Consider the following 115,343-nt stretch of genomic DNA (forward strand, 5'->3'; position numbering starts at 1 on the left):
GCCGCCCGGCGGCTGCGCGAGGGCCTCGGCATGACCCACGGCCACGTCTCCTACGGTCTGCGCGCCCAGTACGGCCTCCTCGTCGGACCCGACACGGTCGCCGACTGGGAACGCGGCCGGGCCGTCCCCGGTGAACAGGAGCTGACCGCCCTCGCGGGCGTCCTGTGGTGCTCCCCCGCCGAGCTGATCGCCGCCGCGTCGACCCTGCGCGAGCACCGCATGGCGCACGGGCTCGGCGTCGAGGAACTGGCCCGGCGGGTGGGCCTGGCGGCCCCGGCGTACCAGCGGATGGAGGACGAGGGGCGCTGGCGCGGCACCGAACGCCAGACCGCCGCGCTCGCCGAGGCCCTCGGTCTCGGCCCGCGCGCCCTGATCACCGCGACCGGTGGGGACGAGCGGCTCGCGGAGCTGCTGCGCGACGCGTCGACCACCCGCTGGCAGGCGTACGTGAAACCGGTGGTGAAGATGCTGCCGCTGCCGAAGCGGACCGTGGAGACGGCCCTCCAGCGGCTGCACACGGAGTACCACGCCCGGATGGCGGCGACCAGCAGCTGGGGCGCGTCGGGGACGACCGGCGAGGAGGGCCGGGAGTATCTGGAGGACGTCGTCGCGCGCTTCTGGGCGGCGACGGGGGCGTGACGGAACGCGTCCCGCCCCCCCCTGACCCCGGTCACAGGACCGCGAACGCCTCCTCCACGGCTTCGCAGGTGGCGTCCAGTTCGTCCTCGGTGACGGCCGCCGAGACGAACCAGCAGGCCATCCCGTAGGCGTTGGTGTGGACTCCGCGTTCGAGGAGTCCGTGGCGGAAGGCGTCGTAGCGCGCCTGGTCGGTGCCGAGCAGGTCGCGGTACTGGCGGGTGGGGGCGCCGTCGGGGGTGAAGACGGTCTGGAACATGGCTCCGACGCCCTGCACCGCGCAGGGGACGCGCCGGTCGTGGGCGGCGCGCCGGATCGCCTCCATGACACGGCGGCCGCTCTCCTCGATGCGCTTGCCGACCTCCGGCTGGTTCAGCTGCCGGAGGGTGACCAGGGCGGAGGTCGCGCACAGCGGCGAGGCGTTGTAGGTGCCCCCGTGCTTGACGTGCCCCCGGGCCATGGGTTCCATCACGTGCCGCTGTCCGGCGAAGGCGGCGATCGGCAGGCCTCCGCCCAGCGCCTTGGAGAAGACGGCCAGGTCCGGCACCACGCCGAACATCGTCTGGGCGCCTCCGGGCCCGGTGCGGAACCCGGTGCAGACCTCGTCGAAGACGAGCACGACGTCCCGTGCCGTGCATTCCTCCCGCAGCCGGTTCAGGAAGCCCGGCGCGGGCATGGTGCAGGCGTTGTTGGCGACGATCGGTTCGCAGATGACCGCCGCGATCTCCCCCCGGTGCGCGTCGAGACACGCACGGAGCGCCTCGGGGTCGTTCCACGGGCAGACGACGACGTCACCGACGACCCCGTCCGGTATGCCGGGGGAGTGCGGTACGGCGTGCGGTGACCCGTAGGGGCCCGCTTCCCCGGCGCCGGGCCGGTTGGAGATGGCGAGGGTGTCGGACCAGCCGTGGTAGTGGCCCTCGAACTTGAGGATCTTCGACCGCCCGGTGTATCCGCGGGCGGCGCGCACGGCGCCCTGCACTGCTTCGCTCCCCGAGTTGGCGAACCGGACGAGTTCCGCGCAGGGCACCATCTCGCAGATCAGCTCGGCGAGTTCGACTTCCGGGGTGTTGCAGGTGCCGAACATCGTCCCGGAGTGCAGGACGGCGGTGAGCGCCTCGGTGAGCAGCGGGGAGGCGTGTCCCAGGACGGCGCTGCCGTAGGAGATGAGGTAGTCGATGTACTCGTTGCCGTCGACGTCCCTGATCCGCGCGCCCGACCCGCTCTCCATGTAGAGCGGGTAGGGGTGCGGACCGGTCGAGGTCAGCCGGGAGGAGGAGCTGATTCCGCCGGCCAGGGACGTCTGGGCCCGCTCGAACAGGGCGCGGCTGCGGTCGGTCCCGCCCAGCGCCTGTATACGGCCAATCACATGGGGCTCCCGTTTGGGTGAAGGGGGTGGCTGGGCACGTTCGCAGAGCCCTGCGTGTGCAGGGGTTCCCGAAGGTGAGGACGGGTGGGGCGTGGTGGAGCGGACTGTTGTGGTGACGGGCGCGGGCAGTGGTATCGGGCGGGCGTGCGCACTGGGTCTCCTGGCGGACGGCTGGACGGTGGCCCTGGTCGGCCGGCGTGGGAAACCGCTGGAGGAGACGGTGGCGCTGGCCCCCGCCGACGTCCGTGGCCGGGCGGTCCCCCTCCCCACGGACATCACCGATCCCTCCGCCGTGGACGAGTTGTTCGGACAGGTCGTGGACCGGTTCGGACGGCTGGACGTGCTGTTCAACAACGCGGCCGACACCATGCCGTACGTCCCGACCGACGAGGTGGGCGCCGAGGACTGGCACCGGGTGATGGACTCCATCGCCACCGGGACGTTCCTGTGTTCCCGCGCCGCCTTCCGGGTCATGAAGCGGCAGACCCCGCGCGGAGGGCGGATCATCAACAACGGGGCGCCGTCCGCGCAGGTGCCCCGGCCGGATTCCATCGCGTTCACGGCGGCCAAGCACGCGGTGGCCGGGCTGACGCGTTCGCTGTCCCTGGACGGGCGCCCCTACGACATCTCCTGCGGGCAGATCGACATCGGCAACGTCACCCCGCCCGACCGTCCGCAGCCCGCGGTGCTGCAGGCCGACGGGTCACGGCGGGTCGAACCCACCATGGACGTCGGGCACGTCGTCGACATGGTGCGGACCATGGCCGGTCTGCCCCGTGGGGTGAACATCCAGTCGGTCCTGGTCATGCCCAGCGCCATGCCGTACGTGGGTCGCGGGTAGCCCGGCCACGTACGCCTCGAACCAGTTGCCGGGCGCCAGTCGCCCGGCCCGGGCCCAGGAGAGCATCCGGTGCAGTCCGTCCAGGTGGATCAGTCCTTCGCGGACCGTCAGGGACTCGTAGTCGGGACCGGGCGCGGGCCGGGTGCTCAGGAAGAGGGGGAGGGGGGTGCCGGTGTCCTGCCGGGTGAGTTTGTGCGCGCAGAGCGGGTTGGACCGCTCGTACGAGGGGCCCAGTGCCGTGAGCCGCGCCGCCGCGTCGGCCACGCTCAGTCCGGTTCTGGGGATGAGCTCCACCTCCCCGTCCTCGCCGAGGTGCCAGGGGAGGACGACGCGGTGGACCTCGGGCCCCTCCAGCAGGACCCGGTGCCAGCGGCCACCGGACTCCCGGTGCGCGTTGCCGATGTGCCCCTCGGCCTCGTCGTTGGAGTTGGCCTGGTCGGACGCGTCGAAGGGGTGCTCACGGGCGAAGTGCCGCATGACCGCGTCGAACCGGACCGCTCCCTGGACCCTCATCCGCCGTGCCTCCTGTCCCGTTCGTACTCGCTGAAGTGGCGTTCGGAGAAGAGCTCCGGCCGTCCCGCGTCCAGACCTCGTAATCGTGCCACTTCCAGCACCTGCCGCCAGTAGGGCTTGACCGGTGGCCACAGGGTTCCGGTGCGGCAGTAGGAGCCGTCGATCATGTAGCGCGGACCGGCGTCGCCCGCGTGCGGTGCGGGCGCGGCACGGCGGGTGTGGAAGAGCGCGGAGTGGAGCAGGACGGTGGAGCCGGGAGGCAGGTCGTCGACGACCACTTCGCCGGGCAGGACGTCCGTGCCGAGACCGCTTCGGGCGTCCTTCCCGGCGACCTCCCGGTGCGAGCCCGGCAGTACGGCCAGGCCGCCCCACTCGGGCCGGAGTCCGCGGATGTAGTGCAAGGCGTGGATCATGGGGAAGCGGCGATCGCGCTGGGGTTCCTGCTCGTAGTCGTGGTGCCAGCTCTTCCCGGCGCCTCCGGCGGGTCGCCGGTCGCTGTGCAGGTGGTGGAAGACGAAGGACTCCCCCAGCAGACCGGGGTGGCCGAGCAGGTCCAGCAGCGGCGGGTGCACCGCGAGTTCACCGTGCGCGGGCAGGTCCAGCTCGACCATCTGCGGCGGCCCGGCGTCGGGGCGCAGACTGGCGTCCACCGACTGCTGACGCCACCCCGTCTCCACCCACTTGTCCACTTCCGGGACGAGGCGGTCGACGAGGTCGGACGGCAGGAATCCGGGCAGCACGAGAAATCCGCGCTCGGCGAAGTCCTCCACCTGACTCTCGATGAAGTGGGCGTCTATCACGTACGGAACCCCCCTGGTTCATGCACCGGTCGCCATACGGTCGCTTTGCTCGGACCTTTCTATCCAGACTGGATGGCTGACATGCACATGACCTGATAAATGGCCAAAAGGATGCCTTCGGGCTGAGGGTGGCGGGTGCGGGTGGCGGTGCTGGTGCTGGTGCTGGTGGCGGTGCGGGTGCGGGTGGCCGAGGCGATCGGACCCCCGCCCTCCCTCGTCGGCCGCCGCCCGCTCCCGCCCCCGGTCGCGTCCGTACGGCGCTCGCGCGGAGGTGAGGACGAGGACGTGGTGGGGTGACGCGCTCCCGGCTGCCGACTGTCGGCTGCCGACTGTCCGGGTCCCGGCGGGCTCCCGGGCCCGGCGCGCGGGCCCGGGGCGGTGACGTCCTGGCCGACGGCCACACCGCCGACAGTTCCCGTCGGGCGCTCTCAGGGGACCTCGAAGGCGAAGAGCTGTCCGGCCGCGTCCGGCGCGCAAGGGGCCTGAGTGAGCCGCGCTCCCGCCGCCGTCCGGTCGCCGGTGACGGTGACGCAGCTGCCGGGGGTCGCCGAGCCGACGGGAACGATCCGATGGCCGCGCACGGGCGTCCCGAACGGTTCGAGCACGAAGCTCTCGACCCGGCTCGGGTCGCCGCACTCGGAGTCCTCGTACGCGGCCCCGGGTATCCGGCCGCCGGAGGGTACGCCGGAGCAGCCGGGCCCGAAGTCGGGGTGGTCCGACCTGATCCGCCACCGCCCGGCGCCCACCGTCACCAGTGTGTAGCGGGGCATGTCCGCCTCCGCACAAGGCAGTTGGTGGATCTGTCCGGTGCGGACGCCGGGCCGCTCCCCGAGGCAGAAGCCGGTTCCGGCCACCCGGATGCGCACCTCCCCCGCAGCGGGTGCGGCGACGGACGCGGCGGGGGTGCGGGAGGGCTGCTCCCGGGGGGCGGCGGGCGTGGGGGGCCCGTCGCGGAGGGCGGCGACGAGGCTGACGCCCGCGAGCACCAGCCCGGTCAGCGCGACCGCCGCGACGAGGGCGCGCCGTATGCGGAAGGGCTGGGGAGGCGGGGGCGGGGCGGTGTCCCGCGAGTGCGGGGCGAGCGGCCACACGGGGGAGGCCCCGCCCCTCTCGGAGGAACCGTCCGCCCCCGGACCGGAACCGCCGGGCCCCGGGCCGGAGCGGTCCGGGCCGGTACGGTCCGGACCCGAGCCACCGGCGCCGGGACCCGTACCGCTCGTGTCCGGGTCCGCCCCGGTCGCGCCTCGGCCCACCCCGGTGACGTCCCGGCCCGCGCCGCTGGTGGCCGGACCCGAACCGCTCACGTCCGGGCCCGCCCCGGCGCCAGGAGCCGCCCCGGTCGCGACCGGGCCACCCCCGTGGACGACCCGGCCCGTACCGCTCACGCCCTGACCCGCCCCGGTCTCCGCTTTCCCGTCCGGTTCGCGGTTCGCCGCCCCGCCCGTTTCCCCGGCCGCGTACGCCTCCCGGTCCGCGTCCGGGCGTCCGGCCGTGCCCGCGTCGGCGGCCCCGCCCGCGCCGGGGTCCGGGCCCGTGCCCCCGCCCCCGTACGGCTCCCGGCGTGCGAGGCGGTCGCGCACCCGGCGCCAGACCTCCGCCTCCTCCGGCGGGAGTCCGCAGGCGCGGACGAAGACGGTCAGGAGTTCCTCGCGGGGCAGGGTGGCGCGGGCCAGCATGTTCGCCACGGTCGAGCGGGGCAGGACGTCCCCGCGCTCCGCCGCGCGCGCCGCGAGGTCGCGGTACGTCAGGCCCGACCGCTCCTTGAGGTCCTGGAGGTGCGCCCGGAACTCGGCGGGAGACCCCGCCCCCCTCGGGTCGGGGACGTGCTCCCCCGGGCTCATCCGCGCCTCTTCCTTCCGCCGGACGGGTTTCGGGACATGTCCGGGACAGGCCCCAGCCTTGTGGATCCGGCGCTCCGGCTCAAGAGTGGAAACAGGCATTTCCAGAGGTGATGCCGGGCACACGACAGTGGCCCCGACCGTCCACGGGGGGACGGTCGGGGCCACTCGTTCGTGCGGGGGTCCCGGCGGGGATCCGGGACAGGTGGGGCCGGAGGTCCCGGCCCCGGGGGCCGAAGGTCCGGCCCGCTCCCCTACCGCGGGAAGCTGCTTCCCGTACCGCTAGAAGACGGACTCGGCCTCGCGCATCCGGTCCTCAGGAACCGTCTTGAGGCGGGTCACGGCCTCGGCCAGCGGCACCATCTCGATGCCGGTGCCGCGCAGCGCGGTCATCCTGCCGAAGTCGCCCCGGTGCGCCGCCTCCACCGCGTGCCAGCCGAAGCGGGTGGCGAGCACCCGGTCGTACGCGGTCGGCGTGCCGCCGCGCTGGACGTGGCCGAGGATGACCGGGCGGGCCTCCTTGCCGAGGCGCCGCTCCAGCTCGACGGCGAGCTGGTTGCCGATGCCCTGGAAGCGCTCGTGACCGAACTGGTCGATCTCGCCCTTCGCGTACGCCATCGAGCCCTCGGCCGGGTGCGCGCCCTCGGCGACGCAGATGACCGCGAACTTCTTGCCGCGCGCGAAGCGCTCCTCGACCATCTTGACCAGGTCGTCGACCTGGAAGGGGCGCTCGGGGAGGCAGATCCCGTGGGCGCCGCCGGCCATGCCGGACTCCAGGGCGATCCAGCCCGCGTGGCGGCCCATCACCTCGACGACCATCACCCGCTGGTGGGACTCGGCGGTGGTCTTGAGGCGGTCCATGGCCTCGGTGGCGACACCGACGGCGGTGTCGAAGCCGAAGGTGCGGTCCGTGGACGAGATGTCGTTGTCGATCGTCTTCGGGACGCCGACGACGGGCATCCCCGCGTCGGCGAGCATCCGGGCGGCGGTCAGGGTGCCTTCGCCGCCGATGGGGATGAGGACGTCGATGCCGTACTTGCGGGCCAGGTCGGGGGCGGATTCGGCGGCCTCGCGGAGCCGGTTCCTTTCCAGCCGGGCGGAGCCGAGGATGGTTCCGCCCCGGGCCAGGATGCCGCTCACGGCGTTGAGGTCGAGGGGCCTGTAGTGCCCGTCGAGCAGTCCCTTGAACCCGTCCTCGAAGCCGATGACTTCGTCGTCGTGGCCGGTCAGCGCCCGGTGCACGACCGACCGGATCACTGCGTTGAGGCCGGGGCAGTCGCCGCCTGCGGTGAGAACTCCGATACGCATCGTGCTGTGTCTCCTGCTCGGTCGCGTTCCGTTATGAGCCACCGCAATTCTCACACGACGGACAGGAGGGGCGCGCTCGCCACCGCTCCGCGCGTCCCCCGGGACGGTGGCGCGGGGGCCTTTCGTCCCGCGTTCCGGGGCACTTCGTCCGGCGGGCGACTTATCCCTTGGTGGGGGTACTGTCAAGGGGGTAATGCCGCCCTATCGGGGCTTCCTGAGCACAGTCGGTTGACGGCCCGGTGGGACGGCCCCACGGACGGCGGCCGGCGCACGGACCGCGAGCGCGCCGCGAGGCCCCCGCTCGCCCCGGGCTCCGCGAGCCCCGTTTTCCGCAGGACTGGACAGGAGACCACGGCGTGACGCGCAGCGTGTACGTGACCGGGATCGACCGCGGTGACGGCCGCCAGGTCGTCGAGCTGGGAGTCATGGAGCTCCTCACCCGCCAGGTGGACCGGGTCGGGGTGTTCCGGCCGCTGGTGCACGACGGCCCCGACCGGCTCTTCGACCTGCTGCGGGCCCGCTACCGGCTGTCGCAGGACGCGGCCACCGTCTACGGCATGGACTACCACGAGGCCTCCGCGCTCCAGGCGGAGCAGGGCACCGACGAACTGGTCTCCCGGCTCGTCGACCGCTTCCACGCGGTGGCCCGCGCGTACGAGGTCGTCCTCGTCCTCGGCACCGACTACGCCGCCACCCAGCTCCCCGACGAACTGGCGCTCAACGCCCGCCTCGCCAACGAGTTCGGCGCCTCCGTCATCCCCGTCGTCGGCGGCAAGGGCCAGTCGGCGGAGTCCGTACGGGCCGAGGCGCGCAACGCCTTCCGGGCGTACGACGGCCTGGGCTGCGACGTCCTCGCGCTGGTCGTCAACCGGGTGGCCCCCGACGACCGGGAGGCGATCGCCGAGCGGCTGACCGCCCGGCTGCCCGTGCCCTGTTACGTCCTGCCGGACGAACCCGCGCTCTCCGCGCCGACCGTCGCGCAGATCACCCACGCGCTCGGCGCCTCCGTGGTCCTCGGCGACGAGGCGGGGCTGGCCCGGGACGCCCTCGACTTCGTCTTCGGCGGCGCCATGCTGCCGAACTTCCTCAACGCGCTGACCCCGGGCTGTCTCGTCGTCACCCCCGGGGACCGGGCCGACCTGGTCGTCGGGGCGCTGGCCGCCCATTCGGCGGGGACCCCGCCGATCGCCGGGGTGCTGCTCACCCTGGACGAGCGGCCCAGCGAGGAGATCCTGACCCTGGCGGCCCGGCTCGCGCCCGGCACGCCGGTCATCTCCGTGGCGGGCAACAGCTTCACGACGGCCGGTGAACTCTTCGCCCTGGAGGGCAGGCTGAACGCGGCCACCCCGCGCAAGGCGGAGACCGCGCTCGGCCTCTTCGAACGGCATGTGGACACGGTCGACCTGCTGAAGCGGGTCTCGGTGGCCCGAAGCGGCCGGGTCACCCCGATGATGTTCGAGCACGAGCTGATCGAGCAGGCCCGCACCGACCGGCGCCGGGTGGTCCTCCCGGAGGGCACCGAGGAGCGGGTGCTGCGCGCGGCGGACGTGCTGCTGCGCCGTGACGTCTGCGACCTGACCCTCCTCGGCGAGGTGGAGACCATCCGCAAGAAGGCCGCCGACCTGGGAATCTCGCTGGGCGGCGCCCAGCTGATCGACCCGCAGACCTCGGTACTGCGCGACGGTTTCGCGGCGAAGTACGCGGCGCTGCGGGCCCACAAGGGCGTCACGGTGGAGCTGGCGTACGACGTGGTCGCGGACGTCAACTACTTCGGCACCCTGATGGTCGAGGAGGGGCTCGCGGACGGCATGGTCTCCGGTTCGGTGCACTCCACGGCGGCCACGATCCGGCCCGCCTTCGAGATCATCAAGACCAAGCCGGACGCCTCGATCGTCTCCTCGGTCTTCTTCATGTGCCTGGCCGACAAGGTCCTCGTGTACGGGGACTGCGCGGTCAACCCGGACCCGAACGCCGAGCAGCTCGCGGACATCGCCGTCCAGTCGGCGGCCACCGCCGCCCGCTTCGGCGTGGACCCGAGGATCGCGATGCTCTCGTACTCCACCGGCACCTCGGGCTCCGGCGCCGACGTCGACAAGGTGCGCGAGGCGACCAAGCTGGTCCGCTCGACGCGGCCGGAGCTGCGGATCGAGGGGCCCATCCAGTACGACGCCGCCGTGGAGCCCTCGGTGGCGGCGACGAAGCTGCCGGACTCGGAGGTGGCGGGGCAGGCGACCGTGCTGATCTTCCCCGACCTCAACACCGGCAACAACACGTACAAGGCCGTGCAGCGTTCGGCCGGTGCCGTGGCCGTCGGCCCGGTGCTCCAGGGCCTGCGCAAGCCCGTGAACGACCTCTCGCGCGGCGCGCTCGTCAGCGACATCGTCAACACGGTCGCCATCACGGCGATCCAGTCCCAGGTCCCCGCCCAGGGTGAGGAGTTCCCCGCATGACCGCCCCCGTCCCCGCCGCCCCCGTACCGGCCACCACCGCCCCCACCCGGGTGCTCGTGCTGAACTCCGGCTCCTCGTCGCTGAAGTACCAGCTGCTCGACATGCGCGACGGCGGCAGGCTGGCGCAGGGCCTCGTGGAGCGCATCGGCGAGGAGACCTCGCGGCTCGCCCACACCCCGCTCCAGGGCGGCGGCGGCGAGAAGCGCGAACGGCTCGGGCCGATCCCCGACCACGCCGCCGCCCTGGAGGCGGTCGCCGGGGAGCTGACGGCGGACGGCCTCGGCCTCGACTCCCCCGAGCTGGCCGCGATCGGGCACCGGGTGGTGCACGGCGGGCTGCGGTTCACGGAGCCGACGGTCATCGACGAAGCGGTGCTGGAGGAGATCGAGCGGCTGGTGCCGGTGGCGCCGCTGCACAACCCGGCGAACCTCACCGGCATCCGTACGGCGACGGCGCTCCGCCCGGACCTGCCGCAGGTCGCGGTCTTCGACACCGCCTTCCACACGACGATGCCGGAGGCGGCGGCGCGGTACGCGATCGACGTGGAGACCGCCGACGCGCACCGCATCCGCAGGTACGGCTTCCACGGCACCTCGCACGCCTACGTCTCCCGGGAGACGGCCCGGCTGCTCGGCAAGGAGCCGTCGGAGGTGAACGTGATCGTGCTGCACCTGGGCAACGGCGCCTCCGCCTCGGCGGTGCGCGGCGGCCGGTGCGTGGACACCTCGATGGGTCTCACGCCGCTGGAGGGCCTGGTCATGGGGACCCGCTCGGGCGACATCGACCCGGCGGTCACCTTCCACCTGAAGCGGGTGGCGGGCATGTCCGCCGACGAGATCGACGTCCTGCTCAACAAGAAGTCCGGGCTGGTCGGGCTCTGCGGCGACAACGACATGCGGGAGATCCGCCGCCGGATCGACGAGGGCGACGAGCGGGCGGCACTGGCCTTCGACATCTATGTGCACCGGCTGAAGAAGTACATCGGCGCGTACTACGCGGTCCTCGGCCGGGTGGACGCGGTGGCGTTCACCGCCGGGGTCGGCGAGAACGCGGCGCAGGTGCGCCAGGCCGCGATCGCGGGCCTGGAGGAGCTGGGTCTCGCGGTGGACGCGGACCTCAACTCCGTACGTTCCGACGAGGCCCGGCTGATCTCGCCGAACTACGCGCGGGTGGCGGTGGCGGTGGTGCCGACGGACGAGGAACTGGAAATCGCCCGTCAGACTTTCGCGCTCGTTCAGAACGAGACCGGCTCGAACGAGTGAACGCCTGAGCGGCTTCCCGCCCATTTGTACATTCCACCAGACGGAATATTCCGCAGTGAAACAAACCGATAGGATCCGCCTTATGCGCCGTTCCAAAATCGTCTGCACGCTGGGCCCCGCCGTCGACTCGTATGAGCAGCTGAAGGCTCTCATCGAGGCCGGCATGAACGTGGCCCGATTCAACTTCAGCCACGGCTCCCAGGCCGAGCACCAGGAGCGGTACGACCGCGTCCGGCAGGTCTCCGCGGACACCGGCCGCGCCGTCGGCGTCCTGGCCGACCTCCAGGGCCCCAAGATCCGCCTGGAGACCTTCGCCGAGGGCCCCGTGGAGCTGGTGCGCGGTGACGAGTTCACCATCACCACCGAGGACGTCCCCGGCGACAAGTCGATCTGCGGCACCACCTACAAGGGTCTGCCCGGCGACGTCTCCAAGGGCGACCAGGTCCTCATCAACGACGGCAACGTCGAGCTGCGCGTCGTCGAGGTCACGGGCCCCCGGGTCAAGACGATCGTCGTCGAGGGCGGTGTCATCTCCGACCACAAGGGCATCAACCTGCCCGGCGCGGCCGTGAACGTCCCGGCCCTCTCCGAGAAGGACGTCGAGGACCTCCGCTTCGCCCTCCGGATGGGCTGCGACATGGTCGCCCTGTCCTTCGTCCGCGACGCCGACGACGTCAAGGACGTGCACAAGGTGATGGACGAGGAGGGCCGCCGGGTCCCCGTCATCGCCAAGGTCGAGAAGCCGCAGGCCGTCGAGAACATGGAGGCCGTCGTCGCGGCCTTCGACGCGGTCATGGTGGCCCGTGGCGACCTCGCCGTGGAGTACCCCCTCGAGCGGGTCCCCATGGTGCAGAAGCGTCTGGTCGAGATGTGCCGCCGGAACGCCAAGCCGGTCATCGTCGCCACCCAGATGATGGAGTCGATGATCACCAACTCGCGGCCGACCCGCGCCGAGGCGAGCGACGTCGCCAACGCGATCCTGGACGGCGCCGACGCGGTCATGCTGTCGGCCGAGTCGAGCGTGGGCGCTTACCCGATCGAGACCGTCAAGACGATGTCGAAGATCGTCCAGGCGGCCGAGGAGGAGCTGCTCTCCAAGGGCCTCCAGCCGCTGGTCCCGGGCAAGAAGCCGCGCACGCAGGGCGGTTCGGTCGCCCGCGCGGCCTGCGAGATCGCGGACTTCCTGGACGGCAAGGCGCTGGTCGCCTTCACGCAGTCCGGCGACACCGTGCGCCGTCTGTCGCGCTACCGCGCCCAGCAGCCGATCCTCGCCTTCACCACCGACGAGAACACCCGCAACCAGCTCACCCTGAGCTGGGGCGTCGAGTCCTTCGTCGTCCCGCACGTGGACAACACGGACGCGATGGTGGACCTCGTGGACGCCGAGCTGCTGAAGCTCCAGCGCTACAACGAGGGCGACACCATGATCATCACGGCCGGTTCGCCCCCCGGCGTCCCCGGCACCACGAACATGGTCCGCGTCCACCACCTGGGCGGCGGCGAGCGCGACTGACCCGCCGCTCCCGGAGCCGTACGCCGGAGCCCCCGTCCTCATGGCAGGACGGGGGCTCCGGCGCGCGCGGCCCCTCCGGTGGTACGGGGGCCGGTTCGGCCAGGTGCCGCTCCTCCGGTGGTACGGGGGTCAGTTCGGCTCGATCGTGTTGCGCAGGCCCGGCACCCTGAGGGTGCCGCCGAACTGACCGGCCTGCTTCAGCTTCACGTCGGTGAAGGAGATCACCGGGATGTCCAGCGGCGGCGGGGCCTCGGGGCTGAAGGTGATCGGGAAGCCGAGGATCCGGCCCTTCAGCTCCTCCGTGTACATCGTCACCGTGCCCTCGGTGATGGTGGACTCCTTGCCCCGGTCCGAGCGGACGTGCGCGGTGAGCCCCGAGGGGTGGTCCGTCAGCTGGTGCAGGTCCTTGATCTTCACCGTGGTCGCGGTGAACTTCAGCACCTTCTTGATCTTGCCGCTGCCGGTCTTCACCTCGACGATGCCGTGGTACTTCAGGCCGATCAGGGTCAGCCGGGTGCTCTCCAGACGCCACGGCTGGTCCGGCAGGAGCGGGATGCCCGGCTCCAGCTCCGCCGCCGCCAGTGCCTCCTCGTCCCGCACGGGGCACGGGAAGCGCGGCTTGGCGCCCTCGGGTATGGACTCGTCCTTCCTGGGGTCGAGTCCCCTGACGTCCTCCGGCAGTTCCTCGGCCTTCACGCCCGCCGCGTCGGCCGCCTTCTCGATCGCCGCCCTCGTCTTCTCGGCGGCGGGGCCGGAGGCCTGCTCCGGTGCCTGGGTGATCGGTCCCGGCTGCGGCGCGGTGCTCGCGGTCGGCCCGTCGTCGGGCGTCGCGGGCTTCACGGGCTTCGCGGGCTTGGTGGGCGGCACCGCCGTCGCCGTCGGGGGCGTCGGCACCGTCGGGGGCGTCGCCGTCGGCTTCGGGGCGAGGCCGTCGAAGAGGCCGTGGAGCGCGTCGCCGACGCCCAGCGGATCGAGCGGGTTCCTCGACCTCGCCGGGGCGGGGGCCGACGAGGCCGCGGCGGTGGTCGCGGGGGCGGTACCCGGCCGCGCCCCGCTCAGCAGCGAGGCCCCCGAACCGGACTCGGTGTCCGATCCGGTATCCGACTCGGTATCCGACTCGGAATCGGCCTCCGTCCCGGACTCGGACTCGGGCTCAAGCTCCGTATCCGACTCGGGCTCAGACTCGGGCTCCGACTCGTCCTCCGTCGGCTCCGTGGTCGCGGGGGTGGTCGGGACGGTGGTGGGGGTGGCCGTCGCGGACGGCGTCCCGGTCGGCTTCGGCTTCGCCGGGCCGGTGGGCTCGGGCGTCTCCTCGGCCACCGGCTCGTCGGAGCGGGTGACGCAGGGGCCGGGCGCGAAGGGCAGGTCCTTGTCGTCGGCGAGCGCGAGCCGGGGCGTCAGGCCCATGCCCACGAACACCGCCGTCGGCATCGCGGCCAGCGCCATCGCCTTTCCGGCGGGGCCCTGGATCCTGGTCAGCAGCGACTTGCGCGGGGCCGCGTGCCGGGGCCCGGCCTTCGCGGGCGGCTGCTGGTTCTCGTCATCCGGCACTGTTCCTCCCGCCCTCGGCGTCGACGGTGGTCTCGGTGACCGGCTGCGGGCGCTGCTCGGGGACGTCGGCGGTCACCGGGGCGGCGGTCTCGAAGTACTCGGCGTCGTACGCGTCGTCCGCGTCGGTGTCCTCGGTGTCCTCCACCGGTGGGGCGGGCGCCCAGGCGATGGACATGCCCCCGCCGACGAGGGCGAAGAGGAACCCGACGACCAGGCCGCCGAAGTTGGAGACGGGGATGGAGACGAGACCCAGGACGATGGTGGCGACGCCCGCGAAGACGCGGACGATGGGCTGGAACCACATCGTCAGTCCGAGGGTGATGAGCAGGACGCCGATGATCAGCGCCGCGGACCCGGCGGTCGTCTGCATGGCGAGCGTGACGTTGCCGAGCCTCATGTCCCCGTACGGGAGATACGCGATCGGCACACCACCGGTCATCGTGAACAGCCCCGCCCAGAAGGGCCGGGTCTGCCGCCAGACCTTGAACCGGTTGTCCTGGGGGACTTCGCGGGAAGCGGGGGTTTCGGCGCTCATGGAAACAGCTCCCTGGAAGGGGTGTCGCTGAAAGAGGAGTGGGGAGAGGCGGGGACGGGACCCCGGGAGGGTGCGGACCGCCCGGAGGCGGCCCGCACCTTCAGGACCGGTCAGTCCTTGTAGCACTCCTTCGAGGTGCCCCGGTGCAGGGACAGGTGCAGATCGGGGAGCTTGAAGGTGCCGGCCGTGGTCGCCCACGCCTTCTGCTTCACGTTCGAGAGCGTCGCCTTCGAAGCGCGCTGGGAGAAGCCGTACGGGTTCGCCTTGGTGTTCGGCTGGATGCCCGGCTTTCCGTCGACCTCCTTGCCGTTGAACGTCTTGAGGTCACCGGCGGCGACACCGATGTCGATGTTCTCGAACTCGGCGTCGGCCCTGAGCTCGGAGACATCGAGGTAGATGCCCTTCGCGTAGACCTTGTCCTCGTCCTTGCCGGACTTGACCGCGTCGGTGCCCGCCTCCAGCCGGAGGGTGATGTCACCCAGGCCCAGGACCGGCGTGACGACCGACTGGCACATATTGGTGATCTTGGCCGTGGAGAAGCCGGAGACCGCCACCGGGGCGGCGAACGGCTTGCCCTCCAGGTCCTTGCCCGAGTCGACACTGCCGTACTGGACGAAGTCCTCGCCCTCAAGACTGTTGGCCGTGACCTTGAACTCCTGGCCGGAAATGCTGAACGACGCGGCGAGCGCCCCCTGGGCCAGGCCCACACCGATCGCGGCCGTCGCGGCCACGCTCGGGACCATCACAACGGCGAAACGCTTCCATCTGGTCCCGCCACGAACCTGGGACTTCATGAGAATTCCTCCTTCTCGGACGTACATCTCCAGAAGGGGCCGGGGGCCCGTCCTGTGATGGGAGAAGAGCTACGTCCTCGGGAAGGGGAGCACCGTGGTGCGGGCGGGCGCGTTGCGCGTCCGGACCAGCGGCGATCACCCCCGAGCGACAACCATGGACCGTGCGTCGGAGCACGGCCTGATCGGACAGGCCCCGTTCTCACGAGCGGGAACCCCCCTGTCCGCGACCGGTGCCGGAGCGCCGGTCCGCCCGGTGGGGACCCCGTCCGCGTCCCGGTTGGTTGCCGGGGTGGCGCGGTGGGGACCGAGCGTCGCCGATCGTGGTCCATTCCGGGGCCCCGCACAAGGGGGGTCGTTACTGGCTGGTAACGGGTGGATGACCGCGCCGTGGCGGGAGGGGACCGATCGGGCACTCAGGGTGCGCTCGCACGCCGGGGAATATCGGCGGATCGCCTGATGAATCCCGACAGAACGCCGGGTTTGATTTACTGCAAGTAACAGCGGCCGCGATTACCAAGTTTTGGTAAAGCGCGGCCGCCTTTTGTCACCCTCCTGCCAAATCGTCAGACGATCCGGCGGGCGTAAACGCTCAGAACAACACCCTCGCGAGGGCCTGACGGGCCGCCGTGACGCGCGGGTCGTCGGTGCCGATCACCTCGAACAGCTTGAGCAGCCGCAGCCGCGCCGCGTCCCGGTCCTCGCCCGCCGTGCGGCGCACGGTCTCCACCAGGCGTCCGAACGCGTCCTGGACGTGGCCGCCCACCAGATCGAGGTCCGCGGCGGCGATCTGCGCCTCGACGTCGGCGGGCCCGTCGGCCGCGGCCTTGCGGACGGCGGCGTGGTCGAGACCCTGCACGCGGGTGAGCAGTTCCGCCTGGGCGAGACCGAGCTTGGCCTCGGGGTGGCCGGGGTCGTCGGCGAGCACGTTCCGGTACGCCTGGACGGCTCCGGCCAGGTCGCCCGCGTCGAGCGCGGACATGGCCGCTTCGAGGAGGGCGTCGTAAGGACCGGCCGCCGGACGCGCCGGGGCGTCCTCGCCGTCCCCGGCGGCACCGTCGACGACGATGCCGGTGAGTCCGAAGCGCTCCTCGCCGATCTGGATCAGCTGGTCGAGGGTCTCGCGGATCTGGGCCTCGGGCACGGCACCCTGGAAGAGCGGCAGCGCCTGACCGGCGACCACCGCGAAAACGGCCGGAATTCCCTGGATGCCGAACTGCTGCATCAGCATCTGGTTGGCGTCGACGTCGATCTTCGCGAGCAGGAAGCGGCCGTCGTACTCGACGGCGAGCCGCTCCAGGAGGGGGCCGAGCTGCTTGCAGGGCTCGCACCACTCGGCCCAGAAGTCGAGGACGACCGGGACCTCGGCGGAACGCTGGAGCACCTCGCGCTCGAAGCCCGCCTCGTCGACGTCGATCACCAGGGCGGACGGGGGCACGGGGGCGGGACCACCCTGCCGGGCGGATTCGGCACGCGCCTGCTCCGCCTTCGCCTTGGCCTCTCCGGCCGCCTTCACCGCGGCGAGGTCGACGACGCCGCTCATGGACATGTTTCGGGGCTGCATGGGTACATCCTCCCCCTTCCGCGCGCGTTACCGGTAAGCCATGGCTGAACCGTGCCGCCCCCGCGCCCCCCGCCGGTGTGCGAGACGTGCGGACGACACGGTTCCCCGTCCTCGGTTCGCGCCGGGTCCCCACCCGGCGCCATGGTCGTCGCTGGGGCCGCTCAGGCCTTTCGCTACGGGTCGTAGCGTAACTGCGGGGGTGGAGCGCACGGGAGGGCGCATGGTTGATCGGAGCGGTGAACTGCCTCACACGCCGGGCCCCTGGCGTCGTACCTACCGACGGGTATGGTCGGTCTCCATGTCGTCCCCCTCGTCCCCGCCGCCCGGCTCGTCCGGGGGGCGCCGCACCGGGCGGCCGCGCTCCGCCGAGGCCGACGCGGCCATCCTGGAGGCGACCCGCGCGCTCCTCGTCGAGCTGGGCTGGTCCAAGCTCACGATGGGGGACGTCGCCGGGCGGGCGGGGGTCGCCAAGACGACCCTCTACCGCCGCTGGGCCAACAAGAACGAGCTGGTGGTGGACGCGGTCGCGGTCCTCTTCGACGAGCTCGAACTGCCCGACCTGGGGTCCCTCCGGGCCGACATCGAACATGTGGTGCTCCAGTTCGCGGCCCTCCTCGAACGCCCCGAGACCAGGACCGCGCTGATGGCGGTGGTCGCCGAGTCGACCCGGGACGAGCCGCTGCGGGAGCGCATCCGCGCCTCCATCGTGGACCGGCAGAAGCGGCTGGTGCTCGCGGGCCGGAGACGGGCGCAGCAGCGCGGCGAGCTCCTCGACGAGCATCCGGCGGCCACGGTCGCCGCCCTCGACGACCTGATCTTCGACGTGGTCGCGGGCGCGGTGGTGCACCGCGCGCTGGTGAGCGCGGAGCCGGTGGACGGGCCCTGGGCGGCGCGGCTCTCCGCGCTGCTCCTCGGCGGGCTGGGCGCGGCGGCCGCACAGAGTTAGCGTGCGGGGGTGAACATCGAACTGAACGATTCCGTACGGGCGTTGCTCGACGACGTCAATGTGGCCGTGCTCGCCACGATCCAGCCCGACGGCTCCCCGCAGACCTCGGTGGTGTGGGTGGGCCGTGACGGGGACGACGTGCTGATCTCCAGCACGGAGGGTTTCCGCAAGATCAGGAACATCCGGGCCGACGCCCGGGTCAGCCTGATCGTCCACGACCGGCGCGACGCGCTCGTCCACGCCGAGATACGGGGCACGGCGACGGTCACCGAGGACGCCGGGCGGGCGCTCGCCGTGCGCCTCGCGGAGAAGTACGAGGGCGAGGGCGCCGGGCGGGAGTACCTGGAGCTGCCGCCCGAGGAGGTCCGGGTGGCCGTGCGGATCACCCCGTCGAAGGTCGTGGGCTCGGCCGCGAAGTAAGTCACCTCGCCCGGCCGGAGGGGCGGTCCACGGGACCGGAGCCGTATCCGGCGGAGGGCGGCACGGGCGGTATCCGGCGCGCGGGGCGACGGGCCGGGGTGGCGCGCGGGAGGGGGCGGTACGGGTGTCCGTACCGCCCCCTCCCGTCCCGTGGGCGGGTCAGAAGCCCGGGGGCTCCGTGTAGACGCCCCACTCGGCGCGCAGGGCGTCGCAGATCTCGCCGAGGGTGGCCTCGGCGCGGACGGCGTCCAGCATCGGGGCGATCATGTTGGAGCCGTCGCGGGCGGCGGCCAGCATGGCGTCGAGGGCGGTGCGGACGGCGGTGTCGTCGCGGTGCGCCCGGCGCTCGCCGAGGGCGTGGACCTGGTCGCGCTCGACCTCGTGGCTGACCCGCAGGATCTCCAGGTCGCCGGTGACGGAGCCGTGGTGGACGTTGACGCCGACGACCCGCTTGTCGCCCTTCTCCAGGGACCGCTGGTACTGGAAGGCGGACTCGGCGATCTCGCCGGTGAACCAGCCGTCCTCGATGCCGCGCAGGATGCCGGAGGTCATCGGGCCGATCGGGTGCTGCCCGTCCGGGTGGGCGCGGCGCCCGCGCTCCTTGATCTGGTCGAAGATCCGCTCCGCGTCGGCCTCGATGCGGTCGGTGAGCTGCTCGACGTACCAGGAGCCGCCGAGCGGGTCGGCGACGTTGGCGACGCCGGTCTCCTCCATCAGGACCTGCTGGGTGCGCAGGGCGATCTCGGCGGCCTGCTCGCTGGGGAGCGCGAGGGTCTCGTCGAGGGCGTTGGTGTGGAGGGAGTTGGTGCCGCCGAGGACGGCCGAGAGGGCTTCGACGGCGGTGCGTACGACGTTGTTGTACGGCTGCTGGGCGGTGAGGGAGACGCCGGCGGTCTGGGTGTGGAAGCGGAGCCACTGGGCCTTGTCGGTCTTCGCCCCGTAGACCTCCTTCATCCAGCGGGCCCAGATGCGGCGGGCGGCGCGGAACTTGGCGATCTCCTCGAAGAAGTCGAGGTGGGCGTCGAAGAAGAAGGACAGGCCGGGCGCGAAGACGTCCACGTCCATGCCCCGGCTGAGGCCCAGCTCGACGTAGCCGAAGCCGTCGGCGAGGGTGTACGCGAGCTCCTGCGCGGCCGTCGCCCCGGCCTCGCGGATGTGGTAGCCGGAGACGGAGAGCGGCTTGTACGCGGGGATGCCGCGCGCGCAGTGCTCCATCAGGTCGCCGATGAGACGCAGATGGGGCTCGGGCTCGAAGAGCCACTCCTTCTGCGCGATGTACTCCTTGAAGATGTCGGTCTGCAGGGTGCCGTTGAGGACGGCGGGGTCGACGCCCTGGCGTTCGGCGGCGACCAGGTACATGCAGAAGACGGGGACGGCGGGGCCGGAGATCGTCATCGAGGTGGTGACGTCGCCGAGCGGGATGTCCCGGAAGAGGACCTCCATGTCGGCGGCGGAGTCGATGGCGACGCCGCAGTGGCCGACCTCGCCGAGGGCGCGGGGGTCGTCGGAGTCGCGGCCCATGAGGGTCGGCATGTCGAAGGCGACGGAGAGGCCGCCGCCGCCGGCGGCCAGGATCATCTTGTAGCGCTCGTTGGTCTGCTCGGCGTTGCCGAAGCCGGCGAACTGGCGGATGGTCCAGGTCCGGCCCCGGTAGCCGGTCGGGTGGAGCCCCCGGGTGTACGGGTACTCGCCGGGCCAGCCGATGCGCTCGAATCCCTCGTAGGTGTCGCCGGGCCGGGGCCCGTAGACCGGCTCGACGGCGTCGCCGGAGAGCGTGGTGAAGTCCGCGTCCCGCTTGCGGGCCCTGTCGTAACGGGCCTGCCAGCGACGGCGGCCCTCCTCGATGGCGTCAGCGTCCATGCTTCGAATTTACTAGGACGTCCTAGTAAATGTCGATGGGCAAACCCCCGCACCGGGGTGCGGGGGTGCCGGGATCAGACCTTGACCGGCTCCGGACGCGCGCCCTCGATCAGCGGGAGGGTCTCGGCGACGACCTTGCGCTCGACGAAGAAGGCGGCGAAGGGGATGGTGCCGGAGACCAGCACCCAGAGCAGCTTCCCGAACGGCCACCTGGCCTTGGAGCCCAGGTCGAAGGCGAAGACGAGGTAGATGATGTAGAGGACGCCGTGGGTCTGGGAGACCGCGAAGGTCACGTCCTCGCCCATGTCGAACCCGTACTTGAAGACCATGCAGGTGCACAGCACGAGCAGCATGACGGCGGTGATGTACGCCATCACGCGGTAACGGGTCAGCACGCTGGATTTCATGGCGTCGAGCGTATCGGCACGTTCCGGGCGATCTTCGCCCGGGGCACCTTTGGCGGCGCGCCGCGCTACCGCTCCTCGAAGTCCTCCGCCGAGATCCGCAGCGGGCGCAGCATCGCGAAGATCTCGCCGCACTCCTCCGCGTCGTAGGCGCCGAGCCCGAAGTCCATCTCCATCAGGTCGCGGGTGGCCGACTCGACCACCTCGCGGCCCTTCTCCGTGATGGTCGCCAGGGTGCCGCGGCCGTCGTTGGGGTTGGGCCGCTTGTCGACCAGACCGGACTTCACCAGGCGGTCCACGGTGTTCGTCACCGAGGTGGGGTGGACCATCAGCCGCTCGCCGATCTTGGACATCGGCAGCTCGCCCGCCTTCGAGAAGGTGAGCAGCACCAGCGCCTCGTACCGCGCGAAGGTCAGTCCGTACGGCTTCACCACCGCGTCGACCTCGGCGAGCAGGATCTGATGGGCCCGCATGATCGAGGTGATCGCGGCCATCGAGGGGACGGGGCCCCAGCGCTTCTGCCAGAGCTCGTCGGCGCGGGCGATGGGGTCGAAGGGGAGACTGAGCGGCTTCGGCACGCGTCGACCTTACCCACAGGTCACATGCCGGTCAGCCCCGTCTCGCGTTTCGGTCACCCGCAGTTCGCGGGCGGCGGCGAGGAGGCACAGGGTGCCGACGACCCCGGTGCCCGCGACGACGGTGTGCACGGGCACGAACTCGGCCGCCAGGCCCGCCCCCGCCATGCCGACGCCCTGGACGGTCATCATGCCCGCGGTCATCAGGGTCATGGCCCTCCCCCGCCGCTCCTCCGGCACCGCGGCGACGAACCGGGCGTCGAGCCCGAGGGTGTACGCGCCGGTGGCGCCCGCCAGGAACAGGGCGACGGCGGCGAGGGCGACGCCCGGCCGGAATCCGTACAGGAGGTACGGCAGGACGCCCGTCACGGCGAGCGGCAGCACGATCCGGGAGCGGACCGCCGCGCTCAGGAAGGACCCGGCGAACAGTTCGCCCGCGATGGTGCCGACCGGCAGCGCGCACATCAGGAGACCGAGGGCGGCGGTGGAGACGCCGATCTCGTCGGCGTACGGCGCGGCGAGCGCCTCCGGCACGACGGCGAAGAGCGGCGGCACCCAGAACATCAGCATCAGGGCGCGGATCCTGCGGTCGCGCAGCACCGCCCAGGTGCCCGCGAGACCGCTGTCCGCCGTCTTCCCGGCGGCGCGGGCGGGGCGGCGGACGGTGCCGAGGCGCAGCAGGAGCGCGGAGAGGAGGAAGGTGACGGCGGTGACGGCGAGGGCGCCGCGCGGCGGGACGACGGTGAGGAGGACACCGCCGACCGCGAAGCCGGTGAGGAGGGCGCTCTGGGAGACGATCCGCAGCAGCGAGCGGCCGAGGACGAAGAGGTCGCCCTCGCCGAGGATGTCGGCGAGGGTCGCCATCCGGGTGCCGTTGAAGACGGGCGAGACGACGGCGATGGCGCAGCGCAGGGCGAGCAGGACCGCGACGGGGGTCGCGGGGGCGATCATCGCGGCCACGCAGAGGGCGCAGAACAGGTCGCAGACGACGAGGAGGCGGCGGGGCGGGAGGCGGTCGGTGAGTCCGGCGAGGAGGGTGCCGCCGACGAGGTACGGCAGGAAGCCGAGGGCGAAGGTGAGGGAGGAGAGGAGCGGGGAGCGGGTGAGCTCGTAGACGAGCACGGTCAGCGCCAGCTCGCTGACGACGACCCCGAGCAGCGAGAACAGATGCGCCACGAAGACGAACCGGAACTCCCGCACCCGGAAGACGGCCCGGTAGCCGGGCGAGGCGGCGGGCGCGGCGCCGGTCGGGGGGCCGGGCGCCGGAGCGGCGACGGACTGGGGAGCGGGCTCCGCGAGGGGCCCGGTGGGGTGTTCCGGCGGGGCCGGGGGCGTGCGGGGGTGGGTGGGGGTCGGCATGGGGGCAGCCTGACGGCGGGGGTGCGAGCGGCCTAGACTTTCGGCTCCGGACGAATCTTCCGGGGGTGATCCGAGGAGGCCCGTGCCGTACCACCTGCGTTTCGGCGAGGCCGACCCGCTGCGCATCCGGTTCGCGGTCTCGCCGCTCTGGGAGACGCACTCCGCCGTGCGGGTCCTCGCCCGGCCCCGCCAGCAGGGCTACCACCTGCCGTGGATGCGGCGGATCGCGGGCGCCGCGCGGGGGCTCGACCTGGCGCCGCTGCATCTGCTGATGCCCCGGCACGGGCACAGCCCGGACTTCCTCTACCCGCCGCCGATCGGCCCCGCCGCCTCCTTCGAGGAGGAGATCGCCGCCCTGCGGGAGACCGGTCCCGCGCTGGCGCTCGCCGACTTCCGGCGGGCGCTTGACGAGACCCCGGGAGCGGCCCGCACCGAGGAGGGGCGGCGGCTGCTGGCCGACCCGGCGGGCGCGGTGGGGCGGCTCGCGGATCTGCTGACGGCGGCGTGGGAGGCGCTGGTGGAGCCGGAGTGGCCCCGGCTGCGGGCCCTCCTGGAGGCGGACGTGGCCTACCACTCGCGGCGGCTCGCGGAGGGCGGTCTGGAACGGGTCCTCGGCGAGCTGCACCCCTCGTTCGACTGGGCGGCGGAGACGGCGACGCTGCGGGTGGAGTACTGGGGGGAGCACGTACGGCCGCTGGACGGGCAGGGGCTGGTCCTGATGCCGTCCGTGTTCACCTGGCCGGACGTGGTGAGCGGCTTCGACCCGCCGTGGCAGCCGACGGTGGTGTATCCGGCGCGCGGGATCGGCGGGCTGTGGACGGAGCCCCGGGAGCGGACGCCGGAGGCGCTGGGGCGGCTGCTCGGGCCGGTGCGGGCGGACGTGCTGTGCGCCCTGACGGAGCCGATGGGGACGACGGCGCTCGCGCACCTCCTCGGCAGGGCGCCCTCCTCGGTCTCCGCGCACCTGGGGGTGCTGCGGGACGCGGGGCTCCTGACGTCCCGGCGGTACGGCCACCAGGTGCTGTACGAGCGGACCCCGCTGGGCATCGCGGTGTCGCAGCCCGGAACCGGCTGACCGTCATGTCACGATGGCCCGGCTCGTCCCGTCGTCGGTACGCGGCGGCGGACCCGCCGAACCCGTCCCTGGGGGCCGGATGTCCCGCCGTACCGTCACCGTCACCGCCGTCGCCCTGGCTGTCGTCTCCGCGCTGCTCCTGACCGGTTGTGGCGCGGACGCGCCACCGAAGGGGCCGGTCGGCCCGCCGTCCGCGCGCGGGGAGGCGGTGGCCCCGGCGGGCGGGTCGCCGTTCTGGGTGGACCCGGAGAGCGACGCGGTCCGGCAGATGCGCCGGTACGAGGCGCAGGGCAGGGCGGAGGACGCCCGGGTCCTGAAGCGGATCGCGGACCGGCCGGTCGCGGACTGGCCCTCGGGCGCCGATCCCGTGCCGGAGATCACCCGGGCGGTGCGGGGCGCGGCGGCCCAGAACCGTACGGCCGTGTTCGTGGCGTACAACATCCCGCACCGCGACTGCGGCATGTACTCGGCGGGCGGGGCGCACGACGCGGCGGCGTACCGGGGGTGGGTCGACTCCTTCGCCTCGGCGCTCGGCGGCTCCTCGGCGATCGTGGTCCTCGAACCGGACGCGGTGCCGCACGTGGTGGACGGCTGCACGCCGGGGCAGTACCACGACGAGCGGTACTCGCTGCTCGCGGAGGCGGTCGAGCGGCTGAAGCGGCAGCCGCGCACCCGGGTCTATCTGGACGCGGGCAATCCGGCGTGGATCGACGATCCGGGGAAGCTGGTGGAGCCCTTGCGCCGGGCGGGGGTGGCCCGTGCGGACGGCTTCTCCCTGAACGTCTCCAACTTCCAGACGAACGACGTGGTGCGGGCCTTCGGGGCGAGGCTCTCGGGACTGCTGGGCGGCACCCGCTTCACCGTGGACACCAGCCGGAACGGCGACGGCCCCCTCCCGGGCGACCGGGCGGACGCCTGGTGCAATCCGCCGGGCCGGTCCCTCGGTGTGCCGCCGACGGACCGGACCGGGGACGAGCTGGTCGACGCCTATCTGTGGATCAAGCGTCCGGGTGACTCGGACGGGCAGTGCCGGGGCGGCCCGTCGGCCGGGACCTGGTGGCCGGAGTACGCCCTGGGCCTGGCGCGCCGGGCGAAGTCCTAGAGCCTGTCCGGCGCGTGGCCGGGCGGGCCCCGGGCGTGTCCTCCCTGGGCGTCAGCTCACCTGGATCCACCTCGCCTCGGAGGGGATGCCGTCGGTGTCGGTGACGAAGAGCATGTACCAGCCGGGGGGCACGAGGGTGCGGTCGTCCGGTACGTCGACGGTGACGGTGGTCCCGTCGCGGCCCTTGACCAGGCCCAGCTCGATGGAGCGCTGTTCGACGTCGGTGGTGTGGGTGACGGCGCTGGGGCGCATGAGGCGGGCTTTGGTGATGCGTCCGCCGTCCCTGGTCTTGAAGGTGGCGCGCCCGTTCTGGTCGAGTTCCCTGGGGCCCTCGCCGAGGACGGGGCGGTTGGCGCCCGCCCGGTGCAGGAACGGCGGGGTGAAGACCTCGATGCGCTGCTCGAAGGTGCCGAGCCTGGTGTTGTCCTTGTCGTCGAAGAGGGGGTCGGAGCCGAAGGTGGCGACCCGGCCGTCGGGCAGCAGCAGCGCCTCGGAGTGGTAGTTGCGGCCCACGGTGGGTTCGGCGGCCTCGGTGAAGGCGTTGGTCCTCGGGTCGTAGAACTGGGCCTTGAGGATGTCGCTGCCGCTGCGGCCCCGGTACTCCTCCGAGCCGCCGCTGGTGAAGACGGTGTCGTCGGGCATGAGGACGCTGCTGAGGTAGCGGGTGCCCTGGGGCAGGGAGGGGCCGTCGGTGAAGACGGGGCTGTCCTTGGAGAGGTCGACGACGGAGGTGCGGGCGGTGGACCTGGGCGACTCGCCGACCCCGCCGCCGCCGAGGACCATCACCTTCTGGTGCTGGGCGGGCGGGAGCAGCAGGGAGGCGGAGGTCTCCAACTGGTCGGGGTCGCTGAGTCCGCCGAGCTTGGTGAAGGAGTTCTTCTCCAGGTCCCACAGGCCCGGTTCGCGGCCCTTCCCGGCGGGGCCGTATCCGGCGTTGGAGCCGGTGTAGAGGAGCTTGCCGCCCTTGGTGAGGAAGAGGGAGGGGTAGGTGGGGAAGTACCGGAAGGGTCCCTTGGACCACTTCTTGGTGGTGGGGTCGTAGATCTCGTTGTCGCCGGGGACGACGTCGCCGACGTCGTTGAGTCCGGAGACGGCGAGGACCTTGCCGTCCTTGAGGCCGACGAGGGTGGGGTACCAACGGGCGTCCTTCATGGGGGCGACGGGGATGTACTTCTCGGCCCTGGGGTCGAACTCGTAGGCCGCCTTGATGCCCTGGAAGTCCTGTTTCTCGGTGGTGAGCTTCTGGGCGAGGCCGTAGACGTCGTCGGCGTCCCGGCCCTTGAGGCCGACGACCTCGTACTGGGCGGCCTCGGTGGTGAGGGCTCCGGGTCCCTCCTTGCGGGCCTCGACGAAGACCCGGGCCTCGGCGGCGGTGATCTTGGTCTCCCAGGGCTTCATCCGGCCGCTCTTGAAGTACGAGATCTCGAACTCGCTCTTGGCCTTGGGGACGGTGACGTCGAACTTGGAGACGTACTCGACCCCGGACGGGGAGCGGAAGACGGTGCCCTTCTTGAGGGTGACGGCCTTGTCGGGGTTCTCGTTCTTGACCCGCATCCCGCCGCCGGCCTTCTTGACCCCGCCGTCGAGGACCTCGTAGCGGGCGGTGCCCCCGGCGACCAGCAGCCGTCCGTCGGGGAGCTGGGTGTGGCCGGAGCAGAAGAAGTCCACGGGGGTGGGGATCTTCTTGAAGGTGTTCTTCACCGGGTCCCAGAGGATCGTCTCGAAGGTCCCGGCGTCGAAGTTCTTCTGGTTGTTGCCGGAGCCCGCGATCAGCAGCACCTTGCCGGTGTGGAGCAGGGCCGCGTGGATGGCGTTGATGCGGAACCCGGCGGGCACCTCGACCTCGGCCCAGGAGCCGTACTGGCGCTGGTAGCCGGGCTGGGCGATCTTGTACGCGTGGTAGCGCTCGGAGGCGAAGGAGACGGCGGCGGGAGCGTTGAGCGCGGCCAGGACGACCACCGCGCAACTGCCGACCAGGGTCTTCTTGAACTTCTTCGACGGCCGGTAGGCCATGGCTCAGTTCCCTCCGGTCGTCGTGGGGGCGGGGGTGACGGGGGCGGGGGTGACGGCGGCCGCCGCACGGACCTCGACCCCCTCGCGGAGGTCGGCGGGGCGCCGGAGGCGGGCCCGGAGCCGGACGCGGGCGTCGGCGCGGACGCGCAGGGCCCGGCGGTCCCGCAGGAGGGTGAACGCCCACAGGGTGACGGGGGCCAGGGCGACGACGAGGGCGAGGCAGGCCCAGGTGCGCATGGCCGCGTGGGTGTGCCCGAAGCGGACGGAGGCGGCGAGCGAGGCGACGAGGACCACCGCCCAGAAGAGGTGGATGCGGAAGGTGCGCAGCCGGTCGGGGCTGGTCTGGCCGCCCTTGGGGGTGACGACGAAGCGGCCCCGGGTGCGGAGCAGGGCCGAGCCGAGGGACGTCAGGTAGACGGGGGCGGAGAGCGCGGACATCGCCATGCCCGCGAGGCCGCCGGAGCCCTCGGGCTCATGGGGCGAGACGTTGTGCCGCCGGTTCCACAGGTAGAGGCCGATCTGGAGGGCGACGGCATCGCTGTAGATCATCAGCCACACGGAGGTGGAGACCTGGGTGCCGGAGGCGCCGAACCAGAGGTAGAGGACGCAGCTGAGGACGCCCAGGAGCCAGTTGACGGCCGTCATCGGGTAGTAGACGAGCATCAGGGTGTAGTTGAGGAGGCGGCCCGGCGGGGTCCGGAAGGGTGCCTTCCAGTACTGCTTGACGATCGTCTCGTACGTGCCCCGGGACCAGCGGAGCTGCTGGGTGAAGAAGTCGGTCCAGGAGGCCGGGCCCTCGCCGACGGCGAGGACGTCGGGGGTGTAGACGGAGCGCCAGAAGCGGCCGGTGCGCGGGTTCTTCCTGCGGTGCAGTTCGAAGCCGGTGGCCATGTCCTCGGTGATCGAGTCGTACAGGCCGCCTATCTGCTTGAGGGCGGAGATCCGGACGACGTTGTTGGTGCCGACGAACATGGGCGCGCGGTAGCGGTTCCCGGCCCGCTGGATGAGGGCGTGGAAGAGGAACTGCTGGGACTCGGCCGCCTTGGTGACGGTGTCGGTGTAGTTGCCGTACACCTGCGGTCCGACGACGAACGCGATGTCGGGGTCCCGGAAGTAGCCGAGCATCCGCTCCAGGAAGGCGGGGTGCGGGACGTGGTCGGTGTCGACGGAGGCGAAGTAGTCGTAGTCGTCGCCGTGCCGGGCGAGCCAGGCGTTGTAGTTGCCGTGCTTGGTCCGCGCCTTGTGCGGGCCCTTCTTCCGGTTCCACTCGGGGACGCCCGCGCGGGAGAAGTGGTGGACGCCGAGTTCGGCGCAGAGGGCCTTGGCCTCGGCGGAGTCGCCCTCGTCGAGGAGCCAGACGCCGAGGTGCCCCTCGTGCCGCAGCCGGGTGGCGCCCTCCAGGGTGCCCCGGACCATGGTGAGGGGTTCCTTGCCGGGGACGTAGGTGGTGAGGAAGGCGACCCGGGTCCCCTTCTCGGGGTGCACCGGGACCGGGTCGCGGGCGACCAGGGTGGCGTGGGCGATCGACGTGACGTTCACCAGCATGAAGAAGCAGATGAGGCCGATCGACACGAGCATCACGGTGTCGAGGTGGACGAGCCAGGCGGCGCCGCCCTCGCGGACGGTCCAGTGGCTGGGCCAGACCAGATAGGCCAGGAGCAGCGCCGAGAGGACCGGCGCGAGGCCCATCAGGAGGACCGCTCGTATTCGGCGCGGCTCCTTCGCGAGCAGACTTCGGTACTGCACCCGATAGGCCGCCGCGTCCGGCTCCGTGAGGGGACCCGCGAGCCGGCTGTAGGTGTCGTAGTCGTAGCCTCCCGGCCGCACGGTGCCTCCAGCTGTCGTCGAACATGCCGATAACCCAACAAAAAGGGCAAACGTTCGGCGTGTCGACTGGAGTCGTCCGAGTGGGGGCGTCAGCGGGTCCGGGCGCTCTGCCTCCGCAGGGTGTACGCGACGGCCTTCCGGGCGACGGGATTCAGCTCCTCGACGGCCGCCATCAGGGCGCCGAGCTGTTCGAGGGCGGTGAAGGCCGCCTCCGCCCCGGCCGGGTCCACGCCCTCGTACAGTTCGAGTCCGACGAAGGAGGCGGCGACCGCCCGGGAGAGCCCGGCGGCGTCGGTGAACTCCGCGAACGGGGTCCCGGCGAGCACCCGGACCAGGACCCGCTCGATCTCGGCGATCCACAGGTCGAGACCGGCGGCGGTGGCGGGCACCAGCCGGGGATGGGTCTGCGCCCCGGCGAGCAGCTGCCCCAGGAAGGCGACGTGACCGGCCTCCCGCTCCTCCGCGTGCAGCTCGCGCCCGAAGGCGAGCAGCTCGGAGAGGCTGCCGACCGCGCGCAGCCGGTCGCGGTGGCGGGCGACCCGCGTCTCGGCGCCGTGCCGGCAGGCGGCGGCGAGCAGGTCGTCGACGGAGCCGAAGTGGTAGAAGACCAGGGCCTGGTTGACGCCTGCGGTGGCGGCGATGGTACGGGCGGAGGCCTTGGCGATGCCCTGCTCGACGAGGGTCCGCAGGGCGCCTTCGAGGAGCTTCTCCCGGGTCTCCAGGGTCCGCGCGTCCTGCCCCTTGACGGCCTTGCCCCGCACGGCCCGCCCGTCACGGGCGACACCGGCGGCACCGGGCGAGCCGGTGACACCAGTGTCGCCATGGGCACCAGCCGCACCAGCCGTGACCGTACCGGCCTGCGCTTCCGTCCCGTCCGACCCGCTGTTCACACCCGCCTCGGGGTCCACCCCCGGGTCCACCCTCGGGCCCGTCCCCCCGTCGGCCCCCATGGCCTCGTCCGCCCCGCCGCTCACGCCCGTACCTCCTCGCGCACCGGGCGCAGCTCCTCGCGCACCCCGTGGGAGCGTACGTCGGTGTACTCGGCGGTGAAGGACCCCTCGTACCCGAAGAGCGGCCCGACGTACCGGTTGACCACCCGCACCCGGATGCGGAAGCGGCCGGTGCGCTCGTCGAAGGACTCCCGCACCTCGGCCCGCCCGCCGACCAGTTCCGGCACCCGTACGTCCACCGGGCCCTCACGGAACCGGTGTTCCCCGGAGCGGATGAGGAGGGAGCCGTCCGGCTCGGCGGACAGGCGCAGTTCGCTGGCGAGGTGCTGATGGGTGCCGAGGTAGTCGAGGACGCAGTCGCGCTCGGGACTGTGGACCATCGTGGCGTCGAAGCGCCGGGGCCCGCCGGGCAGGGCGAAGGTCCGTACGAAGGTGACGGTCTCCCGCCCGAAGGAGTCGAGGTACGGCACGTTCTCGATGGTGAAGGGGACGTCCCGGCCGGTGCGGGGCAGCAGGATGTTCCGCCGCCCGCCGAGCGCGAGGAAGGGCTTCACGACGGCCCGCCCGTGCCAGACCCGGTCCATGGTGCCGCGCCCGACGCAGAGTTCACCGCTCGCGAGCCCCACGGAGAAGCGGCGCCGCAGCTCGGGGTGGAGCCGCTCGAAGGCGGCGTCGCCCATGGCGGTGCGGAAGATCGAGGTCACGACCGGTCCTCGGGGGCGGTGGGGCGGTGGTCCTCCGCGCCGGGCGGGGCCAGGGTGGCGAGGAGCCGGGGCTCCCGGGCGGTGGCGGGCGGGGTGCGCAGACACCGCCGGGCCGCCGGTGCGCGGGACGACGGGGGTACGAGGACGGCGGCGGCGAGCCCGAGGACGGTGAGCGGCACCGCGAGGAGCGGCGGGAGGCCCGGCGGCAGGGCGGTGGCGGTGAGCGGCGCGGCCACCAGCAGGACGCGGGCGGCGAGTTCGAGGAGCCAGCGGTCGCGGGAGCGGGCGGGGGTGATGCCCCGTTCGCACCAGAGCCGCAGCCGGTCGAACGACCAGGCGGTGGCCCAGCCCATGAGGGGCCGCAGGAGCAGCCGGTCGACGATCCGGCCGAAGCGGCCCCAGCGGGGGCGGTAGTCGTAGCCGGTGAGGAAGCGGACGCCGTCCTCGGTGGGGACGAACCGCCAGTAGCCGCTGCCCTCGGCGAGGAGCGAGAGCGGGTCGGGCGAGGAGAAGCGGAGGGCGGAGACCCGGTCGCCGCCGGCCCGGTGGCGCTCCCCCGCGGAGACACCGGTGCCGGCGACGACCAGGAAGGGCAGGACGCGGGTCGCGTACCGGAAGCGCTCGGGCCCGTCCCCGGTCCCGGACAGCGGCGAGATCTCGGTGAACCTCAGGTCCCACCGCTGCTGACGACCGGGCTTCCTGGTGTGGTCCCAGAGCGTCTCCAGATCCGTGCGGATCCGCGTCTCGACATAGAGACCCATGACGTTCCCCCTGCCCTCGCAGGCTTTTGAGCACTCGCTCAAAACCACCCACGGCCGAAGGTAGCCGATTTTGAGCAAGTGCTCAACCCTCGGCCACGAAGAAGCCCCCGGCCCCTGGAACAGCGAGTTCCAGGGGCCGGGGGCTTCACGTACACCCTCGGAAGAACGGGGGAAGACAGAGGACGGCCGCCGCCGGATGTGCACGTACAGGCCGTGTGAGCCGGTCAGCCCTCGGCGAGATGTCGCTCGACGGTCTCCACCTTGGCGGTGAGCCCGTCGGACACGCCGGGCCTGATGTCCGCCTTGAGGACGACGGAGACCCGCGGGGCGCGTGCCTCCACGGCGGCGACGGCGCGCTTCACCACGTCCATCACCTCGTCCCATTCGCCCTCGATCGAGGTGAACATCGCGTCGGTGCGGTTCGGGAGCCCCGATTCGCGGACGACCCGGACGGCGTCGGCGACGTACTCGCCGACCTCCTCCCCGACGCCCAGCGGGGTCACCGAGAAGGCGACGATCACGCCTTCACGTCCTGGGCCTCGGCCCGCGCGCGGGAGGCGACGACCGCGTCCTGCGCCTCGCGCTTCAGCTTGCGGTCGGCGTAGAAGCCGCCCAGCGGCAGCACCGAGAGGACGAAGTAGAGCGCGGCGGTCCCGAAGCTCCACTTGGTGCGGTTCCAGGCGTCCAGCCAGAAGAGCACGTACAGGACGAAGAGGATGCCGTGGATCGCTCCCATGACCGGCACCGCGTTGAAGTCCGTGGTCCGCTTCAGCACGGAGCAGACGAGCAGCAGCAGGAACGACACGGCCTCAGGGGCGGAGACGAGCCGGAGCCGGTGGAGGGAGGAAGCGGTCTTGATGTCCACGGAGGGGGTCACCTTCGTTCGATCTTGTGAACGGATGCACAAGGGCGGGCCCGTCCATTGTGCACGGCGACTTTGCTGTCCCTTTAGCCGGGTCCCCAGTACCTTCGGCCCGTGGCAACGTTCCGGCTCCAGGGCAGCAAAGTGCTCGCCGTCACCATGACAGGCGACTCCGTCAAGGCGAAGAACGGCTCGATGGTCGCCTACGACGGCCAGATGGCGTTCAAGAAGATGAGCGGCGGCGGTGAGGGCCTGCGGGGCATGGTGACCCGTCGGCTCACCGGCGAACAGATGGAGGTGATGGAGGTGCGCGGCCAGGGGACCTGCTGGTTCGCCGACCGGGCCTCCGAGATCAACCTCGTCTCCCTGCACGGCGACAGACTGTGGGTGGAGGCGAGCAATCTGCTCTGCGCCGACGCGGGGCTGCGCACCGGCACCACCTTCACCGGGCTGCGCGGCGGGGCCACGGGGAACGGTCTGTTCACCACGACCGTCGAAGGCACGGGCCAGGCCGCGATCGTGTCCGACGGCCCGGCGGTGGTGCTGCGGGTGACCCCGCGGTACCCGCTCCAGGTGGACCCGGGGGCGTACATCGCGCACCAGGGCGACCTCCAGCAGCACTTCCAGTCCGGGGTGACGTTCCGCACGTTCCTCGGCGAGGGCGGCGGCGAGGCGTTCCAGATCCGCTTCGAGGGGGACGGCCTGGTGTACGTCCAGCCGAGCGAGCGGAACACGGTCGGGGGTGACGTCTGATGCCGTTCCGTGAGCTCAACGCGAAGGTCGTGGAGGCGACCGTCCTCCCCGGGCACCGGATGTTCAGCCAGCGTGGCGCGATGCTCGCGTACCGCGGTGACGTCACTTTCACGCCGAACACGGCGGGCGGTCAGGGCGGGCTGATGTCGATGATCGGCCGCCGGGTGGCGGGCGAGGCGACACCGCTGATGACCGTCGAGGGCAGCGGCACGGTGATGTTCGGGCACGGCGGCCACCACGTCCAGGTGATCGCGCTGACCGGCGACACCCTGTACGTGGAGGCGGACCGGCTGCTCGCCTTCGACGGCACCCTGGAGCAGGGCACGATGTTCCTGGGCTCGCAGGGCGGGGTGATGGGCATGGTCCGCGGCCAGGTCAGCGGTCAGGGCCTCTTCACCACCACCCTGAAGGGCCACGGCTCGGTGGCGGTCATGGCGCACGGCGGGGTGGTCGAACTGCCGATCGCGCCGGGCCGTCCGGTGCACGTGGACCCGCAGGCGTACGTGGCCCACCACGGCGACGTGCGGAACAAGCTGTCCACCGCGCTCGGCTGGCGCGACATGGTGGGGCGCGGCTCGGGCGAGGCCTTCCAGCTGGAGCTGAGCGGCAGCGGCGCGGTCTACGTCCAGGCTTCGGAGGAGAAGCTGTGAGCACTCCGGTGATCCACGACCCGACGACCCTGCCGTCGGACGACAACGTGAACCCGTACACCTTCTGCGTGGAGCTCAAGGGATCGCCCTGGTTCCTGCAGAAGGGCAAGATGATCGCCTACTACGGGCGGATCGAGTTCAACGGCGTCGGGCACGGGCGGCTCGACCGGCTCGTGCGGACCGCGTTCCACTCGCCGCTGCACGCGAGCGACTGGGTGGTGGCCGAGGGCAGCGGGAAGATGCTGCTCGCCGACCGGGCGTTCGACGTGAACTCGTACGACCTGGACGAGGGCAACCTGACGATCCGTTCGGGCAACCTGCTGGCGTACCAGCCGACGCTGGCGCTGAAGCAGTCGATCGTGCCGGGGTTCGTGACGCTGATCGGCACGGGGAAGTTCGTGGCGGCGTCGAACGGTCCGGTGGTCTTCATGGAGCCGCCGATGCGGGTGGACCCGCAGGCGCTGGTGGGCTGGGCGGACTGCCCCTCGCCCTGCCACCACTACGACCACGGGTACATGACGGGTGTGATGGGCGGGGTGCGGGCGCTGACGGGCATCGGCGGGACCTCCGGCGAGGAGCACCAGTTCGAGTTCGTGGGGGCGGGCACGGTGCTGCTCCAGTCGACGGAGCTGCTGATGCCGGAGCGCTCGGCGGGGGCGCCGCCCTCCCAGCCGGGCGTCCCGGGCGGCCACGCGCCGCACGGTTCCGGCCAGGGCGCGGCGGGTTCGACACCACGTCTTCCCGGCCAGCTCGGAGACCTCCAGCGTCGCTTCGGCCTGTGAGCGGTAGTCTGCGGAGTGTGACGCCCTCGAACGCGCGCTCCCAGACTTCGTCAAGATTTCAACTTCTTAGGTAGAATCGAATCATGGAGACCGAGACCGCCACCCCGTGGCTCACCGACGCCGAGCAGTGTGCGTGGCGCACATTCCTGGACGTCCAGAGAATGCTGACGTACCAGCTGGAGCGGGACCTCCAGCCCTTCGGACTGACGATGAACGACTACGAGATCCTCGTGAACCTCTCGGAGTCCGCCGACCGGCGCCTGCGCATGAGCGACCTGGCGACCGCCACGCTCCAGTCCAAGAGCCGGCTCTCGCACCAGATCACCCGTATGGAGAACGCCGGGCTCGTCCGGCGCGAGAACTGCGAGTCCGACCGGCGCGGGCTCTACGCCGTCCTCACCGACGCGGGCATGGAGACCATGCAGAAGGTCGCCCCGCACCACGTCGAGTCGGTGCGCAGGCACTTCGTCGACCAGATCGGCCCGGAGGCCCTGAGCGACCTCCACACCTCGCTGAAGCCGGTCGCCGAACAGCTGCGCGGACGGCGCGGCAAGCCGTAACGCCCACCGGGGGCCGCCCGGGAGCGGGGCCGCCCCCGGGCGACCGGGGAGGTCCCCCGCACCGGGGCCGGTGGTCGGTCCACAGGCCGGAGCCGGTCCCAGCCGCCCGCCGGACCAGGCGACGACCGGCCTCGGACCGAACCGGGCCGGGCCGGACCGGACCGGACCGCCAGGACGGGACGGCGACCGTCACCGGACCGGGCCGATCCACCCCGTCCGGCCCGGTCTCAGCCCCGCGTCCGCCCGGTCTCAGCCGCCCGTCAGGCTCGTGATCAGTTCGTCCGAGGCCGCGTAGGGGTCCAGGGCGCCCGCCACGATCCGCTCCGCCAGCGCGTCCAGACGCCGGTCGCCGTGCAGATCACCGATCCGCTCGCGCAGCGCCGTGACCGCGATGGTCTCCACCTCGCGCGCCGCGCGGGTCCTGCGCCGCTCCGCGAGGACCCCGTGCTCCTCCATCCAGGCGCGGTGCTTCTCCAGCGCCTCGACGACCTCGCCGATGCCCTCGCCGCGCGCCGCGACCGTCTTCACGATCGGCGGACGCCAGTCGCCCGGCGCCCGCGCCTCGCCGAGGCCCAGCATGTGGTTCAGCTCGCGCGCGGTGGCGTCCGCGCCGTCCCGGTCGGCCTTGTTCACCACGTACACGTCGCCGATCTCCAGGATGCCCGCCTTCGCGGCCTGGATGCCGTCGCCCATGCCCGGGGCGAGCAGGACGACCGAGGTGTCCGCCTGGGAGGCGATCTCCACCTCCGACTGACCGACTCCGACCGTCTCCACCAGGATCACCTCGCAGCCCGCCGCGTCCAGGACGCGGATGGCCTGCGGGGCCGACCAGGCGAGCCCGCCGAGGTGGCCGCGGGTCGCCATGGACCGGATGTAGACGCCCGGGTCGGAGGCGTGCTCCGACATCCGCACCCGGTCGCCGAGCAGCGCTCCCCCGCTGAACGGCGAGGACGGGTCGACGGCGAGCACACCGACCCGCCTGCCCTCCCGCCGGTACGCGGAGACCAGCGCGGACGTCGACGTCGACTTGCCGACGCCGGGCGAGCCCGTCAGACCCACCACGTACGCGCCGCCGGTGAGCGGGGCCAGCGCCGCCATCACCTCGCGCAGTTGCGGGGACGCCCCCTCCACCAGCGAGATGAGCCGGGCCACGGCCCTCGGCCTGCCCTCCCGTGCCTGGGCGACCAGAGCGGGGACGTCCACCATGTGCAGAGCTCCTTGCCGACGTGCGGGAGTGACTTACTTGCCGGAGACGCCGGAGGCCCGGGAGTTCCCGGGGACGCGGACGATCAGCGCGTCGCCCTGTCCGCCGCCGCCGCAGAGGGCCGCCGCGCCGACACCGCCGCCGCGCCGCTTCAGTTCGAGGGCCAGGTGCAGCACCACCCGGGCACCCGACATGCCGATGGGGTGGCCCAGGGCAATGGCGCCGCCGTTGACGTTCACCTTCTCGGGGGTAACGCCGAGGTCCTTCATTGACTGCACGGCGACCGCGGCGAAGGCCTCGTTGATCTCGATCAGATCGAGGTCCCCGACGGTCAGCCCCTCCTTCTTCAGGGCGTGCAGGATCGCGTTCGACGGCTGCGACTGGAGGGAGTTGTCCGGGCCCGCCACATTGCCGTGGGCGCCGATCTCTGCGATCCACTCCAGGCCCAGCTCCTCCGCCTTGGCCCTGCTCATCACGACCACGGCGGCGGCGCCGTCGGAGATCTGCGAGGAGGTCCCCGCAGTGATCGTGCCGTCCTTCGCGAAGGCCGGGCGGAGCTTGCCCAGGGACTCGACGGTGGTCTCCGCGCGGATGCCCTCGTCCTTGGCGAAGACGACCGGCTCGCCCTTGCGCTGCGGGATCTCGACCGGGGTGATCTCCGCCTCGAAGACACCGTTCTTCTGGGCGGCCGCCGCGCGCTGGTGCGACAGCGCGGCGATCTCGTCCTGCTCGGGGCGGCCGATGCCGAGGCGGGCGTTGTGCTTCTCCGTGGACTCGCCCATGGCGATGCCCTCGTAGGAGTCGGTGAGGCCGTCGTACGCCATGGAGTCCAGCATCTGCACCGCCCCGTACTTGAAGCCCTCGCGGGACTTCGGCAGCAGGTGCGGGGCGTTCGTCATGGACTCCTGGCCGCCCGCCACCACGATGTCGAACTCACCGGCGCGGATCAGCTGGTCGGCGAGCGCGATGGCGTCGAGACCCGACAGGCACACCTTGTTGATGGTGAGCGCGGGGACGCTCATGGGGATGCCCGCCTTGACGGCGGCCTGACGGGCGGGGATCTGCCCGGCACCCGCCTGGAGCACCTGGCCCATGATCACGTACTGCACCTGGTCGCCGCCGATGCCGGCCCGGTCCAGGGCGGCCTTGATCGCGAAGGCGCCGAGCTCGGCCCCCGAGAAGGAAGCGAGCGAGCCGAGGAGGCGACCCATGGGCGTACGGGCGCCCGCGACGATCACTGAGGTGGTACCGGTCGTTCCAGACATGAGGCACGGCCCCTAGGGATGAGAAGTGAACGAGGGTTTACCGCCAATGTACTGAGGGCCGCCGCACCCGGTCACCGGCCGGACGGTGTGACGGCGCGCACGTTGCGTAACCACTCCTCCGGCGTTGCACTGGACCCATGCTGACGCGTATCGACCACATCGGGATCGCCTGTTTCGACCTGGACAGGACCGTCGAGTTCTACCGTGCCACCTACGGTTTCGAGGTCTACCACTCCGAGGTCAACGAGGAGCAGGGCGTCCGCGAGGCCATGCTCAGGATCAACGGGACCTCCGACGGCGGCGCCTCCTACCTCCAGCTCCTGGAACCGACCAGGGAGGACTCCGCCGTGGGCAAGTGGCTCGCCAAGAACGGCGAGGGCGTCCACCACATCGCCTTCGGCACCGAGGACGTCGACGCGGACGCCGAAGCCGTGCGCGGCAAGGGCGTCCGCGTCCTCTACGACGAGCCGCGCAGGGGCTCCATGGGCTCCCGGATCACCTTCCTCCACCCCAAGGACTGCCACGGCGTCCTCACCGAACTGGTCACCTCCGCCGGGCCCGCCGCCGACCCCTCGTCAGCGGAGCACTGACCTCCGGATTCCTGGCCCGGTAGAGTGGGCGGCTCCGGGCCGGGGCCGGTCGGGGCCGCTCGCGCGGCATCGAAGTCGGGATGTCGGGCTCGTCCGATCTGCCACGATTCCCCGGGGGCCCGTCCTCGGCCGTGAGGACCGGGCTCACAGGAGTGTTGCGACCAGGGTTGGGGTCTCCCCTGCTCGAAGAGCTCGGGGAAGGATGGGACCGCGCAGTGCGGGGCTACGAACGCCAGGAGAGCCACCGAGCTGAAGACGACCATCTCGCCAGGTTCGAAGCCGAGATGGACCGGCTGAAGACCGAGCGCGAGAAGGCCGTCCAGCACGCCGAGGACCTCGGATACCAGGTCGAGGTCTTGCGCGCCAAGCTCCACGAGGCGCGCCGCACCATCGCGTCCAGGCCCGCGTACGACAGCGCCGACATCGGCTACCAGACCGAGCAGATGCTGCGGAACGCCCAGGCCCAGGCCGAGCAGCTGCGCCAGGACGCCGAGCGCGAACTGCGCGACGCCCGCGCCCAGACCCAGCGCATCCTCCAGGAGCACGCCGAGCACCAGGCCAGGCTCCAGGCCGAACTGCACACCGAGGCCGTCCAGCGCCGCCAGCAGCTCGACCAGGAACTCAACGAGCGCCGCCAGACCGTCGAGGCGCACGTCAACGAGAACGTCGCCTGGGCCGAGCAGCTCCGCGCCCGCACCGAGGCCCAGGCCCGCCGCCTCATGGAGGAGTCCCGCGCCGAGGCCGAGCAGTCGCTCGGCGCCGCCCGCGCCGAGACCACCCGCCTCACCGAGGAGACCAACCGGCGGGCCGCCGCCGAGGCCGAAGCGGCCCGCGCCGAGGCCGAAGCGATTCTGCTGCGCGCCCGCAAGGACGCCGAACGGCTCGTCGGCGCCGCCACCAGCCAGGCCCAGGAGGCCACCGGCCACGCCGAGCAGCTCCGCTCCGCCGCCACCGCCGAGACCGACCAGGCCCGCCGCCAGGCCACCGAACTCTCCCGCGCCGCCGAGCAGCGCATCCAGGAGGCCGAGGAGAAGCTGCGGCTCGCCACCGCGGAGGCCGAGAGGTCCCTCACCGAGGCCAAGGAGGCCGCCGCCCGGCAGCTCGCCACCGCCGAGTCGGTCAACGAGCAGCGCACCCGGACCGCGAAGGCCGAGATCGCCCGGCTCGTCGGCGAGGCCACCAAGGACGCCGAGGCGCTCAAGGCCGAGGCCGACGAGAAGCTCCGCGAGGCCACCGCCGAGGCGGAGAAGCTCGTCGCCGAGACAGCCGAGAAGGCCCGCACCGCCGCCGCCGAGGACTCCGCCGCCGCCCTCGCCAAGGCCGCCCGCAGCGCCGAGGAGATCCTCACCAAGGCCTCCGACGAGGCCCGCGAGACCACCCGCAAGGCCTCCGAGGAGGCCGAGCGCATCCGCCGCGAGGCCGAGGCCGAGAGCGACCGGCTCCGCGACCGCGCCGAGGAACAGGCCGACGATCTCCTCGGCTCGGCGAAGGACGACACCAAGGAGTACCGGGCCAAGACGGTCGAGCTCCAGGAGGAGGCCCGGCGGCTGCGCGGCGAGGCCGAGCAGCTGCGCGCCGAGGCCGTCGCCGAGGGCGAGCGCATCCGGGGCGAGGCCCGCCGCGAGGCCGTCCAGCAGATCGAGGAGGCCGCCCGGAGCGCCGAGGAACTGCTCGCCACGGCCCGTACGGACTCCGACGAGCTGCGGACCAACGCCGGTGCCGAGAGCGAACGGGTCAGGTCCGAGGCCGCCGAGCGGGCCCGCGCCCTGCGCGCCCAGGCCGAGGAGACCCTGGAGCGCACCCGCGCCGAGGCCGACCGGCTGCGCGCCGACGCCGAGGAACAGGCCGATTCCGTACGGACCACGGCGGAGGAGACCGCCGCCGGACTGCGCGCCGACGCCGAGCGGGCCGCCGAGGCCCGCCGCGCGGAGGCCGCCGACGAACTGGCCCGGCTGCACGCCGACGCCGAGGCCAAGCTCGCCTCGGCCGCCGAGGAACTCACCGACGCCCGCACCGAGGGCGAACTGATCCGCCGCGAGGCCGCCGAGGAGACCGAGCGGCTGCGCACCGAATCCGCCGAGCGGGTCCGCACCCTCCAGGAGCAGGCGGGTCAGGAGGCCGAGCGGCTGCGCACCGAGGCCACCCAGGACGCCGCCACCACCCGTACGGAGGCCGAGACCGCCGCCGTACGGCTGCGCGCCGAGGCCACCGTGGAGTCGGAGCGGCTGCGGTCGGAGGCCCAGGAGAGCGCCGACCGGGTCAGGGCCGAGGCCGCCGCCGCCGCCGAGCGGGTCGCCGCCGAGGCGGCGGAGGCGCTGGCCGCCGCGCAGGAGGAGGCCGTCCGGCGCCGCCGGGAGGCCGAGGAGACGCTGGAGTCGGCCCGTGCCGAGGCCGGCCGGGAGCGCGAGAACGCCCGCGAGCGGTCCGAGGAACTGCTGGCCGCGGCCCGCAAGCGGGTCGAGGACGCCCAGGCCGAGGCCCAGCGCCTGGTCGAGGAGGCGGACGCGCGGGCGACCGAGATGGTCGCCGCCGCCGAGCAGACCGCCCAGGAGGTACGGGACTCGGTGGCCGGTCTGCGCGAGCAGGCCGAGGAGGAGATCGCCGGACTGCGCAGCGCCGCCGAGCACGCGGCGGAGCGGACGCGGACCGAGGCGCAGGAGGAGGCGGACCGGGTCCGCGCCGACGCCTACGAGGAGCGGGAGCGGGCCGCCGAGGACGCGACCCGCACCCGGGAGCGCGCCCAGGAGGAGAGCGAGGCCGCGAAGGCGCTGGCCGAGCGGACCGTCGCGGACGCGATCACCGAGGCGGAGAAGCTGCGTTCGGACACCGCCGAGTACGCGCAGCGGGTGCGGACCGAGGTCACGGACTCGCTGGCCTCGGCCGAGCAGGACGCGGCGCGGACGCGGGCGGACGCCCGGGAGGACGCCAACCGGATCCGTTCGGAGGCCGCCGAGCGCGCCGATTCGGCCGTCGGCGAGGCCCGTGCGGAGGCGGAGCGGATCGCCGCCGAGGCCGAGCAGGTGCTCGACGAGGCGCGCGCCGCCGCCGACAAGCGACGCTCCGACGCCGCCGAACAGGCCGACGCCCTCATCACCGAAGCCACCACCGAAGCCGAACGGCTCACCACCGAAGCCACCACCGAGGCCGAACGGCTCACCACCGAAGCCCTCGAACTCATGGAGACCACCGAACAGGACGCCCACCGGCTCCGCACCGAAGCCGAACAGGTCAAGGCCGACGGCGAGGCGCACGCCGAGGCGCTGCGGGCGGCGGCGGTGGCGGACGGCGAGCGGGTCCTCGACGAGGCGCGCGCCGCCGCCGACAAGCGACGCTCCGACGCCGCCGAACAGGCCGACGCCCTCGTCGCCGAGGCGAACTCCGAGGCCGAACGGCTCACCACCGAAGCGCTCGAACTCATGGAGACCACCGAACAGGACGCCCACCGGCTCCGCACCGAAGCCGAACAGGTCAAGATCGACGGCGAGGCGCACGCGCAGGCCCTGCGGAACGCGGCCCTCGCGGACGGCGAGCAGGTGCTCGACGAGGCGCGCGCCGCCGCCGACAAGCGACGCTCCGACGCCGCCGAACAGGCCGACGCCCTCGTCACCGAGGCGAACTCCGAGGCGGAGCGGATCACCCGCGAGGCGGGCGAGCTCTCCGACGCCGTCACGGCGGACGCCCGTGCCGAGGCCGAGACCACCGTGGGCGCCGCCCGGCAGGAGGCCGAGCGGCTGCGCACCGAGGCGGAGCGGGTGCGGGAGGACGCCGGGGCGGCGGCCGAGCAGATGCGCTCGGAGGCCCGCGAGGAGGCGGACCGGACGCTCGACGACGCGCGGGAGGCGGGTGCCCGGAAGCGTTCGGACGCGGCCGGACAGGCGGACCAGCTCGTCGCCAAGGCCCAGGAGGAGGCGCTGCGCGCCACCACCGAGGCCGAGACGCAGGCGGACACGATGGTCGGCGCGGCCCGCAAGGAGGCCGAGCGGATCGTGGCCGAGGCGACCGTCGACGGCAACTCGCTGGTGGAGAAGGCCCGTACGGACGCCGACGAGCTGCTCGTCGGGGCGCGCGGCGACGCGACCGCCATAAGGGACCGGGCCGAGGAGCTGCGGAGCCGGATCGAGGGCGAGATCGAGGAGCTGCACGAGCGGGCCCGCCGGGAGAGCTCCGAGCAGATGCGGACGGCGGGCGAGCGGGTCGACAAGCTGGTCAAGGCCGCGACCGAGCAGCGCGCCGAGGCGGAGGAGAAGGCCAAGGAGCTTGCCTCCGAGGCGAGTTCGGAGGCGAGCACGGTCCGGATCGCGGCCGTGCGGAAGGCCGACGGGCTCCTCAAGGAGGCCGCGCAGAAGAAGGCCTCGCTCATCGCGGAGGGCGAGGGCCTCAAGGCGGAGGCCGAGCGGATCCTGGCCGAGGCGCGGGCCGAGGCGGAGGCGACGGTCGCCGAGGGCCGACGCGAACTGGAGGCCCTGGTGCGGCGGCGCAAGGACATCAATACCGAGATCTCCCGTGTCCAGGACGTGTTGGAGGCGTTGGAGTCTTTCGAGACGCCGGCGGGCGGGGCGAAGTCGGCGGGCGGGATGGGGGCCAAGGCGGGTGCTTCCGCGGGTTCCACCCGTTCGAGTGGCAAGTCCCAGGACGGGTAGCCACTCAAAAGGCTGGACATTCTCCAGATCAAACGGGCATACGCTCGATGACACGCCGCTTCGGCCCCTAGGATTCCCTCTAACACCTCACCGGTCTCATTCGACAGGAAACCCATGAGCGACACATCCTCCCCCTTCGGCTTCGAGCTCGTGCGGCGCGGTTACGACCGCGGTCAGGTGGACGACCGCATTACCAAGCTCGTGTCCGACCGTGACGGCGCCTTGTCCCGCATCACCTCCCTGGAGAAGCGGATCGAGGAGCTCCACCTCGAGACGCAGAACGCGCAGGCCCAGGTCTCCGACGCCGAGCCGTCGTACGCGGGGCTCGGCGCCCGGGTCGAGAAGATCCTCCGGCTCGCCGAGGAGGAGGCGAAGGACCTGCGTGAGGAGGCCCGTCGCGCCGCCGAACAGCACCGCGAGCTGGCCGAGTCGGCGGCCCAGCAGGTGCGCAACGACGCGGAGTCGTTCGCGGCGGACCGCAAGGCGAAGTCCGAGGACGAGGGCGTCCGGATCGTCGAGAAGGCGCAGGGTGAGGCCAACACCATGCGCGCCGAGGCGCAGAAGGACGCGCAGTCGAAGCGCGAGGAGGCGGACGCCCTCTTCGAGGAGACCCGCGCCAAGGCCGCCCAGGCCGCCGCGGACTTCGAGACCAACCTGGCGAAGCGCCGGGAGCAGTCGGAGCGCGACCTGGCCTCGCGTCAGGCGAAGGCCGAGAAGCGGCTGGCGGAGATCGAGCACCGTGCCGAGCAGCTCCGCCTGGAGGCCGAGAAGCTGCGGACCGACGCGGAGCGCCGGGCCCGTCAGACGGTGGAGACGGCGCAGCGTCAGGCCGAGGACATCGTGGCCGACGCGAACGCCAAGGCCGACCGCATCCGCAGCGAATCGGAGCGTGAGCTCGCGGCCCTGACGAACCGCCGGGACTCGATCAACGCGCAGCTGACCAACGTCCGCGAGATGCTGGCGACGCTGACCGGTGCCGCGGTCGCGGCGGCCGGTTCGCCGATCGACGACGAGCGCGCGGCCGGTGTCCCGGCCCAGCAGTCCCGCTGACACCGTCGCCGGCACCGTCGCGGAGACGGTTCGAGAGCGTCACGAAAACCCCTCGTCATTCCGGTGGCGGGGGGTTTCGCGCACCCTTAGGTTGGTACGCATGATCGAGCTTGAGGGTTTGACCAAGCGCTACGGGGCGAAGATCGCGGTCGACCATCTCTCCTTCCGGGTGCGTCCCGGTGTGGTGACCGGCTTCCTCGGGCCGAACGGGGCGGGCAAGTCGACGACGATGCGGATGATGCTGGATCTGGACAACCCGACGAGCGGGTCGGTCCGGATCGACGGGAAGCACTACCGGGAGCTCGCGGAGCCCCTGAAGTACATCGGGGCGCTGCTGGACGCGAAGGCGATGAACGGCGGGCGTTCGGCGTACAACAACCTGCTGTGTCTGGCGCAGTCGAACCGCATCCCGGAGCGCCGGGTGGGCGAGGTGCTCGATCTGGTGGGGCTGGCGGCGGTCGCGGGGAAGAAGTCGAAGGGGTTCTCCCTCGGCATGGGGCAGCGGCTGGGCATCGCGTCGGCGCTGCTCGGTGATCCCGAGATCCTGATGTTCGACGAGCCCGTCAATGGTCTGGACCCCGAGGGAATTCACTGGATCCGCAATCTGATGAAGGCGCTCGCGGCGGAGGGCCGGACGATCTTCGTTTCCAGTCATCTGATGAGCGAAATGGCGTTGACGGCAGATCATCTGATCGTCATCGGGCAGGGAAAACTGCTGGCCGACACGTCGATGGCGGATTTCATCCAGGAGAATTCCCGGAGTTATACGCGGCTGCGGTCGCCGCAGCGGGAGCGGCTGAGGGACGTGCTGCACACGGCGGGCTTCCTCGCGGTCGAGGCGGGCAACGGGACCCTGGAGGTGGACGGGGCGACGACCGAGGAGCTGGGCGAGCTGGCGGCGGCGCACGGTCTGGTGCTGCACGAGCTGAGTTCCCAGCGCGCCTCGCTCGAAGAAGCGTTCATGCAGATGACGGCCGGAGCGGTGGAGTACCACGCGCACGGCACCGACGTACACGGCGGCGCTCCGGCGCCGGGCCCCCGGTGGGGCACGACCTCCGAGGGGGCCTGAACGATGGCAGCGGCATCCGCGGTCCTGCGGTCGGAGTGGACCAAGATCCGGACGGTGTCCTCGACCGTGTGGACGCTGGCGAGCGCCCTCGTCGTCACGGTGGCGATGGGCGCGGGGCTGAGCGCCCTGGTGAACTCGACCTTCGACCAGCTCGGCGAGGCGGAGCGGCTCACCTTCGACCCGACGGTGGTCAGTTTCTCGGGGATGGTCCTGGGGCAGCTGGCGATGGTGGTCTTCGGCGTCCTGGTGGTGGGCAGCGAGTATTCCTCGGGCATGATCCGCACCTCGCTCGCGGCCGTGCCGCAGCGGACGACGTTCCTCCTTTCGAAGGTGGCGGTGGCGGGCGTCCTCGCGCTCCTGGTGGGCCTCGCGACGAGTTTCCTCGCGTTCTTCCTCGGGCAGGCGCTGCTCGGCGTGCACCGGGCGTCGATCGGTGACGACAACGTGCTGCGGGCGGTGTTCGGCGCGGGGCTCTACATGGCCCTGATCGCGCTGTTCTCGATGGGGGTGACCGCGATGCTGCGGTCCTCGATGCTCTCCCTCGGCATCCTGGTCCCGTTCCTCCTGCTGATCTCGAACATCCTGACGGCGGTGCCGAAGGCCAAAGAGGTGGCCCGCTTCTTCCCGGACCAGGCCGGAAAGAAGATCATGCAGGTGGTACCGGACGCGATGAACGCGCAGGGGACCCCCTACGGGCCGTGGGGCGGGCTCGGGATCATGGTGCTCTGGGTGCTGGCCGCGCTCCTCGGCGGCTGTCTGGTGCTGCGCAACCGGGACGCCTGACCGTCCGGCGCCCCTGACCCCCAGGGGGCCGACCCCTGGGGGAAAACCCCGAACGTTCCCGGGGAGACCGCCCGGAGGCCGTCTCCACTTGGCCGGAACCGTCAACGGCTGGATAAGCTCCTAGCTCATACGGGGGGCTCCGGCCTACGGCCGCCACGCCCCGACATGGATGTGACCGACCTGTCGATGGGGCTGGAGAATGATCGAGGCAGTCGGCCTGACGAAGCGCTATGGCGCCAAGACGGCCGTGTACAACCTTTCCTTCCAGGTGAGGCCCGGTGTCGTGACCGGCTTCCTGGGGCCGAACGGTTCCGGGAAGTCGACGACGATGCGCATGATCCTGGGGCTCGACCGGCCGACCTCGGGGCAGGTCACCATCGGTGGCCACCCCTTCCGGCAGCTGCCGAACGCTCCCCGGCAGGTCGGCGCGCTCCTTGACGCCAAGGCCGTGCACGGCGGGCGGAGCGCGCGGAGCCACCTGCTGTCGCTGGCGCAGCTCGCGGGCATCCCCGCGCGGCGCGTCGACGAGGTCCTCGGGGTCGTCGGCCTCCAGGACGTGGCCAAGCGGCGCTCCAACGGCTTCTCCCTGGGCATGGGCCAGCGGCTCGGCATCGCGGCGGCGCTCCTGGGCGACCCGCAGGTGCTGCTCTTCGACGAGCCGGTCAACGGCCTGGACCCGGAGGGCATCCTCTGGGTCCGCAACCTGATGAAGAAGCTGGCCGCCGAGGGCCGGACGGTCTTCGTCTCCAGCCACCTGATGAGCGAGATGGCGCTCACCGCCGACCATCTGATCGTGATCGGCCGGGGGCAGCTGCTCGCGGACATGAGCGTCACGGACTTCATCTCGGCGAACTCGGCCGACTTCGCCCGGGTCCGCACCCCGGAGACGGACGCGGCCGCGCGGGAGAAGCTGACGGGGGCGCTGACGGGGGCCGGCGGGCAGGTGCTGTCCGAGCCGGACGGCGCGCTGCGGGTGACCGGGCTGCCGCTGCCGCGGATCAGCGACCTGGCGCACGGCGCGGACGTGCGGCTGTGGGAGCTCTCCCCGCACCAGGCGTCCCTCGAGGAGGCCTACATGCGGATGACGCAGGGCGCCGTGGACTACCGCTCCACCGACGACCGGCTCGCGCACCTCCAGGCGCCGCTCCAGCCGGGTCAGCCGGGGTACGGGACGCCGCCCCAGCAGGTGGCCGGCGAAGTGCCGCAGCAGGGCTGGTACGCCCCGCCGCCGCCCGGACAGAACCCGTACGCCGGGAGCCCCGGTCAGCCGGCCGCCCCGGGCCCGTACGCCTCCCCGCAGCCGAGCAGCCCGCAGCCGGGCGACACCCCCAAGGACGCCCGATGACCGCCCCCGCCCCGCAGCCGTACGCCTACGTCTCCCCGATCCCGGTGCGCCGGGCGCACCTCGGTGACGCCCTCGCCTCCGAGTGGACGAAGATCCGCTCGGTGCGGTCGACGCTGTGGACCCTCGGGGTCATGATCCTGCTGATGGTCGGCATCGGTCTGGGGGTGGCGGCGATCGCCTCGTCCTCGGAGGCTCCGATGGGCGAGGAGTCGGCGCTGGCCTTCGGGTTCTTCGGGATGCTGCCCGCGTCGATCTGTGTGATCACGCTGGGCGTGCTGACGGTGGCGTCCGAGTACGGCACCGGCATGATCCGTACGACCCTGACGGCCTGCCCGAGCCGGGGGCGGGTGCTCACGGCGAAGGCGACCGTGTTCTTCCTGCTGGTCTTCACGGTGACCACCGTGACCGCCTCCCTGGTGGCGGCGGCGCAGGTGGCCATGGTGGACACGGCGGCGGCCCCGGCGGCGGGCGAGTGGCTGCGGGCGACGGTGGGCGCGGGCGCCTATCTGGCCGTCCTCGGTCTGCTGTCGCTGGCGTTCGGCACGCTGATCCGGCACTCGGCCGGCGCGATCACGGTGATGATCGGTCTGCTGCTGCTTCCGCTGGTGGCGGCGCTGTTCATGTTCTCCGAGGCGCTGCGCTCCGTGCAGGAGTGGCTGTTCACCTACGCGATCCCCTCGCAGATGATCGCGCTGTACTCCACGAAGCCGCCGTTCGGCGACAGCGGTCCGGCGGGCTGGGAGTCGCTGGGCATCCTGGCCGGGCTGACGGCCGTGGTCCTGGGGGGCGCGTACGCGCTGCTGAACAGCCGGGACGTGTGACGGGCCCGGGCCTCGGTGCCCGGGAGCGTTCCCGGGTCGCAGTGCCCGGGCCTCAGTGCCTGGGAGCGTTGCGGGACCGCTGCACCTTGGTGGTGCGGCGGTCCTTCGCGTTCCAGCAGGCCTTGTGCCAGTGCCGCCGGTCGTCCACTCCCCCGTACTCCGGCCAGGCGACCACGTGCGGGGCACCGGCCGGGATCTCCTGGTCGCAGCCGGGGCAGCGGTAGCGCTTGCCGGGTGAGCTGGCCCCGGCGACGAGGCGGACGTACCACTCCTCGCCCTGCCAGCTCTCGGTGCGCTGCGCGCCGCCGTACCGGTCGCCGTGGTCGCCCGGCTGCTGCTCGGGCTTCTCGCCGCCTCGGGAGCGGTTGTGGCGCGGGGACACGGGCACACCTCACGGGGTATGGGAACACGGACCGTTCCCTCCAGCCTACGGGCCGCGACCCGGTGCCCCGGGCCCCCACCGAACCGGCTTAGCCGAAAATCGCAAGAACTTCATGAACGGCCGTTGCCTTTGGCACGTGTCAGACGTTGATGCCCGTACGAGGGGGGAAACGGGCAGGCCGCAAGGAGGCAGCAAGCGATGCGCGTGGGTACGTTCGTTCTGGCCGCCCAGTTCCCGGGCCAGGGACAGGGGGAGGCGCTGCACCGGGCGGTGCGGACCGCCGAGGTCGCCGAGGAGGCGGGCCTGGACTCGGTCTGGCTGGCCGAGCACCACTTCGTGCCGTACGGGGTCTGTCCCTCGGCGGTGACGCTGGCCGCGCTGCTCCTCGGCCGCACCCGGCGGCTGCGGGTGGGCACGGCGGTGAGCGTCCTGCCCGCCGTGCACCCGGTCGCCCTGGGCGAGCAGGCCGCGCTGCTGCACCTCACCTCGGGCGGCAGGTTCACCCTGGGGGTCGGCCGGGGCGGGCCCTGGGTGGACCTGGAGGTGTTCGGCACCGGCCTCGGCGCCTACGAGCGGGACTTCCCCGAGTCGCTCGACCTGCTGCTGCGCTGGCTGACCGAACCGCGGGTCGGCGCCTCGGGCGAGCGGTTCTCCTTCCGGGAGGTCCCGGTCGTGCCCCGCCCCGACGAGCTGATCGGCGGCCCGGCCGCGCCGGAGGTCGTGGTGGCCTGCACCTCACCGAAGGGCGTGCGGCTCGCCGCCGAGCGGGGGCTGCCGATGCTCCTCGGAATGCACTGCGGCGACGAGGAGAAGGCCGAGATGGTCGCCGCCTGGGCGCGCTGCGCGCGGGAGGCCGGGCGGGACCCGGACGAGACCGCGCGGATCGGTGCCGAGCACGTGTCGGCGGGGGTGGCGCAGCTCGCGGACCGGACGGCGGACGCGGCGGAGGCGCTGGTGAAGGCGATGCCGGGCTGGCTGCGGCAGGGCCTCGACGCGCATGTGACGGTGGACGGCAGGAGCCGCACGATGCGGGACCCGGTGGCGTACACGGAGCTGCTGGCCGGGCTCCACCCGGTGGGCACGCCCCGGCTCGCGGCGGACCGGCTCGCGGCGACGGCCGAGCGCACCGGCATCACCCGCTTCGCGCTGCTCGCCGAGGGTTCGGGTGATCTCGCGGCCACCGAGGAGAACGTGCGGCGGCTGGGCGCGGAGGTCCTGCCGCTGCTGGTCTGAGCGGGGGCGCGGCGGCTCCGGAGGGCCGGTCCGGCCGGGGTGCGAAGGTCCTGCGCCGCCCGTCCGGCCGGGCGCGGAGTTCCTGCGTCGCCGGTCCGGCCGGGCGCGGCGGACGGAGCCCGCCCCGGGGGTGGGGACCGTACCGCCGCTCCGGCGGCTCCTCGCGGCGACGCGGGGGGAGTCGCGTGGACCGCTTCTCCCGTGGCGCGGAGCGGCGGCACCGTGTCTCAGCAGTCGCGCATCTCCGGCGATTGGTTGAGGAGCTGTCCCCGGATCGAGGTGAAGCGGGTGAGGCGCTCGTCCACCGACGGGTCGAGCGGGAACACCGCCACCCGGTGGCAGTTCTGGAAGGCGAGACGCACCCCGAAGTGCCGCTGCAGCGCACCGCGAATGGCGTCGCTCGCCAGCGCGCGCAGCAGCTGACCACGTGCCTGCTCATCCGGCGGCGGCGTCTGGTTGTCGGCGAACTCTCCGCCGTCGACCTTCAGCTGGGCCACCAGAGAGCTGATCATCTCCCATGCGTAGGGCAGGGAGGTCCGGACGCAGTCGACGAAGTCGGCTTCGTCGACCTCGCCTCGCTCGGCCTGTTCCAACAGGGCCGGTGAGACGTCGAGCGACATGGGTTCTCCTCTCGCGACCCCGCGGACGGGGTCTTGCGGGCAGGGCGAAGGCCGGGGCCGGCCGCCACGCAGCGTGCACGGACGACGACCTCCAGCTTCCACGGTAAGCGCGCAGTCCTGGCCGCACCAGGAGATGGCGAACACAACCGGCTGATAACCGACGGGTGTTCGGCTCAGGAACACTCCCGGACGGTTCCCGCGCGGTGCCCGGATCGCGCGGAAGCGCGCCCGTCTTGTAGCGTTGCGGACCATGCGTCTCGTCATCGCCCGTTGCTCCGTGGACTACGCGGGCCGGCTCACGGCCCACCTGCCCTCCGCGCCCCGTCTGATCCTCGTCAAGGCAGACGGCAGCGTCTCCATCCACGCGGACGACCGGGCGTACAAACCGCTCAACTGGATGTCCCCGCCGTGCACCCTCAAGGAGGGCGCCGACGGCGAGAACGTGTGGACCGTGATCAACAAAGCGGGCGAGAAACTGATCATCACGATGGAGGAGATCCTCCACGACTCCTCGCACGAGCTGGGTGTCGACCCGGGCCTCATCAAGGACGGCGTCGAGGCGCACCTCCAGGAGCTGCTGGCCGACCGCATCGAGATCCTCGGTGAGGGGCACACCCTGATCCGCCGGGAGTACCCGACCGCGATCGGCCCGGTGGACATCCTGTGCCGGGACGCCGACGGGGCCACGGTCGCGGTGGAGATCAAGCGGCGCGGCGAGATCGACGGCGTCGAGCAGCTGACCCGCTACCTGGAGCTGCTGAACCGCGATCCGCACCTGGCACCGGTGAGGGGCGTGTTCGCGGCCCAGGAGATCAAGCCGCAGGCCCGGGTGCTCGCCACGGACCGGGGCATCGGCTGTGTGGTCCTGGACTACGACGCGATGCGCGGCATCGAGGACGACAAGCTGCGGCTGTTCTAGGGCGTGTTTCGAAAGTGGCGCCGTCTGCCCGGAGGGCGGGCGGGACTTCCGTGACACTCCCCGGGAACGGCGGCGGTACGGGGAAGGCCCCGGGTGCGGTGGACGCGCCCGGGGCCTTCCTCGTGTCCGTGCGCGGGTCAGGCGGGCGGCTCCGGAGCCGTGGGTCCTTCCGGGGCGGGCCCGCCGAGGGAGGAGGAGGCGGAGTTGCTGGGGCTGCCCTCGCTCGCGCTCGGCGCGGTGGTCGGCGGGGTCGTGGGCGGAGTCGTCGGGGGCGTCGGGGGCGTCGTCGGAGGTGTTGTCTCCGGCGGGGTGGTCGCCCCGGTGGGCGAGGTGGTGGGCGGGGTCGTCGGGCGCGGCGGCGTGGTCGACGGGGCCGTCGTCGTGGGAGCCGTGGTCTCCGGGCCCCCGGAGGAGGACGAGGAGGCGCCGGAGGGGTCGGGGGTGCCGGGGCTGTCCGAGCCCGCCGGGTCCGAGGGCGAGGCGCTCGCGGAGTCCGAGGGATCGGGGGAGCCGGGGCGGGTGGCCCGGCCGGTCTCGCCCGGCTCCGCCGTCTCGCCCTCGGCCGGCACCTCTCCCCCCTCGTCGTCGGGGACGCCCTCGGTCGCCGTGGCCTCGGTGGTGACCTGCTTGTCGGCGGGGTCCACGCCGTTGCCGGAAGTGGCGCCGAGGGTGACGACCGTGCCGAGGACGGCGACGAGCAGCGCGCCCGCTCCGACGGCGGCGAGGTTGCGGCGCGCGCCGCCGACGAGGGTGCGCGCGAAGCCGCCCTTGCGGCCGGGGCCGCCCGTGCCGGGGCGGGTGACGAGCGTGTGGCCCCCGTCGGCGGATTCGGGGAAGGCCGGGACCGGCGAAGGGGCCGTGACGGCGAACGGGGCGGGGGGCACGAACGGGGCGGCCGGGGGCACGAACGGGGCCGGGGCCGGATTCGGGGCCGGGAAGTGCTTCACGGCGGGCAGCGGGGCCGTGCGGACGGGGCCGACCGGCAGCGGGGCGGTGACGGGCTCCGGGCCCGGCAGGGCGGCGCGGCCGCGCGGCGGGGCGACGGGTTCCGCGGTACGGACCGGGGCGGGCAGCTCCCCGGAGAGATCGGCGACGAGGGCGAGCGCCCGGCGCCCGGCGACGGTGCCGCGCTTGTCGGCGAGCACTCCGCGCAGCCCGATGGAGGCCTCCAGTGCGGCGCGGGCGCGCTCCAGGTGACCGGCGCAGAGCGCGAGGACGCCCAGTTCGTGGTGGAAGTACGCCTCCTCGGCGACGTCCCCGGCGAGCCGGGCGGCCTCCTGTCCCGCGCGCAGGGCCCGCTCCCAGGCGCCCCAGTGGAGTGCGGCGGCGAAGGCGGGCGCGGCGGCGCGGGCGAGGAGGACGGCGGTGGCGCGGTGTTCTGCGGCGGGGTCCGCGAGGTCTGCGGGGGGCTCCGCACCGTCGGCGCCGGTGTCGGCGACGGCGTCGGGGCCGGTTCCGGCCTCCGGTCCCGCACCCCCACCCGTACTCGCGCCCTTGCTCGTGCGCGTACCGGTGTCCGTACGCGTACCCGTACGCGTACCCGTACGCGGGTCCGTGCTCGTGCCGGCGCTCGCTCCCGATCCCGCTCCCGCGACGAGTGCCGACAGGGCCGCGAGGACGGCGTCGGACTCGGCGGCGGCCCGCTCGGGGGTGACGGAGGGGTGGGCGGCCCACCAGGCGTAGTGCTGGGCCACCGTGTGGGCGCGGCCGAGGGCCTCGGTCTCGTACCCCTGGGCGAGGAGCTGGGTCAGGACCCCGGCGGCGAGCCGGTGGCGGGGGCCGACCGGGGAGAGCAGGCCGCAGGCGAGGAGTTCGCCGAGGGCGGCGTCGGCGTGGGTGTCGCCGACGAGGGCGGGGAAGTGGGCGTGGTGCGGGACCTCGCCGCCGAGGGCGACGACGAAGCGCAGGGCGGCCTGGGCGGAGCGGCTGAGGCGGGAGGCGAGCAGCGCGGCGGGGGCGGCGCCCTCGCCGAGGCTCGGAAGGGGTATGTCGCGGAGTTCGATGTCGGGGTCGTCGAGACCGTCGAAGGCCGCGGCGGCGACGACCGCGGCGGCGTCGGGGTCGGTGGGCCCGAAGGCCTCCTCCAGGGCTCCGAAGGCGTCGAACTCGGCGGGGGTGACGCGCAGCCGGTCGCGTTGCCGGAGCAGCGCCCCGGCCTGGACGAAGCGGATCGGCAGGCCCTCGGACTCGAACCAGAGGTCACCGGCCCAGTTGGCCTCCTCGTCGGTGAGGGTGCGGCCGACGGCGCTCTCCAGGAGGGAGAGGGCGGCGCCCCGGCCGAGACCGGTGAGCCGGACCTCCTCGACGTGGGCGGCGGTGGAGGGCGCGGGGACCCCGGGTCCTGCGGCGAGGAGGAAGGCGCACTCGGGGGCGGCGTCGAGGAGCTCGTCGAGGGCGGCGCCGCCGAACTCCAGGTCGTCGACGACCACGACGGCGCCGATCTCGCCGATCCGGTCGAGGAGGAGGTCCCGGCCGGGCCGGTGGTCCTCGGTGTCCAGGACGGTGGTGAACAGTTCGTGGAGGAGTTCGCCGGGGGTGCGGTGGTGGCCGGAGAGCCGGACGACGCCGTCGGGGGCGAGGTCGGCGCAGTCGGCGGCGACGGCGTCAAGGAGGGCGGTGCGGCCGGAGCCCGGGGGGCCGGTCAGCCGGGCGGTGCGGCCCCTGCGGAGGGTGCGGGTCAGCCGTTCGCGCTGCTCCTGGCGTTCGAGCAGGGGCAGTTCGGGGGCACTGGGGCCGGGCGGGGCGGCGGCGCGGGCGGCCTCGGCGCGCTCCTCCGGGGTGCGGCGGCGGGGGGCGGCGGGTTCCCGGCCGGGCGGGCATGCCTCGATCTCGCTGCCGTCGACGGGGTTGACGGTGACGAGCAGGTCGCCGGAGACGAGCCGGACGACACGGGCTCGCGCGGGGGCGGGGGTGCCGCGTCCCGCGCGGGCGTCGTCGCCCTCGCTGTCGTGTCCGTACTCCTCCGGCCCCCGGTTGATCGGGTCCATGGTCCAAGCCCCCAAGCGGTGTCCGGTGCCCGCGGGGTGGTTCCGTCAATGTGCGGGCGACCGAACCCTAGACCGTGGCCGGACGGCCGGGAACAGGTGGGGTGCCCCCGAGACCAAGACGTCACGGTCTCGTGAGGATTGAGCGTGACGCCTGTTCCACACAGTCGCTTCACACCCGTGGGGCACTCCGGTCCGGTCCGTCCCGGGTGTCTCAGACGCGGGGCAGGGACTCCAGGGCGAGGCCGCCCTCGATGGCGAGGATGCGGTGCAGCCGGGTGGCGACGAGCAGCCGCTGCATCTGGGGCGGCACCCCGCGCAGGACGAGACGGCGTCCGCAGCGGCCCGCCCGCCGGTGGACGCCCATGATGACGCCGAGTCCGGTGGCGTCCCAGGAGTCGAGTCCGGTCAGGTCGAGCACCAGGTCGCCGACTCCGTCGTCGACGGCCGAGTGCAGGACCGTACGGGCGTCCGCCGCGCTGCGGACGTCGAGGCGGCCCCCGACGACCAGCTCGGCGTGGTCGCCCCTGATGTGCATATGCGCTCCCCGAGTGCTCCGTCTTCGCAACAACTGACTGCCGTACCGGCGGAAGTGTTGCGCCCTGTCAGCGAACCGTTACCGATATTCACCCCACGGGGTGAGGCGGGGTGGCGGGTACCGCTCAGTACTTGTAGAAGCCCTGCCCGCTCTTGCGGCCGATGTCACCCGCGTCCACCATCCGGCGCATCAGCTCCGGCGGTGCGAACTTCTCGTCCTGGGACTCCGTGTAGATGTTGTTCGCCGCGTTCACCAGGATGTCGATGCCGGTGAGGTCCGCGGTGGCGAGGGGGCCCATGGCGTGGCCGAAGCCGAGCTTGCAGGCGATGTCGATGTCCTCGGCGGTGGCGACGCCCGACTCCCGCAGCTTGGCCGCCTCGACGACGAGGGCGGCGATGAGCCGGGTGGTGACGAAGCCCGCGACGTCACGGTTGACGACGATGCAGGTCTTGCCGACGGACTCGGCGAACCCGCGGGCGGCGGCGAGGGTCCCGTCGCTGGTCTTGTAGCCGCGGACCAGCTCGCAGAGCCCCATCATCGGGACCGGGGAGAAGAAGTGGGTGCCGACGACGGCCTCGGGCCGCTCGGTCACCGCGGCGATCTTGGTGATCGGGATCGCGGAGGTGTTGGAGGCGAGGACGGCGCCATCCTTGGCGATCTTGTCGAGCGAGCGGAAGATCTCGTGCTTGACGTCGAGGTTCTCGAAGACGGCCTCGACGACGACGTCCGCGTCGGCGACGGCTTCGAGCTCGGTGGTGGCGGTGATGCGGCCGAGGGCGGCCTCCGCGTCGGCCGCGGTGAGCCGGTCCTTGGCGACGAAGCGGTCGTACGAGGCCTTGATCCCGTCCGTGCCCCGGGTGAGCGCGGCGTCGGTGACATCACGCAGGACGACGTCCCAGCCCGCCTGTGCCGAGACCTGAGCGATACCGGATCCCATGAGTCCGGCCCCGATGACGGCGAGCTTCCTGGCCACGATGTTCCACCCCTCAACGCCTGTTCACTTCTGGCTCTCCGGCGGAGATTAGCGGTCGCGGGGCGCCATGTGACCGTGAAGTAACGCGCGTCACGCCTTCTTTGACGGACGTCACACTCACAGCACCCCGTTCGGGCCTCCAGGCGGTCGTCACATACCCATGGGGGGTATATGGTCGAGTGCGTCCGTCCGACGCTCGCCCGATGCCCGTCCGCCCGGGAGGAGTTGCCGCCGTGCGTCCGCACGCCCTCGTGACCGCACCCGCCCCGCTGCTCCTGCTGACCGGCATGATCAGCCTCCAGTTCGGCTCCGCCTTCGCCAAGCGCCTCTTCGAACAGACCGGCCCGGCGGGCGCGACCCTGCTGCGCCTGCTCCTCGCCGCCGCCCTGCTCCTCCTGCTGTCCCGCCCCTCCCCCCGGCTGCTGCGCGCCCACTGGCGACTGCTCCTCCCCTACGGGGCCGTCCTCTGCGTGATGCAGTTCGCCTTCTACGAGGCCACCGCCCGGCTCCCGCTCGGCGTGGTGGTGACCCTGGAGTTCAGCGGACCGCTGCTGCTGGCCGCCCTCACCTCCCGGCGCGCGCTCGACCGGCTCTGGGTCGCGCTCGCCGCCCTCGGCCTGCTCGTCCTCGGCGGCACGAAGGGCATGGACGACCCGGTCGGCCTCGCCGCCAGCCTGCTCACCGGCGCGGCCCTCACCGGCTACATCCTGCTCGGCGCCCGGGTCGGCCGGGCCGTGCCGGGCGGTTCGGGACTGGCCCTCGGCCTCACCCTCGCCGCCCTGCTCGCCCTGCCCGTCGCCCCCGCCCTCGGAGCGCCCTCCGCCGGGACGCTGCTGACCCCCGGAGTACTGGGCGCGGCACTCGCGGTGGCGGTCCTGACGGCGGTGGTGCCGTTCTCCCTGGAGTTCGCCGCGCTGCGCCGGATGCCGCCCCGGGTCTTCGCCGTCCTCTCCACGGTGGAGCCGGTCATCGCCGCCCTGGTGGGCCTGGCGCTGCTCGGCGAACGGCTCGCCTGGCCCCAGTGGGCCGCCGTGCTCTGCGTGGTGGGCGCGGCCCTCGGCACGGGCCTGGGCGCCACCGCCCGCGCCGGGCCGGACCCGACCGCACCACCCGATCGATCCCCGCAACGGAAGAACGGAGTGCACACATGACCAGCACGTCCACCACGGGAAGGCGTACGGGCCCCGGACCCCGCGTCGCGCCCCTCCTGGAGACCGTCTCCACCACCTCCCGCTCGGCTGTCCTCGTCGCGGGCGGCTACTTCGACACGGCCGCGGGCATCGGCCCGTTCTCCCTCAACTCCTTCGCCCTCGCCCAGGAGACCGGCGCGGCGGCGCGCCGCCTGCACCGGGGCAACAAGGTCCTCTACGACGTCATCGTCAACGACCTCGGCATGTCCTGTTCCACCGACGTCTGTACGATCCCGGCCGCGGGCCCCGCCGAGACCGACCTCTCGCCGCTCACCGCCTCGGCCGCCGCGGCCGGGATCGCCTTCTCCGTCACCCGCGAGCGCAACCTGCGCAACCGGGCCGCCCGTTCGATGAAGCGCCGGCTGCGCGAACCCGGGGAGAACCCGCTGTTCAGCCCTGAGGGCGACGAGATCGTCTTCCGCTCCCGCCAGTACGAGAGGGTGCTCGCCGGAGTCGTCAAGGACGACCACGTCGTCCCGCGCTGCCCGCTGATCGTCGCCGAGTACTTCGCCCGCTACTTCACCCGGCTGCGGGCCTTCCCCGACTGCGCCCACCGGCACGTCGTGGACATCAACTCGCTCGCCGACCGCGACAAGGTCACCAAGGGCGCAGAGATCTACCTGCGCACCCTCGGCACGCCCGAGGAGGAGATCGTGCTGGTCTTCACCGACCCCTCCTGCGCCGATCCGCTGGCGCTGACCTACACCCCGTACGACTTCTGACCGTCCGTCACCACGGAAGAGGGAGAACCGGCATGTCCACGATCTATCTCGACCACCAGGCGACCACGCCGACGGACCCGGCGGTCGTCGAGGCGATGACCTTCGCCGCCACCCAGTGCTACGCCAACCCGTCCAGCCCGCACGCCGCGGGCATCCGCGCCTTCCGCGAGGTCGAACGGGCGCGCGGGGCGGTCGCCCGGTTCATCGGGGCGGGGCGCGGCGAGATCTGCTTCACCTCCGGGGCGACGGAGGGCAACAACCTGGCGATCAAGGGGGTCGTCGGGGCGGGCGCGGCCCGGCACGTGGTGACCACCGCCGTGGAGCACAAGTCGGTGCTCGACTCCTGCCGGGCGCTGCGGGACGCGGGGCACGAGGTGACGGTGCTGCCCGTCGACGGCGAGGGGCGGGTGGACCCGGACCGGGTGGCGGCGGCACTGCGGCCGGAGACCGCGCTGGTCTCGGTGATGCTCGCCAACAACGAGATCGGCACGGTGCAGCCGGTCGCCCGGATCGCGGAGCTGACCCGGGCGGCGGGCGTCCCGCTGCACTGCGACGCGACCCAGGGGGTGGGCTCGCTGCCGGTGGACGTCAGGACGCTCGGGGCGGATCTGCTGACCTTCTCCGGGCACAAGATCTACGGCCCGAAGGGCGTCGGCGTCCTCTACGTCTCGCACCGGCTGTCCGACCGGGCGCCGCTGGTGCCGCAGCTGCACGGCGGCGGGCAGGAGCGGGGGCTGCGCGCGGGCACCCTCAACACCGCCGCCGTCATCGGTCTGGGCACCGCCGTCGGGGTGCTCGCGGCCTGCCGGGAGGCGGAGGCGGTACGGCTGGCGGGGCTGCGGGAGCTGTTCCTCGCCGAGCTGTCGGGGCTGGTCCCGTACGTGCTGAACAGTGGTGTGGGGCCGGGGTTCCTGCCGCACGCGGTGAACCTCTCGTTCCCGGGCGTGGACGCGCAGCAGCTGCTCCTGGAGGTCGCGGACGTGGCCGTCTCGACGGGTTCGGCCTGCAACAGCGCGGCCCAGGAGCCCTCGCACGTGCTGCTGGCGATCGGGCTGCCGCCGGAGCGCGTCCGGAGCAGCGTCCGCGTCTCGTTCGGGCGGTTCACCACGGAGGCGGACGCGGTCCGCGCGGCCCGCGCGCTCGCGACGGCGGCGACACCGGGCGGATCCCCGACGACGGCGTGACCGGACGGGGGCGGCGGGGTCCGAGGGGCCCGGCACCCCCGGGTCCCGGGCCCTGGGCCGGAGATGAAGCAGGGTCTGCGGGTGGGCCGGGATTGGGAGAGCGCGCCGGGACCGGGGTGGACGAGGCCCGAGGTGGGCCGGGACCGGGGGGCGGGCTCCGGAGGTGCCGGACTCCGGAGGTGCCGGGCCCGGGAAGCACCGGACCCGGGGATGCCGGACCCGGGAAGTACGCCGGGTGACACCCTTCCGGTCGGCCCGGCCCCGCGCGTGCGCCGGGCCTCCGCATCCGCCGGGCCCCCGCGAGCGCACCGGGCCGCGCTGCCCCGGCCTCCAGGTCCGGGGCAGCGCACGGCCCGCGCGCACCCGCATGGCACCGCGCTCCCTTCTCCCTCGGTGACCTCTCGGCCCCCTCAAGGAGCGCGAGTGCCTCACCCGCGAGGCAACGGCGACGGCGACGGCCGAGCCTCGGGACCCCGCCCCGCCGTGACGGTCGGCACACGCGCCTTCCGGCGGGCCCCCGGCTGACTACGCTGGATCCATGGTCAACCTGACGCGCATCTACACCCGTACCGGAGACAAGGGCACCACGGCGCTCGGCGACATGAGCCGGACCGCCAAGACGGATCTGCGGATCTCCGCCTACGCCGACGCCAACGAGGCCAACGCCGCCATCGGTACCGCCATCGCCCTGGGGCAGCTCGACGAGGAGGTCGTGAAGGTCCTCGTCCGCGTCCAGAACGACCTCTTCGACGTCGGCGCGGACCTCTGCACCCCCGTGGCGGAGGCCCCCGCCTACCCGCCGCTCCGCGTGGAGCAGACGTACGTCGACCGTCTGGAGGCGGACTGCGACCGCTTCCTGGAGGACCTGGACAAGCTGCGCTCCTTCATCCTGCCCGGCGGCACGCCCGGTGCGGCGCTGCTGCACCAGGCGTGCACGGTGGTGCGGCGGGCGGAGCGCTCCACCTGGGCCGCCCTGGAGGTGCACGGCGAGACGATGAACGCGCTGACCGCCACCTACCTCAACCGGCTCTCAGACCTGCTCTTCATCCTTGCGCGGACCGCGAACAGGGAGGTCGGGGACGTGCTGTGGGTCCCGGGTGGGGAGCGCTGACCCGACGCCCGGGTCCTTCTTCGGCCAGATCGCGTAGCTGAGCGCGATCAGGCCGTGGATGCCCGCCGCCCGCCAGACCGCGTAGATCGTCTGCCGCAGCCCGTCCGTGTCCCCGGCGTCGCCGACGTACCACATGGCCAGCAGCAGCAGTGCCGAGGCCACGGCGGCGGCGACCGCCGTACCGAGCCAGACCGCGCCCTCGTGGCGGGCGCGGGCCATCCCGTGGCGGGGCGGCTTCCGGGGCGGCGGGGCGCCGCCGAAGCGGTGGGCCGCGTGTCCGTCCAGCCACTTCACCGTGCGATGGCCGTGGCCGACGGTGAAACCGATGTAGACGGCGGCGAGGCCGTGCCGCCAGCTGGGGTCCGCGCCGTTCTTGAGGTCCATCGCGGTCACCACGAGGAGCAGCACCTCCAGGAGCGGCTCGCACAGCAGCAGCGCGGCGCCCGTCCTGGGCATCCTCAGGAGGTAGCGGGCGCCCAGCCCCGCGGCCAGCAGCACCCAGAAGCCGACCTCACAGACGATGATCAGCGTGACGATCACGACGATCCCCCTTTCCGTTCCCCTCCAGCCTCCCGTGGCTCCGGGCCGGGCTCGTCGTCGCCGGTGAGGACGTACGCCTACATCCTTCGACGGAGGGGGGATCGGCCCGGACGAGGAGGCCGGGGCCGGTGGCGCCGTGTTGGATGAGTACGTGACCCTCCCCCGCCCGCACCGTGTGGACCTGATCATCGCCTTCGCGGGACTCGCCTGCGGGCTGCTCCTGTGGTCCTTCGGGCTCCACACGACCAGTGGCCGGATCTTCGATCAGCGGGGGGCCGCGCTCGTCCCGCTGGCCGTGATGGCCGCCATGGAGGCGGTGCGCCGGGTCCTGCCGCAGACGGCCCTGACCGTGGGGACGCTGGCGATCGTGGCGGACCAGTTCACCAACGGCAACCTGGTCACCGTCCTCATGTTCACGGACCTCGTCTACGCGGCCGTGGTGTACGGCTCCCCCGCCTCCGCCCGGCGCGTCCCCTACAGCACCGGTCTGGTGACCGTCGCCGTCACGATCGGCTTCCTCGTCTGGTGGCAGAACGCCGTCGCGCTGCTCGTCGGCGTGATCACCGGCATGATCTCCTTCCTGCCCGCCGTGACCGGTTCCATCGTGCGCAACCACCGCGAGGCCGCCGAGGCGGCCCGGCTGCGGGCCGAACAGACCGCGCTGCTCGCCGAGATGGACCGGGCGCAGGCGGTGGTGGCCGAGCGGGCGCGGATGGCCCGCGAACTGCACGACATGGTCGCCAACCACCTCTCCGCCATCGCCATCCACTCGACGGCGGCGCTCTCGCTCGACGAACCGGCCACCACCCGGCAGGCGTTGACCGTGATCCGGGAGAACAGCGTGGCGGGGCTCGCGGAGATGCGACGGCTGATCGGGCTGCTCCGGGACAGCGGCGGGGATACCGAGCCCACCGTGGCACCGACCCTCGCCGCGCTGGACGCGCTGGTCGGGCAGGCGCGGGCCAACGCCCGGCCGAGCGGCCTCGTCCTGGTCCTCGACGACACCCGGGAGACCGGTGCCGGACTTCCGGCGCCGGTGGAGCTGGCCGCGTACCGGATCGTGCAGGAGTCCCTGACGAACGCGCTCAAGCACGCCGCCCCCGGTGAGGTCAGGGTGACGCTCGCCCGGGAGGAGCGGCTCCTCGCGGTGGAGGTGACGAGCCCGTACGGGGAGCGTCCCGGCCCCACGGCGCCCGGCTCGGGGGCCGGTCTGGTGGGGATGCGGGAGCGGACCGCCCTGCTCGACGGGGTGTTCGAGGCCGGCCCGGTGACGGACGGCGAGGGCCGGAGAAGATGGCGGGTCCGGGCGGAACTGCCCGTGGGCGCGAGCGACGAGGAGCGGCAGTGACGGTACGGGTCGTGGTGGCGGAGGACCAGTCGGCGGTACGGGCGGGCCTCGTGCTCATCCTGGGCAGCGCGCCGGACATCGAGGTCGTCGGGGAGGCGGCGGACGGGGAGCGCGCGGTGGAGCTGGCCCGTGAACTCCGCCCGGACCTGGTCCTGATGGATGTGCAGATGCCCCGGATGGACGGGGTGACGGCGACCGGGATCGTGGTGGCGGAGGGCCTCGCGGACGTCCTCGTACTGACCACCTTCGATCTCGACGCGTATGTCTTCGGGGCCCTGCGGGCGGGCGCGGCGGGCTTCCTGCTGAAGAACGCGGAGGCCCGGGAGCTGATCGAGGCGGTCCGGACGGTCGGGCGCGGCGAGGGGCTGATCGCTCCGACGGTGACCCGGCGGCTGATCGCGGAGTTCGCGGCGACGGGCCGTCCGGCGGCGCGGGGGACGGACCCCGCCGTGCTCGACGCCCTGACGCCCCGGGAGCGCGAGGTGCTGTCGGTGCTGGGCCAGGGCCTTTCGAACGCGGAGATCGCGGTACGTCTGGACATGGCGGAGGCGACGGTGAAGACCCACGTCAGCAAGGTGCTGGGCAAGCTGGCGCTCCGTAGCAGAGTGCAAGCCGCCGTACTGGCGCAGGAGTTGGGCGTTTAGAAGAACTTTGCCGACGATGGTCTGGACCTCTTGACGATTGGTCCAGACCTTCCTACGCTCGGCGGGCGCGCGCATCTTCACGGACCACCCCCACCTTTGTCCGCTACTTGAGGAGCACCGTTGAGCACTCAAGCACTGACGCGCAGTACAGGGTTCAGACGTCGCACCGCCGCCGGTCTGACCGCCCTGATCCTGCCCCTGGCCGCGATGGTCGGCCTCGCCACCCCCGCCGAGGCCGCGGCCTCCGCCACCGCCACGTTCACGAAGACCCAGGACTGGGGCTCCGGGTTCACCGGCAGCTGGACGGTCAAGAACACCGGCACGACCAGCCTCAGCTCCTGGAACGTCGAGTGGGACTACCCCGCCGGCACCGCGGTGACCTCCGCCTGGGACGCCACCGTCACGGGCGCGGCGAACCACTGGACGGCGAAGAACCTCGCCTGGAACGGGTCCCTCGCCCCCGGCGCCAGCGTGACCTTCGGCTACAACGGCACCGGCTCCGGCGCGCCCACCGGCTGTAAGATCAACGGCGCCTCCTGCGACGGCACCCCGCCCGGCGACGCCCCGCCCTCCGCCCCCGGCACCCCCGTCGCCTCCGACATCACCAACACCGGGGTGAAGATCACCTGGTCGGCGGCCACCGACGACAAGGGCGTCAAGAACTACGACGTCCTGCGCGACGGCACGAAGGTGACCACCACGACCGCCCTCACCTACACGGACAGCGGTCTCACGGCGGGCACCGACTACTCGTACACGGTCGTGGCCCGCGACACCATCGACCAGACCGGCCCCGCCGGCGGTCCGGTGCCCGTCCGCACCACCGGCGGCCCCCCGCCGCCGCCCAACGCCATCAAGATGGGCTACTTCACCAACTGGGGCGTCTACGGGCGCAATTACCACGTGAAGAACATCGTGACCTCGGGCTCCGCGCCCAAGATCACCCACATCAACTACGCGTTCGGCAACGTCCAGGGCGGCAAGTGCACCATCGGTGACGCCTACGCCGACTACGACAAGGCGTACACCGCCGACCAGTCCGTCGACGGCGTCGCCGACACCTGGGACCAGCCGCTGCGCGGCAACTTCAACCAGCTGCGCAAGCTGAAGAAGGCCTACCCGAACATCAAGGTCCTCTGGTCCTTCGGCGGCTGGACCTGGTCCGGCGGCTTCGGCCAGGCCATGCAGAACCCGACCGCGTTCGCGCAGTCCTGCTACGACCTGGTGGAGGACCCGCGCTGGGCCGACGTCTTCGACGGCATCGACCTGGACTGGGAGTACCCGAACGCCTGCGGTCTCACCTGTGACACCAGCGGCGCCGCGTCCTTCAAGAACATGATGCAGGCCATGCGTGCCAAGTTCGGCGCCAACTACCTCGTCACCGCGGCCGTCACGGCCGACGCGTCCACCGGCGGCAAGATCGACGCCGCGGACTACGGCGGCGCGGCGCAGTACATGAACTGGTTCAACGTGATGACGTACGACTTCTTCGGCGCCTGGGCGGCCAAGGGCCCGACCGCCCCGCACTCCCCGCTCACCTCGTACACCGGCATCCCGCAGGCGGGCTTCAACTCCGCCGAGGCGATAGCCAAGTTCAAGGCGAAGGGCGTCCCGGCCAACAAGCTGCTGCTCGGCATCGGCTTCTACGGCCGAGGCTGGACCGGCGTCACCCAGTCCGCCCCCGGCGGCACGGCGACCGGCCCGGCGCAGGGCACCTACGAGCCGGGCATCGAGGACTACAAGGTCCTCAAGAACTCCTGCCCCGCCAACGGCACCGTCGCGGGCACGGCCTACGCCCACTGCGGCACCAACTGGTGGAGCTACGACACCCCGGCCACCGTCACGTCCAAGATGGGCTGGGCGAAGAACCAGGGCCTGGGCGGCGCGTTCTTCTGGGAGTTCAGCGGTGACACCAGCAACGGCGAGCTCGTCGGTGCGATCAACTCCGGTCTGAACTAACCGCACGAGGATCTGACCCACCCGCTCGGACGACGAAGCGGGGGACGGCGCACCGCGCCGGCCCCCGCTTCCTCACTTCCCGGGACGAACGGACAGCCTCGGACGGCGTCCACCCTCCCCGGCTCCGTCCGGGGGCAACCCCACCCGACGGGCCGGGAACTACGCGACGTTCACCCGCTGCCCGGGGGGCGCCGCCTCCAGCCAGGCCATGAAACCGGTACGGGCGTCCTCGCTCATCGCGAGCTCCAGACGGACACCCTCGTACATACAGGGCTGGACCACCATGTCGGACAGGAGCGCCAGCTCCTCCTCGCCCTCCGGCATCCGCCGCTCCAGCGCGACGATCGAGGACCGCTCCAGGACCCGGCGCGGGCGCGGCGCGTACGAGAAGACCCGGTACCAGGCGATCTCGTCGCCGCTGTACCGGGCCACTCCGTACACCCAGCCCTTGCCGCTCGGGTCGGGCTCGTCCGGGACGTTCCAGTGCAGCGAACAGTCGAACGTGCCGCCGGCGCGCTGGATCAGTCTCCGGCGCAGACCGAAGACGAAGAGCCCGATCACCACCAGTGCGACGACCAGGCCGCACACGAGCAGAGCGAGGAACATCTTCACCGACCTCCTCGCTGCGTCCCGTGGCCGGCACCGCCGGCACCACCCGATACACCCTGCATCTGCATCGCCTCAGCCGCGGCACGGTCCGGAAAATTCCGGACCGTGCCGCGGCTGAGGGCACTACTACTCGGCGCGGACCGTCAGCGGACGGACACCGCGCGCAGCCGGACCTCGGCGCGCCGCTCGGCGGCGCCGTCGGAGTCCGTCTTCGCCCGCTCCAGCGCGCGCTCGGCACGCTGGGCGTCGATCTCGTCCGCCAGCTCGCAGATCTCCGCGAGCAGAGACAGCTTGTCGTCGGCGAACGAGAGGAATCCTCCGTGGACGGCGGCGACGACGGTCCCGCCCTCACTGGTACGGATGGTCACCGGGCCCGACTCCAGCACACCGAGCAGCGGCTGGTGGCCGGGCATGACGCCGATGTCGCCGGAGGTGGTACGTGCGATGACCAAGGTGGCCTCGCCGGACCAGACACTCCGGTCCGCGGCGACCAGCTCGACGTGCAGCTCAGCAGCCAAGGGTGGCTCCTCGGGTCACCACCCGGCGCTCGTGCCGGGTGTTGGGGTCAATTCTAGGGGGCGTGGTGAGGGGGGCGGGACCTGTCCCGCCCCCCTCGGAGAGCACGGGGCTCAGGAGACGCCCAGCTCCTTGGCGTTGTTCTTGAGGTCCTCAAGGCCACCGCACATGAAGAACGCCTGCTCCGGGAAGTGGTCGAACTCACCGTCACAGATCGCGTTGAACGCGGCGATCGACTCGTCGAGCGGAACGTCCGAACCGTCCACACCGGTGAACTGCTTCGCCGCGTGGGTGTTCTGGGACAGGAAGCGCTCGACACGGCGGGCGCGGTGGACAACGAGCTTGTCCTCCTCGCTCAGCTCGTCGATACCGAGGATCGCGATGATGTCCTGGAGGTCCTTGTACTTCTGCAGGATCCCCTTGACGCGCGTGGCGGCGTCGTAGTGCTCCTGCGCGATGTAGCGCGGGTCCAGGATCCGGGACGTGGAGTCCAGCGGGTCCACGGCCGGGTAGATGCCCTTCTCGGAGATCGGACGGGAGAGAACCGTCGTCGCGTCGAGGTGGGCGAAGGTGGTCGCCGGCGCCGGGTCCGTGAGGTCGTCGGCGGGGACGTAGATCGCCTGCATCGAGGTGATCGAGTGACCACGGGTCGAGGTGATGCGCTCCTGGAGGAGACCCATCTCGTCGGCCAGGTTCGGCTGGTAACCCACCGCGGAGGGCATCCGGCCGAGCAGGGTCGACACCTCGGAACCGGCCTGCGTGAAGCGGAAGATGTTGTCGATGAAGAACAGCACGTCCTGCTTCTGCACATCGCGGAAGTACTCCGCCATGGTCAGACCGGCGAGGGCCACGCGCAGACGGGTGCCCGGGGGCTCGTCCATCTGGCCGAAGACCAGCGCGGTCTTGTCCAGAACGCCGGACTCCTCCATCTCGGCGATGAGGTCGTTGCCCTCACGGGTGCGCTCACCCACGCCGGCGAAGACGGAAACGCCCTCGTGCAGCTTCGCCACACGCATGATCATTTCCTGGATCAGCACGGTCTTGCCGACACCGGCACCACCGAACAGACCGATCTTTCCACCCTTGACGTACGGGGTGAGAAGGTCGACGACCTTCAGGCCGGTCTCGAACATCTCGGTCTTCGACTCGAGCTGGTCGAACGCCGGGGCCTTGCGGTGGATCGGCCAGCGCTCGCCGACCTCGGCCTCGGCCTCGGGGTCGTTCAGGATCTGGCCCAGCGTGTTGAACACGCGGCCCTTGGTGACGTCACCGACGGGCACCGTGATGCCGGTGCCGGTGTTCACCACGGGGGCCTGGCGGACCAGACCGTCGGTGGGCTGCATCGAGATGGTGCGGACGATGCCGTCACCGAGGTGCTGCGCGACCTCGAGGGTCAGCGTCTTCTTCGCGCCCTCCTCGGCCGGGTCGGCGACCTCGACGTGCAGGGCGTTGTAGATCTCCGGCATCGCGTCGACGGGGAACTCCACGTCGACGACCGGGCCGATGACCCGGGCGACGCGGCCCGTGGCGGCGGCCGTCTCAACAGTGGTCGTCATTACTTGTCACTCCCCGCGGTCGCGTCGGCGAGGGCTGCGGTGCCACCGACGATCTCGCTGATTTCCTGGGTGATTTCGGCCTGGCGGGCCGCGTTGGCAAGTCGGGAGAGATTGTTGATCAAGTCTCCCGCGTTGTCGGTCGCCGACTTCATCGCGCGGCGCGTGGCGGCGTGCTTGGAGGCAGCCGACTGGAGCAGCGCGTTGTAGATACGGCTCTCGACGTAGCGCGGCAGCAGGGCGTCCAGGACGTCCTCCGCCGACGGCTCGAAGTCGAACAGCGGGCGGAGGGTGTCCGGCTCGCCGGCCTCCTTCGCCACCTCGTCGAGGCTGAGGGGCAGCAGCCGGGCCTCGACCGCCGTCTGGGTCATCATCGAGACGAACTCGGTGTAGACGATGTGGAGTTCATCCACGCCGCCCTCGGCCGTGTCCTTCTCGATCGCCTCGATCAGCGGTGCCGCGATCTTCTTGGCGTCCGCGTACGTGGGCTCGTCCGTGAAGCCGGTCCACGTGTCGCTCAGCTTCCGCTCACGGAAGTTGAAGTGCGCGACACCACGGCGGCCGACGACATAGATGTCGACCGCGCGGCCCTCGCCCTCCAACTGCTTGATGAGCTGCTCCGCCGCCTTGATGGCGTTGGAGTTGAAGGCACCGGCCAGACCGCGGTCGCTCGAGAGGAGCAGGACCGCGGCACGGCTCGGGTTGGCCGCCTCGGTGGTCAGCGGGTGCTTGTCGTTCGCACCCGTGGCCACCGCCGTGACCGCGCGGGTCAGCTCGGTCGCGTACGGGGTCGACGCCTGCACCTTGCGCTGCGCCTTGACGACACGCGAGGCGGCGATCATCTCCATCGCCTTGGTGATCTTCTTCGTCGCGGTGACGGATTTGATGCGACGCTTGTAGACCCGGAGCTGCGCTCCCATGAGTCAGGTCCCTTCCGTCGTCACTTCGAGACGTTGACGGCGGCGGGAGCGTCCACGCCGAGCAGCTTGCCGTCAGAGGTCTCGAACTGCGTCTTGAACTCCGCGATGGCGTCGGCGACGGACGTCAGAGTGTCGTCCGACATCTTCTTGCCCTCACGGATGGAGGTCATCAGGCCGGAGTGCTTCTGACGCAGGTGCGTCAGCAGCTCCGCCTCGAAGCGACGGATGTCGGCGACCGGGACGTCGTCCATCTTGCCGGTGGTGCCGGCCCAGACCGAGACGACCTGGTTCTCCGTGGGCATCGGCTGGTACTGAGCCTGCTTGAGCAGCTCGACCATCCGCTGACCGCGCTCCAGCTGCGCCTTCGAGGCCGCGTCCAGGTCGGAACCGAAGGCCGCGAAGGCCTCCAGCTCACGGAACTGGGCGAGGTCGACACGGAGGCGACCGGCGATCTGCTTCATGGCCGGGTGCTGGGCGGAGCCACCGACTCGGGAGACCGAGATACCGACGTTCAGGGCCGGACGCTGTCCGGCGTTGAACAGGTCGGACTCCAGGAAGCACTGGCCGTCGGTGATGGAGATGACGTTGGTCGGGATGAACGCCGAGACGTCGTTGGCCTTCGTCTCGACGATCGGCAGACCCGTCATCGAACCGGCGCCCAGCTCGTCCGAGAGCTTCGCGCAGCGCTCGAGCAGACGCGAGTGCAGGTAGAAGACGTCACCCGGGTAGGCCTCACGGCCCGGCGGGCGGCGCAGCAGCAGCGACACGGCGCGGTAGGCGTCGGCCTGCTTCGACAGGTCGTCGAAGACGATCAGGACGTGCTTGCCCTGGTACATCCAGTGCTGGCCGATGGCGGAACCGGTGTACGGCGCCAGGTACTTGAAGCCGGCCGGGTCGGACGCCGGGGCGGCGACGATCGTCGTGTACTCGAGCGCACCCGCCTCTTCCAGCGCGCCACGCACCGAGGCGATGGTGGAGCCCTTCTGGCCGACGGCGACGTAGATGCAGCGGACCTGCTTGTTCACGTCGCCCGAGCGCCAGTTGTCGCGCTGGTTGATGATCGTGTCGATGCACAGAGCGGTCTTGCCGGTCTGGCGGTCGCCGATGACCAGCTGACGCTGGCCACGGCCGACCGGGGTCATGGCGTCGACGGCCTTGTAACCGGTCTCCATCGGCTCGTGCACCGACTTACGGGCCATCACGCCCGGGGCCTGCAGCTCGAGGGCGCGGCGGCCCTCGGTCGCGATCTCGCCGAGACCGTCGATCGGGTTGCCGAGCGGGTCGACGACGCGACCCAGGTATCCCTCACCGACACCGACGGAGAGGACCTCGCCGGTGCGCTGCACCGACTGTCCCTCCTCGATGCCGCTGAACTCGCCGAGGACGATCGCACCGATCTCGCGCTCTTCGAGGTTCAGCGCGAGGCCGAGGGTGCCGTCCTCGAACTTCAGCAGCTCGCTCGCCATGGCCGAGGGAAGACCCTCGACCTTGGCGATGCCGTCGCCGGCCAGGCTGACCGTGCCGACCTCCTCGCGCGAGGCCGCGTCCGGCTGGTACGACTGGACGAAGTTCTCCAGTGCGTCCCGGATCTCCTCCGGCCGGATCGTGAGCTCCGCCATCTGGGTTCCCTGCTCTCCTTGTTGGGCCCGAAGTTTCTTAAGGGGTCTGGGGGCCGACCCCCAGGAATCTTCTGCAGTTTCTGCACGGCCCAACCGGGCCGCTGGTGATGCTGTTGTTCTGCTGGCTGTCGTCAGCCGGCCAGACGACGGGTCGCCTCGTCGAGGCGCTCCGAGATCGAGCCGTTGATGACCTCGTCACCGATGCGCACCGTGATCCCGCCGAGGACCGTGGGGTCCACGTCCAGGTTCAGGTGCATGTCGCGGCCGTACAGCTTGGCCAGTACGGCACCGAGGCGCTGCTTCTGCTGGTCCGACAGCGGCACCGCCGAGGTGACGACGGCGACCATCCGGTTCCGGCGCGCCGCGGCGAGCTTGGAGAGGGACTCGAGTCCCGCTTCCAGGCTACGTCCCCGGGGCTGGGTCACCAGACGGACGACCAGGCGCTCGGTGGTGGCGTGGGCCTTTCCGCCGAGCAGGCTGCGGAGCAGCTCGCCCTTGGCGGTGGCCGTGGCGGCCTTGTCCGTCAGCGCCGAGCGCAGCTCGGTGCTGGAGGACACGATCCGGCCGAACCGGAACAGCTCGTCCTCGACGTCGTCGAGGGCGCCCGCCCGCTGGGCCGCGGTGAGGTCGGCGATGTTCGCCAGTTCCTCGGTCGCGTCGACCAGGTCGCGCGAGCGCGACCAGCGGGAACGCACGGCGCCCGACACCAGGTCGGCGGTCTCGCCGCCCACCTGACCGCCCAGGAGTCGCTGCGCGAGCTCGGCCTTGGCCTCACCCGGCTGTGCGGGGTCGGTCAGGACCCGGCGCAGCGACACCTCGCGGTCGAGCAGCGCGGTGACGGCGGCCAGCTCGTCCGCGAGCTTCTTGGCGTCGACCGAGGTGTTGTCGGTCAGCGCGTCGAGGGACTCGCGTGCGGCGGACAGTGCCTCGCGGCTCGCTCCGTTCATCGGACGGCCTCGGCCTTCTCCTCGAGCTCGTCGAGGAAGCGGTCGATCGTCCGGCTCTGGCGGGCGGAGTCCTCCAGGGACTCGCCGACCAGCTTGCCGGCCAGATCGGTGGCGAGCTTGCCCACGTCCTGGCGCAGCGACGCGGACGCGGACTTGCGGTCGGCCTCGATCTGGGCGTGGCCGGCGGCGATGATCTCTTCGCGCTGGCGCTGGCCTTCCGCCTTCATCTCCTGGATGATCGCGGTGCCCTGCTCCGTCGCCTCCTGGCGAAGACGCGCGGCCTCGTGGCGGGCTTCGGCGAGCTGGGCCTTGTACTGCTCCAGCACGCTCTGAGCCTCGATCTGGGCCGACTCGGCCTTCTCGATGCCACCCTCGATCGCCTCGCGGCGCTGCTCCAGAACCTTGTTGATGTTCGGGAGGAGCTTCTTGGCGAGGAAGCCGAAGACGATCACGAAGGCGATCAGGCCGATGACGAGCTCATCGACGTACGGGATGAGCGGAGGCTGCTCCTCCGCCGCTGCCGCAAGAAGCAGAGCGTTCACATCAGTGCCTTCCGTAAATGTGGGGCTGCCGGTCCGGCTTACTTGTAGACGAAGCCCATGACGATGCCGATGAGGGCGAGCGCCTCACAGAAGGCGAAACCCATGATCTGGTTGGTGCGGATCAGGCCGGCAGCCTCGGGCTGGCGGGCGAGGGCCTGGGTGCCGTTACCGAAGATGATGCCGACGCCGACGCCGGGGCCGATGGCCGCGAGGCCGTAGCCGATGGAGGCGACGTTTCCGTTGACGGCGGCGAGAGTCTCGAGAGCGGACATGCCGGTTCTTCCTTCTCTTTCAAGGACCCGGTGGGGGTTGGCCACCGGACGACTGTTGGTAAAGGGGGGTGCTGCTGCCGGTCGGGGCCGGACTCAGTGGTGCTCGGCGAGCGCGCCCTGCACGTAGCTGCAGGCCAGGAGCACGAAGACGTACGCCTGGACGGCCTGGATGAAGAGCTCGAACGCCGTCATCACCAGGACCATCACGAACGAGGCGCCGGCGTAGAAGAAGCCGAGGCCGTTCAGGAGGTAGTAGGTGGCGAGCGCGAACATCACGATGAGCAGGTGACCGGCGAACATGTTCGCGAACAGTCGGACCGCGTGCGTGAAGGGCCGGATCACCAGGTTCGAGAAGAACTCGAGGACCATGACCAGGGGCAGGATCGGGCCGAGCGACTTGTCGTAGCCGACGATGTTCTTCCAGCCGCCGACGAAGCCGTGCTTCTTGAAGGTCAGCGACACCCAGAGGACGTAGACGATCAGCGCGAGGGCCGCCGGGAAGGCGATCAGCGAGGTGACCGGGAACTGGGCGAGCGGGATGATCGACCAGAGGTTGAGGATCCACACGAAGAAGAACAGCGACACCATCAGCGGGACGTACTTCTCGCCGTCCTTCTTGCCGATGATCTCGTAGACGATGCCGCGGCGCACGAAGTCGTACCCGGCCTCGCCGACCATCTGCATCTTGCCGGGGATCAGCTTGGGCTTGTTGAAGGCGGCCCAGAAGAACCCGACGACCACGATCGAACCCAGGATCGCGAGCAGCATCGGCTTGGAGAAGTCGAAGCCACCCACGGAGAACATGGGCTCGTACATGAACGTGTGCAGGCCCGGCGCCGGGAAGCCACATCCGGTGAAGATGTGGCAATCCGGGTCGAAGGCAAGCGTCTGGTCAGCACTCACCGCGGGCTCCTTCAGCGTGGCGCATAGGTACGGCAACCTCGTTGTGTCGGCGCGGCGCGCAGCCGCGGGTCGGCACTGGACTGGTCATACGGATTAGGGGGCGGCGGTTCGGCATCGAGCCTCGCGCTGGGACAGGCGTCTCGGATGCCCGCGCCCGCAGTGCCGCAGTTGGCACCGGACGATAGCAGGAAGCCGAACGCGGCTTTATCCCGGCCCTACCCTTCACGACTTCGGCCCCGTCTTGTCGGGCTCGATGTACATGATCTTGGCCTTCATGTACGCACGCGCCTGCGCGGCGACCCACACCACGGTTGTCGCCAGGAGCGTGAAGGCGAAGGCCTTGAAGTCGAACAGTGTCGTGTCCTTGAACAAGGCCAGGAAGATGAAGAGCAGCAGCAGCTGTGCCACGTAGAGCATGAGCCCCATGGCCTGGAACAGCTGCGGCAGAGACCGCGCCGTCCGCTGGAGCACCACGAGCCCGATCCCCATGAAGAGGACCACGACCAGGGTGCCGGCGACAGCGCCGAGCGCCCCCTTGCCGCCGCCGACGACACCCGCGATCACCGTGGCGAGAGCGCCGACGGCGAGTGTGGGTACGGCGGTGTGCAGCAGGGTGCGTACGTCGTTGGACGGCATGGCGGTGTCTCCGCAAGTGATGGAGGGGGCGATGGTGTCGTCATGGACGAGCGTAATCCCGGTCCGAGGTGGGTCTCGGGGCCAACAGACCGTCGCACTACGGTCTTTCGGCACTGTCGCCGGGTCTCGTGAACCGTATCACAAACTATTTGAATAGGTCTTTACCCATAAGGTGTGCCAACAGTCACACATGAGAGTGAGCGCGCGCGTGTGTGCGCGACAGCGTGACGCTTCGTCTGCTAATGGCCGGGTACGCGGCCTTCGTCAACTCGGCGTTCCGGCCTTCCGCCTATCGGTGAAGCGCGCGCGGTTGCCGATGGCCGTCGAGCCGTGGAGCCCCGCAGGTACCGGAACGCGCTCCTCCTCGACCACCACGGGCTCCGGAAGGGCCTCCCGGGCGGCCGGGACCCGCTTGCGGCGGCGGTAGCGCGGCGGCACCACGGACTCCGCCCAGCGGGGCGCCCTCGGCGTGAAGCGCGGCAGCAGCAGCAGGACGAGGCCGATCGCGCTGAGCACGACCACGCACAGGACGATCCACATCGACGCCGAGTGCACCGAGTAGGCGAGCGTCCCGAAGGCGATGAGCGCCGACCAGAAGTACATGATCAGGACCGCGCGGCTGTGCGAGTGCCCGACCTCCAGGAGCCGGTGGTGCAGATGGCCCCGGTCGGCCGCGAACGGCGACTGGCCCTTCCAGGTGCGCCGCACGATCGCCAGGACCAGGTCCGCCATCGGGATCGCGATGATCGTCAGCGGCAGCACCAGCGGGATGAAGACGGGCAGCGCCGCGTGGGTCGCCTCCCGGGTCGAGCCCTCGAACATCTTCAGCGCGTCCGGGTCCACCTGGCCGGTGATCGAGATCGCGGAGGCCGCCAGGATCAGACCGATCAGCATCGAGCCCGAGTCACCCATGAAGATCCGCGCCGGATGCATGTTGTGCGGCAGGAAGCCCAGGCACATGCCCATGAGGATCACGGTGAACAGCGTCGCGGGGGCCGCGGCCTCGATCGTGTAGCCGTACCAGAGGCGGTACGCGTACAGGAAGAACGCGGCGGCGGCGATGCACACCATGCCCGCGGCGAGACCGTCGAGACCGTCGACGAAGTTGACCGCGTTGATCGTCAGGACGACCAGGGCCACGGTCAGGAGCGTGCCCTGTCCCGGTGTCAGCGAGACCACGCCGACACCCGGGATCGGCAGCCACAGGATCGTCAGACCCTGCGCGACCATCACACCCGCCGAGATCATCTGGGCGCCCAGCTTGATCAGCGCGTCCAGCTCGAACTTGTCGTCGAGGACGCCGATCAGCCAGATCAGGGCGGCACCGGAGAGCAGCGCGCGCGGCTCGTTCGACAGCTCGAAGACGCTGCTCAGGTTCTTCAGGTGGTCGGCGACGAGCAGACCGGCGCACAGTCCGAAGAACATGGCGATGCCACCGAGCCTCGGAGTCGGTTCTCGGTGTACGTCGCGGGCACGGATCTCCGGCATCGCCCCGGTCGCGATGGCGAACTTGCGCACCGGACCGGTGAGCAGATAGGTCACCGCGGCCGTCACACAGAGCGTCAGCAGGTAATCACGCACGGGCTGCCCCACAGGAATCGCTGGCCATCTCAGCCCCACACCCTAGCCGTGCATTCCATGTGCTTGGAGACACGCGGGGTCCCCGAACGGTTGCACGCGGACTTTCCACACCCGTCCCTCAGCGTCCATACGGGGGAAAACGCCCGGTCAGCACCCGTACCTCCGCCCGTACCCGGGCCGTCTCCGCCGGGTCGTCGCGCAGCGCCGCGGTGAACAGCGCGGCGATCCGGGCCATCTCCGGGGCGCCCATCCCCTGTGTCGTCACCGCCGCCGTGCCCAGCCGGAGGCCGCGCGCCTCGCCGTGCGGCAGGGCGCAGGTGTCGAGGACGATCCCGGCGGCGGCGAGCCGGGCGCGGGCCGTCCGCCCGTCGGCGCCGAGGGGGCCGGGATCCGCGGTGACGAGATGGGTGTCGGTGCCGCCGGTCGTCAGTGCGAAGCCCTCGGCGGCGAGGGCGGCGGCGAGCACCCGGGCGTTCTCGACCACCCGGTGGGCGTACGCGGTGAACGCCGGGGCGGCCGCCTCGCCGAAGGCCACCGCCTTCGCCGCGATCGTGTGCATCTGGGCGCCGCCCTGGGTGAACGGGAACACCGCGCGGTCGATCCGCCCCGCGAGTTCCTCGCCGCACAGGATCATGCCGCCGCGCGGGCCGCGCAGCACCTTGTGGGTGGTCGCGCAGACGACGTCGGCGTACGGCACCGGGTTCGGCGCCGCTCCCCCGGCGACCAGGCCGATCGGATGGGCCGCGTCCACGATCAGGTAGGCGCCGACCTCGTCGGCGATCTCGCGGAAGACGGCGTGGTCGAGGTGGCGGGGGTACGAGATCGAGCCGCACACGATCGCCTTGGGGCGGTGGTGGCGGGCGAGCGCGGCGACCTGTTCCAGGTCGACGCGTCCGGTCTCGGGGTCGGTCCCGTAGGGGACGAAGTCGAACCAGCGGCCGGAGAAGTTCGCCGGGGAGCCGTGGGTGAGGTGCCCGCCGTGTTCGAGGCCCATGGCCAGGACGGTGTCACCGGGCCTGAGAAGGGCCGCGTACGCGGCCAGGACGGCCGCTGAGCCCGAGTGGGACTGGACGTTCGCGTGGGCGGCTCCGAAGAGCGCGGTGGCCCGTTCCACGGCGATCCACTCGGCGGCGTCGGCGTACTCGCAGCCGCCGTGGTGACGGGCGCCCGGATAGCCCTCGGCGTACTTGTTGGCGAGGGCGGAGCCGAGGGCGGCGAGGACCGCGGGCGAGGTGAAGTTCTCCGCCGCGATCAGCTGGAGGTCCTCGGCCTGCCGCCGCACCTCGCCGAAGAGCACGTCGGCGATCTGCGGATCCTGTCTGCGCAGGACGTCGAGTTCCTCGTCGGGGGGCGCGGTGACCGGCATGTCCCCAATGTAGGCACGCCGGGGCACCCCCGCCCGGCGAGCGCGTCCGGCCGGCCGGAGGGCGCCCGTCAGGGCCCGTCAGGGCCGTACCCGTACGTCCGTCAGGGCCGTACCCGGGCGGGCGTCAGTCCCGTGCCCGGACGCCCGTCAGGGCCGTGACCACCGGGTCCAGGGCCTGGTTGATCTCGTCGCCGATCGAGCGGAAGAAGGTGATGGGGGCGCCGTACGGGTCGGTGACCTCGTCCGCGTCCACCGAGGGGGCCAGGAGCCAGCCGCGCAGCGCCGCCGCCGCGCGGACCAGGGAACGCGCGCGTTCGACCATGCCCTCGTCGCGGGCGTCCGGGAGCGTGGCCGGGTCGATCGCGCGGACCAGGCGGGTGAACTCCTTCAGCGTGAAGGTGCGCAGGCCCGCCGAGTGGCCCATGGAGATGACCTGCGCCCGGTGGTCCCGGGTCGCCGTCAGGACGAGGTCGGCGCGGATGACGTGCTCGTCGAGGAGCTCGCGCCCCACGAAACCGCTGTAGTCCGCGCCGAAGTCTGCGAGGACCAGTTCCGCGTTGGCCTCCATCGGGGCGCCCTCGTGGCCCCAGGTGCCCGCGCTCTCCACGATCAGCCCGCCGCCCAGCGGATCGCCGAGGCGGTCGCTCAGGGCGTGCCGGGTCAGCCGCTCGGTGATCGGCGAGCGGCAGACGTTGCCGGTGCTGACGTGGAGGATGCGGAAGGTGTCGCTGTCTTCGTGCCCCGCTATGCCACGCCCCTCAGGGGCGGTCAACTGGCCACCTCGAGGTCGGGTACGACCTTCCGGAGCTCCTCCGGCGACAGCGCTCCCTCGCGCAGCAGCACCGGGACCCGGCCGGTGACGTCGACGATGGACGAGGGGACGATCCCGGGCGTCGGCCCGCCGTCGAGGTAGACGGACACGGAGTCGCCGAGCATCCCCTGCGCCGCGTCGCAGTCCTCGGGCGAGGGGTATCCGGTGAGGTTCGCCGAGGAGACGGCCATCGGGCCGAACTCGGTGAGCAGCTCGATGGCCACGGGGTGCAGGGGCATCCGGATGGCGACGGTGCCCCGGGTGTCGCCGAGGTCCCACTGGAGGGACGGCTGGTGCTTGGCGACCAGGGTGAGGGCGCCGGGCCAGAAGGCGTCGACCAGCTCCCAGGCCTGCTCCGAGAAGTCCGTGACGAGGCCGTGGAGCGTGTTCGGGGAGCCGATGAGGACGGGCGTGGGCATGTTGCGGCCACGGCCCTTGGCGGCGAGCAGGTCGGCCACCGCCTCGCTGCTGAAGGCGTCCGCGCCGATCCCGTACACGGTGTCGGTGGGCAGCACGACCAGCTCGCCCCGGCGGACGGCGGACGCGGCTTCGCGCAGGCCGGTCACACGGTCGGTGGCCTCGTTGCAGTCGTATCGCCGTGCCATCAGTCCCCGGTCTCCTCGTTCGCGTGGTTCGTCGTCGCGGTCATGGCATTGCCTTGCGGGCGGTCGCGAAGCGCGGCCGGTTGTTGAGGTCCGGGTGGTCGGCCGCGTCGGCCCAGCCCGCTTCCTCGTTGAAGATCCACGGCACCTGGCCGCCCTGCGTGTCGGCGTGCTCGATGACGACGAGACCACCGGGGCGGAGCAGCCGGTGGGCGGTGCGCTCGATGCCCCGGATGGTGTCGAGACCGTCCTCGCCGGAGAAGAGGGCCATCTCCGGGTCGTGGTCGCGGGCCTCCGGAGCCACGTACTCCCACTCGGTGAGGGGGATGTACGGCGGGTTGGAGATGACCAGGTCGACCTGGCCGTCCAGCTCCGGGAGGGCGGTCAGCGCGTTGCCCTGGTGGACGGTGACGCGGGAGCCCTCGGCGTTCTTCCGGGTCCACACGAGCGCGTCGTCGGAGAGTTCGACGGCGTGCACGCGGGACCGGGGCACCTCCTGCGCCATGGCGAGGGCGATGGCCCCGGAGCCGGTGCACAGGTCGACGATGAGGGGTTCGACGACGTCCATGGCGCGCACGGCGTCTATGGCCCAGCCGACGACCGACTCGGTCTCCGGCCGGGGCACGAAGACGCCGGGCCCGACCTGGAGCTCCAGGTAGCGGAAGAACGCCCGTCCGGTGATGTGCTGGAGCGGTTCGCGGGCCTCCCGGCGGGCGACCGTCTCCCAGTAGCGGGCGTCGAAGTCGGCGTCCTTGACGTTGTGCAGCTCCCCCCGCTTGACGCCGTGCACGAACGCGGCGAGCTCCTCGGCGTCGAAACGCGGTGAGGGAACGCCGGCGTCGGCCAGCCGCTGGGTGGCCTGGGCCACCTCGGCAAGCAGCAGGTTCACGCTGGTCCTCCGTGGTGCGGGGTGGGGCTTACGGGACGGGCGCCGGGTTCACGCCGCGGCGAGCTTGGCGGCCGAGTCGGCGTCGACGCAGGCCTGGATCATGGGGTCCAGTTCGCCGTCGAGCACCTGGTCCAGGTTGTAGGCCTTGAAGCCGACGCGGTGGTCGGAGATCCGGTTCTCGGGGAAGTTGTACGTACGGATCTTCTCGGACCGGTCGACGGTGCGGACCTGGCTGCGGCGGGCGTCGGCGGCCTTGGACTCGGCCTCCTCCTGCGCGGCGGCGAGCAGCCGGGACCGCAGGATGCGCATGGCCTGCTCCTTGTTCTGGAGCTGGCTCTTCTCGTTCTGGCAGGAGGCGACGATGCCGGTCGGCAGGTGGGTGATGCGGACGGCGGAGTCGGTGGTGTTGACCGACTGGCCGCCGGGACCGGACGAGCGGTAGACGTCGATGCGCAGGTCGTTGGCGTGGACCTCGACCTCGACCTCCTCGGCCTCGGGGGTGACGAGCACGCCCGCGGCGGAGGTGTGGATGCGACCGGCGGACTCGGTCGCGGGCACGCGCTGCACGCGGTGCACCCCGCCCTCGTACTTGAGGCGCGCCCAGACGCCCTGCCCGGGCTCGGTGGCGCCGTTGCCGCCCTTGGTCTTCACGGCGACCTGGACGTCCTTGTAGCCGCCCAGCTCGGACTCGGTGGCGTCGATGATCTCGGTCTTCCAGCCGACGCGCTCGGCGTACCGGAGGTACATGCGGAGCAGGTCGCCGGCGAAGAGCGCGGACTCGTCGCCGCCCGCTCCGGCCTTGATCTCCAGGATGACGTCCTTGTCGTCGCTGGGGTCGCGCGGGACGAGGAGCAGGCGCAGCTTCTCGGTGAGCTGCTCGCGGTCCTTCTCCAGCTGCTTGACCTCGGCGGCGAAGTCGGGGTCGTCGTGTGCCAGCTCGCGGGCGGTCTCGATGTCGTCGCCGGTCTGCTTCCAGGACCGGTACGCGGCGACGATCGGGGTCAGCTCGGCGTAGCGCTTGTTGAGCTTGCGCGCGTTCGCCTGGTCGGCGTGGACGGAGGGGTCCGCGAGCTTCGTCTCAAGGCCGGCGTGCTCGCCGACCAGTTCCTCGACCGCCTCGAACATCGGGGGCTCCTGGTTTTTTCGTCAGTTGCTACGGGGACGCCAAAGCGCCGGTCCCGGCCACCCGCGCGGGGCGACCGAGGACCGGCGCAGGGGCTCGCTACTTGCTGGCGGAGCCGGCGGCCTTGCCGAAGCGGGCCTCGAAGCGGGCGACGCGGCCGCCGGTGTCGAGGATCTTCTGCTTGCCCGTGTAGAACGGGTGGCACTCGGAGCAGACCTCGGCACGGATGGTGCCCTCGGTCAGGGTGCTCCGGGTGGTGAACGACGCGCCACAGGTGCAGCTGACCTGGGTCTCGACGTACTCGGGGTGGATCTCGCGCTTCAAGGTGTCTCCTATGTTCCGGGAGGGCTCCGGGTCGCCGCCGCGGATTGCGGCACACGTGAACCGGGGCCGACGTACCAGTCTGCCAGGACCGGCCGCATCTCCCCAAACCGGGGTCGGGCCGGAGGTATTCCCCCAAGGGTCCCCGGGGGTCTCCCGGGGCCGGTCCGGGGCCCCTCGGGGGACGTCCGGGGTCCCGTCGGGGGCCCGGGTCACTTCACGATGCCGTCGGCCTGTCCGGTGGCGGAGTCCTTCGTGGCCGAGGCGGGGATCGGGAGGTCCTTCCTCAGGGCCGTCCAGACCTGCCGTGACTGGGCTTCGAGGGGGACGACGCGGTTGGGGTCCCGGGGGTCGTACTCGACGGGCAGGGTGACCATGTGGACGTTTCCCGCGCTGATGCCGGAGAGGCCCTTGGCGAAGGCCACGAGTTCCTGGACGGAGTCGAGTTCGGAGTCGGGGGTGATGGCCTTGGTGGCGGTGTCGGCGAGGTCGAGGAGCTTCTTCGGGCTGGTGAACACGCCGACGCTCCTGACCTGTTCGATGAAGGCCTTCATGAAGGCCTGCTGGAGCTGGATGCGGCCGAGGTCGCTGCCGTCGCCGACGCTCTTGCGGGTGCGGACCAGGCCGAGGGACTGCTCGCCGTCGAGGGTGTGCGTGCCGGGGGCGAGGTCGAGGTGGCTCTTGGTGTCCTTGATGGGCCGGGTGGTGGTGATCTCCACACCGCCGAGTTCGTCGATGAGCTTGCGGAAGCCGGTGAAGTCGACCTCGACGTAGTGGTCCATGCGGATGCCGGACAGGGCCTCGACGGTCTTGACGGCGCAGGCGGGGCCGCCGACCTCGTAGGCGGTGTTGAACATGGCCCGGTGCTCGGCGGGGACGGCGGCACCCCGGTCGTCGGTGCAGGCGGGCCGGTCGACGAGGGTGTCGCGGGGGATCGAGACCACGCTGGCCTTCTTGTGGCCCTCGTAGACGTGGACGACCATCGCGGTGTCGGAGCGGGCGCCGCCCTCGTCCTTGCCGTAGGCGCCGTTGTCGCCGGAGCGGGAGTCGGAGCCGAGGACGAGGATGTCGAGGGAGCCGTCGTCGACGTTGCGGGGGCGGTCGGTGCCCAGTCTGGCGTTGATGTCGACGGCCTTGATGTTGCCGTCGAGCTTGAGGTAGACGTATCCGGCTCCGGCGCCGCCGAGGACGAGCGCGGTGGCGAGCGCGGACAGCAGGATCGTGGTCCCGCGGCGCCGTCGGGTGCGCGGTCTGCGGCGTCGTCCGCCGCCCGCACCGCCTATTCGGCCGCTCTTGCTCTGCTCGCTCATCGTCTTCCCTCGGGCCTTCGGTTCACCATGTGTGACGGTGATGCGGCCGAAAGGGTTGCACGGGAACCTGTCAGGTTTGGGCGGTCTTCGCCCGGAAACAGCACCGCTCCCACCGTGCGGACACGGTGGGAGCGGTGGTTCACGCAGGTCACGACCGGGTTACGGGCCCGGGGCCCGGTTTCCGGAGTGTGACGAGGCTCTCGCCTCAGTCGTTGTTGCCGCCCGGCGTGGTCTTCTGGATCTGGAGCAGGAACTCGCCGTTCGACTTGGTCTGCTTGAGCTTGTCGATCAGCAGCTCGATCGCCTGCTGCTGGTCGAGCGCGTGCAGCACGCGGCGCAGCTTCCAGGTGACGGCCAGCTCGTCGCTGCCGAGGAGGATCTCCTCCTTGCGCGTGCCCGAGGCGTCGACGTCGACGGCCGGGAAGATGCGCTTGTCGGCGAGCTTCCGGTCGAGCTTGAGCTCCATGTTGCCGGTGCCCTTGAACTCCTCGAAGATCACCTCGTCCATGCGCGAGCCGGTGTCGACCAGCGCGGTGGCCAGGATGGTCAGCGAGCCGCCGTCCTCGATGTTGCGCGCCGCGCCGAAGAACCGCTTCGGCGGGTAGAGCGCGGTCGAGTCGACACCACCGGACAGGATGCGGCCGGAGGCGGGCGCCGCGAGGTTGTACGCGCGGCCCAGACGGGTGATGGAGTCGAGCAGGACGACCACGTCGTGACCCAGCTCCACGAGGCGCTTGGCGCGCTCGATGGCCAGCTCGGCGACGGTGGTGTGGTCCTCGGCCGGACGGTCGAAGGTCGAGGAGATGACCTCGCCCTTGACCGACCGCTGCATGTCGGTGACCTCTTCCGGACGCTCGTCGACCAGGACGACCATCAGGTGGCACTCGGGGTTGTTCTGGGTGATCGCGTTGGCGATGGCCTGCATGATCATGGTCTTGCCGGTCTTCGGCGGGGCCACGATCAGACCGCGCTGGCCCTTGCCGATCGGCGACACGAGGTCGATGATCCGCGTGGTCAGCACACCCGGGTCGGTCTCCAGACGGAGCCGGTCCTGCGGGTAGAGCGGGGTCAGCTTGTTGAACTCGGGACGGCCCCGGCCGGAGTCGGCCGCCATGCCGTTCGCCGAGTCCAGGCGGACGAGCGCGTTGAACTTCTCGCGGCGCTCGCCGTCCTTCGGCTGGCGCACGGCACCGGTGACGTGGTCGCCCTTGCGCAGGCCGTTCTTGCGGACCTGGGCGAGGGAGACGTACACGTCGTTCGGGCCGGGCAGGTAGCCCGAGGTCCGGATGAACGCGTAGTTGTCGAGGATGTCCAGGATGCCCGCGACGGGGATCAGGACGTCGTCGTCGGCGACCTGCGGCTCGCCGGCCTGGAAGTCGTCACGCCCACGACGCCCGCGGCGGTCGCGGTAACGGCCCCGGCGGCCACGACGGCCGCCCTCGTCGTCGTAGTCGTCCTGCAGGGCCTGCTGGCCGCCCTGCTGGCCCTGGCCGCCGCCCTGGCCCTGGCTCTGGACCTGCTGGCCCTGGCCGCTGCTCTGGCCCTGCCCCTGGCCGCCGCCCTGGCCCTGGCGCTGGCGCTGGCCGCCCTGGCCGGCGCCCTGCTGCTCGTCGCCCTTGGCCCGGTCGCGCTGACGGTCACGGCGGTCACGGCGCTCGCCGCGCTCACCCCGCTCGCCACGGTCCCGGCGGCCACGGCCCTCGGCGCCGTCCACGGCGGCCTCGGCCTTGGTGTCGGCGCCCGCCTCGGCCTTGGCCTCGGTGCGGGTCTCTGTCTTCACGGCCTGCGCCGCCTCGGCCTTCTCGCCCTCCGGCGAACCGGCGGGGGCGGTGGCGCGGCGGCGACGGCGCTCGCCCGTGGGCTGCTCGTCGGCCGCGGAGTCCCGGGAGGTGCCGGCGGGCTGCCCCGGGATGTCGATCTGCTGCTGGGCGACGGCCTTCTCGGCCTTCTCCGGCTGCGGAGCGGCGGTCTCGGCCGCCGTGTCGGCCGTACGGGTCTTGGTGGCGGCGCGGCGCTTCGGCTTGGTCTCGGCCGTGTCGGCCGCCTTGGCGGGCGCGGCGGAGCCACTGCCCGCCTGGGCCTCCTTGATGACCTCGATCAGCTGGCTCTTGCGCATCCGCGCGGTGCCCCTGATCCCGAGGCCGGACGCGACCTGCTGCAGCTCGGCCAGGACCATCCCGTCGAGGCCGGTGCCGGAGCGGCGGCGCCGTGCGGTGCTGGTGGCAGCACCTGCGGCGGGCGCGGTGGTGTCGACAGTGCTGTCGGCAGTCACGCCCATCAGATCGGTGGTGTCGCTCACGAAGGGTCCTTCCCTGGAGCGGACGTCGGCCTTCTGGCTCGGCGACCGGTTGTGCTGTCCGGAGCGGTCCCGCATTTCGGTGGACCGTGTCCGGGGCGATGGTCCCGCCGGGTACGGCGGAAGAGAGAAAACGTGCTGTGGGTCCGGCCCGAGCGCCCCCTGCTCGGCCCTCACGCGAAGAAGAGCGAGGGGTGTCGTGCCGGTTCCGGAGCGTGCTCGAAACTGCTCAGGCAGGCTGCTCAGGCAGTTGGGGAGGCTCCCGGAAGAATGGTGGTCCCTGATAGGGACACTCCGCACCGCTCCACAAAGAGGTCGGGTGCAGACATGAGGTTAACACTACCGGCTCCAACAAACATTCCCCCTCTCCGTCACCGGCAATCTCCGGGCCGGACGCCGCCCGGCGTCCGGCCGTCGCGCGTTCTCAGGGCGCCAGCGGCAGGACGCTCGCTCCGGAGGCGTCGAGGTCGAGCCGGTTCGCGGCCCAGCCGTCGCCCGCCAGTCGGGCGACCTTGTCGGCCGTCCCGTGCTCGGCCAGCGCGAGGACCGTGGGGCCCGCGCCGGAGATGACCGCGGGGACGCCGTCCGCGCGCAGCCGGTTCACCAGGGCGATGCTCTCCGGCATCGCCGGGGCCCGGTACTCCTGGTGCAGCCGGTCCTCGGTGGCCGTGAGCAGCAGCTCGGGGCGGCGGGTCAGGGCCTCGACGAGGAGGGCGGCGCGTCCGGCGTTGGCGGCGGCGTCGACGTGCGGGACGGTGCGCGGCAGGAGTCCCCGGGCGGTCTCGGTCAGCACCGGCTTCCCGGGGACGAAGACCACCGGAACGATGGAATCCGAGGGATCCATCCTGATCGCCCGCGCGGCGCCGGACTCGGTCCAGGCGAGGGTGAAGCCGCCGAGCAGACAGGCGGCGACGTTGTCGGGGTGGCCCTCGATCTCGGTGGCCAGTTCCAGCAGGGCCGTCTCGTCGAGACGGGTGTCCCCGCCTATGGTCACAGCGCGGGCGGCGATGATGCCCGCGCAGATGGCGGCGGAGGAGGAGCCGAGGCCCCGGCCGTGCGGGATGCGGTTGGCGCAGACGACCTCCAGGCCGCGCGGCTGTCCGCCGAGCAGGTCGAAGGCCGTGCGCAGGGAACGTACGAGCAGGTGGCTCTCGTCGCGCGGGAGCGTCCCGGCGCCCTCGCCGGCGATGTCGACGTGCAACCCGGAGTCGGCGACACGGACGACGACGTCGTCGTAGAGGCCCAGCGACAGGCCGAAGGCGTCGAAGCCCGGACCGAGATTGGCACTGGTGGCGGGGACGCGCACCCGTACGGCGGCGGCGCGGAACGCGGGACCGGCCATCGGTCGATGACTCTCCTTGACTGCGGCAACGGGGGTTCTGGAACAGCGGGTACGTCGGCGGGAAGTACTCGGGAAACCCGGGGGCCGTTTCGGCCACGGAGGCGACAACGGCAACGACACCGCGCATATGCGGCGGGGCGGGTCCGGTACAGCCTACCGAAGGAAGGTTCTGCCGCGACATAGGGCGCACAGGAGGCGCACGATGCGTGTCGCGTGCCAACCTGTGCGCCTATGTACGTTCCTGATCGGGTTTCGATCAGCGGTTTTCCCCTGGGAGGGGGTGGATCAGGCCAGACCGAGGCGCTCGGCCGCAGCGGCCGCGTCCACCGGCACGGTCACCGGCTGCGGGGCGCCCGCGACGGCCCAGTCCGGGTCCTTCAGGCCATTGCCGGTGACGGTGCAGACGATCCGCTGACCGGGGTCGACCTTGCCCTGCTCGGCGGCCTTCAGCAGACCGGCGACCGACGCGGCCGAGGCGGGCTCGACGAACACGCCCTCCTGCGCGGCCAACAGGCGGTAGGCGCGCAGGATCTCACGGTCCGTCACCTCGTCGATGAAGCCGCCCGACTCGTCGCGTGCGGCGATCGCGTAGTCCCACGAGGCCGGGTTGCCGATGCGGATCGCGGTGGCGATCGTAGACGGGTCCTTGACGACCTCGCCGCGCACCAGCGGGGCGGAGCCGGAGGCCTGGAAGCCCCACATGCGGGGACGGCGCGTCGCGAGACCGTCCTCGGCGTACTCGCGGTACCCCTTCCAGTACGCCGTGATGTTTCCGGCGTTGCCCACCGGCAGGACGTGGATGTCGGGCGCGTCGCCGAGCATGTCCACGATCTCGAAGGCGGCGGTCTTCTGGCCCTCGATGCGGACCGGGTTGACCGAATTGACCAGCGCCACCGGGTAGTTCTCGGAGAGGGTCCTGGCCAGCGTCAGGCAGTCGTCGAAGTTGCCGTCCACCTGGAGGATCTTCGCGCCGTGCACGAGGGCCTGGCCCATCTTGCCGAGCGCGATCTTGCCCTGCGGCACCAGGACGGCCGAGACCATCCCGGCGCGCACCGCGTAGGCCGCGGCGGACGCGGAGGTGTTGCCGGTGGAGGCGCAGATGACGGCCCGCGCGCCCTCCTCCTTGGCCCGGGTGATGGCCATGGTCATGCCCCGGTCCTTGAAGGAGCCGGTGGGGTTGGCGCCCTCGACCTTGAGGTGCACCTCGCAGCCCGTGCGCTCGGAGAGGACCTGAGCGGGTACGAGCGGCGTACCGCCCTCACGGAGCGTGACGACCGGCGTCGTGTCCGTGACCGGAAGACGGTCCCGGTACTCCTCGATGATGCCGCGCCACTGGTGGGTGCCCTTGTGGGTCATGGGTCCTTACTCCCCTTCAACACGCATGATGCTGGCGACACCGCGCACGGTGTCGAGCTTGCGCAGCGCCTCGACCGTCCCCGAGAGGGCGGCGTCGGGCGCGCGGTGGGTGACGACGACGAGCGATGCCCCGCCGCCTCCGTCCTGGCGTCCCTGCTGGCGCACCGTATCGATGGATACGCCGTGCTCGGCGAAGACCGTCGCGACCTGGGCGAGGACGCCCGGCTTGTCGGCCACGTCGAGGCTGATGTGGTACCGCGTCACGACCTCGCCCATGGAGCTCACGGGCAGCTGGGTGTACGCGGACTCGCCGGGGCCGTTGGCCTCGTTGAGCTTGTTGCGGCACACGGCGACGAGGTCGCCGAGGACGGCCGAGGCCGTCGGGGCGCCACCGGCGCCGGGGCCGTAGAACATGAGCTGCCCGGCGGCCTCCGCCTCGACGAAGACCGCGTTGTACGCCTCGCGGACGGAGGCGAGCGGGTGGCTGAGCGGGATCATCGCGGGGTGCACGCGCGCGGTGACGGAGCCGCCGTCGGCGGCCCGCTCGCAGATGGCGAGCAGCTTGATGGTGCAGCCCATCCGCCGGGCGGAGGCGAAGTCGGCGGCGGTGACCTCGGTCATGCCCTCGCGGTAGACGTCGTCGAGGCGCACGCGTGTGTGGAAGGCGATCCCGGCGAGGATGGCGGCCTTGGCCGCGGCGTCGAAGCCCTCGACGTCGGCGGTCGGGTCGGCCTCGGCGTACCCGAGGGCGGTGGCCTCGTCGAGCGCCTCGGAGTAGCCCGCGCCCGAGGTGTCCATCTTGTCGAGGATGAAGTTCGTCGTGCCGTTGACGATGCCCATCACCCGGTTGATCTTGTCCCCGGCGAGGGACTCGCGCAGCGGGCGGATCAGGGGGATGGCGCCCGCGACGGCGGCCTCGTAGTAGAGGTCCTGGCCGTTCTTCTCGGCGGCGGCGTACAGCGTCGCGCCGTCCTGGGCGAGCAGCGCCTTGTTCGCGGACACGACGGAGGAGCCGTGCTCGAAGGCGGTGGTGATGAGGGTGCGGGCCGGTTCGATCCCGCCGATGACCTCGATGACGACGTCGATGTCGCCGCGTTTCACCAGGGCGGTCGCGTCGGTGGTGATCAGCTCGGCGGGGACCCCGCCGCGGACCTTGTCGGGGCGGCGGACCGCCACGCCGGCGAGCTCGACCGGCGCGCCGATGCGCGCGGCGAGGTCGTCGGCGTGCGTCGTCATGATGCGCGCCACCTCTGAGCCGACCACTCCACAGCCCAGCAGCGCCACCTTCAGCGGACGCGTACGCATCATCCGACCTCTTTCCCGTCCTGCTTCGTATCCCTGCGGCCGTGTCGCCACGGCTCTCTACGGTGGAACCAGTCTCACTCACCGGACGGGGGTTTCCGCCCCTCGTCCGGATCCTGAGACATCTATTTCATCACTCGACTATTTCATCATCCGACGTCGAGACGCAGGAGATCTTCCTCCGTCTCGCGCCGCACGACGACCCGTGCCTCGCCGTCCCGGACGGCGACCACGGGGGGCCGGAGCGCGTGGTTGTAGTTGCTGGCCATGGAGCGGCAGTACGCGCCGGTGGCGGGCACCGCGAGCAGGTCGCCGGGGGCCAGGTCGGCGGGGAGGAACGCGTCCCGTACGACGATGTCACCGCTCTCGCAGTGCTTGCCGACGACCCGCGAGAGCATCGGCGCGGCGTCGCTGGTCCGCGAGACCAGGGCGACGCTGTACTCGGCGTCGTAGAGGGCGGTGCGGATGTTGTCCGACATGCCGCCGTCGACGCTCACGTACGTGCGCAGCCCTTCGAGCGGCTTGATCGTGCCGACCCGGTAGAGCGTGAAGGCCGTCGGGCCGACGATCGCGCGGCCGGGCTCGACGGAGATCCGGGGGGTGCGCAGCCCGGCGGCCTCGCACTCGCGCGTCACGATCTCGCCGAGCGCCTTGGCGATCTCGTGCGGCTCGCGCGGGTCGTCCTCGGAGGTGTACGCGATGCCGAGGCCGCCGCCCAGGTCGATCTCGGGCAGTTCCACCCCGTGCTCGTCGCGGATCTCGGCGAGCAGGCCGACGACGCGGCGCGCGGAGACCTCGAAGCCCGCCATGTCGAAGATCTGCGAGCCGATGTGGGAGTGGATGCCGGTCAGTTCGAGCCCGTCGAGCTTCAGTGCCCGGCGGACCGCCTCGGCGGCCTGTCCCCCGGCGAGCGCGATGCCGAACTTCTGGTCCTCGTGCGCGGTCGCGATGAACTCGTGCGTGTGCGCCTCGACGCCGACGGTCACCCGGATCTGCACCGGCTGGCGCCTGCCGAGGGACTGCGCGATGTGGGCGACGCGCGCGATCTCCTGGAAGGAGTCGAGGACGATGCGTCCCACCCCGGCGCCGACGGCCGTGCGGATCTCGTCCTCGCTCTTGTTGTTGCCGTGGAAGGCGATGCGTTCGGCGGGCATTCCGGCGGAGAGCGCGGTGGCCAGTTCACCGCCGGAGCAGACGTCGAGGTTGAGGCCCTCCTCGTGCAGCCAGCGGACGACGGCCCGGGAGAGGAACGCCTTCCCGGCGTAGAACACGTCGGCGTCCGGGCCGAAGGCCTCGGACCAGGCGCGGCAGCGGGCCCGGAAGTCGGTCTCGTCGAGGAAGTAGGCGGGGGTCCCGAACTCCTCGGCGAGGTCGGTCACCCGCAGGCCGCCGACGGTGGCGATCCCCCGCTCGTCCCGGTCGACCGTCCGGGACCACACCTTGGGGTCGAGGGCGTTGAGGTCGGCGGGCGGCGCCGTGTAGTGGCCCTCGGGGAGGACATCGGCGTGACGGGGGCCCGCGGGGTGGGCGGAACGGCTCATGGCTGGCTCTTTCAGATCCGATCGGGTGCGCTGATGCCGAGCGCGGAGAGGCCACCGGCGAGCACCGTCCCGGCGGCTTCGGCGAGCGCGAGCCGGGAACGGTGGGCGGCCGAGGGTTTCTCGTCGCCGAGCGGCAGGACGGTGTGCTGGAAGGCGAGCAGCGCGTCGGCGGTGCCCTCCAGGTGCCGGGCGACCCGATCGGGGGCGCGGTGGCGGGCGGCGGCGAGGAGGACGGCGGGGTGGTCGCCGAGGTGGTCCAGGAGCGCGGGCGCCTCGATGCCGGGGGAGGCGTCGCCGCCGCCGTGGCCGGGGGAGGCGTCGCCTTCGTACGAGGGGTGGAGGCCGCCTTCGTACGAGGGGTGGACGCCGAGCTGTGCGCCGTTGACGAGCAGCCGCCGGGCCCGGGAGTACGCGTACCGGACCTTGAAGAGCCCGTTGCGTTCGTGCTGGACGAGGAGCGGCGGCCCGTCGAGCGGCCGGTCCTGGGGCGCGGCGCGGAGCAGCGCCCAGCGGGCGGCGTCGGTGCCGAGGGCGTCCGGGTCGTACGCGCCGGGCACCACGTGGATCCGCTCGGTGCCGCCGAGCCCGGCGTCGGCGCCCTGGGCGCGGAGCAGCCGTACGACGGTCCCGGTGACGAGGGCGGCGCGCGGCTCGGTGGGCTCGGCGAACCGGACGGCGGTCCCGGCGAGGGCGGTGCCGTGCCCGTACGCGGCTCCGGCGGCGCGGACCGCGCGGACGAGGTCACCGGCGGCGTCGGTGCGGAGGCTGAAGTTCAGGAAGCCGGGCCCGGTGATCTCCACGGCCCGGACGCCGGGGGCGTCCTGGAGCCGGTCGCGCAGGATCCCGGCGACGTCGAGGGCGGTGCGTCCGGCGGGCCGGGCGAGGGTGAGGGCGATGTTGCTGGCGTACTCCCCCGCTCCACCGGGCCGGGCGCGCTCGACCTTCACTCCGGGGGGTACGTCGACCCGCAGCGCACCGTCGTCGACCGCACGGCGCACGGCGTGCAGCACGGTGAGGGAGAGGTCCGCGGGGGTCACGGGTCAAGCCTAGGGGAGGAGGGGGGTCGGAACGCGAACCGGTTTCGCCATACGGGACACCGGGCGGTCCGTGCTCCCGGGCCCGTCCTACTGGAGGAGGTCCTGGGGCCGGGGGTACTGGCAGCGGTCTCCGGCCGCGGCGGGCTCCTCTCCCCCGTCGGTCCCGGTGGTCCCGGGCCGGTCGCGCCGCTCGCGGTGCATCAGCTGGCGGACGACCCGGACGAGCTCCACGGGCTCGAACGGCTTGGCGAGGAAGGCGTCGACACCGGGGACCTCGTGCTCCCCGCAGGCGCTGATGAGGGCGACCGGCAGATGCCGGGTGCGGGGGTCGGCGCGGAGGCGCTCGGCGGTCCTGATGCCGTCCAGGCGGGGCATGACGACGTCGAGGGTGACGACATCGGGACGGACCCGGTGCACGACGTCCAGACACTCGGCACCGTCGGCCGCGGTCACGACCTCGAACCCCTCAAGTTCGAGATTGACCCTGATCAACTGCCGGATCACCTTGTTGTCGTCGACAACGAGCACCCGACCGGACACGCCTGACACACGACGAGAGTAGGCCGCCCCGACGGACCGCGTCCGGGTTTTGCCCACTTCTGCCCCGTGCGGGCGACCGACCCCCTGATGACGCCCCGGAAATACCTGTTCACAGCCACTCCCCGTGAGCTGGTAGGGTTCAACCCGTCGCCGCAGAACAGGGCAGACGCCCCCGTAGCTCAGGGGATAGAGCAACGGCCTCCGGAGCCGTGTGCGCAGGTTCGAATCCTGCCGGGGGCACTTCGCGAGAAGTGCCAGAGAAGCCTCTGACCTGCAGAAATGCAAGTCAGAGGCTTTCTTTTTTCATACCAAAAGACACACGTCCTGTATGCCCGTTGCGCTTTCTATTAGCTCGCCCCTCACACGTCCCTGACCTGTGGTTTTACCTCGCCACGTCGACGGGATCGGGCGTCCCCGACCGCGTAAAACCGCTCGCGCGGGACATGCGTGGGACGCAAAGGGTCTACGCGGACCGCCTGATCCTCCATGGGAGTCATGATGGCCCCTCAGTTGTACTCGTCCAGAAGCGCGTCGATGCGTTTGTTCGCGAGGGCCTGGCGCCCATAAAGGCACTTCGCATACCGGGTCATGAGGACCTCTACGCTGTTCCCAGCCCGTTCGGCGACTTCGGTGGGATCGACGCCGGCGTTCAGCCAGGTGGACAGCGCCGAGTGCCGCAGGTCGTAGGGGCGGGCGGCGAGGGGGATCCCACCAGGCCCGGCGAAAGAGCGAGTTCGCGGGCCTCGTGCCAGGCACGGTCGTAGGTGGTGGATCCCACGATGCCGCCCTTCTCGTTGAAGAACAGCCGCCCGTCGTCCGCGGTGCCGAAGGTGTCGACGCTCTCCCGCCACAGGCTGACGAGTTCGTGCGGGAGTGGCACCGTACGCGTGGCTCCCGGCGGTCGACTCTTCAGGCCGCGCAGGTCGTGATTCTGTCCGCTGTCGGTCCACTTCTTGCCTACGGAGGGGCGGGCGGCATGAAGGACCACGCTGCCCCACCCCTCTGTCGGCAGTTCGCAGTCCGGCAACGTAACCGCAACGGCTTCGGCCGGCCGCAGCCCCCCGTAGTACATCCCGGCGAAGAGGCCGACCAGCCTCCGCCCCCGCGCCCGCCCGTAACCACCGACGTAGGAGACCGCACAGAGCAGGTTCCGGGCCTGCACGGGATTGACGACCACCCGGGGATCGACCTGCTGAACGGTTTCGGTGATGCGCCAGCTGATGTTGGCCAGTGGATCGGCGCGGAGCTGACCTAGCTCGATCGCGTACCGCACCGCGTTCACGAACGTCATCCGCTTGCGCCGCTGCGTCTCGGCAGCCGCGACCGTGCCATCCCTCTTCAGCCTGAGGGCCTGCAGCACACCGCGCATCACAGCTGGGTCCAGCAGGTCGTCCAGAGGGAGTGAGGCCCGGGCGACCCAGCCCAGGGCAAGCCGCACCTCTGTGGGCACCTTGCGCACATCGAGACGGGGCACCACAAACGCCCAGTTTCGCAACGCCCGCCGCAACAACTCGCCATCCGGCCGGCCTCGCATCCTTCGGAGCATGACCTCGGTGATCGAGCACAGAGCATCGCTGGTCTCACTCCGGGTCTTCGCCGCGACCTGCACCCAACGCGCCTCCATATATTCGAGCGAGAAGGCGTACCAGCCGAGAGCCAGAGCCCGCTCATTCCCCACCCGGCCGAAGCCATCAGCGGCGGCTTCCTTGAGCGCCCGAACCAACGAGGACCCGATCTCGTCGACAAGCGCTCTGACATCCGCCCCGTCCCCCGCCGCGCGCCCCCGGCGGGACGGTGCGGCAACCACCGCCCTCGGCCCACGCCCCTTCCTGGGAGTACCTCGTACCCCACCTGCCGAATTCCGCATGGCACCCACCGCCTCTCTCCAGGGCAACGCAGCACCTGCGGCCGCCTGCCAACCGGAAACCCTGCACCGGGAGCGTGGGAGGTAGGCCGCCAAGGCCCGCAGCGGCCCGTCCGCCAACGCGGCCGTGGCCGTGGCCGTGGCCCGCCAGATCGAACGCAACAACCTCAACGAACTCATCACCGTCGCCGAAGCCGAGCACGGACCCGTCGCGGAGGAGGAGATCCAGTCCCTGCGCGACCAACTCGCCCAGGCCCTGCGCGAACAGAACCAGCACGGAGCGAGCGCCGCGCGACCCGCTCCCCCGCCATCCCCGGCTGCACCATCCCCCTCGACAGCGAAGGGCTCGCCAAAGCCGTCCTGCGCGACCGCGCGGTCACCGGCCAACTCGCACTGGCCCGCACCGACGACCTACGCGTGATCACCTCTGCGGCTACCCCTGCCGAAGCGGTCCGCCCCCGGATCAGCCGGCCCGCCCCGGAGTGGGCCCTCTCCCGCCCGGTCGTCGAACCGATCACCGAGCCGATCGATCCCGGTGCCAGAGAGCCGCCGAAACCGGCGCTCGACGGGGTCACCACCGCGAATACCGCCAAGGTCACGCCCCAAGTCGGCCGGGACCATCCACAGAAGTGGGAACAGGTAGAGCACTGCCGTAAGCGGCAGCGCCGTCCGGAGTCTCCTGTGCAGGACCAAGCCGCATCGCGCCGGTTTCGTTCCACATGGCCTGAATCTGTCCCACTCTCGCGGCGCCCCCAGCCCACACTGACGGATCGGACCAAGACACATTGCGGGAAAACTTTAAATCTGGCAGACTCGGAGGCAGCCAAAGTCTAGAGTTTGACTGGAGGTACGAATGCCCATGCGCCCCATCAGCATCGACGACGAAGTGTTCGCGTTCCTGCAAAGCCACGGTGAGCCTCTCGTGGATACACCCAATGATGTTCTTCGGCGTCTCCTCCTCGATGACAGTGCCCCTGCCGCGGAACGGCGCCCCGGGGATCTGGCCCCCCTCATCGAGGCAGGACTACTCAAGGCCGGAGACGTGCTCGTCCACCACCAGCCTCGCCGAGGCCTGACCCACGAGGCGATCGTGACGGCCGACGGGTGGATCGAGATCGAGGACGGCCGCGCCTTCTCCAAGCCGTCCCCGGCGCTCAAGGCTCAGACCGGCACCGAGATCAACGGCTACGGCAAGTACGTCCTCAAGGAGCGGCCCGAAGTTCGGCTGCAGGACATCCGCGAGCAGGCGCGGGGCCAGGCCTGATGGCGACACACCTGATCATCATCAGCGACCGTGAACCCCTGGGCTGGGTGCTTGAGAACCAGCGCATGGCCTTTCCCGAAGGGCGCGTCGGCTCCGTTCCGGGCAAGGGTGACGAAGTCCTCCCCTACACGACGCGGGGGTGCTTCCGGAGCCCGTCCAAAGACCGCGGCCGGGTAATGGGGCTCGCCACGGTCACCTCCGAGGTGACGCCCCTTCTCGAGCCCGTCTCGTTCGGCGAACGGCGGTTCGCATCGGGCTGCACGCTGCGCGTTCACGGCCTGGCACCCCACCGTGAGGGCGTGGTGCTCGCCGATCTGGTCTCCCAGTTGGAGGTCTTCCCCGACCCCCGCCACTGGAGCGTCCGCATGCGCAGGGCCGCGCTCCCGCTCCCCGACGCGGACGCCGGATTCCTGCGGCGCGAGCTCCAGCCGCTCCTGCGCCCCTACCCCTCGGTCATCAGTGCGTACCTGCGCGAATCTGACCGATCTGGCTGATCTTCCGGACGGCCGCCGTAAACTTGCCGACAAGCTGTGTGCGCCGTCGGCCGGACGCGGCCGTCCGGTACATCAGACCACTCCGGACCCGTCTGCATCGCCGATGTGATCCCAAGTGCGCCACGGGTGGGGGATGGAAGCGCGATGTACAAGCTGAACGACACGGACCCGACCGCTCTGGGCCCGTTCCGGCTGCTCGCAGTGCTCGGACAGGGCGGGATGGGCCGTACGTATCTGGGCCGCCGGCTCCCCCTGGACAACCTCGGCCCCGAGCACGAGGCCGGCTACCACCTCACGGGTTCCGAAGAGGACACCGAGCCTGTTCTCGCAGCCGTCAAGGTCATCAAGCCGTCCATGCTGCGGGACAGCACGGAGAGCTCCGAGAAGAAGGCCCGGGCCCGCTTCGCGCAGGAGATCGAGACGATGCGCACGGTCGTCAGCGCCCGGGTTCCCGCCTTCCTGGGTGCCGACGCGGAAGCCGAACGGCCCTGGCTGGCCATGGACTACGTGCGCGGCCCCACCCTCCACAGGTTCGTCCACACCGTCGGGCCCCTTGGTCTCGGCCCGTACGCGGCGCTCGGTCTCGCGCTGGTCGATGCCCTGCGAGCCATCCACGGGGTGAAGCTGCTGCACCGCGACCTCAAGCCGGGCAACATCGCCATGGGGCCGGCCGGACCCGTCGTACTCGACTTCGGTCTCGCGGTCCTGACCGACCGGGACAGCAACGGAGCCCTGACCAAGACCGACGTCGGCATCGGGACTCCCTCCTACATGTCGCTGGAGCAGGCGACCGACACCAAGCACGTCAAGGAGCCGGCGGACATCTACGCCCTGGGAGCGGTCCTCTTCTTCGCCGCCGCGCAGCGGCCGCCCTATCCGTACGGTCCGGCGGCCGCGGAGCCAAGCTGGGACGGGGTGCTTCCGGCCTGTATGCCCCTGCTGGCCAAGATCCTGGTCCAGCTGCCGAGCGCGCGGCCCTCGCTCGACGCGATCGAGGAGAGCCTGCTCCAACTGCTGGCGAAAAACAGGCTGACCCCTGAAGCGGCAGACGCTGAGCTCCGCGCCTTGGTTGCGGGCTCGGGCCTGATCCCGGAGCTGCCCGAGGAAGCCGTGGCCGACCACGCCGACCCGCAGGCGCAGGCAGCGGCTCAGCAGGCAGTCGACCACCAGGTCACCCCTGACGAGCCCTCGGCCGGCGACGGCCCGGACTTCTACAAACAGTTCTTCGGCGACGACGAGGAGCCGGTCGTCGTGCCCGCCCCGGCCCCGGCGGTCCCGGTGGAGTACGTGCCCACCGAGCCCGACCCGAAGGCGAGCCCCGCACCGGCGCCGTTCGTCCCGAACCAGCCGACGGTCAGCAGCTACCGGCTCGCTCCCCCGCAGCCTCCGGCGATGCCGAAACCCACACCCACCCCCGAGGCACCACCCGCCGCGCTCAGGGCCGCCGAGCGCCTGCGCAAGGCGTACGCCCACAGCAGTCGCCTCTGACCACCGGTGGGTCCGACCGGCGAGATCAGGCCGCAGGACCCCCGTCCACGGGATCGGCCGGCGCCTAGGGTTTACACATGGCCGCCTCGGGTGTTCAGCCGCGCGGACGCCCTGGCCCACAACACAGAATCACGCTCACGCGCGTACGTCGTGTGTGCATTGCACGTCGAAAGGACCGCCCGCCATGCCCGACGCAGCGCCCGACCTCCTTGCGGGCCCGCCCCCGGCTGGGACCGTGATCGAGGTCCGTGACGAGGAGTGGCTGGTCCGCAGCAGCAGCGTGGTCCGCCCCGGCGAATTCCTGATCGAGGCCACCGGTGCCTCGGATCTCGTCCGCGGACACCAGGCGCGGTTCCTCACCTCGCTCGACGGGACGCCCCGCGTACTGCGGCCCGAGGACACCGTCCTCGTACCAGACCCCTCGAAGGGGTACCGGCTCAGCCGCCTCTTCCTGGAGGCCGTGCTGCGCAAAACCCCGCTCCCCCAGATCGAGCGCGGCCTCGCCCTGACGGACGGATTCCTACTGGACCGCATGGACTATCAGCTGCGGCCCGCGGTGAAGGCACTCGCGAACCCGCTGCGCCCCCGGCTGCTGATCGGCGACGTCGTCGGTCTCGGCAAAACGTTGGAGATCGGCATCCTGCTCGGTGAGCTGATCCGGCGGGGCCGCGGCGAGCGCATCCTCGTCGTCACCCCCGCTCCGGTGCTGGAGCAGTTCCAGCACGAGATGTGGACGCGATTTTCGCTGCCGCTGGTACGGCTCGACAGCGTGGGCATCTCCCGTATCGAGCGCAAGATCCCGGTCGGCCGGAACCCCTTCACGTACTACAAGCGCGTCATCGTCTCGATGGACACGCTGAAGAACGCCAAGCGCTACGGGCCCTGGCTGCAGAACATCGAGTGGGACGCCGTCGTCATCGACGAGTCGCACAATCTGATGAGCCGGAGCAGCGACCGCCGGATCCTCGCGGATCTCCTGGCCAAGCAGACGGACGCCCTGATCCTGGCCAGTGCCACACCGCACAACGGTGACATGCGCGCCTTCACCGGACTGGTCCGGCTGCTCGACCCGATGGCGATCAAGGACCCCGCGCAGCCGAAGGCGGAGGAGCTGCACCACCTCATGCTGCGCCGTACCAAGGTCAGCGAGGAGGTCGCCGAGGCCCTGGAGGGCTCCTGGGCACCGCGTGGCGAGTCGCGCCCCGTCTACTGCGAGGCGGGCGAACTGGAGGAACAGGTCTTCGCCGAGCTGGCCCGCTCCTGGCTGACGAACCCGGACGCCAAGGGCGCCGACCACCTCTTCCCCTACGTACTGCTCAAGTCCTTCCTCTCCTCGCACCGCGCCCTCTTTGTCACCGCCCGCGAGCGGCTCGCCAAGCTGGGCCACGCCCTGCCCGAGGGCCACAAGAAGGTCACCGATCCGTCGCCCTCCGACTCGCAGGCACTCTCCCCCGTCCCCGAGGTCGCCTCCCTGCTGCGGCTGACCGAGCTGGCCCGCGAGATCGAGCGGGCCTCCGCGGACGGCCTCGCATCGACGACCAAGCTCGCGGGCCTCGTCGACCACCTGCGCGGCATCGGTGTCAAGGCCGGCAGCTCCACCCGAGCGGTGGTCTTCTCCGAGCGCCGCGAGACCCTCGACTGGCTCGGTCTCGTACTGCCCCCGCTGCTGGGCTGGCGCGGGGAGGCAGCCGAGTCTGCCGTCAAGGTGATGCACAGCGATGTCTCCGACACCGTGCAGATGGACTACGTCGACGAGTTCGCGCGGGCCGGCGGCGACATCCGGCTGCTGCTCACCGGCGACGGCGCGTCCGAGGGCGTCAACCTGCACCGGCAGTGCCACCACCTCGTCCACTGGGACCTGCCGTGGAGCCTGATCCGCGTCGAGCAGCGCAACGGCCGCATCGACCGGTACGGGCAGACCCGCAGCCCCGAGTTCCGGGCCATGATCCTCAAGAGCGGCACAAAGGGTGCCCTCGACGACCGGACCATCGCGGAAAAGGTCCTCGCCCGTGAGGCGAAGGTCCACCAGGTGCTGGGCGCCGTCGAGGCGGCGACGAAGGAGAACGACTGGGGCAAGGAGGAGCGCCGGGTGATGGAGGCCCTGCTCCGCCAGGCCACCCCGGAGGAAGCCGTACGGGACCTCGTGGCCGTCGCGTTGGAGCCCGAGGAGGGGGACAGCTCCCACGACGATGCGGACACCGTGCTGCCCATCGAGCGCCGGACGATGAGCGAGTTCGGCACCGAGACGGGCTTCGGCGGGCCCTCGGGCTTCGAGGATTCCGGCTTCGACATCGGCCCCGACGCCGACTTCGACGCTGATTTCGACCTCGACCTGGACGACATCGGCCCGGCCGAGCCGGACCCGTCGGCCTCGGGCGCGCACGGACCCGCGCCCACGGCCGGCCGCCCCTCCTCCGACATCCCCACCGTCGACGGGCTCCGCCTCTTCGACGCCGAGTCGGCCGAGCGGAACCGGCACGAGTTCGTGCTCACCGGCCTGGACGAGCTCGCCGAGCTGGAGTCCTTCCGTCTGAAGACCGCCAGTTCCGGCACGGACCTCAGTTTCGACACCCCCGAGGACCTCGCCGACCGCCTCGGCGTCCTCCCGCCGGGATATCTACGGGACCAGAACATCGCCCACCGGATGAAGCTGACCTTCAGCCGCGAGGACGCCGCCGACTCCCTCAAGCGCGCCCGCGAGGACTCCGGGTCCTCCTCCCTGTGGCCCGACGCGCACTACGTCGGCGAACTGCACCCCGTCATCGAGTGGATCACCGACAAGGTGCTGGTCCAGCTCGGCCGCCAGCAGGCCCGCGTCCTCCAGGTGTCCCCCGAGGACGCCCCCGTCCCGGTGGTTCTCACCCAGGGCGTGTGGTCCAACGCGGAGGGCCGCCCGACCGTGGTGGCCTGGCTGGCGATCGACCGGCTGGACAGCCCCGAGCCGCGGGTACGCGAGCTCACCCCGGCGCTCCTCGCGGACTTCGGCATCGGCCCCGGCATGGCCGACCACTACACGGCCGGGGACCTGGCCCCGCTCCAGCAGCTGGTCCCCCGGGCCGTGTCCGAGACCCGGCGTGAGCTCAAGAAGCTGGCCGCGGTCGCCGACAAGGAGGTGGACGCCCCGCTGCGCGCCTACGAGGAGCGCGTCGGCGTCTGGCGGCAGACCTCATTGCCCGGCTTCGAAGGCGGCCGCACCGCCCGCGACGAGGCAGCCGACCGGCTGGCGACGGCCGCCGCCCGGCTGCGGACGTCCGGCGACCCGATGATCCGGGTACTGGCCGTACTGGAGCCCGGCGCATGACCCACCAGGGCCACCCCTACGCGTACATGAACAGCCGCAGCAGGAACAGCGAGCAGGAGCAGCAGGCGTGACGTTCGACTCCCTGATCAACGAGAGCGAGTACTTCCCCTCGTTCTACCTGGACGACATCCTGCCCAAGCAGCTCGCCAGCGGCCCGCTGAAGGAGTGGGCCGCGATGGAGCGCCAGGGGCAGGCCACGCCCCGGCAGAGTCTGCGCGACCTGACCCGCCCGTACATGGACGTACGGGCGGTCCTCGGAGCGGACGCGGAGAAGTACAACCCCCTGCCGTACGCGCGCGCCGTCGCCGCCCAGGAGGCGGCCGCTGCCGTACTGAAGGGCCTGGGCCCGGAGGCGGAGGCGCCGGCCTTCCAGCCTTCCCCGGCTCCTCCCACACCCGGGGAATCCGACAACTTCCTCGAAGGCGAGTGGCGGGCAGCCCTGGCCGGCTGGCACACGCGGGTGCTGGAGGCCCTCGGCTTCGTCCCCGCGCCCGGTCACTTCACGGTCCGCACCCCGACCGGCCAGGTCGCAGCGCCGGTGGCCCACCACGAGCCGGGCATCGTGGTCCTGGCCGGCGGCTTCGCCGAGGACCTGGACGCCACCCGGGGTGACGGTCACGCCAACCGGCTGCCCGCGCCCGTCCGGGTGTCCGCGTCCAAGACGCTGGCCACGGTCCGCGAGCTGGCCTCCTGGCTGCTGAACGGCGAGAACGCGCCGCGCTACGCCCTCCTCCTCTTCGGCGGCATCATCATCCTGGCCGACCGTGAGGCGTTCTCCCGTGGCCGCTACCTCGCGGTGAACCTGGACACAGCCCTGCCCCGCAAGGCCGCCAAGGGCGCGAAGGCGAACGAGATCGACCTGATCGCGGCGATCTTCGCCGCGTCCTCGCTGCGCCCCGGCGACGACGGCTCGGACGACGAGATCGCCAAGCTGGTGGCCGAGTCCCGCGACCACTCCGTGGGGGTGACCGCCGAACTGCGGGTGGGCTTGCAGAAGTCCGTCCAGCTGATCGCGAACGAGGTCCTGGAGCTCGCCCGCGCCGAGCACGGCGTCCACCCGGAGGACCTCCCGGAGTGGCTGCCGGAGGTCCTCAAGGAGCCCGGGGACCTGCCGAGGCTCCTCACCGAGGAGTCGCTGCGCTACCTGTACCGGATCCTGTTCCTGCTGTACGCGGAGGCCCGGCCCGAGCTCAGCATCCTGCCGGTGAAGAGCGAGGCGTACGCGACCGGCTACAGCGTGGCCCGGCTTCGGGAACTCGTCGTCCAGGAGAAGCTGGGCAGCGGCTCCCGGCACGGACACCACTTCCACGAGTCGCTGGCCCTGCTCTTCGAGAAGGTGTTCACCGGCCACCCCGTGGCGGACACGGTCACCAGCCGGGACACCGTACGCGAGGAGGCGCCGGCGCTCGCCGAGGACGACGGCTACGAGGGCGTCCGCATCGAGGCCCTGCGCTCCCGACTCTTCGACCCCGAGTCGATACACCTCGTCGGCAAGAAGATCGCCTACCCGTACGACGAACGCCCGGACGGCTCCCCGGCCCCCGCCCGACCGCTGGACCTCCGGCTGCGCAACAAGGTGCTGCACCAGGTCCTGCGCCACCTCACCCTCGTGGAGGGACGCGGCAAGAGCCGGGGCGGCTTCATCAGCTACGCCAACCTCAGCATCAACCACCTGGGCGCGGTGTACGAAGGGCTGATGTCGTACACCGGTTTCATCGCCACAGAGGCCCTGTACGAGGTCGCCAAGGGCGGAAACCCGGAGGGCGGCTCCTGGCTGATCACGGCCAGCCAGGTGCGGTCGGGGCTGTACGTGGACACGGCGGGCGACAGCGTCTTCGTCAAGGACGGCATCGACCCGGAGACGGGTGAGCCGGCTTCGGTGATCCACCCGGTGGGCTCGTACGTCTACCGGCTCGCCGGACGCGACCGGCAGACGAGCGCCTCGTACTACACGCCGGAGTCCCTGACCCAGGCGACGGTCGAGCAGACGCTGCGGTTCCGGCTGGACGACGACGGGGAGATCGACCCGCGCGAGCCGGAAAAGTCGCCGAAGCTGGCGGTCACGGCGGCGGAGGTGCTGCGGTGGCGGGTCTGCGAACCGGCCCTGGGGTCGGGGGCCTTCCTCAACGAGGCCGTCAACCAGCTGGCGGAGCTGTACCTGAAGCTGGCACAGCACGAGCGGGGCGAGCAGATCGACCCGGAGGAGTACCCGCGCGAGCTCCAGAAGGTGAAGGCGTACATCGCCCTGCACAACGCGTACGGGGTCGACCTCAACAAGACGGCGGTGGAGCTGGCGGAGATCTCGCTGTGGCTCAACACCATGTATCCCGGGATGCGGGCGCCTTGGTACGGGCTGCACCTGCACCGGGGCAACTCGCTGATCGGGGCCGCGCGGAAGGTCTACCCCGGGCAGACGCTGAGCAAGGGCGGCTGGCTGAAGGCCTCGGATCAGGAGGCGCCGAGGGTGGTGCCGCTGACGGAGAAGCTGCCGGGCCGGTCGGTGCACCAGTTCCTGGTACCGGCGCTGGGGTGGGGGTCGGTCGGCGAGTCGGTGTCGGTGAGGAAGAACACCGGTCAGAGCGTGGTGGCGGGCGCGGTCGCGGACTGGCTGGAGCCGGAACTCATCGAGGCGATGAAGAAGTGGCGGTCGGGCATCCGGCGGTCGCCGAAGGGTGCGCCGAAGAAGAGCACGGGCGCGGAGAAGGCTCCGACGACGAAGGCGAAGACGATCGCGGCGGAGGAACGCTCCGGCCAGGGGGCCTTCGACCTCGGCCTGCCGATCTGGAACCAGCCTGGGTTCGATTCCGTGGAGGAGCAGACCCCGGCGAAGCCCGCGAAGGCGGTGGCTGCGGCCCCGGAGGAAGACGATGCGGGGACCGGCCGCTACCAGACCAGCCGGCTGCGCGCCCTCGCGGAGCGGGTGGAATACCTGTGGGACCTCGTTCAACTGCGGCTGAAGCTGTCCGAGCAGGAGATCTCGCGCGGGATCCCGGTGTGGGGCGCTGCGCAGGGTAGCGCGGAGCAGTCCGGTCCGGTCATGGACCGGGACGCGGTCCGGCAGGCGCTGCGGGTGGAGGGCAGCCCGTACTGGCGGCTCAAGCAGGTCATGGACGCGTGGTGCGCGCTGTGGTTCTGGCCGCTGGAGGAGGTGCCGCTGCTGGACGGGTCGGCCCCGGATTATTTCCACGGCGAGCGGGACCTCAAGAAGATCAAGAAGGGCAGCAGCCAGGACCGAAAGGTGGCCCTGAGGTCTCTGGACGACTGGATCGAGTTCGCCGAGGCCCTCGTTGGCAGTGTGGACGTGGACTCGGGCGAGGGCGCGAGCACGCTGTTCGTCATCCCGGAGGTCAAGGACCTCAAGGATCTCGACCTCGTGGAGAAGACTCTCGACGAGAAGATGATCGAGCTGTCGGCGTGGGTGGAGTTCTCGAACGTCGGGGACCTCTTCCCGTGGCACGGGACAGCGGTGCGTATCGCGAAGGACCGCGGCTTCTTCCACTGGGAGCTGGACCTCGCGCACGTCTTCGCGGAGGGCGGCTTCGACCTGATGGTGGGGAACCCGCCGTGGGTGAAGCAGGAGTGGAAGGAAGGCGGAGTCCTCGCCGAGTTCGAGCCGTGGTTCGAGCTTGCGGAGAAGCCGAGCAGTGGGGCATGGGCTGAACGCAAGGCGGCTGTCCTTGAGCGGCCAGACCCGCAGTGCACGTTTCTGAGCGAGCTCGCAAGCTCGGCAGCCATGTCCGAGTTTCTCACCTCCGTGGACACACACAAGCAGCTAGTCGGGACACAACCAGATCTCTATCGGGCATTCATGCTGCTGGCGTGGCGAGCAACAGGCGAACGGGGCGTGGCAGGCCTTATCCATCCTTCGACACATTTGGCGGGGGCTAAGGAGGGGGCTCTACGGGAGGCGGCTTATCGACATCTGCGATTCCATGCAGACTTCACGAATGAGCTCCTAATCTTCGCCAACCCTGTGGGAAACAGTAGCCACTTCAGCGTGAACATCTACGCGAGGGGTGGCAATGTCGGATTCCAGCACATGAGCTGGCTTCTTCACCCTCAAGTCCTAGTCAACTCCGTTCGACACGATGGATCAGGCCCCATCCCCGGGGTTAAAAATAACGGCGCATGGGACCTTCGACCACACCGCGAGCGTATCGTCTGGGTTGACCACGAACGCCTCGCCGAATGGCGCGCACTAGCCGGGGAAGAAAATCCGCCGCCCGTGACAGAGGCAAAGTTGCTCTACCCAGTCACCCGGTCTGAAGAATCAGCGATCGCGTCCCTTGCTCGATGGCCACATCGGTTGAGCTCGCTGACTCCACGAGTCAGTCGTGGATTCGATGAGAAGAATGACCGAACCGCCGGCTACTTCACCTGGAGTCCAGGTGAAGTAACGCAGTGGAATGATGTCATATTTCAGGGAGCAATGCTGGGCATCGCTACACCATTCTCCAAGCAGCCGCCGAAGAGCGGCTCCAAGAGCATGCGCGATTACGAGCCTTGGGACCACCTTCGAATTCCGCACGACGCAGCCCCTCGAACCAACTACCGCCCGGCCGGAAAGCACTCTCGCTATGTTGCCGCTCAGGACAACTGGGTAGACCACGACCGGCTTACCCAATTGCGATCCGACCCGGCGGCTCTAGAAGCTGCACAATCTGACGTAGCCGAATCATATCCTGACCTCAGCCCGGAAAAACACAAACAGGCAACCGAGGCACTGCTGCAGGACGCAAGTTTGCGCCCCTACTCACAGTTCCACAGAGTGGCATGGCGCCGACAGATTGCCTCCAACACGGAGCGAAGCCTCTATGCCGCATTGCTGCCCCGAGGTCCGGCCCATGTCGATTTGATTAACTCGATGGCCTTGCCGAATGCGACCGACACAGTTCTCGCTGCAGGTTTCATGGCTTCACTGCCGTTGGACTACTACTTGCGCATTACTGGTCGAGGCGATCTGCGAATCGGGGAGGCTAAGACCCTCCCAGCCGCAACTGCTGGGCATCCACTGTCACCGGCACTGGCACTGCGCACCCTGCGTCTTAATGCCCAATCCGAAGCATTCGGAGACCTCTGGACGGAACTGCATGAGGCAGTCTGGCAAGAAGACGATTGGGCCGCATATTCAGTCTGGCCAACTAAGCTAGATTCGATTACTGATGGCGTCACATCAACCTGGACGCAAGAGACACCACTTCGGTCCGAAGTGGCTCGGCGGGCCGCACTTGTGGAGATCGATGCTCTCGTAGCTGTGTGGCTCGGGATCAGCGCGGACGAGCTCGTGGCCATGTACCGCGCCCGGTTCCCCGTACTTCAGCAGTACGAGGAGAACATGTGGTTCGACGCGACCGGGCGGCGGATCGCCAAGGCGCACCAGCAGCACGGTTACGGCCAGCCCAAGGACGCCTGGAAGCAGCTCAGCTCGCACGAAAACTTCCCGCTCGAAGCGACCGTGCCCGACGGGTATGAAGAGCCTCTCTACCGGGCCAACCGCGTAAAGGAGATGCGGGCCGCGCACGAGGAGTTCACGCGGCGGCTGCGGGCGGCCGGCTGGGAGCCCGGGGACACCGAAGCGCCCGGCTCCGTTGAGCAGTAGAACGGGCTGAGACGCCGGGAGCCCTGCCGCACTGACGTAGGCGGCAGGGCTCCGGGCGACGAGGACTGGTCAGGCCGGGCGAGTGGCGGCGAGGTCGATCAGGCCGACCCACGCTTCTGGCGACACCGTGACGATCGGGCCCGCGAGGTTCTTCGAGTCCCGGACGTGCACGGAGGCGCCAATGATCGCGACCTCCACACACTCCCCGCCCTCGCCGCTGCTGTAGCCGCTCTTGAACCAGGCCGACTCAGGGATCATCGGCAGGGGGTTCGGGTTGGTCATGTCTCTCCCAGCAGTTTCTCGACAAGGGCCAGCGACTCACGCGGAGTCAGTGCCTGCGCTCGCAGGATGCCGTACTGCTCCTCGATCTCCCTGACCGCTACGCGTTCGGTGTAGAGGCGGCTTTCCTTCTGCACCTCAACGTAGGCGATCCTTCGCCCCTCCCGTGTCTCCATCAATGTGAACGGACCCGCCAGTCCACAGTGCTCCTCTCGGTCGGTCGGCATCACCTGGATCTCGACGTTCCGCCGGTGACCTTGAAGCAGCAGATGTTCCAACTGCCCCCGCATGACCTGCCGACACCCGAGCGGCCGCCGCAGAACCGACTCCTCGATGACGAAGCCGATCGTCGGCAGGGGCCTACGAGAGAAGATCTTCTGTCGGGCAACGCGGGCTGCAACGCGCTGTTCAATCGTTTCGTCGTCAAGAAGTGGGCGACGCATGGCGAAGACCGCCCGGGCGTACTCCTCCGTCTGGAGAAGCCCGGGTACGGCGAGCGTCGCGAAGACATGCAGTTCGACGGCCTTCGACTCGAACCCCGCCGCGTCCCGGAAGAACGCCGGATACTGCGCCCGGGCCATCTCCTCCTTCAGGGTTTTCAACACACCCCCGGCGCCCAGCACCTCATCCGCCCGGTCGATGAAATCCGGCTGCGGGATGCGCCGCCCCTGTTCGTACGAGGCGATGGCCGAAGCCGAGTAGCCGAGCCGCGCCCCGAGTTCGGCCCGCTCCATCCCCGCCGCCACCCGGACCAGCTTCAGCAGCTGCCCGAACGCCGTGACTACCCCCGACCCGGGATCGTCCTGGCGCTGGTCCTCCGGACTGCCTTCCAGACCAAGGTCTTCCTCCACCGGCCCCACCGCCCGTCCGACGCGCACTGGCCCACGTACAGGTCACGCATCGCCGCGCACAAGCAGCCCGCGTCAGTGCGTCACGACTGGTCACGCTACGCCACCGCCGGAAGGGTTGTCCGCATGATGGAACAACCCGCCGCCCCGGCCACCCCCACCCAACTCGGCAACCCCACCCACCACTTCAGCATGCGTTTCAGCTCCACCCCGCGCGGCGCCGGCCTCGCCCGGCGTCTCGCTGCCGTCCGCCTCAACGCATGGGGGGCACCCGTGCGACTCGACCGCCCACGCCGACGTCGCGCTGATCGTGGCCGAGCTGTGCGCCAACGCCGTCCGCCACGGCCACGTGCCCGGCCTGGACTTCCGCCTCGTGCTGGCCGCCACCCCCACCACCCTCCGCATCGAGGTCGCCGACACCCGCACCGAACGCCTGCCCACGACCCGGACCCCCGCCACCCCGCTCCCCCAGTCCGGCCACGGCCTCCCCCTCGTCGCCGCCCTGTCCGCCCGCTGAGCCTGGAGCCCCCGTGCCGACGGTGGGCCGGGGAAGACCGTCTGGGCGGAGTACGAGCTGCCGTAACCCCTCCCATCAGCCGGTTCCGACCGAATCCGGCCGCGGTGTCAGACCTCCCGCGTAAAGTGGACGACATCATCGACGTGATCACTTACACGAGTCCGAAGCCGTCGGGGTCGGTGTCGCAGTCGTACCGAACGGGAGGGCCGGCGAGGCCATGCGACCCACACTCGCCGCGCAGGCACTGCGCGATACGACGGTCGAGTATCTGACCACGACCTTCGCCCTCGCCGAGCCGGAGACCCAGCGTGCGCTCACCGACTTCCTGACCGATCCCGCCGACGGCCTCTTCCGCGGTCCCTACCTCCGCATCCGGCGGCCGTTCCGGACCGCCGAGGGCGGCTGGCAGCAGCACCTCGACTGGTGGCAGGGCGGTGATTTCCGGCCGTACGCGCATCAGGCCGAGGCCTTCGCCCGGCTCACGACCAAGGGCGGGCACGTTCCGCAGCCGACCTTGATCACCACGGGTACCGGTTCCGGCAAGACCGAGTCCTTCCTCCTTCCCGTGATCGACCACTGCCGGCGGGCGAAGGCGGCCGGGAAGCCGGGTGTCAAGGCCGTCCTGCTGTATCCGATGAACGCCCTGGCGGGCGACCAGGCCGGCCGTCTCGGTGCTCTCCTGGAGAAGGACGAGCGGCTCGCCGACGTCACCGCCGGGCTCTACATCGGTGAGGCCAGTTCGACGAAGAACGGCTCCCCTTACGGGCGGGTCATGGTCGAACGGTCCGAGATCCGGCGCAATCCGCCGGACATCCTGATCACCAACTACAAGATGCTCGACCTCCTCCTCCAGCGGCAGCAGGACGCCCCGCTGTGGGCGGACGCCGACGTGGCGTACATCGTGATCGACGAGTTCCACACCTACGACGGCGCCCAGGGCACCGACGTGGCCATGCTGCTGCGCCGGCTCGGTGCGGTCCTCGGGGCAGCCGAGGAAGGACGACCGCTCGGTTCGATCTGCCCGGTGGCGACCTCGGCGACCCTCGGCGAGGCGGCTGTCGAGGACAAGCAGGTGGTGGGCGGGGCCGGGCCGCGGGCGATGCTCGACGTGGCCTCGCAGGTGTTCGGCGTGCGGTTCCCCGACGATGCGGTCATCGGGGAGGACCGGCGGGATCTGAACGCCTTCCTACGTCCTGCGGACCTGACCCTGCCGCTGCCCTCCCCCGCCGAGCTGGCGGCCCTGCCTGATCCCGCCGCGAGCCCGGACGGTCTGGACGCGATCGCCAAGGCCGTCCTCGGCTTCGATGCCTCGGATCCCTGCGAGCTCGGGCGCCGGCTGCTGGCCCATCCTCTGATGCACGAGCTGCTCGCGCAGGACGTGGACAAGCCTCTGACCGCCGTGGAAATACTCGGCGCCTTCCCCGCGAGCTCCGCGTGGCGCGTGGCCGCGACCCAGGATCCGGAGACCGCCGCCGAGGCGCTGGCCCGGTTCGTCGCCCTGATCTCGGTGGCCCGCGATCCGGATGCCCCCGCGGACCGGGAGCGGCCGCTGCTGCTCGTCGAGACGCACCTGTGGGTTCGGTCCCTGTCCCGAGTACTGCGGTTCGTCGCGCCCCGGCCGGTCTTCTCCTGGTCGGACACCGATCAGGCCGCCGCCGCTGCCGTCGCGTCCGCCGCGCAGGAGGAACGGCGCCGCTCGGTGGCACGCTCCGGGCGGCTGCCGTCCGCGTACTGCCGGCACTGCGGACGCTCTGGCTGGAGCGCCATCTGCCCCGAGCGCAACCCCATGTCCCTGGAGAGCGCGCCGGATCACATCTACCGGCAGAGCGTGGGCAGCGGCAAGGCCCGGGTCCGGGCCCTCATCGCGGCCACCCCCGCCGAGGCGGCCGAGCAGGCGCGCCAGGCGCTGGCTCGCAGCACCCGGCGCGGACGCCGGTCCGCGACCCGCGAGGCGAGCGTGCTCGTGCTGGAGGACAGCGGCGAGGCACTGCGGCGCATCGACCCCGACGAGGTGTTCCGCGCCGACGGCTCGATCGCCGAGGCACCGGAGAACGGTGTCTTCGTCAAGGTCTGGTACGACACCCCCGACCAGGACGAGTACGCGCGGCAGGACCGCTGTCCCGCCTGCGGGCAAGCGCAGGGCATCCGCTTCCTGGGTGCCGGTGTGGCCCCGCTCGCCTCGGTCGCGGTCACCCAGCTGTTCACCGGCGGGGAGCTGCCCAAGAAGGACGAGGCGGGCAGGGACCGGCGCCGGACGCTGATCTTCAACGACTCGGTGCAGGACGCCGCCCACCGGGCCGGCTTCGTGTCGAGCCGTGCCTGGAAGTTCTCACTGCGCTCGCTCGTGCACGAGCAGCTGGAGGAGCGGGCGGCCCAGGTGCCCGAGTTCGCCGCGGACGGGGTTCCGCTCAACGAACTGATCGCCGCGCTCGTGCGGCGCGCCTCCGTGGACCAGGAGAGGCTCCTCTCCTCCGTCGTACCGCCCGACCTGCACGACGTGGACCGGGTGAAGCGGCTGCTGGCCGGGAAGAAGCGGCTGCCCGCAGGGACGTGGGACCTGGTCGGTGAGCGGCTCGCCTTCAACACGCTCCTGGAGTTCGGGCTGAATTCCAGGATGGGCCGGACTCTGGAGCTCACGCGTACGGTGGCCGCCGAGGTGCGGCTCGCGGACCCCGCCCTCGCGGCGCAGACCGCGGAGAGCCTGTACGAAGTGCATCTGAGCCGACAGTTGCCGGTGGACGCCGAGGACGAGCCGCAGGCCGAAGCGGACGAAGGTGTCGGCCCGGCGAGGAAGCCCACACTGCCGCCCGCCGGACCCGAACGGCGGCGGCGCTTCGAGGGGTTCGTCCGCGGGCTGCTTGAGCACGTGCGTGTCAGCGGCGGTGTCCAGCACCATTGGCTGGATGCCTTCATAGAGAACGAAGGCCGCAGCCGGTACTCGATCTGGACCGGCCGCCCGGAGGGCATGCAGGCCTTCGGGCGGAATTCGGACGCACCGGCGTTCGTGCTCGTCGGGGCGCGCAGCGGTCGCAGCGACTTCGACCGGGTCGACACCAAGGAGAGCTGGTACACCGACTTCGCCGAGCGCTGCCTGGGCATGGACCGCGACCTCGCTGCCGGGTACCTGGCCGAGCTGCTGCCGCTGCTGGCGGGCAAGGAGATCGGCGCGCTCGCATACCGGCGCACCGGCGAGAACAAGGCGGGGGCGAACAACCGGGGCCACGGCGTCTATGGGCTCACCCCCGGGCACATCCGGGTGCGGCCGCTCAGCGACGAGCAGACCGCGCACGCCGCGCTGGTGTGCCCGGAGTGCGGCTGGACCCAGACCGTGCCGCCCGAGCGGGTGCCGGTGTGGCAGGGGCTGCCGTGTCCGCTCAAGGGCTGCGCCGGCGAGCTCGCCGTACCGTCTGCGCACGCTGGCGGGCGAGCCGTTCGTGACTTCCGCTTGGACTACTACCGCCGCCTTTACCGGGAAGCGGGCCCGTACAGCGTGGTCTCGGCCGAGCACACCGGTGTCCTCAGCCGCAAGGAGCGCGAGGAGGTCGAGAAGGGCTTCCGCCAGGGGCTCCAGCACACCGACCCCAATGTGCTGTCCTGCACGCCCACACTGGAACTGGGCATCGACATCGGCCAGTTGGAGGCGGTCATCCTCGCCTCGCTGCCGCCGAGCACCGCCGGATACGTCCAGCGGGTCGGCCGCGCCGGGCGCTCGACGGGCAACGCCCTCATGGTGTCCCTCGCCGACACCAGCCCGCGCGCTCTCTACCACTTGGCCGAGCCGCGGCAGTTGATCGCGGGGCGGATCCTGCCGCCGGGCTGCTTCCTGTCTGCGGGCGAGCTGCTGCGCCGCCAGTACACCGCGCACCTGATCGACCTGGCCGCCCGCGGCCGGCTGGAGGGTGTGCTGCCGCTGCCGGACCGGGTGACGGCCCTGTTCGGCCGGGTGGGCTGGCTGCGGCTGTTCGGGCAGGCCGTGACCGGCCGGATGGACCTGGTCGATGAGTTCCTGAAGCTGTTCCCCGAGATCGAGGGGGTTGCCGACTCGGGCGTCACCCGCGATACCCGGAAGGCACTTCGCCGGTATGCCGCCGGTGGCCTGGCCGAGGAGCTGGCGAAGGCCGAGAACGCCTGGGAGGCCGAGCGGGCCGAGCTCGTGGACCGGCGGGCCATGATCAACGAGGCGGTCGACGTCCTCCACGAGAACGTCGAGGACGAGGCGCGGGAGAGGCGGAACCTCGCGCGCGACGCGGCCGCCGTCGCCAAGCGGTTGCAGGAGTTCGCCCAGGCAGGCGCCCAGGGGTTCCTGGTCGAGTGGGGTCTGCTGCCGAACTACAGCCTGGTGGAGGACGGAGTGCGGCTGGAAGCCGCGCTGACCCGCAAGGAACCCGCCCGGCGCGCCCGTACGACGGCGGGCGCCGCCGGCGGCTCCGGTGACGCGCCGAAGTCACAGTGGCGCACCGAGACCCGGCTGTACCAACGCCCTTCGGAATCGGCGCTCACCGAGCTGGCCCCCGGCAATTCGTACTACGTGCGCGGCTACCGCCACGAGATCGACGGCTTCGACCTGGGGCCACGGCCCAAGGAGGGCGAGACGGGCAGCGACGAGGACGCGCGCTCGGCGCTGCTCACCTGGCGGGTCTGCCAGGAATGCGGGTACGTCCGCACGCGCGGTGCCGAGACCGACACCTCTCCCTGTCCCCGCTGCGCCGGCCCGGGTATCGGCGGGCGGTCCGCGCTCCACACGGTGATCGTTCCCCACAAGGTCACGTCCCGCGACAAGCGGGACGACTCGCGGATCATCGACGACCACGACTCCCGCACCCAGCGGCACTACACGACGACCACGGCCGTCGACATCGCACCGTCCGCGATCAAGGACAGCTGGCGGCACTCCGGGACGACCTTCGGCGTCGACCACGTGCGCGAAGCAGTCATTCGCCGGTTCAACCTCGGCCCGGCCAAGCACAACCGCCGGCCCGACACGTTCTTCGCCGGTGAGCAAGTCGCCCCCACCCCCTTCGTCGTCTGCCCCCTGTGCGGCGGGGCCACCGACCGTGAGCCCGGGCACGGCCCCGTGCAGGAGGAACTGACGGAGTCGTTGGCCAACAGGCCCGAGCTGGCGCACCACCGGCCGTGGTGCACCACCCGTCGCCGGGACCGGCCCGCGCAGTCCGAGGACCGGCGGGTCATCACCGCGACCGAGCACAAGACGGAGGCACTGCGCATCCTGCTGCAGGCCGCGACGCTCCACGTCCCCGAGCGGCTCGCGTCGTTCTCCGCGGCCCTGCACCTGGGCCTCGCCCTGCGGTACGGCGGCGACCCCGCCCACATCCGCTCCACTCCGAGCAGCGAGCCGGACCGGGAGACCGGGCTGACCCGGCACTACCTGGTGCTGTACGACGCCCTGCCCGGCGGGACCGGATACTTGCAGCGGCTCGTCGAGGGCGAGAACGGCGAAGAGTTCAGGGCCGTACTGGCGGCTGCCCAGGCGTACCTGCGCGACTGCCCCTGCAAGGACGGCCGACGTCGCGCCTGCCACTTGTGCCTGCTGGGCTACGCCCCGGAGCGCGAGTACCCGCTGCTCGACCGGCAAGAAGCCCTCTGGATGCTCGACGACACCCTCGGCGAGGACGGGTCCAGCCGGTGGGCGGTCAAGGAAGTACGCAAGGACGAGGAGCGGCGGGCCGAAACGGACCGGGAACGTTTCGCGGCTCAGGCCCAGAGCGATCTGGAGCGGCGCTTCATCGAGTGCTTCGACCGCTGGCTCGCGCTCCCGGCCAACCGGGCCGACGTCGTGCACGAGGAGACGCCGACGGGCCGCCAGGGCAAGCAGTTCAGCCTGCGCCGGCGCGACGGCTCCCCGATCAGGTGGGAGTCGGTCGCGCAGAAGCCCTTGCACGAGCACGGCACCGTGCCCGATCTGCTGCTGCGTCCCGTCGCGGGCGAAACGACGAGTGACGGAGCGCCGCCGTTGTCCGTCGCGATCTACCTGGACGGCTATCGCTGGCATGCCTCGGCCGCCAAGAACCGGATCGCCGGGGACGCGGCCAAGCGGGCCCGGCTACGCGCCGACGGAACCCTCGTCTGGCAGATCACCTGGGACGACGTCATGGCCTGGGAGCGGGAGCTGAGGGCCTCCGACGCGCGGGGCGCGGCGGAAGCGGACGAGGCGGGGAAGGCACTCGCGCCCGCCCTTGCCGGCCCTTCGGCGCAGGCGGCCTGGCCGCCGTACGCGGTGGACGGGGACAAGAGCCCTGGCGGCGCGGCTCGGATCACCTGGGAGGGGAAGGGACAGGACCCGGCGGAGATCGACCGGATGTTCGCGGGCGCCATCCCTTCGCTTCTCGGCTTCCTGGCCGATCCGGCGCTCGGCCGCTGGCAGGCACTGGCCCAGCAGTGTGTGGGCGGGTTGCTGAAACTCGCGAGCAAGGAAGACGCCGCCAAGGCAGACCCCTCTGCGGCCGTGTCGTGGATCGAGGCTGCCCTGCGGGGCGAGGACTTGCCCTCGGTGAGCGGCGCGGGCCTGCACCTCTTCAGGGTGAGCGATGCCTCCGGGCTTCCTCTGGTCCTCGTCGTGGACACGACTGGCAGGGGCCAGCGGTGGAGTGCCCTGACCGTTCTGGACGACCGGCACGAGGCCGTCCAAGGTGACGGGCCCTCGCACCGGAGGAGGTGGAAGGCCTGGCTGTGCTGGGGGAACATCCTCCAGTTCCTCGACCCGACGGGCACCGGCCGCGCCGACGGCCTCCAGTTGGCCCGGAGCGGACTGGACGCCTTCGACGCGGGGCTGCTCGCCGCCACCGCCGTCCGCGCCGGTGGTCTGCTGCCCGCGCTGCGCGAAGACCTGCCCGGTACCGGCTTCCTGGCCGCCGTGCCGCCGCAGGAGCACGTACGGGAGCAGGCCGAGGCCACCCCCGGGCGGCACCTCGCCGCTCCGGCCGCCGGTTCCGGGGAGTCCCGGACTGCCGTGGAGCAGGCTGCGTGGAAGCTCGTATTCGAAGAACTGGCCTTCGCGGGTGACCCGGCAGTCATCGCGCTGGCCGAGGGGCTTGCGGCGCACGGAGACGTCGTGCCCGCCACGGCGGGCTGGGACGTCATGGGTATCCCCCGCCCGCTCGAACTGGCCTGGCCCGACCACAAGATCGCCGTCGTCCTGGCCGAGGACGCTGCTGACAGCGGCTACATGTCCCAGTGCCTGGCCGCTGGTTGGCACGTCCGCGCCCCTGACGGCTGGGATGAGGAAGAACTCGTGGCACTGCTACGCGAGAGGCAGCAGTCCGCGGCGGGAGAGGGAGGGGACCGGGGATGAGTGCCGTAAGGACGAGGGTCGCTGTCGCACCGCAGGCCAACGAGGACATCCGGCGCCTCGATTCAGGGACCAAGGACGCGGTCGGCGAGTTCGTCCGCCGACTGCGCGCCGACCGATCCAACCGCGCCCTGAGGCTCACGCCTCTGCGAGCCGCCGGTGACAACGGCAGGCTGTTCCTCGCCTCGCTCGACAGCACCAGGATGGGGTTGCTGCTGGAGACCGAGGAGAACCGCTTCAGTCTGCTGGCCGTCCGGGTCGGCCCCTCGGCCCGGGACGAGCTCGCCCGGCTGACCGTCGAGATCAACTCTGTCTCAGGTGGCGTGGAACTCGTCGACCAGAGCGAGGTCAGCGCGAATGTCGTGGCCCTGCCCGTGCGGGAGAGCGAGGCTTCGGCCCCGCAGGCGACGGAGCCGGCCGAATCCGCCGGACCTCTCCCCGTACTCGCCCATGAAGATCCTCCGCGTTCCCTCCCCGTCCCCCTCTTCGCCCGGTATGAGGACGAGGAACTGATCGGACTCGGGGTGATCGCCTCACTGCTGCCCGCCCTGCGCCGAATCACGGACACCCGGCAGCTGAACGCACTACTCGGCCACAATCTGCCGGGGCTCACCCGGGACGTCCTGCTGGCCCTGCATGACGGGAGGGAGCCGCACGAAGTCCGCCGGTTCATCACGAGCCAGTGGCAGGCCGACGAGGCGGTCGATCCCCATGACTGGGCCACGGCGGCCCGTCGGCCCGTTTCCCAGGCCAGCACCGAGGACGCCGCCGTGCTCGATGCGCTCGGCGACAGCTTCGACGCGTGGCGGTTGTTCCTTCACCCCGAGCAACAGCGCCTGGCCACCACCACCTTCAAGGGTTCGGCAAAGGTCACCGGCGGTCCGGGCACAGGCAAGACCGTCGTGGCCCTGCACCGGGTTCGCCACCTCGTGGCACAGCTGCCACCGGGGCATACCCGTCCCGTGCTGCTGACGACCTACAACACGAACCTCGCCGCCGACCTCAAGGAGCGGCTGCACCGGCTCGGCGGCGACGAGCTCGTCCGCCGGGTGGACGTCAAGTCCGTGGACCAACTGGCCCGGGAGGTGGTCCAGGAGCACCCGCACGCGGTGCTCGGAACGCCTGTTGAGGACGAGGAGGCCATAAACCTCTGGCACACCATCTGTGCGGAGGCGGGGGTGTTCGACTACGACGCGGAGTTCCTCGACTCGGAGTTCAAGCACGTCATCCTGGCGCAGGGGCTCGGCAACTTGGACATGTACGTGCGGGCCGAGCGCAAGGGCCGGGGCATCCTCCAGCGACCTGCGCGCCGACAGGTGTGGTCCCTGGTCGAGGCCTATCGCGCGAGCCTGTCCCGGCATCCCCGGAAGACGACGTACGCGCTGATCGCGGACGAGGCCGCCCGGATCGAGGCGCACCGGATGGCCAGGGCCGCCGAGCAGGCGCGCTACAAGGCGGAACACGGCGGACTCGATCTGATCCACCGTGAGGCGGGTAGCGGTATGTGGCTGAGGCCCCGCTACCAGCACGTCGTCATCGACGAGGCGCAGGACCTGTCCGCCTCCCACTGGCGCATGCTCCGCGCAATGGTCACGCCCGGGCCGGACGACATCTTCCTCGTGGGGGACGCCCACCAGCGCATCTACTCCCACCAGGTGGTGCTCGGCAGGCTCGGCATCAACACCCCGGGCCGGGCCTCGCGCCGCCTGACGCTCAACTACCGCACCACACGGGAGATCCTGGGCAGCGCACACGGCCTGATCCACGGCGATGCCTTCGACGACCTGGACGACGGGGCGGACACACTCGACGGCTACCGGTCCGTACTGACCGGATTGGCACCCCAGTACTGGCGGGCACCCGACTGGCAGACGGAGATGCGCGCCGTCGCCGCCTTGATCAAGGAGCGCCACGACCGGTACGGCACGCCGTACGCGGCGATGGCCGTGAGCGTGCCGGACAAGGCGTCGGTGACCCAGCTCGCTTACACCCTGGCGTGCGAGCCGTTCCTCATCCCCGCCGCCGAGATCGGAAAGGACGGCCCCAGGGACACCGATACGGTCCGCATCGGCACGATGCACCGTTTCAAGGGTCTTGAATTCCAGCGGGTCTTCCTCGCGGGCGTCAGCGAGGGCCAGGTGCCACACCAGCGGATCGAGGCGTACCGGATGGCCAGTCCCGACCGCTACCGCCAGGAACAGCAGAGGGCGCGCTCCTTGCTCTTCGTCGCGGCCACCCGGGCCAGGGACGAACTCGTCGTCACCTGGAACGGCAAGGCCAGCCGATTCCTGCCCGAACGCGCTGATCAGGACGCCGGGAACGCCGTGGAACTCCTGTCCGGCGACGGTCCACCGTCCGGTTCGGCCGCCGCATGAGATCCGGACCGCCGTGGGCATCGCGGGACACCCCAGCCTGCCGATCGCAGTTCACGTGCCCGGACGGCACCCCGTGACGTCCGGAACGGCAACGGTTCCGAGCACGAAGCCGATGTGGGGCTGATTGTCAGTCGTCTTCGCTACGGTTGCGCCGTTCATCGCGACGGCTCGGGCTGCTGGACCACCCGACGCATTTGCAGGAGGAGCAAGCGACCGTGACTCGTTCGGAAACACCCTTGTCGGAATCGCGCGGTCAATGGATCAGGGACATCTGCGAGGGCCTGTGCGGCCTGTTCCAACGCAGCGGAGCGCTAGGCGTCGGGCGGATCTCCGACGAGCTGGGTGACCCGCACCTGTTGCGCGCATTGCTGATCATGCGTATCGCC

At 71.4% G+C, this 115,343-nt stretch carries 94 protein-coding genes, 1 tRNA gene and 3 pseudogenes (1 of these 98 only partly in view); 42 read left to right on the forward strand and 56 right to left on the reverse strand.

The annotated features are described in order from the left end of the window. The first annotated feature begins 30 nt into the window (after positions 1-30). Positions 31-639: a helix-turn-helix domain-containing protein gene (locus tag ACIRQY_RS20905; RefSeq protein WP_403928005.1), complete on the forward strand. Its 609-nt coding sequence runs from the start codon at positions 31-33 to the stop codon at positions 637-639. A gap of 31 nt (positions 640-670) precedes the next feature. Here the strand turns inward: ACIRQY_RS20905 and ACIRQY_RS20910 are convergent, their stop codons facing one another. Continuing rightward, positions 671-2,005, reverse strand: a complete 1,335-nt coding sequence (locus ACIRQY_RS20910) for a glutamate-1-semialdehyde 2,1-aminomutase (protein ID WP_351782175.1) — start codon at positions 2,003-2,005, stop codon at positions 671-673. Between the two features lie 91 nt (positions 2,006-2,096). Between ACIRQY_RS20910 and ACIRQY_RS20915 the strand changes: the two genes are divergently transcribed. Further along, positions 2,097-2,846: an SDR family oxidoreductase gene (locus ACIRQY_RS20915; protein ID WP_351782172.1), complete on the forward strand. Its 750-nt coding sequence runs from the start codon at positions 2,097-2,099 to the stop codon at positions 2,844-2,846. A gap of 36 nt (positions 2,847-2,882) precedes the next feature. Here the strand turns inward: ACIRQY_RS20915 and ACIRQY_RS20920 are convergent. Both ACIRQY_RS20920 and ACIRQY_RS20925 read right to left on the reverse strand, forming a co-directional pair. Further along, positions 2,883-3,359 (reverse strand): annotated as a pseudogene (locus ACIRQY_RS20920) (DUF6309 family protein); the annotation flags it as partial. Continuing rightward, the gene (locus ACIRQY_RS20925; protein WP_403927832.1) at positions 3,356-4,159 is read right to left on the reverse strand and encodes a phytanoyl-CoA dioxygenase family protein; all 804 of its coding nucleotides are present in this window, start codon (positions 4,157-4,159) and stop codon (positions 3,356-3,358) included. The gene ACIRQY_RS20925 and the pseudogene ACIRQY_RS20920, both read right to left, overlap by 4 nt. Positions 4,160-4,300: 141 nt before the next feature. On the opposite strand from ACIRQY_RS20925, the gene ACIRQY_RS20930 reads away from it, so the two are divergent. Next, positions 4,301-4,456 (forward strand): hypothetical protein, encoded by a 156-nt coding sequence (locus tag ACIRQY_RS20930; RefSeq protein ID WP_403927835.1) that lies wholly within the window; start codon positions 4,301-4,303, stop codon positions 4,454-4,456. Between the two features lie 131 nt (positions 4,457-4,587). Here ACIRQY_RS20930 and ACIRQY_RS20935 read toward each other — a convergent pair whose 3' ends face one another. Together ACIRQY_RS20935 and ACIRQY_RS20940 are read right to left on the reverse strand one after the other, a co-directional pair. After that, a complete protein-coding gene (locus ACIRQY_RS20935; RefSeq protein WP_403927838.1) occupies positions 4,588-6,000 on the reverse strand; it encodes an RICIN domain-containing protein in 1,413 nt (470 codons plus the stop codon). Positions 6,001-6,279: 279 nt separating this feature from the next. Further along, positions 6,280-7,305 carry an ATP-dependent 6-phosphofructokinase gene (locus ACIRQY_RS20940; protein WP_351782161.1) on the reverse strand — a complete coding sequence of 342 codons (1,026 nt, stop codon included), beginning with the start codon at positions 7,303-7,305 and terminating at the stop codon, positions 6,280-6,282. A gap of 356 nt (positions 7,306-7,661) precedes the next feature. Here ACIRQY_RS20940 and pta point away from each other — a divergent pair, with 356 nt between their 5' ends. The 3 genes from pta to pyk all read left to right on the forward strand — a co-directional run bounded on the left by pta (position 7,662) and on the right by pyk (position 12,530). Beyond that, positions 7,662-9,755: a phosphate acetyltransferase gene (gene pta, locus ACIRQY_RS20945; protein WP_403927840.1), complete on the forward strand. Its 2,094-nt coding sequence runs from the start codon at positions 7,662-7,664 to the stop codon at positions 9,753-9,755. Next, positions 9,752-11,017 carry an acetate kinase gene (locus tag ACIRQY_RS20950; protein ID WP_351782155.1) on the forward strand — a complete coding sequence of 422 codons (1,266 nt, stop codon included), beginning with the start codon at positions 9,752-9,754 and terminating at the stop codon, positions 11,015-11,017. Before pta ends, ACIRQY_RS20950 begins: the two co-directional genes overlap by 4 nt. 82 nt (positions 11,018-11,099) lie before the next feature. Beyond that, the gene (gene pyk / locus ACIRQY_RS20955; protein ID WP_351782152.1) at positions 11,100-12,530 is read left to right on the forward strand and encodes a pyruvate kinase; all 1,431 of its coding nucleotides are present in this window, start codon (positions 11,100-11,102) and stop codon (positions 12,528-12,530) included. Positions 12,531-12,659: 129 nt separating this feature from the next. Here the strand turns inward: pyk and ACIRQY_RS20960 are convergent, their stop codons facing one another. From ACIRQY_RS20960 to ACIRQY_RS20975, 4 genes are all read right to left on the reverse strand, one after another. After that, positions 12,660-14,081, reverse strand: coding sequence for a hypothetical protein (locus tag ACIRQY_RS20960; protein ID WP_403927843.1), 1,422 nt, complete (start codon positions 14,079-14,081; stop codon positions 12,660-12,662). Next, a complete protein-coding gene (locus ACIRQY_RS20965; RefSeq protein ID WP_351782146.1) occupies positions 14,071-14,616 on the reverse strand; it encodes a DUF6114 domain-containing protein in 546 nt (181 codons plus the stop codon). Before ACIRQY_RS20965 ends, ACIRQY_RS20960 begins: the two co-directional genes overlap by 11 nt. 110 nt (positions 14,617-14,726) lie before the next feature. After that, a complete protein-coding gene (locus tag ACIRQY_RS20970) occupies positions 14,727-15,410 on the reverse strand; it encodes a DUF6230 family protein (protein ID WP_351782143.1) in 684 nt (227 codons plus the stop codon). Between the two features lie 589 nt (positions 15,411-15,999). Continuing rightward, entirely contained in the window at positions 16,000-16,971 is a 972-nt protein-coding gene (locus tag ACIRQY_RS20975; protein ID WP_351782140.1) for a tetratricopeptide repeat protein, read from the reverse strand. A gap of 298 nt (positions 16,972-17,269) precedes the next feature. On the opposite strand from ACIRQY_RS20975, the gene ACIRQY_RS20980 reads away from it, so the two are divergent. Together ACIRQY_RS20980 and ACIRQY_RS20985 are read left to right on the forward strand one after the other, a co-directional pair. After that, positions 17,270-17,917 (forward strand): TetR/AcrR family transcriptional regulator, encoded by a 648-nt coding sequence (locus tag ACIRQY_RS20980; RefSeq protein WP_403927847.1) that lies wholly within the window; start codon positions 17,270-17,272, stop codon positions 17,915-17,917. A 9-nt stretch (positions 17,918-17,926) separates the two neighbouring features. Beyond that, positions 17,927-18,337 (forward strand): PPOX class F420-dependent oxidoreductase, encoded by a 411-nt coding sequence (locus ACIRQY_RS20985; protein ID WP_403927850.1) that lies wholly within the window; start codon positions 17,927-17,929, stop codon positions 18,335-18,337. Between the two features lie 159 nt (positions 18,338-18,496). On the opposite strand, the gene ACIRQY_RS20990 is transcribed toward ACIRQY_RS20985, so the two are convergent. From ACIRQY_RS20990 to ACIRQY_RS21005, 4 genes are all read right to left on the reverse strand, one after another. Further along, on the reverse strand, positions 18,497-20,197 hold the full coding sequence (locus ACIRQY_RS20990) for a methylmalonyl-CoA mutase (protein WP_403927852.1): 1,701 nt from the start codon (positions 20,195-20,197) through the stop codon (positions 18,497-18,499). 74 nt (positions 20,198-20,271) lie between these two features. Next, on the reverse strand, positions 20,272-20,604 hold the full coding sequence (locus tag ACIRQY_RS20995; protein WP_351782127.1) for a DUF3817 domain-containing protein: 333 nt from the start codon (positions 20,602-20,604) through the stop codon (positions 20,272-20,274). 65 nt (positions 20,605-20,669) lie between these two features. After that, the gene (locus ACIRQY_RS21000; RefSeq protein WP_351782124.1) at positions 20,670-21,179 is read right to left on the reverse strand and encodes a MarR family transcriptional regulator; all 510 of its coding nucleotides are present in this window, start codon (positions 21,177-21,179) and stop codon (positions 20,670-20,672) included. Positions 21,180-21,188: 9 nt separating this feature from the next. Then, on the reverse strand, positions 21,189-22,535 hold the full coding sequence (locus ACIRQY_RS21005; RefSeq protein ID WP_403927855.1) for an MFS transporter: 1,347 nt from the start codon (positions 22,533-22,535) through the stop codon (positions 21,189-21,191). Between the two features lie 82 nt (positions 22,536-22,617). Between ACIRQY_RS21005 and ACIRQY_RS21010 the strand changes: the two genes are divergently transcribed. Both ACIRQY_RS21010 and ACIRQY_RS21015 read left to right on the forward strand, forming a co-directional pair. After that, on the forward strand, positions 22,618-23,610 hold the full coding sequence (locus tag ACIRQY_RS21010) for a DUF5937 family protein (protein WP_403927857.1): 993 nt from the start codon (positions 22,618-22,620) through the stop codon (positions 23,608-23,610). A gap of 79 nt (positions 23,611-23,689) precedes the next feature. Then, positions 23,690-24,712, forward strand: coding sequence for a glycoside hydrolase family 6 protein (locus tag ACIRQY_RS21015; RefSeq protein WP_403927859.1), 1,023 nt, complete (start codon positions 23,690-23,692; stop codon positions 24,710-24,712). A 51-nt stretch (positions 24,713-24,763) separates the two neighbouring features. Here the strand turns inward: ACIRQY_RS21015 and ACIRQY_RS21020 are convergent, their stop codons facing one another. From ACIRQY_RS21020 to ACIRQY_RS21050, 7 genes are all read right to left on the reverse strand, one after another. Continuing rightward, positions 24,764-26,725, reverse strand: a complete 1,962-nt coding sequence (locus tag ACIRQY_RS21020; RefSeq protein ID WP_403927861.1) for a galactose oxidase-like domain-containing protein — start codon at positions 26,723-26,725, stop codon at positions 24,764-24,766. Between the two features lie 3 nt (positions 26,726-26,728). Next, entirely contained in the window at positions 26,729-28,552 is a 1,824-nt protein-coding gene (locus ACIRQY_RS21025) for a glycosyltransferase family 2 protein (RefSeq protein WP_403927863.1), read from the reverse strand. A gap of 89 nt (positions 28,553-28,641) precedes the next feature. Next, positions 28,642-29,313 (reverse strand): TetR/AcrR family transcriptional regulator, encoded by a 672-nt coding sequence (locus tag ACIRQY_RS21030; protein ID WP_403928008.1) that lies wholly within the window; start codon positions 29,311-29,313, stop codon positions 28,642-28,644. 209 nt (positions 29,314-29,522) lie between these two features. Further along, positions 29,523-30,206, reverse strand: a complete 684-nt coding sequence (locus tag ACIRQY_RS21035) for a DUF4166 domain-containing protein (RefSeq protein ID WP_403927866.1) — start codon at positions 30,204-30,206, stop codon at positions 29,523-29,525. Continuing rightward, on the reverse strand, positions 30,203-30,967 hold the full coding sequence (locus tag ACIRQY_RS21040) for a hypothetical protein (RefSeq protein WP_403927869.1): 765 nt from the start codon (positions 30,965-30,967) through the stop codon (positions 30,203-30,205). Before ACIRQY_RS21040 ends, ACIRQY_RS21035 begins: the two co-directional genes overlap by 4 nt. A 224-nt stretch (positions 30,968-31,191) precedes the next feature. Next, positions 31,192-31,488: an MTH1187 family thiamine-binding protein gene (locus ACIRQY_RS21045; RefSeq protein WP_351782095.1), complete on the reverse strand. Its 297-nt coding sequence runs from the start codon at positions 31,486-31,488 to the stop codon at positions 31,192-31,194. Beyond that, a complete protein-coding gene (locus ACIRQY_RS21050) occupies positions 31,485-31,832 on the reverse strand; it encodes a DUF3817 domain-containing protein (RefSeq protein WP_351782092.1) in 348 nt (115 codons plus the stop codon). The genes ACIRQY_RS21045 and ACIRQY_RS21050 overlap by 4 nt, the downstream gene beginning before the upstream one ends. 111 nt (positions 31,833-31,943) lie before the next feature. Here ACIRQY_RS21050 and ACIRQY_RS21055 point away from each other — a divergent pair, with 111 nt between their 5' ends. The 4 genes from ACIRQY_RS21055 (at position 31,944) to ACIRQY_RS21070 (ending at position 34,574) form a co-directional block, all read left to right on the forward strand. Beyond that, a complete protein-coding gene (locus ACIRQY_RS21055; protein ID WP_403927873.1) occupies positions 31,944-32,582 on the forward strand; it encodes an AIM24 family protein in 639 nt (212 codons plus the stop codon). After that, positions 32,582-33,232, forward strand: a complete 651-nt coding sequence (locus tag ACIRQY_RS21060) for an AIM24 family protein (protein ID WP_351782086.1) — start codon at positions 32,582-32,584, stop codon at positions 33,230-33,232. Before ACIRQY_RS21055 ends, ACIRQY_RS21060 begins: the two co-directional genes overlap by 1 nt. Further along, entirely contained in the window at positions 33,229-34,014 is a 786-nt protein-coding gene (locus ACIRQY_RS21065) for an AIM24 family protein (RefSeq protein ID WP_351782083.1), read from the forward strand. Before ACIRQY_RS21060 ends, ACIRQY_RS21065 begins: the two co-directional genes overlap by 4 nt. Before the next feature lie 83 nt (positions 34,015-34,097). Continuing rightward, the gene (locus tag ACIRQY_RS21070; protein ID WP_351782081.1) at positions 34,098-34,574 is read left to right on the forward strand and encodes a MarR family transcriptional regulator; all 477 of its coding nucleotides are present in this window, start codon (positions 34,098-34,100) and stop codon (positions 34,572-34,574) included. 249 nt (positions 34,575-34,823) lie between these two features. Here ACIRQY_RS21070 and meaB read toward each other — a convergent pair whose 3' ends face one another. Further along, positions 34,824-35,780 (reverse strand): methylmalonyl Co-A mutase-associated GTPase MeaB, encoded by a 957-nt coding sequence (gene meaB, locus ACIRQY_RS21075; RefSeq protein WP_351782078.1) that lies wholly within the window; start codon positions 35,778-35,780, stop codon positions 34,824-34,826. Between the two features lie 33 nt (positions 35,781-35,813). After that, complete coding sequence (locus tag ACIRQY_RS21080; RefSeq protein ID WP_403927877.1) at positions 35,814-37,043, reverse strand: acetyl-CoA C-acetyltransferase; 1,230 nt, start codon at positions 37,041-37,043, stop codon at positions 35,814-35,816. 137 nt (positions 37,044-37,180) lie between these two features. Here ACIRQY_RS21080 and mce point away from each other — a divergent pair, with 137 nt between their 5' ends. The 7 genes from mce (at position 37,181) to ACIRQY_RS21115 (ending at position 47,341) form a co-directional block, all read left to right on the forward strand. Beyond that, positions 37,181-37,633: a methylmalonyl-CoA epimerase gene (gene mce / locus ACIRQY_RS21085; protein WP_351782072.1), complete on the forward strand. Its 453-nt coding sequence runs from the start codon at positions 37,181-37,183 to the stop codon at positions 37,631-37,633. A 215-nt stretch (positions 37,634-37,848) separates the two neighbouring features. Next, positions 37,849-42,273 (forward strand): polarized growth protein Scy, encoded by a 4,425-nt coding sequence (scy, locus tag ACIRQY_RS21090; protein WP_403927880.1) that lies wholly within the window; start codon positions 37,849-37,851, stop codon positions 42,271-42,273. 114 nt (positions 42,274-42,387) lie between these two features. After that, positions 42,388-43,323 (forward strand): cellulose-binding protein, encoded by a 936-nt coding sequence (locus ACIRQY_RS21095; RefSeq protein WP_351782066.1) that lies wholly within the window; start codon positions 42,388-42,390, stop codon positions 43,321-43,323. 100 nt (positions 43,324-43,423) lie between these two features. Beyond that, positions 43,424-44,392, forward strand: a complete 969-nt coding sequence (locus tag ACIRQY_RS21100; RefSeq protein WP_351782063.1) for an ATP-binding cassette domain-containing protein — start codon at positions 43,424-43,426, stop codon at positions 44,390-44,392. A 3-nt stretch (positions 44,393-44,395) separates the two neighbouring features. Further along, on the forward strand, positions 44,396-45,175 hold the full coding sequence (locus ACIRQY_RS21105; protein WP_351782060.1) for an ABC transporter permease: 780 nt from the start codon (positions 44,396-44,398) through the stop codon (positions 45,173-45,175). Positions 45,176-45,374: 199 nt separating this feature from the next. Continuing rightward, a complete protein-coding gene (locus ACIRQY_RS21110; protein ID WP_403927885.1) occupies positions 45,375-46,520 on the forward strand; it encodes an ATP-binding cassette domain-containing protein in 1,146 nt (381 codons plus the stop codon). After that, a complete protein-coding gene (locus ACIRQY_RS21115; protein WP_403927887.1) occupies positions 46,517-47,341 on the forward strand; it encodes an ABC transporter permease in 825 nt (274 codons plus the stop codon). The genes ACIRQY_RS21110 and ACIRQY_RS21115 overlap by 4 nt, the downstream gene beginning before the upstream one ends. Before the next feature lie 52 nt (positions 47,342-47,393). Here ACIRQY_RS21115 and ACIRQY_RS21120 read toward each other — a convergent pair whose 3' ends face one another. After that, positions 47,394-47,723 carry an ATP/GTP-binding protein gene (locus ACIRQY_RS21120; RefSeq protein ID WP_351782051.1) on the reverse strand — a complete coding sequence of 110 codons (330 nt, stop codon included), beginning with the start codon at positions 47,721-47,723 and terminating at the stop codon, positions 47,394-47,396. 198 nt (positions 47,724-47,921) lie between these two features. On the opposite strand from ACIRQY_RS21120, the gene ACIRQY_RS21125 reads away from it, so the two are divergent. Beyond that, entirely contained in the window at positions 47,922-48,956 is a 1,035-nt protein-coding gene (locus ACIRQY_RS21125; RefSeq protein ID WP_403927890.1) for an LLM class flavin-dependent oxidoreductase, read from the forward strand. Positions 48,957-49,183: 227 nt separating this feature from the next. On the opposite strand, the gene ACIRQY_RS21130 is transcribed toward ACIRQY_RS21125, so the two are convergent. After that, positions 49,184-49,576, reverse strand: a complete 393-nt coding sequence (locus ACIRQY_RS21130) for an SCO5389 family protein (protein WP_366442302.1) — start codon at positions 49,574-49,576, stop codon at positions 49,184-49,186. A gap of 250 nt (positions 49,577-49,826) precedes the next feature. Here ACIRQY_RS21130 and nucS point away from each other — a divergent pair, with 250 nt between their 5' ends. After that, positions 49,827-50,495, forward strand: a complete 669-nt coding sequence (gene nucS / locus ACIRQY_RS21135; protein WP_351782042.1) for an endonuclease NucS — start codon at positions 49,827-49,829, stop codon at positions 50,493-50,495. A 137-nt stretch (positions 50,496-50,632) separates the two neighbouring features. Here nucS and ACIRQY_RS21140 read toward each other — a convergent pair whose 3' ends face one another. The 3 genes from ACIRQY_RS21140 to ACIRQY_RS21150 all read right to left on the reverse strand — a co-directional run bounded on the left by ACIRQY_RS21140 (position 50,633) and on the right by ACIRQY_RS21150 (position 54,990). Further along, positions 50,633-53,482, reverse strand: coding sequence for an ATP-binding protein (locus ACIRQY_RS21140; protein ID WP_403927893.1), 2,850 nt, complete (start codon positions 53,480-53,482; stop codon positions 50,633-50,635). A 211-nt stretch (positions 53,483-53,693) separates the two neighbouring features. Next, positions 53,694-54,017: an STAS domain-containing protein gene (locus tag ACIRQY_RS21145; RefSeq protein ID WP_351782036.1), complete on the reverse strand. Its 324-nt coding sequence runs from the start codon at positions 54,015-54,017 to the stop codon at positions 53,694-53,696. Between the two features lie 124 nt (positions 54,018-54,141). After that, the gene (locus tag ACIRQY_RS21150) at positions 54,142-54,990 is read right to left on the reverse strand and encodes a 3-hydroxyacyl-CoA dehydrogenase family protein (protein WP_351782034.1); all 849 of its coding nucleotides are present in this window, start codon (positions 54,988-54,990) and stop codon (positions 54,142-54,144) included. Between the two features lie 233 nt (positions 54,991-55,223). Here ACIRQY_RS21150 and ACIRQY_RS21155 point away from each other — a divergent pair, with 233 nt between their 5' ends. The 4 genes from ACIRQY_RS21155 to ACIRQY_RS21170 all read left to right on the forward strand — a co-directional run bounded on the left by ACIRQY_RS21155 (position 55,224) and on the right by ACIRQY_RS21170 (position 59,197). Then, positions 55,224-56,141 (forward strand): EamA family transporter, encoded by a 918-nt coding sequence (locus ACIRQY_RS21155; protein ID WP_403927897.1) that lies wholly within the window; start codon positions 55,224-55,226, stop codon positions 56,139-56,141. Further along, a complete protein-coding gene (locus ACIRQY_RS21160) occupies positions 56,138-56,902 on the forward strand; it encodes a hypothetical protein (RefSeq protein ID WP_403927900.1) in 765 nt (254 codons plus the stop codon). Before ACIRQY_RS21155 ends, ACIRQY_RS21160 begins: the two co-directional genes overlap by 4 nt. Before the next feature lie 32 nt (positions 56,903-56,934). Beyond that, positions 56,935-58,086, forward strand: a complete 1,152-nt coding sequence (locus tag ACIRQY_RS21165) for a cysteine desulfurase family protein (protein WP_403927903.1) — start codon at positions 56,935-56,937, stop codon at positions 58,084-58,086. Positions 58,087-58,624: 538 nt separating this feature from the next. Next, the gene (locus ACIRQY_RS21170) at positions 58,625-59,197 is read left to right on the forward strand and encodes a cob(I)yrinic acid a,c-diamide adenosyltransferase (RefSeq protein WP_351782022.1); all 573 of its coding nucleotides are present in this window, start codon (positions 58,625-58,627) and stop codon (positions 59,195-59,197) included. Here ACIRQY_RS21170 and ACIRQY_RS21175 read toward each other — a convergent pair. Beyond that, a complete protein-coding gene (locus ACIRQY_RS21175) occupies positions 59,117-59,737 on the reverse strand; it encodes a hypothetical protein (RefSeq protein ID WP_403927906.1) in 621 nt (206 codons plus the stop codon). The two genes, ACIRQY_RS21170 and ACIRQY_RS21175, sit on opposite strands and share 81 nt — an antisense overlap. Before the next feature lie 151 nt (positions 59,738-59,888). On the opposite strand from ACIRQY_RS21175, the gene ACIRQY_RS21180 reads away from it, so the two are divergent. From ACIRQY_RS21180 to ACIRQY_RS21190, 3 genes are all read left to right on the forward strand, one after another. Further along, on the forward strand, positions 59,889-61,085 hold the full coding sequence (locus tag ACIRQY_RS21180) for a histidine kinase (protein ID WP_351782016.1): 1,197 nt from the start codon (positions 59,889-59,891) through the stop codon (positions 61,083-61,085). Continuing rightward, entirely contained in the window at positions 61,082-61,729 is a 648-nt protein-coding gene (locus tag ACIRQY_RS21185; RefSeq protein WP_403927910.1) for a response regulator, read from the forward strand. Before ACIRQY_RS21180 ends, ACIRQY_RS21185 begins: the two co-directional genes overlap by 4 nt. 207 nt (positions 61,730-61,936) lie before the next feature. Beyond that, positions 61,937-63,688, forward strand: a complete 1,752-nt coding sequence (locus ACIRQY_RS21190) for a glycosyl hydrolase family 18 protein (RefSeq protein ID WP_403928011.1) — start codon at positions 61,937-61,939, stop codon at positions 63,686-63,688. A gap of 159 nt (positions 63,689-63,847) precedes the next feature. Here ACIRQY_RS21190 and ACIRQY_RS21195 read toward each other — a convergent pair whose 3' ends face one another. The 25 genes from ACIRQY_RS21195 to ACIRQY_RS21315 form a co-directional block, all read right to left on the reverse strand. Further along, entirely contained in the window at positions 63,848-64,294 is a 447-nt protein-coding gene (locus tag ACIRQY_RS21195; protein ID WP_351782010.1) for a DUF2550 domain-containing protein, read from the reverse strand. Positions 64,295-64,440: 146 nt separating this feature from the next. Further along, a complete protein-coding gene (locus ACIRQY_RS21200; protein WP_366442317.1) occupies positions 64,441-64,815 on the reverse strand; it encodes a F0F1 ATP synthase subunit epsilon in 375 nt (124 codons plus the stop codon). 111 nt (positions 64,816-64,926) lie between these two features. After that, positions 64,927-66,369: a F0F1 ATP synthase subunit beta gene (atpD, locus tag ACIRQY_RS21205; RefSeq protein ID WP_351782004.1), complete on the reverse strand. Its 1,443-nt coding sequence runs from the start codon at positions 66,367-66,369 to the stop codon at positions 64,927-64,929. After that, a complete protein-coding gene (locus tag ACIRQY_RS21210) occupies positions 66,369-67,286 on the reverse strand; it encodes a F0F1 ATP synthase subunit gamma (RefSeq protein WP_351782002.1) in 918 nt (305 codons plus the stop codon). The genes atpD and ACIRQY_RS21210 overlap by 1 nt, the downstream gene beginning before the upstream one ends. A gap of 20 nt (positions 67,287-67,306) precedes the next feature. Then, complete coding sequence (gene atpA / locus ACIRQY_RS21215; RefSeq protein ID WP_351781999.1) at positions 67,307-68,905, reverse strand: F0F1 ATP synthase subunit alpha; 1,599 nt, start codon at positions 68,903-68,905, stop codon at positions 67,307-67,309. 131 nt (positions 68,906-69,036) lie between these two features. Next, complete coding sequence (locus tag ACIRQY_RS21220) at positions 69,037-69,852, reverse strand: F0F1 ATP synthase subunit delta (protein ID WP_351781996.1); 816 nt, start codon at positions 69,850-69,852, stop codon at positions 69,037-69,039. After that, positions 69,849-70,394, reverse strand: a complete 546-nt coding sequence (locus ACIRQY_RS21225) for a F0F1 ATP synthase subunit B (RefSeq protein WP_351781993.1) — start codon at positions 70,392-70,394, stop codon at positions 69,849-69,851. The genes ACIRQY_RS21220 and ACIRQY_RS21225 overlap by 4 nt, the downstream gene beginning before the upstream one ends. 38 nt (positions 70,395-70,432) lie before the next feature. Continuing rightward, complete coding sequence (gene atpE, locus ACIRQY_RS21230; protein ID WP_010474382.1) at positions 70,433-70,666, reverse strand: ATP synthase F0 subunit C; 234 nt, start codon at positions 70,664-70,666, stop codon at positions 70,433-70,435. A gap of 93 nt (positions 70,667-70,759) precedes the next feature. After that, a complete protein-coding gene (gene atpB / locus ACIRQY_RS21235) occupies positions 70,760-71,569 on the reverse strand; it encodes a F0F1 ATP synthase subunit A (RefSeq protein ID WP_351781990.1) in 810 nt (269 codons plus the stop codon). A 222-nt stretch (positions 71,570-71,791) separates the two neighbouring features. Next, positions 71,792-72,205: a hypothetical protein gene (locus tag ACIRQY_RS21240; RefSeq protein WP_351781987.1), complete on the reverse strand. Its 414-nt coding sequence runs from the start codon at positions 72,203-72,205 to the stop codon at positions 71,792-71,794. Between the two features lie 264 nt (positions 72,206-72,469). After that, positions 72,470-73,786 (reverse strand): MraY family glycosyltransferase, encoded by a 1,317-nt coding sequence (locus ACIRQY_RS21245; RefSeq protein ID WP_351781984.1) that lies wholly within the window; start codon positions 73,784-73,786, stop codon positions 72,470-72,472. 118 nt (positions 73,787-73,904) lie between these two features. Further along, complete coding sequence (gene glyA / locus ACIRQY_RS21250; RefSeq protein ID WP_403927919.1) at positions 73,905-75,152, reverse strand: serine hydroxymethyltransferase; 1,248 nt, start codon at positions 75,150-75,152, stop codon at positions 73,905-73,907. A gap of 124 nt (positions 75,153-75,276) precedes the next feature. Next, positions 75,277-75,924, reverse strand: coding sequence for a protein-tyrosine-phosphatase (locus ACIRQY_RS21255; protein ID WP_351781978.1), 648 nt, complete (start codon positions 75,922-75,924; stop codon positions 75,277-75,279). After that, a complete protein-coding gene (locus tag ACIRQY_RS21260; protein ID WP_351781975.1) occupies positions 75,921-76,568 on the reverse strand; it encodes an L-threonylcarbamoyladenylate synthase in 648 nt (215 codons plus the stop codon). The genes ACIRQY_RS21255 and ACIRQY_RS21260 overlap by 4 nt, the downstream gene beginning before the upstream one ends. A gap of 40 nt (positions 76,569-76,608) precedes the next feature. After that, a complete protein-coding gene (gene prmC, locus ACIRQY_RS21265; RefSeq protein ID WP_266896675.1) occupies positions 76,609-77,454 on the reverse strand; it encodes a peptide chain release factor N(5)-glutamine methyltransferase in 846 nt (281 codons plus the stop codon). A 48-nt stretch (positions 77,455-77,502) separates the two neighbouring features. Then, entirely contained in the window at positions 77,503-78,579 is a 1,077-nt protein-coding gene (prfA, locus tag ACIRQY_RS21270) for a peptide chain release factor 1 (RefSeq protein WP_351781970.1), read from the reverse strand. A 97-nt stretch (positions 78,580-78,676) separates the two neighbouring features. Beyond that, complete coding sequence (rpmE, locus tag ACIRQY_RS21275) at positions 78,677-78,901, reverse strand: 50S ribosomal protein L31 (protein ID WP_351781967.1); 225 nt, start codon at positions 78,899-78,901, stop codon at positions 78,677-78,679. Between the two features lie 209 nt (positions 78,902-79,110). Then, positions 79,111-80,208 (reverse strand): LCP family protein, encoded by a 1,098-nt coding sequence (locus ACIRQY_RS21280; protein WP_403927925.1) that lies wholly within the window; start codon positions 80,206-80,208, stop codon positions 79,111-79,113. Between the two features lie 205 nt (positions 80,209-80,413). Continuing rightward, complete coding sequence (gene rho, locus ACIRQY_RS21285) at positions 80,414-82,507, reverse strand: transcription termination factor Rho (protein WP_403927928.1); 2,094 nt, start codon at positions 82,505-82,507, stop codon at positions 80,414-80,416. 421 nt (positions 82,508-82,928) lie between these two features. Beyond that, positions 82,929-83,846 (reverse strand): homoserine kinase, encoded by a 918-nt coding sequence (gene thrB / locus ACIRQY_RS21290; RefSeq protein ID WP_351781957.1) that lies wholly within the window; start codon positions 83,844-83,846, stop codon positions 82,929-82,931. Between the two features lie 285 nt (positions 83,847-84,131). Continuing rightward, positions 84,132-85,202 carry a threonine synthase gene (gene thrC / locus ACIRQY_RS21295; protein ID WP_403927931.1) on the reverse strand — a complete coding sequence of 357 codons (1,071 nt, stop codon included), beginning with the start codon at positions 85,200-85,202 and terminating at the stop codon, positions 84,132-84,134. A 6-nt stretch (positions 85,203-85,208) separates the two neighbouring features. After that, entirely contained in the window at positions 85,209-86,507 is a 1,299-nt protein-coding gene (locus ACIRQY_RS21300; RefSeq protein WP_366442346.1) for a homoserine dehydrogenase, read from the reverse strand. 146 nt (positions 86,508-86,653) lie between these two features. Next, positions 86,654-88,045 (reverse strand): diaminopimelate decarboxylase, encoded by a 1,392-nt coding sequence (gene lysA, locus ACIRQY_RS21305; protein ID WP_403927934.1) that lies wholly within the window; start codon positions 88,043-88,045, stop codon positions 86,654-86,656. 11 nt (positions 88,046-88,056) lie between these two features. After that, positions 88,057-89,082 (reverse strand): ArgS-related anticodon-binding protein NrtL, encoded by a 1,026-nt coding sequence (gene nrtL, locus ACIRQY_RS21310; RefSeq protein ID WP_403927937.1) that lies wholly within the window; start codon positions 89,080-89,082, stop codon positions 88,057-88,059. An 87-nt stretch (positions 89,083-89,169) separates the two neighbouring features. Continuing rightward, positions 89,170-89,679, reverse strand: coding sequence for a response regulator (locus ACIRQY_RS21315; protein WP_351781945.1), 510 nt, complete (start codon positions 89,677-89,679; stop codon positions 89,170-89,172). Between the two features lie 111 nt (positions 89,680-89,790). Here ACIRQY_RS21315 and ACIRQY_RS21320 point away from each other — a divergent pair. Then, a tRNA-Arg gene (locus ACIRQY_RS21320) sits at positions 89,791-89,862 on the forward strand. Between the two features lie 409 nt (positions 89,863-90,271). Here ACIRQY_RS21320 and ACIRQY_RS21325 read toward each other — a convergent pair. Next, positions 90,272-91,429, reverse strand: a complete 1,158-nt coding sequence (locus ACIRQY_RS21325; protein ID WP_403927940.1) for a site-specific integrase — start codon at positions 91,427-91,429, stop codon at positions 90,272-90,274. A 184-nt stretch (positions 91,430-91,613) separates the two neighbouring features. Here ACIRQY_RS21325 and ACIRQY_RS21330 point away from each other — a divergent pair. The 7 genes and pseudogenes from ACIRQY_RS21330 to ACIRQY_RS21360 all read left to right on the forward strand — a co-directional run. Continuing rightward, a pseudogene (locus ACIRQY_RS21330) lies at positions 91,614-91,778 on the forward strand (CopG family transcriptional regulator); the annotation flags it as partial. A gap of 17 nt (positions 91,779-91,795) precedes the next feature. After that, positions 91,796-92,014: pseudogene (locus ACIRQY_RS21335) on the forward strand (DNA-binding protein); the annotation flags it as partial. 331 nt (positions 92,015-92,345) lie between these two features. Then, on the forward strand, positions 92,346-92,750 hold the full coding sequence (locus tag ACIRQY_RS21340) for a hypothetical protein (RefSeq protein WP_403927942.1): 405 nt from the start codon (positions 92,346-92,348) through the stop codon (positions 92,748-92,750). A 203-nt stretch (positions 92,751-92,953) separates the two neighbouring features. Beyond that, the gene (locus ACIRQY_RS21345) at positions 92,954-93,244 is read left to right on the forward strand and encodes a hypothetical protein (protein WP_403927945.1); all 291 of its coding nucleotides are present in this window, start codon (positions 92,954-92,956) and stop codon (positions 93,242-93,244) included. Between the two features lie 144 nt (positions 93,245-93,388). Next, a complete protein-coding gene (locus ACIRQY_RS21350; protein ID WP_403927948.1) occupies positions 93,389-94,732 on the forward strand; it encodes a serine/threonine-protein kinase in 1,344 nt (447 codons plus the stop codon). Between the two features lie 184 nt (positions 94,733-94,916). Then, positions 94,917-98,033, forward strand: coding sequence for an SNF2-related protein (locus ACIRQY_RS21355; RefSeq protein WP_403927950.1), 3,117 nt, complete (start codon positions 94,917-94,919; stop codon positions 98,031-98,033). A gap of 67 nt (positions 98,034-98,100) precedes the next feature. Continuing rightward, a complete protein-coding gene (locus ACIRQY_RS21360; protein WP_403927953.1) occupies positions 98,101-103,632 on the forward strand; it encodes an Eco57I restriction-modification methylase domain-containing protein in 5,532 nt (1,843 codons plus the stop codon). A 69-nt stretch (positions 103,633-103,701) separates the two neighbouring features. On the opposite strand, the gene ACIRQY_RS21365 is transcribed toward ACIRQY_RS21360, so the two are convergent. Next, positions 103,702-103,914 carry a DUF397 domain-containing protein gene (locus tag ACIRQY_RS21365; RefSeq protein ID WP_403927956.1) on the reverse strand — a complete coding sequence of 71 codons (213 nt, stop codon included), beginning with the start codon at positions 103,912-103,914 and terminating at the stop codon, positions 103,702-103,704. Continuing rightward, positions 103,911-104,744, reverse strand: a complete 834-nt coding sequence (locus tag ACIRQY_RS21370; RefSeq protein WP_403928014.1) for a helix-turn-helix domain-containing protein — start codon at positions 104,742-104,744, stop codon at positions 103,911-103,913. Before ACIRQY_RS21370 ends, ACIRQY_RS21365 begins: the two co-directional genes overlap by 4 nt. Before the next feature lie 325 nt (positions 104,745-105,069). Between ACIRQY_RS21370 and ACIRQY_RS21375 the strand changes: the two genes are divergently transcribed. The 4 genes from ACIRQY_RS21375 to ACIRQY_RS21390 form a co-directional block, all read left to right on the forward strand. Then, the gene (locus tag ACIRQY_RS21375; protein WP_403927959.1) at positions 105,070-105,276 is read left to right on the forward strand and encodes an ATP-binding protein; all 207 of its coding nucleotides are present in this window, start codon (positions 105,070-105,072) and stop codon (positions 105,274-105,276) included. 217 nt (positions 105,277-105,493) lie between these two features. Then, on the forward strand, positions 105,494-112,585 hold the full coding sequence (locus tag ACIRQY_RS21380; protein ID WP_403927962.1) for a DEAD/DEAH box helicase: 7,092 nt from the start codon (positions 105,494-105,496) through the stop codon (positions 112,583-112,585). After that, a complete protein-coding gene (locus ACIRQY_RS21385; RefSeq protein WP_403927964.1) occupies positions 112,582-114,957 on the forward strand; it encodes a UvrD-helicase domain-containing protein in 2,376 nt (791 codons plus the stop codon). The genes ACIRQY_RS21380 and ACIRQY_RS21385 overlap by 4 nt, the downstream gene beginning before the upstream one ends. 374 nt (positions 114,958-115,331) lie before the next feature. Continuing rightward, positions 115,332-115,343, forward strand: partial view of a GIY-YIG nuclease family protein gene (locus ACIRQY_RS21390; protein ID WP_403927967.1) — the start only. The gene runs 2,391 nt beyond the window's last position; 12 of the gene's 2,403 nt are visible here — the first part of the coding sequence; its start codon is at positions 115,332-115,334; the stop codon falls past the right edge of the window.

Origin of the sequence: Streptomyces sp. NPDC101490 (assembly GCF_044767145.1) — a bacterium.
Classification (GTDB): domain Bacteria; phylum Actinomycetota; class Actinomycetes; order Streptomycetales; family Streptomycetaceae; genus Streptomyces.

What these genes read in the sequence shown, in the direction of transcription:
- atpA (WP_351781999.1), bottom strand. Translation starts at nt 68,905, where the DNA reads ATGGCGGAGCTCACGATCCGGCCGGAGGAGATCCGGGACGCACTGGAG.
- ACIRQY_RS20995 (WP_351782127.1), bottom strand. Translation starts at nt 20,604, where the DNA reads ATGAAATCCAGCGTGCTGACCCGTTACCGCGTGATGGCGTACATCACC.
- ACIRQY_RS21195 (WP_351782010.1), bottom strand. Translation starts at nt 64,294, where the DNA reads ATGTTCCTCGCTCTGCTCGTGTGCGGCCTGGTCGTCGCACTGGTGGTG.
- ACIRQY_RS21380 (WP_403927962.1), top strand. Translation starts at nt 105,494, where the DNA reads ATGCGACCCACACTCGCCGCGCAGGCACTGCGCGATACGACGGTCGAG.
- pyk (WP_351782152.1), top strand. Translation starts at nt 11,100, where the DNA reads ATGCGCCGTTCCAAAATCGTCTGCACGCTGGGCCCCGCCGTCGACTCG.
- atpE (WP_010474382.1), bottom strand. Translation starts at nt 70,666, where the DNA reads ATGTCCGCTCTCGAGACTCTCGCCGCCGTCAACGGAAACGTCGCCTCC.
- ACIRQY_RS21110 (WP_403927885.1), top strand. Translation starts at nt 45,375, where the DNA reads ATGATCGAGGCAGTCGGCCTGACGAAGCGCTATGGCGCCAAGACGGCC.
- ACIRQY_RS21350 (WP_403927948.1), top strand. Translation starts at nt 93,389, where the DNA reads ATGTACAAGCTGAACGACACGGACCCGACCGCTCTGGGCCCGTTCCGG.
- ACIRQY_RS21385 (WP_403927964.1), top strand. Translation starts at nt 112,582, where the DNA reads ATGAGTGCCGTAAGGACGAGGGTCGCTGTCGCACCGCAGGCCAACGAG.
- ACIRQY_RS21145 (WP_351782036.1), bottom strand. Translation starts at nt 54,017, where the DNA reads ATGCACATCAGGGGCGACCACGCCGAGCTGGTCGTCGGGGGCCGCCTC.
- ACIRQY_RS21070 (WP_351782081.1), top strand. Translation starts at nt 34,098, where the DNA reads ATGGAGACCGAGACCGCCACCCCGTGGCTCACCGACGCCGAGCAGTGT.
- ACIRQY_RS20975 (WP_351782140.1), bottom strand. Translation starts at nt 16,971, where the DNA reads ATGCAGCCCCGAAACATGTCCATGAGCGGCGTCGTCGACCTCGCCGCG.
- ACIRQY_RS21240 (WP_351781987.1), bottom strand. Translation starts at nt 72,205, where the DNA reads ATGCCGTCCAACGACGTACGCACCCTGCTGCACACCGCCGTACCCACA.
- ACIRQY_RS21095 (WP_351782066.1), top strand. Translation starts at nt 42,388, where the DNA reads ATGAGCGACACATCCTCCCCCTTCGGCTTCGAGCTCGTGCGGCGCGGT.
- ACIRQY_RS20980 (WP_403927847.1), top strand. Translation starts at nt 17,270, where the DNA reads ATGTCGTCCCCCTCGTCCCCGCCGCCCGGCTCGTCCGGGGGGCGCCGC.
- ACIRQY_RS21115 (WP_403927887.1), top strand. Translation starts at nt 46,517, where the DNA reads ATGACCGCCCCCGCCCCGCAGCCGTACGCCTACGTCTCCCCGATCCCG.
- ACIRQY_RS20965 (WP_351782146.1), bottom strand. Translation starts at nt 14,616, where the DNA reads ATGAGCGCCGAAACCCCCGCTTCCCGCGAAGTCCCCCAGGACAACCGG.
- ACIRQY_RS20990 (WP_403927852.1), bottom strand. Translation starts at nt 20,197, where the DNA reads ATGGACGCTGACGCCATCGAGGAGGGCCGCCGTCGCTGGCAGGCCCGT.
- ACIRQY_RS21190 (WP_403928011.1), top strand. Translation starts at nt 61,937, where the DNA reads ATGGTCGGCCTCGCCACCCCCGCCGAGGCCGCGGCCTCCGCCACCGCC.
- ACIRQY_RS21040 (WP_403927869.1), bottom strand. Translation starts at nt 30,967, where the DNA reads ATGGGTCTCTATGTCGAGACGCGGATCCGCACGGATCTGGAGACGCTC.
- ACIRQY_RS21355 (WP_403927950.1), top strand. Translation starts at nt 94,917, where the DNA reads ATGCCCGACGCAGCGCCCGACCTCCTTGCGGGCCCGCCCCCGGCTGGG.
- atpD (WP_351782004.1), bottom strand. Translation starts at nt 66,369, where the DNA reads ATGACGACCACTGTTGAGACGGCCGCCGCCACGGGCCGCGTCGCCCGG.
- ACIRQY_RS21365 (WP_403927956.1), bottom strand. Translation starts at nt 103,914, where the DNA reads ATGACCAACCCGAACCCCCTGCCGATGATCCCTGAGTCGGCCTGGTTC.
- ACIRQY_RS21300 (WP_366442346.1), bottom strand. Translation starts at nt 86,507, where the DNA reads ATGCGTACGCGTCCGCTGAAGGTGGCGCTGCTGGGCTGTGGAGTGGTC.
- prfA (WP_351781970.1), bottom strand. Translation starts at nt 78,579, where the DNA reads ATGTTCGAGGCGGTCGAGGAACTGGTCGGCGAGCACGCCGGCCTTGAG.
- nucS (WP_351782042.1), top strand. Translation starts at nt 49,827, where the DNA reads ATGCGTCTCGTCATCGCCCGTTGCTCCGTGGACTACGCGGGCCGGCTC.
- ACIRQY_RS21130 (WP_366442302.1), bottom strand. Translation starts at nt 49,576, where the DNA reads ATGTCGCTCGACGTCTCACCGGCCCTGTTGGAACAGGCCGAGCGAGGC.
- ACIRQY_RS21005 (WP_403927855.1), bottom strand. Translation starts at nt 22,535, where the DNA reads ATGCCGACCCCCACCCACCCCCGCACGCCCCCGGCCCCGCCGGAACAC.
- ACIRQY_RS21165 (WP_403927903.1), top strand. Translation starts at nt 56,935, where the DNA reads ATGTCCACGATCTATCTCGACCACCAGGCGACCACGCCGACGGACCCG.
- ACIRQY_RS21015 (WP_403927859.1), top strand. Translation starts at nt 23,690, where the DNA reads ATGTCCCGCCGTACCGTCACCGTCACCGCCGTCGCCCTGGCTGTCGTC.
- lysA (WP_403927934.1), bottom strand. Translation starts at nt 88,045, where the DNA reads ATGAGCCGTTCCGCCCACCCCGCGGGCCCCCGTCACGCCGATGTCCTC.
- ACIRQY_RS20970 (WP_351782143.1), bottom strand. Translation starts at nt 15,410, where the DNA reads ATGAAGTCCCAGGTTCGTGGCGGGACCAGATGGAAGCGTTTCGCCGTT.
- ACIRQY_RS21060 (WP_351782086.1), top strand. Translation starts at nt 32,582, where the DNA reads ATGCCGTTCCGTGAGCTCAACGCGAAGGTCGTGGAGGCGACCGTCCTC.
- ACIRQY_RS21210 (WP_351782002.1), bottom strand. Translation starts at nt 67,286, where the DNA reads ATGGGAGCGCAGCTCCGGGTCTACAAGCGTCGCATCAAATCCGTCACC.
- ACIRQY_RS21170 (WP_351782022.1), top strand. Translation starts at nt 58,625, where the DNA reads ATGGTCAACCTGACGCGCATCTACACCCGTACCGGAGACAAGGGCACC.
- ACIRQY_RS21220 (WP_351781996.1), bottom strand. Translation starts at nt 69,852, where the DNA reads ATGAACGGAGCGAGCCGCGAGGCACTGTCCGCCGCACGCGAGTCCCTC.
- ACIRQY_RS21280 (WP_403927925.1), bottom strand. Translation starts at nt 80,208, where the DNA reads ATGAGCGAGCAGAGCAAGAGCGGCCGAATAGGCGGTGCGGGCGGCGGA.
- ACIRQY_RS21140 (WP_403927893.1), bottom strand. Translation starts at nt 53,482, where the DNA reads ATGGACCCGATCAACCGGGGGCCGGAGGAGTACGGACACGACAGCGAG.
- ACIRQY_RS20950 (WP_351782155.1), top strand. Translation starts at nt 9,752, where the DNA reads ATGACCGCCCCCGTCCCCGCCGCCCCCGTACCGGCCACCACCGCCCCC.
- ACIRQY_RS21105 (WP_351782060.1), top strand. Translation starts at nt 44,396, where the DNA reads ATGGCAGCGGCATCCGCGGTCCTGCGGTCGGAGTGGACCAAGATCCGG.
- ACIRQY_RS21020 (WP_403927861.1), bottom strand. Translation starts at nt 26,725, where the DNA reads ATGGCCTACCGGCCGTCGAAGAAGTTCAAGAAGACCCTGGTCGGCAGT.
- ACIRQY_RS21100 (WP_351782063.1), top strand. Translation starts at nt 43,424, where the DNA reads ATGATCGAGCTTGAGGGTTTGACCAAGCGCTACGGGGCGAAGATCGCG.
- thrC (WP_403927931.1), bottom strand. Translation starts at nt 85,202, where the DNA reads ATGACCCACAAGGGCACCCACCAGTGGCGCGGCATCATCGAGGAGTAC.
- ACIRQY_RS21080 (WP_403927877.1), bottom strand. Translation starts at nt 37,043, where the DNA reads ATGTCTGGAACGACCGGTACCACCTCAGTGATCGTCGCGGGCGCCCGT.
- ACIRQY_RS20905 (WP_403928005.1), top strand. Translation starts at nt 31, where the DNA reads ATGACCCACGGCCACGTCTCCTACGGTCTGCGCGCCCAGTACGGCCTC.
- glyA (WP_403927919.1), bottom strand. Translation starts at nt 75,152, where the DNA reads ATGCCGGTCACCGCGCCCCCCGACGAGGAACTCGACGTCCTGCGCAGA.
- ACIRQY_RS21125 (WP_403927890.1), top strand. Translation starts at nt 47,922, where the DNA reads ATGCGCGTGGGTACGTTCGTTCTGGCCGCCCAGTTCCCGGGCCAGGGA.
- ACIRQY_RS20940 (WP_351782161.1), bottom strand. Translation starts at nt 7,305, where the DNA reads ATGCGTATCGGAGTTCTCACCGCAGGCGGCGACTGCCCCGGCCTCAAC.
- ACIRQY_RS21340 (WP_403927942.1), top strand. Translation starts at nt 92,346, where the DNA reads ATGCGCCCCATCAGCATCGACGACGAAGTGTTCGCGTTCCTGCAAAGC.
- meaB (WP_351782078.1), bottom strand. Translation starts at nt 35,780, where the DNA reads ATGGTGGACGTCCCCGCTCTGGTCGCCCAGGCACGGGAGGGCAGGCCG.
- thrB (WP_351781957.1), bottom strand. Translation starts at nt 83,846, where the DNA reads ATGGCCGGTCCCGCGTTCCGCGCCGCCGCCGTACGGGTGCGCGTCCCC.
- ACIRQY_RS21160 (WP_403927900.1), top strand. Translation starts at nt 56,138, where the DNA reads ATGACCAGCACGTCCACCACGGGAAGGCGTACGGGCCCCGGACCCCGC.
- mce (WP_351782072.1), top strand. Translation starts at nt 37,181, where the DNA reads ATGCTGACGCGTATCGACCACATCGGGATCGCCTGTTTCGACCTGGAC.
- ACIRQY_RS20935 (WP_403927838.1), bottom strand. Translation starts at nt 6,000, where the DNA reads ATGAGCCCGGGGGAGCACGTCCCCGACCCGAGGGGGGCGGGGTCTCCC.
- ACIRQY_RS21260 (WP_351781975.1), bottom strand. Translation starts at nt 76,568, where the DNA reads ATGGCACGGCGATACGACTGCAACGAGGCCACCGACCGTGTGACCGGC.